Origin of the sequence: Streptomyces sp. NPDC021212 (assembly GCF_044332925.1) — a bacterium.
Classification (GTDB): Bacteria; Actinomycetota; Actinomycetes; order Streptomycetales; family Streptomycetaceae; genus Streptomyces.
The window spans coordinates 112471-225455 of the sequence record NZ_JBIRPZ010000007.1; the positions used below are offsets into that span (position 1 = coordinate 112471).

The window sequence follows — 112985 nt, forward strand, 5'->3', positions numbered from 1 at the left end:
CGAGTGCAGCAGCTCCCCCACCCCGGGCCCCACGAACGTCACGCCGACCAGATGGCCCCGATCCAGGTCGACGACCATGCGGGCGCGTCCTCGGTAGCCGTCCGCGTACAGGGCGGCGCCGGAGATTTGGCCGAGGTCGTAGTCGACGACCCGGATGCTGCGGCCCTCGGCCCCGGCCTGTTCGGCGGTCAGCCCGACCGCGCCCACCTCCGGGTCGGTGAAGACGACCTGCGGCACCGCGCCGTGGTCCGCGGTCGCCGCGTGGGCGCCCCAGCGGTCCGTCTCCAGCAGCGGTACGCCCTGGGCGCGGGCGCCGATGGCCGCGCCCGCGATCCGCGCCTGATATTTGCCCTGGTGGGTGAGGAGCGCGCGATGGTTGACATCGCCCGCGGCGTACAGCCAGCCGCCCGGCACGTTCCGCACCCGGCAGGTGTCGTCCACGTCCAGCCAGCCGCCGGGCGTGAGCCCGACCGTCTCCAGGCCGAGGTCGTCGGTGCGCGGGGCGCGGCCGGTGGCGAACAGCACCTCGTCGGCCTCGACGGACTCCCCGCCGTCCAGCGTGAGCGTCACCGGCCCGCCCGTGCCGTCGTCGCCGCCGTCGCGCCGTACGGCCGTCACTGATGTCCCCGTACGGATCTTCACCCCCGCCTCGGCGAGCGACTCCGCCACCAGCTCGCCCGCGAACGCCTCCATGCGTTCCAGCAGCCCCGAGCCGCGGATCAGCATGGTCACCTCGGCGCCGAGGGCGCTCCACGCGGTGGCCATCTCGACGGCGACCACCCCGCCGCCCACCACGGCCAGCCGCCGCGGCACCGTGGACGAACTGGTCGCCTCCCGGCTGGTCCACGGGCGGGCCTCCGCGAGGCCGGGCAGATCCGGCAGCGCGGCCCGGCTTCCGGTGCAGACGGCCACGGCGTGCCGGGCGGCCAGGAAACGCTCCTCCCCGTCCGGCTGCGTCACCGCGATACGGGACGGCTCGACGAGCCGCCCATGGCCGCGGACCAGGTCGATGCCCGCCGAGTCGAGCCAGCCGATTTGGCCGTCGTCCTTCCAGTTCGACACGAACGCGTCCCGGTGGGCGAAGACGGCGGCCGCGTCCAGCGGCGCATCGGCCGCCTGCCGCGCCCCGGGCGTACGACGCGCCTCGACGCGCGCGATGACCGGGCGCAGCAGCGCCTTGCTGGGGATGCAGGCCCAGTACGCGCACTCGCCGCCGACCAGTTCGCTCTCCACGATCGCCGTGGAGAGCCCGGCCGCGCGGGCCCGGTCGGCCAGGTTCTCCCCGACCGGGCCCGCGCCCAGGACGACGACGTCGTACTCCTCCGTACCGGAATTCATCGCGACCCGCTCTCTGCCGAATGCCGACGCTGTGCCCGACCGTGGGATGACGCTTCCCCCATCCTCGCGTCGAGTCCCCGCAGGCGGCCACCCGAACCGGACACCCGGCCGGTCCCACGCCCCGCGGCCCGTACGCGCGCCCACCGCGCGGCCGGGACGCTGCCGCCGACCGCGCCGGGGCCGCCGGTACGGCACCGCCGCGCCCCGCAGACGCCCGCCGACAACCGCACACCGACCCGGCGGCGACGGGCCCCGGCACGGGGCAGCGCCATCGCACGCGGCACGGCTGCCACGACCGCCCGAGGCACCACGCCCGGCAGGTGCCCGCGCGCACCGCACGCCGCACACCGCCCCGGCAACGGTCCAGCGGCGAACCGCGGCGGCCTCCCAGCAGCGAAGCCACGGGACGAACCACGTCGCCACCCACCGGCCCGGCGACGGGCGCGCCGGCGGCCAAGCGGCGGGGGCAACGGGGCGGGCCCCGCCCCGCGCCCGCGCACGCCCTCCGCGGGCAGGGCCCGCCGGGCGGCCGCGCCGGTCCGGCCCGGCCGCCCGGCGGGCGCATCCACCCCACCGCGCGGCGCTACAACTCGCGCCGCGGCCCGCGCTTGCGCTCGACCATGTGCCGGCCGAGCGCCTGCCGCTGCTTCCACTCCCGCCGCATCTCGGACCGCAGCCGGGCATCGGTGCGGGCCGCGAGGTAGGCGTTCTCGCGCAGCAGCTTGCGGTAGCTGTCCAGCCGCCGGGGCGGCAGCGAGCCGTCCTCGACCGCGGCGAGCACCGCGCACCCCGGCTCGGTCTCGTGCGCGCAGTCGTGGAAGCGGCAGTCCCCGGCGTACGCCTCGATCTCGGCGAACGCCTGCGACACCCCGCCCTCCGCGTCCCACAGCCCGACGCCACGCAGCCCGGGGGTGTCGATGAGCGCACCGCCCGAGGGGAGCGGCAGCAGGTTGCGGGTGGTCGTGGTGTGCCGCCCCTTGCCGTCGCTGTCCCGGATCGCGCGGACGTCCTGGACGTCCGCGCCCACCAGGGCGTTGGCCAGCGTCGACTTGCCCGCGCCCGACTGGCCCAGGAGGACGGAGGTCCCGGCCGCGAGCACCGCGCCCAGCACCTCCACCCCCTGCCCGGTCGTGGCGCTCACCGCCAGCACCCGCACCCCGGGGGCGGAGGTCTCGACGTCGGCGACGAGATGCGCGAGCGCCGCCGGGTCGTCCACCAGGTCCGCCTTGGTGAGGACCACCACCGGCTGCGCCCCGCTCTCCCAGGCGAGCGCGACGAACCGCTCGACCCGCCCGAGGTCCAGCTCGGCGGCGAGCGACACGGCGATCACGGCGTGGTCGACGTTCGCGGCCAGCACCTGGCCGTCGGAGCGCTTGGAGGAGGTCGACCGCGCCACCTCCGTGCGCCGCGGCAGGAGCGTCCGTACGTAGCGCGGCTCGCCCGCGGCGTCGACGGCGGCCCAGTCGCCGGTGCACACGACCTTCATCGGGTCACGCGGAACGACGAACTCCGTGTCCGCGCGGACGGTGCCCTCGGGCGTCACCACGTCGCACCGGCCACGGTCCACCCGCACCACGCGCCCGGGGACCAGCCCCTGCCGCGCGTACGGACCGAACTCGGCCGCCCAGCGGTCGTCCCAGCCGTAGGGAACGAGGGCGGCGTCGGAAAAAGCATTGCTCAAGCTCAAGGGGAAAACCCTTCGAAGGGCGGTCCCCGGCGCGATACGGAAACTTGAGGAAACGTCAGCCGGAGACCACGGGGATGGGATTGATGCACTCCTGAACACGGGCGACCCAGCCCGGAACCATGACCGTCATCAACGTCCTCACCTCCCGTTTTCCTCGCTCTCGACGCGAACGACGACACCGTATCCCCACCCCCGGCCACGGCTCCACCGGTTTTTCGCGGGCGCCGTACGCATAGGCTGAGCCCCCATGCATGACGACGACCTGCTCGCGGAGCTGCTCCCCCGGCTGACCCAGCTCAGCAACGTGCTGAACCGCGGCCGCATGTACGAGCAGGCCGCCGCGGCCGCCGGAATCTCGCTGGAGCGACCGGCGATGACGGTGCTCGGCGTCCTCAAGACGGCCGGCAAGCCGCTGCGCATCGGCGAGATCGCCGACCGCATGCAGGTCGCTGGCCCCCACGCCACCCGCCAGGTCCAGGGCCTCGAACAGCGCGGCCTGGTCCACCGCATCGCCGACCCCGACGACCAGCGCGCCCGGCTGATCGACCTCACCCCGGAGGGCGAGTCGACCGCCGACCGCTATATGCGCACGGTCCTGGGCTGGTTCACCGGTGCCCTCGCCCACTGGCCCGCCGAGGACCGCCAGGACCTCGGCCGCCTGCTCGGCCGCATGGTCGACGACCTCTCGGCCCACCTGAAGTCCCTCGACGGCCCCGGCCTGCCCTGACCCGAACGGCACCGGCCGGCCGTTTTCGTCCCTGGCGGCAGCCGACGTACCTTGCCCTCGCCGGGGTAGGCGCATCGTCTTCAGGGCATCGACGATGTCCTCGCCCTCCTGCCGGAAGACGTTCCCGGCGAACCGGATGATGGTGTTGGCGACGCCCCAGATCGCACTGGGGACGCACTCACTCGTCCGTTCCTCCAATACGGCCGGCAGGACGCCCCCGACCTCGTCCAGGGCGAAGAAGTCCGACGAACGGATCAGCATCGGCAGCCAGGTCCGTGACGGGGAGGATGATGTCCTCAGCCTGCCGCAACAAAAGGACGACCGGCGCCGCAACAGTCTTCGTCCGGTCGAAGACGGCGGCAACGGCGTGCTCGCTGCTCCTCGTGCGCGCACAGTGCGGGCACCGGATGCGACTCACTGACTTCGGCAAGGAGATCCTCGCCACCGCCCGGCGTACACGCACCAGCTCTGATCGCCAGCGTCGGATCTGCGGCGGGGAGCGCGTCCGGGGTGGCCGGGAATGGGGTGCCACGACAGTTGGTCAGCCGACTGATTGTTGCCTTGTCGGGGCAGTCCGGCGATCGTGACTACGAGCGGGGCGGCGCTGTGCTGCCGCGGATGACGAGCTGGGTCGGTACGACGACGCCGTGGTCGGCCTCTTCGCCGCGAAGGATCTTCAGGAGCATCCGCCCGGCCAGCTCTCCCTGTTCCCGCACCGGTTGCCGCACGGTCGTCAGGTCGGTCAGCTCGGCGACGGGGTGGTCGTCGATGCCGATGACGGAGATGTTCTCGGGGATGCGCAGGCCGGCGCGGCGCAGGGTGCGGAGGGCGCCGAGGGCGACTTCGTCGGAGTGGGCGTAGACGGCGGTGGGCGGCTCGGGCTGGCTGAGCAGCTCGGCCATGGCGTCGGCTCCTGCGGTGCCGCCCCAGTCGACGGTGACGACAAGGCGTTCGTCGGTGGGGATGCCGGCCTCGCGCAGAGCGGCGTAGTACGCGTTGGAGCGGCCGGACGGTTGTACCTCGTCGGGCTGGTCGGGGTCGACGGCGGCGATCATGGCGATGCGGCGGTGGCCCAGGAAGATCAGATGGTCCATGGCCTGTCGGCCGGCGGTCTCGTCGTCGATGGACACGTTGGGGTAGGGCGCGTGCTGGCCGCCTGCGGCGATGATGGTGACGCCCATGAGTTCGAGCCTTCGCTGTTCCTCTTCTCCGACGGGGAAGGCGAGGACGACGACGGCGTCGACTTTTCGCCGGGCGGGCAGGCGGTGAAAGAAGTCGTGCCGGTCCTCGATGCCGTCGACGTGATAGAGCAGTACGTCGAGCTCGGCGCCGCGCAGGACCGACTCCAGCCCTTCGAGGAGGGTGGCGAAGAACCAGCGGGAGATGTGCGGCACGACCACCGCGACCCGGCCCGTGGCACCACCCGCCAGGCGGGATGCCTCGGGGGAGACCACGTAGGAGAGCTCCTCGGCGACGGCGAGGACCCGTCGGCGGGTGGCTTCGGCAACACCATTCTCGTTATTGAGTGCGCGCGAGGCGGTGGCCATCGAGACGCCGGCCTTGCGGGCCACGTTCGCCATGTTGATCTTCCGGGAGCTCTGCGGCATGTCGGAAGGTTAACCCACGATCGGAAACGCTTCCATAGATCACTTGGAAAGATTTCCGAGGTTCCATCGCGACCGACAGCCGACCTCCACGAAGCTTCATCATTCCGGCACGTAAATGCGCTGTTGCGGTTCCGTTACTTGACAGTCCGGGCGTGGGTGCTCAGTCTTTCGGGCAACGGAAACGCTTCCGAAACGAGTCCGCCAGCTCCCTGCGGCCCCTCTGGGAAGCACGCCGAGACTCCGTCTGCCGACCGTGAGCGGCAGCCGCACGGATGCGAGGAGGCATCATGCTTGCGTACTCCACAACCTCCCCGGCCAGATCAGCCACCGATGCCGTCGGCAAGCGCAGGCGCGCCTCGCTGGTGGCCGTCGCTGCCGGGTCGGCGCTCGTCACGCTGGCGGCCTGTAGCGCTCCTGGGGCGGGCTCCGGTTCGTCGGCCGATGTCACTCCGACTGCCGTGAACACCGCGGTCGCCAACACGCCTTCGACGCTGACCCTGTTCTCCGCGGCTGGGCTCGAGGCGTACGAGCAGGACCTGGCCGACGCTTTCCAACGCAAGTACCCGAAGATCAAGGTGAAACTGCGGGTGGAGTCGGACAACAACTTCAATACCGTGCTGCCGAGGGTGCTCGCCTCCGACTCTGCGCCCGACATCGTCCAGCCCTACGACCTCCGCGGCGGCGTCAAGGACGGCCTGCTGACCAATCTCGATGCCTACGACAAGGCCTACGGTTGGAGCGACAAGGTTCCGGCGTCGGCACTGACGCCGGGGCGGGTGTCGAACGGCGTGGTCGGTTCGGGTCCGCTGTATCAGGCAGGCGGTTCGGCCGGGCCGCTGACCGGTGTCTTCTACAACAAGAAGCTGGCTGACAAGGTCGGCATGACGACCCCGCCCCAAAGCATCGGCGAGCTCGAAGCGGTCATGGCCAAGGCGAAGAAGTCCGGGATCACCCCGATCGTGGCCTCCAACCAGGACGGACTGATCGGCCACCTCTACAACCTGCTGCTCGGCGACTACATGAGTGCCCAAAAGCTCAGCGACATCGTGTACCGCAAGCCGGGCGCGACCCTGGAGACCCCGGCGGCGGTGCAGGCCACCAAGACCTTGCACACATGGATCAAGGCGGGGTACTTCGCCTCCGACGTCAACTCCCTCAACCAGGAAGCGTCGTACGGCAAGTTCACCGGAGGCAAGGGGCTGTTCTTCTTCCAGGGCAGCTGGATCACGCAGACCCTGGACAAGAACTTCAAGGGCAAGTACGGGGTGTTCCCGATGCCGCCCGCGATGAAGGGCGGCAAGTACGCCGGGATGACCAACAACACCCTCGCCTTCTCAATTGCCGCACGCTCCAAGAAGAAGGACGCCGCAGCGCTGTTCCTTGACTTCCTCACCACCCCCGAAGCCGCGAAGATCGCGGTCGAAAACGGCTACGCCGCGCTGACACCCGGCGCCGACAGCAAGGCCCAGCCGTCGTTGTCCGACACGCTGACCAAGCAGATCCAGACCGGTTACGCGGCGATCGCCGCCGACAACGGCTTCGACAGCTGGCTGCAGAACTCCGCACCCGAGGTCAACACCAAGCTCACCCAGCAGCTCCAACTGCTCGTCTCCGGCAAGGTCACCCCGAACGCGATGGTCAAGACCCTGCAGACCACATACGCCGACGCCCTCAAGAGCAAGTGACACCATGGAATTGACCAAGTCGCCCGGCCTCAGCCGGAAGCAGGGTGCTTCCGCCTCCCGGAGCCGCCACCGCCGCAGGCTCCGAGCCCGGCGGTGGGCCGGCTGGCTGTTCGCCCTGCCCGCACTCGCCTTCTACGCCGTCTTCAACGCCCGCCCCGTGCTGCTGTCGATCCAGTACTCCTTCTACGACTGGGACGGCGTCGGCGCCTCCACTTGGGTGGGCCTGAAGAACTACAGCGAAGTCTTCACTGACTCCGAGCAGCTCAACTCGCTGCTCCACGCCTTCTACCTGATCCTGTTCTTCACCGTCCTGCCGGTGGTCCTGGCCCTGATCACCGCCTCGGTTCTGCGGCAGCTCCAGGGCCGCTTCACCGGCGCACTGGCCCGCACCCTGCTGTTCCTGCCCCAGATCATCCCCGGGGCCGCCGCCGGCGTGGCCTGGATGTGGATGTACTCGGACAACGGCGTGGTCAACCAACTGCTCCGCGCCATCGGTCTTGACAGCCTCGCCCGCCCCTGGTTGGGCGACTTCACCTGGGCACTGACTGCGGTCGGCTTCATCGGAACCTGGCTGTCCACCGGACTGTGCACGATGCTCCTGCTGGCCGGTATCGGAAAAATTGACGGCAGCCTGTACGAGGCCGCCCGTATCGACGGGGCAGGGCCCCTCCGGCAGTTCTGGGCCGTCACTCTGCCCGGACTGCGCAACGAGATCGGCGTCTGCGTCACCATCACGATCATTGCCGCGCTGGCCAGCTTCGACGTGGTCTACCTCGCCACCCAGGGCGGCCCCGGCACCCAGACGATGGTCCCCGGCGTCGCCGTCTACAACCTGGCGTTCAACGACAACCGTCTCGGCGCGGCCTCCGCGCTCGCCGTGGTCCTCACCTTGATCGTGATCGCCGTCATCGCCCCGCTCCAGCGGCTGTTCCGGGAGAAGTAGAGCGTCATGCCCACACGGACACTTCGCCGACGCGCTCCCGGTCTGGTGCTGATCGCGGCAGCCGCGCTGTACTCGCTGGTGCCGCTGCTGAGCATGGTCAGCGCGGCCCTGGCACCCCAGGGCTCCCTCCCCAGCGGACTGAGCTGGCCGAGCGACCCGCACTGGCACAACTTCGTCGACGCCTGGAACGTCGCCAACGTCACGACCCTGCTGAAATCCAGCACCGTAATCGTGCTCGGTGTGGTCCCGGTCGCGATCGTCATCTCCACGATGGCCGCCTACGCGATCGCCGTGCTGGACATCCCGCTCGGCCGCATCTTCTACACCGTTCTCGTCCTCACACTCACCCTGCCGTACGAGATCGTGATCGTTCCGCTGTACGAACAGGTCAGGTCCATGGGCCTGCTCGGCACCCAGTGGGCGCTGATCCTTCCGCTGATCGGGATGAACATGCCGTTCGCGGTCTTCTGGATGCGGGCACACTTCGTCAACGTGCCCCGCGAACTCTCCGAAGCCGCCAGCGTCGACGGCGCCGGTCCCTGGCGGGCCCTGCGCCACGTCCATCTCCCGCTGGCCCGACCCGCGATCGCTTCCCTGGCGCTGTTGATGTTCCTGTCCACCTGGAACCAGTTCCTGCTCGCCCTGGTGCTCATCGACGACCCCAACAAGCGCACCATGGCCGGCGCCCTGCAGGCATTCACCACGAAATACAGCACCGACCAGGTGCTCCTGAACGCCGGCGCCCTGCTGATCATGGCCCCCACGATCATCGTGTTCCTGTTCCTGCAACGCCACTTCGCCAAGGCGCTGCTCCAGGGCTCGGTCAAGGGCTGAGACCACGTGCCACGCCGCCGATCGCGGCGTATCTCCATCCCCACATGTCACCTCGACACGTCACACCGACATGTCCCATCGCACAGTCAGGAACCGAGCACCGTGAGCAACTCACGTGACGCCTGGTGGCGCTCCGCCGTGATCTACCAGGTCTACATACGCAGCTTCGCCGACGGCAACGGCGACGGAATCGGCGACATCGCCGGCCTCCGCTCCCGCCTGCCCTACCTGGCCGATCTCGGTGTCGACGCGATCTGGATCAACCCCTGGTACCCCTCCCCGCTGGCCGACGGCGGCTACGACGTCGCCGACTACCGCGACATACACCCTGCTTACGGCACCCTCGACGAAGCCCGCCAGCTGATCACCGAGGCCCACGAGCTCGGCCTGCGCGTGATCCTCGACATCGTTCCCAACCACACCTCCGACCAACACGCCTGGTTCCAGCAGGCGCTGGCCGCAGGCCCCGGATCCCCGGAACGGAGCCGCTACATCTTCCGCGACGGCAGGGGCGAGGACGGCTCCCTGCCGCCGAACGACTGGCACGCCGCCTTCGGCGGCGCCACCTGGACCCGCACCGACGACGGCCAGTGGTACCTGCACCTGTTCGCCCCCGAACAACCGGACCTGAACTGGGACAACCCGGAGGTCCGCGCCGAGTTCGAAGCGATCCTCCGCTTCTGGTTCGACCTCGCCGTGGACGGCTTCCGCATCGACGTCGCCCACGGCATGGTCAAGGACCCCGCGCTGCCCGACCTGGGTCTTTCGGAATTCTCCGTCCTGGCCCTGGAAGGCCAAGAAGACCACCCGCACTGGGACCGCGAAGACATCCACGCCATCTTCCGCAGCTGGCGCGCCATCGCCGACAGCTACCCCGACCCCCGAGTCTTCGTCGCCGAGGCCCACGTCCGCCCCGGCCGCCTGGCCGACTACTTGCGCGACGACGAACTGCACACCGCCTTCAACTTCGACTTCCTCAAGTGCCCGTTGGAGGCACATCGGTTGCGGGAGGTCATCGACCGCAGCATTACCTATCTGGCCGCCGTCGGCGCCCCCGCCACGTGGGTCCTTTCCAACCATGACGAAACCCGCCACGTCACCCGCTACGGCCGCCCCTACACCGGCGTCACCGCCCCGATGCGCGACGAGGGCCACCCCTCCGACCGCGCCCTCGGCACCCGCCGCGCCCGCGCAGCGACCCTGCTCATGCTGGCACTGCCCGGCGGCGCGTACATCTACCAGGGCGAAGAACTCGGCCTCTACGAGGTAGAAGACCTCCCGGAAGAACTCCTCCAGGACCCCACCTGGAAACGCTCCGACCACACCATCCGAGGCCGCGACGGCTGCCGCGTCCCCCTCCCCTGGACCGGCGACACCCCACCCTTCGGCTTCAGCGCCTCCAGCGCCGCCCCCTGGCTCCCCCAGCCCGATGACTGGAAGTCCTACACAGCCGAAGCCAACCAGGCCGACTCCGCCTCCATGCTCCAGCTCTACCGCTCAGCCCTGCGCCTGCGCTGCACCGAGCCGGGCCTGCGGGGCGAGGAGTTCCGCTGGCTCGACAGCCCGGACGGCACGCTCCTCTTCGAACGCGGAAACGGCCTGCTGTGCCAAGCCAACCTCTCCGAGCAGCCGATCCCGCTCCCCGACGCCTGCGACCCCCTCCTCGCCTCAGGACCACTCAGCGAGGATGGGCTGCTGCCACCGGACACCACGGTCCTACTGCACCGCAACTGACGACGCACACCACGGCCGACCTCACCTCGGCCCATTCGCGCCCGAATCTGCCAGGGCCTGTCCGGTGTTCCTCCCCGCCGACCGGACATGCCCTGGTTCATTCTTGGGACGGGTCTCTGGTGGTGGCTGGCCTAACCGGTGGCTGAGCCGCTGTTCCCACGGCCTCCGGGCCCGGTCCTCCTTCCCGGAGGACCGGGCCCGTGATTGTGCCGGCTCATTCGACCAACCACCGGTATCAGGGGCCGGTGAGGATCGCGTGCGTGCCGACCCGGCGCCCCCCTGTGTTGGGCGCCCCGAATGTTTTCCCGGCCGTACGACCACGTCGCGCGTCCGTCCGGTGCCTAGGTCAGCTCGTAGACCCCGGGGCGACGCGCAGGCCCTTGATGCGCAGGCCGGGCGGAACAGGCCGGTGCGCAGGCGTTTCGAAGGTGGGCACGAAGGTCTCCTCCAGGCAGCTGCCGCCCGGCAGCGCCAGGACACCGGCCGCAAATGGGCCAAGCGCGTCGTGACCGACCACGACGCCAACGCTGTCGAGGACTTCAAGCCGGAGTTCCTGGCCAAGACCTCGATGGCGCGCAAGGCGGCCGACGCCGCGATCGGCGCCACGAAGAAGGCTCTGATCGAGATGGGCCGCAAGCACGGGCGGGACATCCGCCTCGTGCATCCCGCGCACACCACCATGGACTGCGCATCGTGCGGAGCGAGAACCAAGCACGCTTCCCCAAGCTCTCGGCTTCGCTCGAGCAGGGGAGACCCATCCGCTGTCCGAGCGCACCTACACCTGCAGAAGACCTCCGGGAGCGCTGCTCCCGGAGGCAGCCTGAGCCAGGAAGCCCCTCCCTTCAGGGAGGGGAGCAGTCAAAACGAGTTGAGCGGGACGGGCGGGCACGGCGGGGCCGTGCAGGCGAGGACAGTGCACGGGAGAATCCACCTCCGGACCGAGGCCACCAGCGAGGAGCGGCGGGCCCAAGTTCCCTGGCAGCTCCCGCCGCCCGGCAGATCACCGACCAGACGGCGGAACTGGAGGCGCTGGAGGGCCATCGGGCGCGGGCGGCCAGGGAGGGGCGCGGGATGCCAGCCACGGTCAGTGGGCTGGGCGGGGTCGTCAGATCCCCTTCCGCCACACCAGCGCACACGACACCGGGTGGTGCCGGAAGCGCTCCCACTTCGGCTTCACCGCCAGCCACCGCTCGTCCACGACACCCTCCCGCATCTCGGCGAGTGTCCAGCCCGCGCCCAGGCCCGCCGTGATGTGGTCGCTGAGCAGATGGACATGGGTGCTGATGGCCACCGACTCGCCCGTGCCGCTGGTGAAGTGGGTCGGCATGCCGGTGGTCATGATGAAGTGCGGGTGGAAGGCCACCACCACACAGGCCGCGCCGGGTTCGGCGAGCCGCCATGCCTCGTCGTAGAACGGGCGCAGCTCGGGCAGGTGTTCATCGATGAGCGAGGCGATGACCAGGTCGTACGCGCCCGTGTCGAGGCCGGTGGCGCGGACGTCGCCCTCGATCAGGCGGTCGTGGACGCCGCGGGCGCGGGCTCGGGCGAGCATTTCGGGGGTGAGGTCGACGCCGTCGATCGTGGCCGCCACGCCGTTCTTCCGCAGCCAGGTGGCGGTGCGGCCGGTGCCGCAGCCGAGGTCGGCGGCGCGGCGGACGGAGGACCAGGCGGGTTGGGTGAGTTCGTCGAGGAGGGCGATGTCCATCACGTCCTCGACGGTCTGCTCGTACGTCTCGACCCACTGTCCGTAGCCGGTGGCGACGTCCACCGTGCGGTATCCGCGCGTGTCGAAGTCGGAGAAGGAAGCCATGCGCCGAAGTATCGGCGAGCGCCGGGACGGGGCGCGACGGGTTTTACGCCGGGGGTGCCCCGTCCCGCGTGGCGCCGTCCTCCGCGGCCCGCACCTCGGGGCGCCGCGCCTCGGGCCGCTCGGGCTCGGAGTGTTGCGGCTCGGGCCGCTCGGGCTCGGGGTGTTGCGGCTCGGGCCGTTTCGGCTCGTGCTCCGCGCCCGGCTCACGGTCGCGCTTGCCGTGGTGGTGCAGTCGGGACCGTATGTCCGCGTGGGGCAGGAACTGGGCCCAGCGCTCGGGGAACTCCGACGGCGGGGCGCTCTCGGCCGACCCGTCGTCGGACGTGCGCTGCTCCCTGGCGCGCTCCAGGGCGGCCTGTTCCCGGGTCCAGGCCGCCCGCTGGGCGCGGCCGGCGGCGGTGGCCACCGAGGGCCACACCCGGTCGATGGCGGCGTTGACGGCCGCGCCGACGAGCACCGCGAAGGCGGACACGCCGATCCACAGCAGGACGGCCACGGGCGCCGCCAATGATCCGTAGATCGTGGGGCCTTCCACGGTGTGGATGAGGTAGATCCGCAGCAGGAAGCTGCCGAGGACCCACATGGTGAGCGCCACGAGCGCCCCCGGGATGTCCTCCCGCCACGCGGAGCGCGCCGGCACCGACACGTGGTAGAGCGTGGTGAGGAAGGCGACGGACAGAAGGATCACGGTGGGCCAGTACAGGACCCGTACGAGGGTGGCGCTGGACGGCACGAAGTCCACCAGGGTCTCCGGGCCGATGACCATCAGCGGCAGCGCCACCGCCCCGATGACGAGGGCCACCAGGTAGAGGTTGAAGGCGAGCAGCCGGGTGCGGACGATGCCGCGCCGCCCCTCCAGCCCGTACATGATGGTGATGGTGTCCACGAACACGTTCACCGCGCGGGAGCCGGACCACAGCGCGATGCCGAAGCCGAGCGAGATGACGTCGGGGCGGCCGCCCTCTATGACGTCGTCCAGGAGCGGCCGGGCGATCTCCTTGACGCCCTTGTCGGAGAGCACGGTGCCCGACGCGTCGAGGATGTTCTGCCGGATGGTGGCCACGGTGTCGGTGGAGGTCCACGCGTCGAAGTAGCCGAGCAGCCCGATCAGGCCGAGCAGCAGCGGGGGCAGCGACAGCAGGGTGAAGAAGGCGGCCTCGGCGGCGAGGCCGGTGACCCGGTACTCCATGCACGAGTTGACGGTGTCCTTGAGCAGAAGCCAGGCCATCCTGCGCTTGGAAACGTTGCGGTACATGGCGCGGGCCTTGTTCAGCCGCCCGGAGGGTTTGGGGGTGTCTTCTGCTGGCTGCACGCCCCAACCGTATCGTCGCTGTTCGGCGTGGCCGACACGTCACCGGTGCCCACGGCCGGAACGCGTCGGGAACGCGTCGGCGGAGGGGACGCCGCGCCGACTCGGCACCGCCCTCCGCCCGCTGCGGACACTGTCGTGCCCGGGGCGCCGGGCGGCAAAGGTTGCGTCGCGTTGCACGTCCTACCCGCCGCATACCTGCCACGGCGGAATCCATGGTTGGCTTTGCCCATGGCCATCGACGTGACCACCTGGTCCCTGGAGCAGACCTCGGCCGCGGACCTCAGCCCGGCGCGGGAGCCCGCGGCCGGGGCGGGGGTGCGGATCGTCCGCGCCGAGGTGCCGAGCCCCGCGTTCAGCCGCTTCCTCTACACGGCCGTCGGCTCGGACAACGACTGGACCGACCGGCTGGAGTGGTCGCACGAGCGGTGGCTGGCGTTCCTGGACCGGCCCGGGATGGAGACGTGGGTCGCGTACGAGCGCGGCACCCCGGCCGGGTACATCGAGCTGGACCCGCAGGACGCGGGTGTCGTGGAGATCACGTACTTCGGGCTGCTGCCCGCCTTCCGGGGCCGCCGCATCGGCGGGCACCTGCTGAGCTGGGGCACCGCGCGAGCCTGGGACCTGGGCGAACGCCGGCCCGGCCGGCCGCCGACCAAGCGGGTGTGGGTGCACACGTGCAGCAAGGACGGGCCGTACGCGCTCGACAACTACCGCCGCCGGGGCTTCCGGGTCTTCGACGTCAAGACCGAGACAGAAGGGTGATCAACCCCACATCGTCCCACAGAACGAGACAGAGACGTCCGGATACTGGACAAAGGTGGACTCGCCGAAGAGGGGCGTGCCACGCTTCCCTCATGTCTCGCGCTGGAATTGCCTTGGTGAGTCGACGCCACGTCGACCTCGGCCGCATGTCCAGCGCGATCTGTCCGCCGAGCTGACGCACTCAGCAGGGCCCGCACCGGCCCCCGGACAGCCTCACCGCACTTCCCGCCGCCCCCGATGACGTGGGCGAGCACGCACGCCTCGACACCTTCCGTCGTAACCCGCCCGCACCGGTATCCGCCGCAGCGCCGTGCCCGCCTGCGTTCCTCCGCAGGTCAGAGCGTGCGCGCGAGATCGATCCGCCGCACCGAGCCGCTCAGAAGGACACAACACCGCCATGCCCGCCACACCGGAACGCGCAGCAGCCACGCCCCGCCGCAAGGCCGGACGCCATCGCGGCGAAGGCCAGTGGGCCGCGGGTCACTTCACCCCGCTCAACGGCAACGAGCAGACCAAGAAGGACGACGACGGTCTCAATGTGCGGACACGCATTGAGACGATCTACGCCCACCGTGGTTTCGACGCGATCGACGGTGCCGACTTGCGCGGCCGGATGCGCTGGTGGGGCCTCTACACCCAGCGAAAGCCCGGGATCGACGGCGGCAAGACCGCCATCCTGGAGCCGGAGGAGCTGGACGACGAGTACTTCATGATGCGGGTCCGGATCGACGGCGGCCGGCTCACCACCGAGCAGCTGCGGGTCGTCGGCGAGATCTCGGAGGAGTTCGCGCGCGGCACCGCCGACATCACCGACCGGCAGAACGTCCAGTACCACTGGATCCGGATCGAGGACGTGCCCGAGATCTGGAAGCGGCTGGAGGCCGTCGGCCTGTCGACCACCGAGGCGTGCGGCGACACCCCCCGCGTGATCATCGGCTCCCCGGTCGCCGGGATCGCCGAGGACGAGATCATCGACGGCACCCCCGCCATCGACGAGATCCACCGGCGCTACATCGGCAGCAAGGAGTTCTCCAACCTGCCGCGCAAGTTCAAGACCGCGGTCTCCGGCTCCCCGGCGCTCGACGTCGTGCACGAGATCAACGACGTCGCCTTCGTCGGCGTGCGCCACCCGGAGCACGGCCCCGGCTTCGACCTGTGGGTCGGCGGCGGTCTTTCCACCAACCCCAAGATCGGCGTCCGGCTCGGCGCCTGGGTGCCGCTGGAGGACGTCCCGGAGGTGTGGGCCGGGGTCGTCGGGATCTTCCGCGACTACGGCTACCGGCGGCTGCGCACCCGCGCCCGGCTGAAGTTCCTGGTCGCCGACTGGGGCCCGGAGAAGTTCCGCCAGGTGCTGGAGGAGGAGTACCTCAAGCGCCCGCTGAGTGACGGCCCGGCGCCCGAGCAGCCCGTCGGGCAGTGGCGCGACCACATGGGCGTCCACCGCCAGCAGGACGGCCGCTTCTACGTCGGCTTCGCCCCGCGCGTCGGCCGGGTGGACGGCACGACCCTCACCAAGATCGCCGACCTGGCCGACGCCCATGGCTCCGGGCGGCTGACCACCACCGTCGAGCAGAAGATGATCGTGCTCGACGTGGCCGAGGACCAGGTCGAGTCGCTGGTCTCCGGTCTTGAGGCGCTGGACCTCCAGGTCAAGCCGTCCCCGTTCCGGCGCGGCACGATGGCCTGCACCGGCATCGAGTTCTGCAAGCTCGCGATCGTCGAGACCAAGGCGCGCGGCTCCTGGCTCATCGACGAGCTGGAGCGGCGGCTGCCCGAGTTCGACGAGCCGCTCACGATCAACCTCAACGGCTGCCCGAACGCCTGCGCCCGTATCCAGGTCGCGGACATCGGCCTCAAGGGCCAGCTGGTCATGGACGCAGGCGGCGAGCAGGTCGAGGGCTACCAGGTGCACCTGGGCGGCGCGCTCGGCCTGGAGCCGGGCTTCGGCCGCAAGGTGCGCGGCCTGAAGGTCACCGCCGACGAACTCCCGGACTACATCGAGCGCGTGCTGCGCCGCTTCGAGGAGGAGCGCGAGGACGGCGAGCGCTTCGCCACCTGGGCGGGGCGGGCCAGTGAGGATGCCCTTAAATGAGCGTGCCTCGGCGCGCGGCGCCGGCTGGACCGAGGAGCCGCGCAGCGACGAAGGAGCGAGCAGTGACGAGGGAAGCCGGCGCGTCGGAGGAGCGAGCAGTGACGAGGGAAGCCGGCGCGTCGGAGCGCGCCGAGGCTGAGCGGGAGGCACGGTGAGTGAGCGTGCCGCGCCGTTCTACTGCCCGTACTGCGGTGACGAGGACCTGCGGCCCTCCGAGGAGGGCCACGGCTCCTGGGAATGCGCGTCGTGCAATCGGGCGTTCCGTCTGGCGTTCCTCGGGCTGCTGGCCAAGGGCCTGCGGCGCGACCGAGCCGGAGAAGGGGACACGGCGATATGACCCAGCTTCAGCAGCACACCGATCTCGAAGCGCTCGCCACGCAGGCGGGCCGCGACCTCGAGGACGCCTCGGCGCTCAACATCCTGCGCTGGGCGGCCGACACGTTCGGGCCGCGCTTCTGCGTCACCTCCTCGATGGAGGACGCGGTGGTGGCGCATCTCGCCTCCCGGGTGTTCCCCGGCGTGGACGTGGTGTTCCTGGACACCGGATATCACTTCCCGGAGACCATCGGCACCCGTGACGCGGTGGCGGCCGTGATGGACGTCAATGTCATCACCCTCACCCCGCGCCAGACGGTGGCCGAGCAGGACGCCGAGTACGGGCCGAAGCTGCACGACCGCAACCCCGACCTGTGCTGCGCCCTGCGGAAGGTACAGCCGCTCGAGGAAGGGTTGAAGGCGTACGACGCGTGGGCCACCGGGCTGCGCCGCGACGAGTCCCCGACCCGGGCGAACACCCCGGTCGTCAGCTGGGACGAGAAGCGGCAGAAGGTGAAGATATCGCCGATAGCGCGCTGGACGCAGGCCGACGTGGACGCATACGTCGCTGAGCAGGGAGTACTGACCAACCCTCTCCTCATGGACGGATACCCCTCCGTGGGCTGCGCGCCCTGCACCCGTCGGGTGCTGGAGGGCGAGGACGCACGGTCGGGCCGCTGGGCGGGGAGCAACAAGACGGAATGCGGACTGCACGGCTGATGGCTGTCGACCAGGAGAACGAGATGAGCGCGCCGATACACACCGGGGCCACCGTGTGGCTGACCGGGCTGCCGAGCGCCGGGAAGACGACGATCGCGTACGCGCTGGCGGAGCGGCTGCGCAGCGAGGGCCACCGGGCGGAGGTGCTGGACGGCGACGAGATTCGCGAGTTCCTCTCCGCCGGGCTCGGCTTCTCCCGCGAGGACCGGCACACCAATGTGCAGCGGATCGGCTTCGTCGCCGAGCTGCTGGCCTCCAACGGGGTCAAGGTGCTGGTGCCGGTCATCGCGCCGTTCGCGGACAGCCGGGAGGCGGTGCGCAAGCGCCACCAGGCCGAGGGCACCGCATATCTGGAGGTGCACGTCGCGACGCCGGTCGAGGTGTGCTCCGAGCGCGACGTCAAGGGGCTGTACGCGAAGCAGGCCGCGGGCGAGATCAAGGGGCTGACCGGGGTCGACGATCCGTACGAGGCCCCGGCCGACCCGGATCTGCGGATCGCGGCGCACGAGCAGGGTATGCAGGAGTCGGCGGCTGCACTGAGGGCGCTTCTGAGCGAGAGGGGACTCCTGTGAGCGACGCACGCGCGGCCGCCGGGCTGCGGACGATCACGATGCCGACACCTCTGCGCCGCGCGGGCGGCAGTGCCCGCGGCGGAGCCGCTGATGTAACGAGCAGCCGCTACCGCGGCGGGGCGAACGAAAGGGGCGCAGCATGACGACCGTGGCTCCGATCAATGGGACCGGGTCCGGTGCGAACGGGGGCGACCTCTACGCGCTCTCGCACCTGGACGCACTGGAGTCCGAGGCGGTGCACATCTTCCGCGAGGTGGCGGGCGAGTTCGAGCGGCCGGTGATCCTGTTCTCCGGCGGCAAGGACTCCATCGTCATGCTGCACCTGGCGCTGAAGGCTTTTCAGCCGGCGCCGGTGCCGTTCTCGCTGCTGCACGTGGACACCGGGCACAACTTCCCCGAGGTCATCGAGTACCGCGACCGCACCGTCGCCCAGCACTCCTTGCGGCTGCACGTGGCGTCCGTGCAGGAGTTCATCGACGACGGGCGGCTGCGGGAGCGCCCGGACGGCACCCGCAACCCGCTGCAGACCGTGCCGCTGCTGGACGCCATCGACAAGAACCGCTTCGACGCGGTGTTCGGTGGCGGCCGCCGGGACGAGGAGAAGGCGCGCGCCAAGGAGCGGGTGTTCTCGCTGCGGGACGAGTTCGGCGGCTGGGACCCGCGCCGCCAGCGCCCCGAGCTGTGGCAGCTCTACAACGGCCGCCACTCCCCCGGTGAGCATGTCCGCGTCTTCCCGCTGTCCAACTGGACCGAGCTGGATGTGTGGCAGTACATCGAGCGCGAGAAGATCGAGCTTCCGCAGATCTACTACGCGCACGAGCGCGAGGTGTTCCGGCGCAGCGGCATGTGGCTGGCCCCCGGTGAGTGGGGCGGTCCCAAGGGCGACGAGACGGTGGAGCGGCGCCAGGTGCGCTACCGCACGGTGGGTGACATGTCCTGCACCGGCGCCGTCGAGTCGGACGCGGTCACGATCGAGCAGGTCATCGACGAGATCGCCGCGTCCCGCCTGACCGAGCGGGGTGCGACGCGCGCCGACGACAAGCTGTCGGAGGCCGCGATGGAGGACCGGAAGCGCGAGGGGTACTTCTAGCCATGACGAGCAATCTCAGTGCCGAGGAGCAGGCCGTGGTGACCGCGGTGGAGCAGTCCGCGGCCTCCTCCCAGCTGCGCTTCGCGACCGCCGGTTCGGTGGACGACGGCAAGTCGACCCTGGTCGGGCGGCTGCTGCACGACTCCAAGTCGGTGCTGGCCGACCAGTTGGAGGCGGTCGAGCACGCGTCGCGCAGCCGTGGCCAGGAGACGCCGGACCTGGCGCTGCTGACCGACGGGCTGCGGGCGGAGCGCGAGCAGGGCATCACCATCGATGTCGCGTACCGCTACTTCGCCACCCCGCGGCGGCGGTTCATCCTCGCCGACACCCCGGGCCATGTGCAGTACACCCGCAACATGGTCACCGGCGCCTCCACGGCGGAGCTGGCGGTGGTCCTGGTGGACGCGCGCAACGGCGTGGTGGAGCAGACCCGGCGCCATGCCGCGGTCGCCGCCCTGCTGCGGGTCCCGCACGTCGTCCTCGCCGTGAACAAGATGGACCTGGTGGACTACGCGGAGCCGGTGTTCGCCGCGATAGCCGAGGAGTTCACCACGTACGCGGCCTCGCTGGGCGTCCCCGAGATCACCGCGATCCCGATCTCGGCGCTGGCCGGGGACAACGTGGTGACCGCGTCCGCGAACATGAGCTGGTACGGCGGGCCGACCGTGCTGGAGCACCTGGAGACGGTGCCGGTGGGCATCGACCCGTCGCAGGACCCGGCGCGCTTCCCGGTGCAGGTCGTGATCCGTCCGCAGAGCGCCGAGCACCCCGACTACCGCGGCTACGCGGGCCAGGTGGCCTCCGGTGTGCTGCGGGTCGGCGACGAGGTGACGGTGCTGCCGTCCGGCCGTACGAGCACCATCACCGGGATCGACGTGCTGGGCCAGCCCGCCGACCAGGCCTGGGCCCCGCAGTCGGTGACCATCGAGCTCGCCGACGATCTCGACATCTCGCGCGGCGATGTGCTCGCCCCGAGCGCGTACGCGCCCACTCCCACCCAGGACGTCGAGGCGACCGTGTGCCATCTGCACGACCGGCCGCTGCGGGTCGGGGACCGGGTGCTGCTCAAGCACACCACCCGGACGGTGAAGGCGATCGTCAAGGACATCCCGGACCGGCTCACGCTCGCCGACCTGTCCCACCACCCGGCGCCGGGCGAGCTGGCCGCCAACGACATCGGCCGGGTCGTCCTGCGGACGTCGGAGCCGCTGGCGCTGGACGCGTACGCCGCCTCCCGCCGCACCGGGTCCTTCCTGCTGATCGACCCGGCGGACGGCACGACGCTGACCGCGGGCATGGCGGGCGACTCGTTCGCCGAGCAGGCATCGGCCGACGGCGCGGACGGCGCCGCCGCGGACGACGACGGGTGGGACTTCTGACATGGCCGGTGAGGTGTTCTCGACGTTCGCCAAGGAGGGCGGCCGCGTGGGCAGCGGCGCCCTGGGCAGTGGTCAGGGCGGAGTCGGGCGATGTGTGCGCTGAACCGCGCCTTCCCCGCTCTGCCGTCCCCCTCCGCACGAAGATCGTCTGAACTGCCGGGCGCCCCCTGACATCGGGCCGCCCGGCCCTCCGAGAGGAACACCTCCCGTGTCGTCTGCAACTCCGCGTGCCATAGCGCCCTCGCGCCGCCGCCACACCACCCGCCTGCTGGCGGCCTCCGCCGTCCTCCCGCTGCTGATCGGCTCGCTCGGCGCCTGCGGCTACGGCTCGAAGAAGACCGACGACAAGCCGAAGGTCGCGGCGAAGGGCAAGAAGCTCGACGGCCTCGACCAGGTGAAGGTCGGCTACTTCGCCAACGTCACCCACGCCACCCCGATGGTCGACCGCCAGGAAGGTCTGATCCAGAAGGAGCTGGGCGGCACGAAGGTCAAGCCGTTCATCTTCAACGCGGGCCCCTCCGAGATCGAGGCGCTCAACGCGAAGTCCATCGACATCGGCTGGATCGGCCCCTCCCCCGCCATCAACGGCTACACCAAGTCCGGCGGCCAGAACCTCAAGATCATCTCGGGTTCGACGTCCGGCGGCGTGTCGCTCGTGGTCAACCCGGACAAGATCAAGTCCGTCGATGACCTCAAGGGCAAGACCATCGCGACGCCGCAGAAGGGCAACACGCAGGACGTGGCCCTCCTCAACTACCTCGCCGAAAAGGGCTACAAGGTCGACCCGCAGACCGGCAAGGGCGATGTGAACGTCCTCCGGCAGGACAACAAGGAAATCCCGACGACCCTCAAGACGGGCGGTGTCGACGGCGCGTGGGTGCCCGAGCCGACCGCTTCCAAGATCATCTCCCAGGGCGGCAAGGAGCTGCTGGACGAGAAGAAGCTGTGGAAGGACGGCAAGTTCGTCATCACGAACATGATCGTCTCCAAGCAGTTCCTCAAGGAGCACCCGAAGGTCGTCGAGGCGGTGCTGCGCGGCTCGGTGAAGACCAACGCCTGGATCAAGTCCCACCCGGACAAGGCCGCCCAGGACATCAACGCCTCGCTGAAGCAGATCACCGGCAGCGATCTGCCCCCGAACGTGCTCGACCCGGCGTTCAAGAACATCGACGTCACCAATGACCCGCTGGCCTCCACGCTCCACGAGGAGGCGCAGCACGCGGTCAAGGCAGGTCTGCTGGAGAACCCCCGGCTCAAGGACATCTACGACCTCACGCTGCTCAACAAGGTCCTCAAGGCCCAGGGCGAGCCGGAGGTCGACTCCGCCGGACTCGGCAGCAAGTAGGGCCTCGCCGCCTTGGATCCCGTCAGCAAACGCAGTCCTCAGGAGGTGACGGCCATGACCGCTACGCTCACCCAAAAGCCCGTCGACAAGAATGGCGCGGGTACCTATGCCGCGCGTTTCGACCACGTGTCGAAGTCGTTCGGCCGCCCCGGCGCGCAGCAGCTGGTGCTGGACGACATCACGCTCGACGTCGCACCAGGCGAGTTCGTCTGCCTCCTGGGGGCTTCGGGGTGTGGCAAGTCCACACTCCTCAACCTCGTCGCCGGTCTTGACAAGCCGACCGGCGGCAGCATCGACGTCCCGGGCGGGCGCCCCGCCCTGATGTTCCAGGAGCACGCGCTCTTCCCGTGGCTCACGGCCGGCAAGAACATCGAACTCGCCCTGCGCATGCGTGGGGTGCCGCGCGCCGATCGGCGCGACGAGGCCGAGCGGCTGCTGGAGCTGGTGCGCCTGAAGGGCGCGCACGGCAAGCGGGTGCACGAGCTGTCCGGCGGTATGCGGCAGCGGGTCGCGATGGCCCGCGCGCTGGCGCAGGACAGCCGGCTGCTGCTGATGGACGAGCCGTTCGCCGCGCTCGACGCCATCACCCGCGACGTGCTGCACGACGAGCTGACCCGCATCTGGAGGGAGACCAACCTGTCGGTCCTCTTCGTCACGCACAACGTGCGTGAGGCGGTCCGGCTCGCCCAGCGCGTGGTCCTGATGTCCTCCCGTCCCGGGCGCATCGCCCGGGAGTGGGACGTCGAGATGCCGCAGCCGCGCCGGATCGAGGACGCGGCCGTCGCCGACCTGTCCGTCGAAATCACCGAACAGCTCCGTGGGGAGATTCGCCGACATGGCCAGCACTGAGGCCCAGCAGGACGCCTCCGTAAAGACCCAGGCCGACGCCGAGTCGACCCCTGACCAGTTGGCGGGGCTCGAAGCGGGCCTGGACGCCCTGGAGACCCGGGTCAAGGACCGGGTGCCGGTCAGCCGGGTCCTGCTCGACAAGGTGCTGCCGCCGGTCGTCGCCATCGTGATCGTGCTGGCGCTCTGGCAGCTCGCCTACGCCCTGGAGCTGAAGCCGCACTACCAGCTGCCCAGCCCGGTCGACGTCGGCCACTCGCTCCAGGAGAAGTGGCTGGACGGCACGCTGCTGGGCTACGTGTGGCACAGCGTCTCGCGTGGCGCGCTCGGCTTCGCCGCCTCGCTGGTCATCGGCACGCCGCTGGGCCTGCTGGTGGCGCGCGTGCGGTTCGTACGGGCGGCCATCGGCCCGATCCTGTCCGGCCTCCAGTCGCTGCCGTCGGTCGCCTGGGTGCCGGCCGCGATCATCTGGTTCGGGCTGACCGACTCCACCATCTACGCGGTGGTGCTGCTCGGCGCGGTCCCCTCCATCGCCAACGGCCTGGTCTCCGGCGTCGACCAGATCTCGCCGCTGTATCTGCGCGCGGGCCGTACGATCGGCGCGACCGGCGTCGCGGGGATCCGGCACATCCTGCTCCCGGCCGCGCTGCCCGGCTACATCGCGGGGCTCAAGCAGGGCTGGGCGTTCTCCTGGCGCTCCCTGATGGCCGCCGAGCTGATCGCCACCTCCCCCGACCTGGGCACCGGCCTCGGCCAGCTGCTCGACCAGGCCCGCGTGGACCAGGACATGTCGCTGGTGCTCGCCGCCATCCTGCTCATCCTCGTCGTCGGCATCGGCATCGAGCTGCTGATCTTCGCCCCGATCGAGCGGCGGGTGCTGCGCAGCCGCGGCCTGCTGCCGAACGCCCGCTGAACGGAAACCTACGGAACCGACGGAAACCATCATGTCTGCCCCGACCTTCCTCCTCGTTGCCCACGGCAGCCGCGACCCCCGCCACGCGGCGACCGTCGACGCGCTGTGCGCGCGCGTGCGGTCGCTGCGGCCGGGGCTGCGCGTCGAACCGTCCTTCCTGGAGTTCAACCCACCACGGGTGGGCCAGGTCCTGGACCGGCTCGCCGAGGAGGGGGCGGACGAGGTGATCGCCCTCCCCCTCCTGCTGACCCGCGCCTTCCACGCGAAGGCCGACATCCCGGCAGTGCTGCGTGAGGCCACGGCCCACCACCCCCGCCTGACCGTCCGCCAAGCCGATGTCCTGGGGCCCTCCCCGCTGCTCGTGGAGGCCCTGGAACACCGCCTGTACGAGGCCGGGCTGCGCCCCGCGGACCGGCACCGGACCGGCATCGTCCTGGCCTCGGCGGGCTCCACCGACCCGGAGGCGATCGCGGTGATCGCTGAAATCGCGCGGGAGTGGCGGCACACCGGATGGTGCGCCGTGCGACCCGCGTTCGCCTCCGCCTCCCTCCCCCGCACCGAGGACGCGGTCCGCGCCCTGCGCGCCGAGGGCGTCGACCGGGTGGCCGTGGCCCCGTACGTCATCGCCCCCGGCCGCCTCCCCGACCGCATCGCGCGCGGCGCCCAGGAGGCGGGCGCGGACGTCCTGGCCGATGTGCTGGGCCCGGCCCCCGAGCTGGCCCGCCTGCTGCTGACCCGCTACGACGAAGCCCGGGCGGCGCGGCAGGTCCTGCTGACCGCCTGAGCGCCGCCCGTCGACCTCTTCAGCCTCTTCAGCGGGCCGCCGCCGTGGCCGCGGCGTGCACCGCGGCGACCAGCCGGTCGTTCTCCGGGGCGGCGCCACCGGGGAAGGCGAAGCGGCGGCGGTTGTAGCCGTAGGCGAAGCCGGTGCGCGGGTCGGCGAAGGCCAGGGAGCCGGCGGCGCCACTGTGGCCGAAGGCGCCTTGGCCCAGGATGGGGAAGATATCGCTCAGCGCCTGGAAGCCGAGGCCGAAGGCCTTGTGGACGCGCGACACGAGGTCGTATCCGATCGAGTGGACCTGTGCGAACGCGGCCGCCGTGTCCGGCTTGAGGAGGGGTGCCTTGCCGTCGAGTTCGCTGATGGCCGCCGCGTACATCCCGGCCAGGCCGCGCGCGGAGGCGACACCGCCGACGGAGGCGGGGCCCTTGGCGCGTACGACGCGGTAGTTGGGCAGCTCCTCCAGGTCGGGCATCTGCGGGTGGTTGCGGTTGAACGCGATGCCGGTCAGGCTCCACGGGCCGGTCGCGGCGGCGTCGAGCTGGGCCTGCTGCTCGGGGGTGGGGAGCATGGGCTGCGTGGTGAGGAAGCGCGGCTCGTGCTCCTCGGGCAGGCCGAGGTGGAAGTCGAGGTCGTGGCGGGAACGGACACGCTCCTCGAACAGCTCCTGGATGCTCTGCCCGGTGACCCGGCGTGCCACTTCGCCGGTGAGCGCCCCGATGGCCAGGGCGTGGTAGCCGAAGGCGGTGCCCGGGCGCCAGTACGGGGCCTGGGCGGCGAGGCGTTCGGCGATGACCCGGTCGTCGGCCAGCTCCTCCACGGTGAAGCCGGTGTCGGCGCCGACCACTCCGGCGCGGTGGGCCAGCAGATCGCGCAGGGTGATGTCCTGTTTGCCCTCGGCGCCGAACTCCGGCCAGTAGTGGCTGACCCGCTGGTCCAGGTCGAGGACACCGTCCTGGACCAGCAGTGCCACCACCAGGTGGGCGGCGCCCTTGGTCGAGGAGAACACGCCGGTCAGGGAGTCGCCCGTGATCTCCGGCCCGGTCCACAGGTCCACGACCCGCTCGCCGCCCACGTACGCCACTAACTGGGCGGCGTAGTCCCCGCCTTCCTCCACCGCCACGGCGCCGAATTCCCGCCGTACGGATTCAAAGCCCTCGGCAACTGTTCCCTGCGGTGTGTTCGCCTCGTCCGGCACAGGTGCTCCTCCATCGCCATCGGTTGTCGACGTCGCTTCGCAACTCCGGTCCCACACCGGGTATTCCCGCACACCATGCAGCCGTATCACTCCATAGAGTGATTTCATGCCTTCTGGCATCGAACTCGCGGCTCGGACTGGAAGCCTCGGCGATTGTCCGAGCTGCGTGCCACGCCGGAACCAAGGAACACGAGGAGGCGGTGGTGGCGGTCATGAGCGCCCCTGAGACGCGCGTCGACGATCACGAGGGCCCCTGGACGGTCGAGGACGTCCTTGCGTTTCCGGAACACCCGGCACGCGCCCGCTTTGAACTTGTGGACGGTGTCCTCATGATCTCCCCCGCTCCCAGCTGGGACCACCAGATCGCTTCCCTCAGGCTGAGCAACCAGATCACCGCAGCCTTGGACCGGTCCGGCGCTCCGTTCGTCGCAGCCGAAGCGGTGAATGTAACGGGCGATTCCCGGTTGTTCATCCCCGACATCGCCGTCGCCGATCGCGCCGCCGTTTCCCGTGGCACGCTGGCCGTGCCGCTGGAGGCGGTGCTGCTGCTGGTGGAGATCGTGTCTCCGTGGAATCAGTCCACCGACCGCATCCTCAAGCCGGCGCTCTACGCCCAGGCCAAGGTGCCCGCCTTCTGGCGGGTGGAGCTGGAGCCCGAGGTGCGTGTGGTCGTGCATGAGCTGGAGGCCGACACGTACCGCGAGGTCGCCACGGTCACCGGCGAGGAGTCCGTCCAGGTCGCCGGGGAGTTCACCGTCGACCTGGACGTTGCCGCGCTGCTGGGCGACCTGGAGGGCTGAGTCGGCAACAGGGCCCCTCAGCCCTCGGGATAGAACACGAAGAGGGCGCAGCCGGTGGTGGTCTGCGGGATGTGCGAGGAGCCGGCCGGGGCGTGGAGGAAGGTGCCCGCGGGGTAGTCGCGGTGGCCGTCGTTGAAGGTGCCGGAGACGACGAAGACCTCCTCGGGGCCGGGCTCGTGGACGTCCAGACCCTCCCAGGCGCTGCCCGGGTCCATTTCCAGGACGTGGGCCTTCGCGCCGTTCTCGCCGCTCCAGAGGGGGCGCAGCCGGATGCCCGGGAACATTTCCTTCACCGGCGCGTCCTCGACCGCCGCCCATGTGTATCCGTCGGTGATGTTCATGCCGTTCACACTGCCACGGCGGAACAACGGGCCCAAGGCGTCAGCCGGTTGCCGCCACCACCCCGCTGAGCGGCCGCCGCGCCCAGTGGGGTGGACGCGGCGGCCGGGTGTCGGGACGTGTGTCCTACTTGACGACCTTCAGCAGCTTGTTCGGGGTGCCTTCGCTCGGGTTGGAGATCTTGTCGGCGGTGGCGCCGTCCGTGAGCGCCTTCGACACGTCGGCCGGCTTGGCGTCCTGATGGCCGCCGAGGTAGACGGCGGCGGCGCCCACGACGTGCGGGGTGGCCATCGACGTACCGGAGATGGTGTTGGTGGCGTCGTCGTCGGTGTTCCAGTCGGAGGTGATGTCCGAGCCGGGGGCGTAGAGGTCGACGCCCTTGCCGAAGTTGGAGAAGTCGGACTGCTCGTCCGTGTCGGTGCTGGAGGCGACGGTGATCGCGTCCTTGACCCGGGCGGGCGAGCTTCCGCTCGCGTCGGCGGACTCGTTGCCGGCCGCGACACCGAAGGTGACACCGGCGTCGATGGCCTTCTGCACGGCCGCGTCCAGGGCCTCGTCGGGGGTGCCGCCGAGGCTCATGTTGGCGACGGACGGGCCCTTGTGGTTCTTGGTGACCCAGTCGATGCCGGACACGACCTGCTCGGTGGTGCCCGAGCCCTGGTCGTCCAGGACTCTCACGGCGACGACCTTGGCCTTCTTGGCCACGCCGTGTTCGGTACCGGCGATGGTGCCCGCCACATGGGTGCCGTGGCCGTTGCCGTCGTCGGCGTTCTCGTCGTTGTCGATGGCGTCGAAGCCGGAGGTGACGCGGCCGTCGAAGTCCTTGTGCGAGGCGCGGACCCCGGTGTCGATGACGTACGCGGTGACGCCCTCACCCGCGCCGTCCGGGTAGGTGTACTTCTTGTCGCCCTTGGTGTCTTCCTGGTCGAGCCGGTCCAGGCCCCAGGACGGCGGGTTCTCCTGGGTGGTCTTGATGGAGTAGCGGTGGTTCTGGACGACCTTGGCCACCGACGGGTCGGCGGCCAGCCGCTTGGCCTCGGTCTCGCTGAGGCCGTCCGCGGAGAAGCCGTTGATGGCGGAGTCGTAGCTGCGGCGCAGCTTGCCACCGTAGTTCTGGGCCAGGTCCTTGCCCTCGGCGGCGGCCTTGACGGTCTTTCCGCCCTTGAGCATGACGATGTAGCTGCCGTCGACGGCGTTCTTCGCCTGGGTGCCGTGGACAACGCCCTCGGCGGGCTTCGCGGTCGCGGCGCCGGCCGGTACGGCCACGAAGGCACCGGCGGTGACGGCACCCGCCGCGGCTATCGCCAGGGTGAGTTTACGCGCGTTGCGCTGCTTGTGTACTGCCATGACGAGGGATCCTCCTCGTGCGGTTGTGGGGGGAATTCGCGCACGGTGATTTCTCACGCGCGGCACGATGGCGCCGGAGCGTGTTCGGATCACTCCGGGCTGAGACGAAACCCTGGCGGATCGAACCGGGCAATTCAAGATCCTGGCCGATGTGTGACATATGCAACGTCATCCGAGCGCGATCATGACAAGTCCCTTTACGCGTACGAGACTTGGAACCGGGCGGCGCGGCTTGTCCAGGTGACTCCCCCGGCAATGAGTCACGCTCGCACGGGAGTTGACCCTCGACCGCCTAACGCTGGTACCGGGCGAGCACCAGCCCCCCGTCCTTGATCAGCCTCTTTCTCAGCCGTTCCCCTCCGATGGCTCCGCTGTAGTACTCCTGCAGCGCGGGCGTGGCCACCTTGTCCTTCCACTCCGGATAGCCGCGCACCGACAGGGCGGGGGCCGGGCGCAGCCGGTCGGCCAGGGCCGTGCCGGTCGCCCAGCCGTGCTCGGCAGTGTGCAGCGCCGGGTCGCGCAGCGCACCGGTGCCGGTCGGCAGCATCCAGTCGCCCAGCGCGAGCCGCGCCATGTTGCGCGGGCGCAGGAAGAAGTCGAGGAAACGGGCCGCCTCCCGCTGGTACGGGCTGTCCTCGGCGATGGACAGGGTCTGCGGGCTGACCCCCTGCCGCTGGTCGCCACCGGGCCCGGCGGGCGCGGGCAGCACGGTCCAGGCGAAGCCCTCGGGCGCCTGCTGGACGATCTGCTGGCGGTACGAGAACCCGAGCGGGACCATGGCGTACTTGCCGCCGAAGAAGCCGGGCAGGGTGTCCGAACCGCCCATGCCGAGCGTGGACGTGGCCGCCGTACGGGCGATGGCGCGCGGGACGCGCTGCTCAGCGGCGCCGAAGCGGACGGTGACCTTGCCGTCGGCGCCCCGGTGGAAGACCCGGCCGCCGGTGGTCAGGGCCAGACCCAGGGTCGCGGCGACGGGGTCCTTGAGCGGCCAGGCGACCCCGTGCGTCCCGTCCCGGGTGAGCGCCCGCGCCACGTCCTCGAACTCCGCCCAGCTCCAGGGGTGTCGCACGGTCGGGATCCGCACCCGCGCCCGCTCCAGCAGCGTCCGGTTGGCGATGATCACGCGCGGTTCCTGGAGGAACGGCACGCCGTGGACGCCGTCGCCGAAGGTGGTGGTCGCCCAGCTGTGGGCCGGGATGTCGGCCATCAGGCGGTCCGGCAGCAGGCCGCGCAGATCGGCGAGATAGCCGCCGTACGCGAAGTCGGCGAGATCGTCGGCGGCGTCGTGGATGATGTCGGGCGCCTCGCCGCCCTCGAAGGAGGTGAGGAGCTGGTCGTGGACGCCGTCCCAGCTGCCCTGGATGTACTCCACCCTGATGCCGGGGTGGGCCGCGTTCCACTCCGCCACCAGTTTCCTGTTGGCCTGGACGGACTCCTTCTGCCAGGCCAGCGACTGGAAGCGGAGGACCACCTCTCCCCCGCAGGCCCGGCGGCGCCCGGGCGCGCATCCGGGCAGCAGGGCGGCGGGGGTGGCCAGCGCACCGGTCAGCAGCGTACGGCGGCCCATCAGCGTGCGGCGGCGCATCAGGACTTCACCGCCCCGGCCAGGGTCCCGCTGGTGATCCGCCGCTGGATGACGGCGAACAGGACGAGCGAGGGCAGGGTGGCGAGCAGCGAGGCGGCGGCCAGCGGGCCGAGGTCGGCGACGCCCTCCGCGCCGATGAAGTGGGTGAGGACGACCGGCATGGTCTGCTTCTGCGGGGTCTTGAGCAGCACCAGCGCGAAGAAGAACTCGTTCCACGCGGTGATGAAGGCGAAGAGGGCGGTGGCGACGAGGCCGGGCGCCAGCAGCGGCATGGTGACCGAGGCGAGGATGCGCGCCCGCCCCGCCCCGTCCACGGCCGCGGCCTCCTCCAACTCCCCCGGCACGGCCCGGACGTACCCCGCGAGCATCCACAGGGCGAACGGCAGGGACCACACCACGTACACCATGATCAGGCCCGTCAGGGAGTTGATCAGGTACAGGTTCTTGAGCACGAGGAACAGCGGGATGATCACCAGGACGAAGGGGAACGTCTGGCTGACCACGACCCAGCCGGTGGCCGCCCGGGACAGCGGGGAACGGTGGTGCCGGGCCATGACGTACGCCATCGGGGTCGCGATGACGACCGTGAGCGCCGCGGCGGCGACGGAGGCGGTCAGGCTGTTCGCGGCCGCCCGCAGCAGCGGCTGCTCGTCGAACGCCTGGCGGAAGTTGTCGAGGGTCGGGTGGCCGAGGATCCAGCCGGGGTCCGGGCTCGCCAGCTCGCGCGGCGGCTTGAACGCGGTGGACAGCAGCCACAGCAGCGGGAACGCGAGGAAGACGAGATAGCCCAGCAGGGCGAGGTACTGCCCGGCGCGGGCGGCCCGGCGGCGGCGCACGGCGGCGGCCCGGTTCATGCGTCGTCCCCCTTCAGCCGGCCGACGAGGAAGAGGGCGAGGAGCACGGAGACGACCGCGACCAGCACGCATCCCATGGCGGCCGCGTACCCGAACTGCCCGTAGCGGAAGGCCTCCTCGTACGCGAAGAGCATCGGCAGCCGGGTGCGCCCGCCGGGTCCGCCGCCGGTCAGGACGTAGACCAGCGCGAAGGAGTTGATGTTCCAAATGAGGCTGAGCGCGCTGATGGCGAGGGCCACGGGCCTGATGGCGGGCCAGGTGACGGTGCGGAAGCGGCGCCAGGCGCCCGCGCCGTCCATCGCCGCGGCCTCGTGCAGCTCCCGCGGTACGCCTGCCAGCGCGGCCAGCAGCGTGACCGTCACCTGCGGCAGCCGCGCCCAGATGCCGACGACGATCACGGCGGGCAGGGCGGTGGAGAGGCTGCCGAGCCAGTCCCGGTCGGTGCCCAGCGCGTCGTTCAGCACCCCCGCGTCGGGGTGGTAGACGAGCCGCCACATGATGCCGACGACGACCTCGGGCATCGCCCACGGCACGATCGCCAGGGCCCGCGCCAGCCAGCGGAAGCGGAGGTTCGCCGCCAGCAGCAGCGCCAGCCCGAGCGCCAGCACGAACTGCGGAACGGTCACCGCGACCGCCCACACCAGGCCGATCCGGAACGACTCCCAGAAGAGCGTGTCGCGGGCCAGGTCCTGGAAGTTGAGCAGGCCGGTCCACTGCGTCGGCTCGGTGCGGCCGGACTGGGCGTCGGTGAAGGCGAGCCCGATCCCGTACAGCAGCGGGCCGACGCTGAGCAGCAGAATCGGCAGCAGCGCGGGCAGCACCAGGAACCACGCGCCGCGAGCCGGAGCCTTGCGCTTGTCGGACCGCGCCCTCGCGATCGTGGCTGTCACGCCCGTCATCGTGCGGACGGCCCGCGGCGCCGTCAAGGAGTCCGGCCGGACGGTCCCAGCAGCGTACGGGCGATGGTCTCGGCCAACGCCGCGGCCTCAGCGGGCTGTTCGAGGTAGAAGTGGCCGCCGGGGAGGCGGGGCGTGATGGAAGTCCGCCCGGTCGAGCTGTGGCGCCAGCTGTCCAGCTGGGCGTCGGTGAAGACGTCCTCGGTGCCGCAGCACACCACCAGATCCGCGCTCACGGTGGTGGCCCTGCGCTTGCGCAGGAACGAGTCCCCGAGCGAGAAGTCGGCGCGCAGCAGGGCCGCGGTGCGCTCCCGCAGCACGGGGTGCTCGCGGATCTGCGGGGAGATGGTGCCGCCGGACTTCTCGGCGATGGCGAAGATCTCCTCGTCGGTGGTGAGCAACGGCGATCCCTCACAGGGCAGTTCGGCGCTCACCGGGCCCGCGTTGGCGGAGACGAAGACGGTGGGGCAGCGCGGCCCGCCGGTCTCCGCGAGCCGGGCCGCCAGGCAGAGGCCGAGGTAGGCGCCCACGCTGTGGCCGAAGATCGCGATCTCGCCCCGCTGTCCGGCGACCGCCCGCAGCAGGTCGTCGACCGCGTCCTCGACGGTGGTGACGGGCGCCTCGCGCCACCGCCTGCCGCGTCCCGGCAGCTCCAGCGGCAACGGCTGGACGCCGTCCGGCAGGGCCTCGGCGAGCCGGTCGAAGACGGCGGCGGAGCCGCCCGCGTGGTGCAGCATGATGAGGGGCCGGGGCGTCATACGTACCTCCTGCGGCCGGACAAGGCCCTGGGGGTGGAAAGGGGCGCGGCGGGGCGGCACGGGGCCGCCCCGCCGTGGTGCCGGATGGGGTCGGACGCCGGTCAGCTGGGGATCTGGCGGGGTACGAACTCGTAGCCGCGCTGGCTCGTGCGGGCCATCCGGTTGTGTCCGTACTCGTCGACGCCGGAGGCGAGGACCGCGCCGTACTTCTCGAGGTTGATGCCGTCGCCGTACTCGGTCAGGTCCTCGGTGCCGGGGTAGACCTGCACCTGGGTGGGCACGTAGCGGGCGGCGAAGCCCATGCGGTAGTCGGTCTTGCTGCCGGTGTGCGGCAGCGAGGCGTGCATGGTGTTCGACCAGAAGATGACGGCCTCGCCCGGCTTGAGGACCATCGGGTAGGCCTGCGACTCGTCCGGCTTCCAGTTGGGGTCCTTCTGGAGGGACCGGTAGTCGTAGCCGAAGAAGCCGCGCTTGATGCCGTCCTTCTCGCGCTGGTTGATGGCGTCCGCGTCGTAGTCCATGCCCTTGGACTCGTCGTAGTTCATCGAGGTGTGGGTGCCCGGCATGAGCTGGAGGCAGCCGTTCTGCTCGGTGGAGTGGGTGAACGCGGTCCACACCGTGATGGTGCCGATGAAGGCGGGGCGGCCCTCGTCCGACGGCCAGATGATCTGCCGCTTGCCCGTCGCGTGGGCGAACGTGGCGGCCTGGTGCCAGTCGGTGCCCTCGTCGCCCTGGTACTTGGGGAAGAACTCGCTACGCCAGCACAGCAGGTTGGGGCCGATGAGGGACGCCACGCGGTCGACGATCTCGGGCCGCATGATGTGCTCGGACAGCAGGTCGATGTCGAGGTGGCGGTCGTAGTTGGAGATGTTGGCCTTGCCGTTGCTGTCCGGGTAGATGGCCAGGGAGCGGTCGAGGAGCTGGCGCCGGATGATGTTCCAGCGGCGGGTCATCTCCTCGGGCTCGAAGATCTTGACCGGGCCGATGTAGCCGTCCCGCTCGAACCGGGCCACCTCTTCGGGGCTGAAGGTGAAGTTGGTCTGCTCACTCATGGTGGTCATGGGATTCTCCTTCTACTTGGTGGTCCGGGCGCGGGTGACGGCGTCGGCGATGGCCTCGCCGATGCTGCGCTCGAAGAGGATCTGCATGTCCAGGTCGACGCCGAGGTCCTTCTTGACGCGCTCGCTCAGCTCCAGGGCCAGGACGGAGTGGCCGCCGAGGTCGAGGAAGTTGTCCTGGGCGGACAGGTCGGACTCCTCCAGCACCTCACCCACCCAGGTGACGGCGAGGGTGTCGGGGTTCGCCGACTGCGTATCGGTGATCGGTTGCGTCATGAGCGTGCCACCTCTTCCTCCCAGGACCGGGCGACGGCCGCCCGGTCGACTTTTCCGTTGACGGTGCGGGCCAGGCCCGGCAGCCGCAGATAGCGCGCCGGGTGCATGTAGGCCGGCAACAGGGTCTTGATGTGGTCCCGCAGCTCCCGTGCGGTGGTCGCGCTGCCCTCGCGGGCCACGTAGGCGCAGACCAGCCGGAGGTCGCCGGGCTTGAACTCGCGCACCGTGACGACCGCGTCGAGGACGTCGTCGTGGCGGCGCACGGCGGTCTCGATGTCGCTCAGCTCGATGCGGTAGCCGCGCAGTTTGATCTGGAGGTCGGCGCGGCCCTCGTAGGCGAAGCGGCCGTCCGGCAGCTCGCTGACCAGGTCTCCGGTGCGGTAGTAGCGGACGGATTCGCCGGTCTTCCCGTCGGTCACCACCGGAAATTTCTCCGCGGTCAGCTCCGGGCGGCGCAGATAGCCCTCGGCCAGCTGGGCGCCGGCCAGCCACAGTTCGCCGGTCTCGCCGAGGGCCACGTCCCGGCCGTCGTCGCCGACCACCCGGGTGCGGAACGAGGGCAGCGCGCGCCCGATGACCGAGGCGTCCTGCGTCAGGTACGCCTCGCCGATCTCCTCGAAGGTCGTGAACACCGTTGTCTCGGTGATCCCGTAGCCGTTGACCAGCCGCGGCCGGTCGAGCCCGAACGCCTTGGCCCAGGGCCGCAGCATGGGTGCGGTGAGCTTCTCGCCGCCGAAGATGACGTAGCGAAGCCCCGAGACGTCCCGGCCGCCGCGCACCGCCGCCTCGGTGAGCGCGAGGAAGGCGGTGGGCGTCTGGTTGATGACGGTGACACCCCGGTCGATGATGACCGTCAGATACTGCTCGGGAGTACGGGCCGCCCAGTGCGGCAGCACCACCAGCTCCGCGCCGGTGGAGAACGCCCCCCAGATCTCCCACACCGAGAAGTCGAACGACAGCGAGTGGAACAGCAGCCAGCGGTCGTCCGCCGAGAAGTCGAACACCGAGGGGGCGCCGGTGAGCAGGGCCAGCACATTGGCGTGGCGTACCGGCACGCCCTTCGGATTCCCGGTGGTCCCGGAGGTGTAGATGACGTACGCCAGGTCCTCGGCGCCCGGGCCCCCGCGCCCCGCCACCGGCTCCGGCCGCGCGTCCCGGCGCTCCGTCACGGCCGCGGTGCCGACCACCCTGGTGACCGCGCATCCCTCGTAGACCTCGCCGATCAGCGCGCTCGCGCCGCTGTCGGCGAGGATGAAGTCGCTCCGGGAGACCGGGTTGCGCAGGTCCACCGGGACGTACGCGGCACCGCACTTGAGAATGGCCAGGATCGCGACGATCGCCTCGGCGCCCGGCGACATCCTCAAGGCCACCCGGTCCCCGGCCCTGACCCCCTCGGCGACCAGGGTGCGGGCCACCGCGTCCGACCAGGCGTCGAGCCGTCGGTAGGAGACGCGGTCGTCCTCGGCGGACAGCGCGGTGCGGTCCGGTGCCGTCGCGGCGACCTCGCGGAAGAGGCTGACAAGATCGGAATTCCGCGCAATCGGGTCCGATGTCATGGATTGCAGCAGCATTTCGGGAAACCCTTCTTGCGGCCGTACGGGAATGACAGAAGACATTGCGCACCGCACCGCGTGGGGCCGTGCCCGCCACGAGTGTTCGCGATGACCCGGCGCCGGCCGGGATGCGATTCACTATCACCGCGGGGGTCCAAGGGCCTCAATTGAACCTTCGTACAGGCGGACTCGAGCGCCCTCGGCGAGGCTGGGGGCACGGGCTCTTCACCGGCCCGTTACGCTGTGGCCCGACCACGCGCACGTGACGGTACGTCACCTGCGCACCCGCCCCGGCGCGCACCTGGGGCGCTCAGCACACCAGCACCAGCGGCACCACCCGCCGCAGCAGTTCCGATGCACCAGTTCCGACGTACAGCTCTTTCGCATCAGCGGGAAAAGGGGGAAGCGCATGCAGCAGAAGCGGCAGAGGGCCGGAGGGAGCCCCAATCCCTATCTCTTACTCACGACCACGATGGTCCTATGGGGCAGCGGCTTCAGCAGTTCCAAGGTGGTCGTCGACCATCTGCCGCACGCCGTGGCGGCGCTGCTGCGATTCGGCGGCGGGGCGGTGCTCCTGCTCATCGCGCTGCGCTTCGTCCCCTCCCAGCAGGCCACGTCCCGGCGGGACGTGGGGCGCGCGGCCGGGGCGGGGGTGCTCGGTGTCTTCCTCTACAACCTGCTGTTCTTCTGGGGGCTTTCGCTGGCCCCGGCGATGGACAGCACCACCATCATCCCAGTCATGAGCCCCGTGCTGACCACCGGATTCCTGCTGGTCACCCGCAAGGAGCGGGCGTCGGCCGGGCGGGTCGCGGGGCTGGCGCTGGGGCTGACCGGTGCCGTGATCTTCCTGATCGGCGCGCGGACGGACGCGGGCGCGGGCGGTGACCGGTTCCTCGGCGATGTGCTGTTCCTGCTGAGCGCGGGCTGCTGGGCGGCGTTCACCCTGCTCGGCCCCCGGGTGCTCGCCGGGATCGAACCGCTCAGGGCCACGGCATACGCGATGAGTTGCGGCGCCATCCTGCTGGGGCTCTACAGCGTGCCCTCCGCGATGGACGCGGACTGGGGCGCGGTGCCCGCCACCACCTGGATCAACGCGGTGTTCGTGGCGATCGGGCCGACGGCCGTGGCGAACCTCTTCTACTACCGGGGCGTCGGCGCGGTGGGCCCGGCCTCCGCCTCGATCATGATGTTCATGGTGCCCGCTGTCGGCACGCTGTGCTCCTACCTCTTCCTGGGCGAGACCTTCGGCGCGGTCCAGGCGATCGGCGCGGTGGTGCTGCTGGCCGGCGCGGTGCTGGCGGTCACCCAGGGCCGGGTGCGGCCGAAGCCCGCGGAGGCGGCCGGGGCGGTGTCCGCCGCGGACGCGGAGGACCGCGAACGGCTCCGCTGAGCAGAGCTAGACCAGCGCGGTCGACCAGAAATCGAGTGAACCTAGCATGATCGCGCGTCCACGCCTTGAGCGAGAATGCGCCATTGCGGCCCGCCGGTGATGTCGTCTCAGAGAGCAAGACGATTCCGCATCGTCCACCACCACAGACCCGCAGGTCGACGGCGGCATCCGGCGGGCCGCACGAGCGGGAAGTGAAGCTCGTCACATGCCTCTGACATCGGCGCCTCCGTATACTGCCGAGGCCCATAAGGCTGACGTGAATTCACCTATTACCCGGACCCCGCGACCCGCGCTTTCGGGAGAGGGAGATACATGGCCACACAGGGAAGCCTGATCGGTTTAGCAAAGAGGAAAGCACCGCTGGCGCCCAGCGCTCGCCGGACCTGGCAGGAAGAGCTGGACCGGGTGCCCTCGCTTTCGAATCGCGAATTCGATGTGTTCCGCTTGCTCGGTGACGGGGAGTCCAATCGATCCATAGCGTCCCGGCTCGCCGTCACCGAACGCACGGTCAAAGCACATGTGGCGCAGATCCTGACCAAGCTGCGCGTGGAGTCCAGGCTGCAAGCGGGCCTGGTCTCGTACGCCTGGATCGAAACCCTGCGCACGACCATGTGACGGGTACGCACCTCCAAGAGCCGACCGGCCTCTGCATACCCCGCGTGAGGCCGGTCCGTCGTGTGTACCAAGGTTCAATTGAGGCCGCTTTCCGCCTCCCGGCAGTCTGGATATGCCTCTGGAGCTTCCACAGCCCGTGGAGGAATCCGGCATCAGCATTCTCGTGCCGCACCAAGCACCACCTTCAACACCATCACCATCAGCACCACTGATGACGTTGACCGTGTTCAGATGCGAGTGGAGGCCGAGGCAACTCATGGGCAAGGCTCGGGCCGGTTCCGGCCACTGGATACATCACTGGGACCCCGAGGACCGGGAGTTCTGGAAACGCGAGGGCAGTCGCGTCGCACGACGCAATCTGGTGCTGTCCGTCGCGACCGAACACCTCGGCTTCTCGGTGTGGAGCCTGTGGTCGGTCCTGGTTCTCTTCATGTCCCCCACGACCGGATTCTCCTTCGACGCCGGGCAGAAGTTCCTGCTGGTCGTCGTCCCCACGCTGGCCGGAGCGGCGCTCCGGCTGCCCTACCGCTACGCCGTGACCCGCTTCGGCGGCCGCGACTGGACGGTGTTCGCCACCGCCTCCCTGCTGATCCCCATCGCGCTGGCGGTCTGGGTGATCCAGCGGCCGAACGCCCCGCTGTGGCTGTTCCTGGTGGCCGGGGCGGCGGCCGGGCTCGGCGGCGGCAACTTCGCCTCGTCGATGACCAACATCAGCGGCATCTTCCCCCGCCGCCACCAGGGCCGGGCACTGGGGATCAACGCGGGCGGCGGCAATCTGGGCGTGGCCGTGGTGCAGCTGCTCGGGCTGCTGGTGGCGGCCACCGCCGGGCTCGGCCACCCCGAGTACCTGGCCGCCGGCTATCTGCCCCTGGCTGCGCTGCTGGCCGTGCTCGCCGCCCGGCGGATGGACAACTTCGCGACCGTACGGGCCCGGCCGGGAGCGCTGCGCGAGGCCCTGGGCAGCCGTCACACCTGGTGGATGTCGCTGCTGTACGTCGGCACCTTCGGCTCGTTCATCGGATACGGCTTCGCGTTCGGCCTGGTCCTCCAGTACGAGTTCGGCGCCTCCGCGCTGGAGGCCGTCTCGTACACCTTCCTCGGCCCGCTGCTCGGCTCGCTGTTCCGGCCGCTCGGCGGGTGGCTTGCCGACCGGTGGGGCGGCGCGCGGGTGACCCTGGTCGACCTCGTCGCCATGGCCGCCGGAACCGGGGTACTGCTGCTGGCCTCCGCGACCCATTCGTTCCCCCTGTTCGTCGCCACCTTCTGCGTGCTCTTCGTGCTGTCGGGGATCGGCAACGGCTCGGCGTACACCATGATTCCGGCGGTTTTCGCGCAGGACGCGGAGAGGGCCGTCACCGCGGGCGAGGACGCGGGCCACGCCTTCGCCCGGGCCCGCGAGCTGTCCGGCGCGGTCATCGGCGTGACGGGGGCGGTCGGCACGCTCGGCGGAGTCGCCGTCAACCTGGCCTTCCGCGCCTGTTACGACGGCCCCGGCGGCACCGCCGACGCCGCCTTCACCGCCTTCCTCGGCTATTACGCGATCTGCGCGGTGGTGACCTGGGCGGTCTATCTGCGCGGCGAACCCGGCGGCGGGCCCGGAACCGGCCGCTCCGCCCGGCGCCCGGAGGTCTCCCATGTCTGAATCTCCGTCCTCCGCGGCCCCTTCCAGGCCCTCGGGACTCTCCGCACCGGGCTCCGCGTCGGCCGTGGCGACCCACTGCCCGTACTGCGCCCTCCAGTGCGGCACCCGGCTGGGCCACGAGGACGGCTCGGTGGTCGTGACCCCCTCCGACTTCCCCGTCAACCGGGGTGGGCTGTGCCAGAAGGGGTGGACCGCCCCCGCCCTCCTCGACACCCCGGTGCGGCTCCACAACCCGCTGCTCCGGGACGCCCGCGGGTCGCTGGAACCGGCGGGCTGGCACCACGCGCTGGACACCGTCGCGGAGCGGCTGCGCCGGATCCGGGACGCGCACGGCCCGGACGCGGTGGCCGTGTTCGGCGGCGGCGGGCTGACCAACGAGAAGGCGTATCTGCTGGGCAAGTTCGCCCGGGTGGCGCTCGGCACCAGCCGCATCGACTACAACGGCCGGTTCTGCATGTCCTCCGCGGCGGCCGCCGGGAACGCCGCCTTCGGAATCGACCGCGGGCTGCCGTTCCCGGTGGGCGACCTCGACGACGCCGAGGTGATCCTGCTGGCCGGGGCGAACCCGGCCGAGACCATGCCGCCGCTGATGCGCCATCTGGCGGGCGCGCGACTGATCGTCATCGATCCGCGCCGGACCCGGACCGCCGAGGCGGCGGCCCTCCACCTCCAGCCGCAGCCCGGTACCGATCTGGCGCTCGCCCTCGGCCTGCTCCATCTCGTCGTCACCGAGGGCGGGATGGACGAGGACTATCTGCACCGGCGCACCGTCGGGTTCGACGCCGCGTGGCAGCGGGCGGTGGCCTGGTGGCCGGAGCGCGTCGAGCAGGTCACCGGGGTGCCGGTGACCGCCCAGCGCGAGGCGGTACGGATGCTCGGCGAGGCCCGGCGCGCTTACGTCCTCACCGGGCGCGGCGCCGAACAGCACAGCAAGGGCACCGACACGGTGGGGGCCTTCATCAACCTGGCGCTCGCCCTGGGCCTGCCCGGCCGGGCGGGCAGCGGCTACGGCTGCCTCACCGGGCAGGGCAACGGACAGGGCGGCCGGGAGATGGGCCAGAAGGCCGACCAGCTGCCCGGCTACCGGTCGATCGCCGACCCGGGGGCGCGCGCCGACGTGGCCGCCGTCTGGGGCGTGGCGCCACGGGAGCTGCCAGGACCCGGGCCGAGCGCGTTCGAGCTGCTGGACTCCCTCGGTCGCCCCGGCGGGCCGCGCGCGCTGCTGGTGTTCGGCTCCAACCCGGTCGTGTCCGCACCGCACGCCGCGCGGATCACCGAGCGGCTGGCCGCGCTGGACCTTCTGGTGGTGGCCGACTTCATGCCCTCCGAGACGGCGCTGCTGGCCGATGTGGTGCTGCCGGTGACGCAATGGGCCGAGGAGGAGGGCACCATGACCAATCTGGAGGGCCGGGTGGTGCGCCGCCGCCGGCTCTCCGGTCCCCCGCCGGGGGTACGAAGCGACCTGGACGTGCTGCGCGGGCTCGCGATCCGGCTCGGTCAGCCGCCGGAACGTTTCCCCGCTGTACCGCGCGAGGTGTTCGAGGAACTGCGCCGCACCACCCGGGGCGGCCGGGCCGACTACTCCGGCGTCAGCTACGAACGCCTCGACGCCGGTGAGGCCCTGCACTGGCCCTGCCCCGCCACCCCGCCCGGGCAGCCGCCGCACCCGGGCACGCCCCGGCTCTTCCTCGACCGCTTCGCCCACCCGGACGGCCGGGCCCGGTTCCGCGCGGTCGACCACCGGGACGCCGCCGAACTCCCCGACGGCCGCTTCCCCCTGTACGCCACGACCGGCCGGGTGCTGGCGCACTACCAGTCCGGCGCCCAGACCCGCGAGGTCCCCGAACTGCTGGCGGCCGAACCGGAGTCATATCTCGAAGTGCACCCGGACACCGCCGAGCGGGCCGGGCTCACCGAGGGCGGCCTGGCGCGGGTCAGCTCGGCCCGCGGCACGACCGTCGCCCGGGTGCGGCTGGTGCCGACCCTGCGCGCCGACACCGTCTTCCTGCCGTTCCACTTCGCCGGGGACGGCCGGGCCAACCTCCTCACCAGTACCGCCCTCGATCCGGAGAGCCTCATGCCCGAGTTCAAGGTCTGCGCGGTCCGCATCGAACCCTGGACGGCCACGGCATGAGCGCCGTCGTCGTCGTGGGCAACGGCATCGCCGCCCACCGCCTCGTGGACCGGCTGCACCACCACGGCCACCGTGGCCCCGTCACCGTCCTGGGGGCGGAGCCGGTGGCCGCGTACAACCGGGTGCTGCTCCCCTCGGTGCTGGACGGCACCCTCCCGGCCCGCGCCCTGGCCCTGCCCGGTCCACCGGAGGGCACCGTGGTGCGGCTGGGCACCCGGGTCACCGGCATCGACCGGGAAAGCCGCCTGGTGCACACGTCGGACGGCACCGGCCTCCCCTACGACCACCTGGTGCTCGCGACCGGCGCCCGGCCCCGGATACCCGCCGTCCCCGGCCTGCTGACGGAAGCCGGCCGGCTCGCCGACGGCGTCACCCCGCTGCGTACCGTCGCCGACTGCCGGCGCGTCACCGGCGGCCGGGTGGCGGTGGTCGGCGCCGGGGTGCTCGGGGTGGAGGCGGCGCTCGCCCTGCGGCGCCGCGGCACCCGCGTCACCCTGGTGCATCCGCGTCCGTACCCGATGAACCGCCAGCTCGACGACCCGGCCGGGGCGATCCTCGCCCGCGGGCTGCGCGACCACGGCATCCGGCTGGAACTGTCCCGGCAGGCGGCCGGGTACGCCCCCGGCACCCTCACCCTCGACCGTGGCCAGGCCATCGGCACCGACGCGGTGGTGGTGTGCGCCGGTGTCCGGCCGGACGTCCGCCTGGCCGGCGCCGCCGGACTCGCCGTCCGCACAGGGGCGGTGGTCGACGACGCGCTGACCACCGACGATCCGCACATCCACGCCATCGGTGACTGCGCCGAGGAGCACGGCGCGGTCCCCGGGCTCGCCGCCACCGCCTGGCACCAGGCGGAACGGCTCGCTGCGGCGCTCTGCGGCGTCCGGCCACCGCCCCGCGCGTGCGTGCCCGTGACCCGGCTGAAGGCGCCCGGGCTGGACGTCGCGGCGTTCGGCCCGCCCGGAGCGTCCGACGCCGTTGAAGAAACGGTGACGCTCCAGGACCCCGCCCGCGGCGGCTACGCCCGGCTGGACCTGCACGGCCACCGGCTGGTCGGCGCCGTCCTGGTCGGCTACCCCCGGGCCATCGCCTCCTTGAGCGCCCTGGGCGACCAGGGGCTGCCGGTGCCCTCGGACCGGCTGGCGTTCCTGCTGGGCACCCCCGCCGAGCGACACGGGCCGGTGGAGCTGCCGGACGACGCGGTCGTCTGCCACTGCAACAACGTCACCAAGCGCACCCTGGCCGACAGCTGGCGCGGCGGCGCCCGGGACGCGGCCGCGCTCGCCGCGGCCACCCGCGCGACCACCGGCTGCGGCAGCTGCGCCGGCGCGGTCCGCGACCTGTGCGCCGTCCTGCACGCCGCCGGGCCGCGGCGGGAACCGGCCGTGGCGGAGGCGGTCCGGTGAGCCGCACCCTCGTCGTCGTCGGCCATGGCATGGTCGGCCACTGGCTGGTGGAGCGGGTCCGGGACCGGGACCCGGACGGCCGGTGGCGCATCGTCGTCCTCGCCGAGGAACCGCGGCCCGCCTACGACCGGACCTCGCTCTCGTCGCATCTGGAGAGCGGGGAGGACGGGGACGCCGGGACGCTCGACCTGACCGGCCCGGACCTCCTCGCCGATCCGCTGGCCGACATACGGCTGAACACCACCGCCGTCTCCATCGACCGCCGCGCCCGCACCGTCACCAGCGCGGACGGCACCGTGACGGGCTACGACGCGCTGGTCCTGGCCACCGGCTCCCGGCCCTTCGTCCCGCCGATCTCGGGACGCGACCTGCCGGGCTGCTTCCGGTACCGGACCGTCGAGGACATCGAGGCCATCCGGGCCGCGGCCGTCCCCGGCCGGGCGGGCGTCGTCATCGGCGGCGGGCTCCTCGGCCTGGAGGCGGCCAACGCGCTGCGGCTGCTGGGCATGCGGCCGCACGTGGTGGAAACGGCCTCGCATCTGCTGCCGCTCCAGATCGACGCCGGAGCCGGACAGGTCCTCGCCGGCCTCGTCGGCAAGCTCGGGGTGCGAGCACACTGCGGAACCATCACCCGGTCCGTCGACCCCGGCCCCGACGGGCGGGTCCGCGGGGTGACCCTGGACGACCGCACCCGGCTGGACGCGGACCTGGTCGTCTTCGCGACCGGCGTACGCCCCCGCGACGACCTGGCCGAACCGTCCGGTCTGCCGCGCGGGCCGCGCGGCGGCATCCTCGTCGACGACCACTGCCGCACGGCCGACCCCCGGATCTGGGCGATCGGCGAATGCGCCGCCGTCGAAGGCCGCTGCTACGGGCTCGTCGCCCCCGGCTACCGCATGGCCGAATCCGTCGCCGCGCAACTCCTCGGCCTGGCGGCCCGGCCCTTCGCCGGAGCCGACACCTCCACCCGGCTCAAACTGCTCGGCGTCGACGTCGCCAGCTTCGGCGACTGCCACGCCGAAACACCCGGCGCCCTCGAATACATCCGCCACCACCACCGGGCGAGCAGCTACGCCAAGCTCGTCCTCGCCGACGACGCCCGCACCCTGCTCGGCGGCGTCCTGGCCGGTGACACCAGCGCCTACCCGCTCCTGCACTCCCTGATGGGCCGCGAGTTGCCCGCCGGCCCCGACCAGTTGCTGCTCGGCACGCCCCACCACGAAAAGGAACCCGCATGGACGTGATGACGGCTGTTCTCACCCGCCGCAGCGAGCAGAAGCTCGCAGGCCCCGCACCCAGCCCCGAGGAGTTCCGCTACCTCCTCAAGGCCGCCTCCTGCGCCCCCGACCACGGCATGCTGCGGCCCTGGCGCTGGCTGCTGATGTCCGGCGACGCACGGGACGCGCTCGCCGCCGCGCTGGCCGAGGACAACGGCAAGAGCGTCGAGGCGATGCGCGCCAAGACCCGGCGGGCGCCCCTGCTGGCCACGCTCGTGTTCTCCCCCGACACCGTGTCCTCGGTGCCGGAATGGGAGCAGATGGCGGCCGTCACCGCGATGACCACCTCCCTGATGCTGCTCCTCCACGCCCGCGGCTTCGGCAGTATCTGGCGGACCGGTGCCCAGCTCGACGCCGAGCCCGTCCGCAAACTGCTCGACCTGGACCAGCCCGAACGCGCCCTGGGCTGGCTCTACATCGGCACCGTGGAGCCGGGCCGCCCGACCCGCCGCCGCCAGGCCCCGGACGTGGGCGACCGCCTCCAGATATTCAGCACGGTGTAACGCCCCCGGCCGCCGCCGAAGGTGCCCCGGCCCGGTGCGAGACTGGCCCGGGCAGGGCATCGGCAGCGGGGCAGTGGAGGGTGAGGGCGTGGCGGACACGGGGTTCACGGAGGAGCGGGCGCTGGCGGTGCTCGCCGCCGCACTGCCGCACGGCCCGGACGACGCCGCCCGGGCCCGGCTGCTGGCGCTCGGCGAGAACGCCGTCTTCGCCCTCGACCACCTCGCCCTCGTGGTCCGCGTCAGCCGCGACCTCGCCGTACGGGAGCGGGCGGCGCGGGAGCTGCGGGTCGCCGACTGGCTGGCCCGCGAGGGGGTGCCCGCGGTGCGCCCGGACCGCCGCTTCGGCGGCGCGGAGCAGCCGCTCGCGTACGACGGCCACCTGGTCACCTACTGGCAGCAGCTCCCGCCGCCCGAGCGCCCCGCAGGGCCGCGCGACCTCGCCGCGCTGCTGCGGCGGGTGCACGCCCTTCCGGAACCGCCGCCGGACCTCGGGCTGCCGCGCCGCGACCTGCTGGGCGGCGTCGAACGCTGGCTGCGGCTGGCCGGGTACGCCATCGATCCGGCGGACGCCGCGTATCTGCGCGCCCGGCGGGACGACTTCGCGGCGGCCGCGGCGGAGCTGACCCCCCATCTGGCCCCCGGCCCGATCCACGGCGACGCGCTGCCGCGCAATGTGCACATCGGGCCGGACGGTCCGGTCCTGGTCGACCTGGAGACGTTCGCCACGGATCTGCGCGAGCACGATCTCGTCGTGATGGCGTTGTTCCGGGACCGCTACGGGCTGGGCGCGGCGGCGTACGACGACTTCACCGCGGCGTACGGCTGGGATGTGCGGGAGTGGCCCGGGTGCGCGGTGCTGCGGGGCGCGCGGGAGACGGCGAGCTGTGCGTGGGTGGCCCAGCACGCGCCGGGGAACCCGGCGGCACTGGCCGAGTTCCGCCGTAGGGTCGCCTCGCTGCGGGAGGGCGATGCGGCGGTGCGCTGGTACTCCTTCTGAGCGCTCCCCGAGAGACGACGTTCACGCCGTCCACGCGGGGTCGCGGCCGCTGAGCGCGACGGCGCGATCCAGCGACGACGCGTCCTGCGGCACGGTGACCGTGGGGCCGAACGCCTTCCCGTCCCGCACCTCGTCCGGGAACGCCGACAGCCACCCGATGATCGCCTCGGTACTGCGCGGATCGCAGTCGAAGGGCTGCCCGGTGGCGCGCGCGAGGTCCCAGCCGTGGACCACCAGCTCGTCCAGCGCGACAACACCCATGACGTCGGCGGGCAGCGTCACACCTCCGGCCCGCGTGCTGCCCTGCCAGGCCGCCGGGTCCCGCCAGGCGGTGACCATCGCCTCCAGCCGCCGGGGCAGCTCATGGCGCCAGTCGGGATCCAGCCGGTCGGCCTGCCCCTGACCGGGCGCGGGGCCCGTCTCGTCCGTGGTCTTCTCCGCGGCCCGGCGCATGCCGATGGTCAGCCCCATGAAGTGGTCGAGCAGATCTCCCACGGAGTACGTCCCGCACGGGGTGGGTGCCCCGAGCTGGTCATCCGAGACGCCGCTGAGCAGCGCCGTCACCCGCTGGGCCGCGGGGCCGAGATCGATACGCGCGGTCTGGTCCGTCCGGTCGGTCATCGGTGGGTCTCCTCTTCTCCGGTCCGCTCCCCCACACCTGTACGACGGGCCGGGCGGCGGAAACTCATCGGTGCTGCCGGACCCCCCGATCGCGGCCCGCGCCTCGCCCAGCGGCCAGGTGCCGTCCACGACCGCGTCCGGGGTGCCCTTGCGGCGCAGCCAGGAGGGGAAGTCGGCGGCCCAGTGCGACCTGCCGGTGCCGCTCGGTGAGCGCGCAGGCGACGCGCACCGCGGCGAGGGCGTCCGCCCCGGCCTCGTGGGCGCGCTCGTGGGCCACCCCGTACTCCCCGCAGACCGCCTCCAGCGTGCGCTTGCCCTTGCGATAGCGGTCGACGGCGCGGTCTATTCACCGGCTTGAGCGCTATCTCGACGGCCTCGCTCATGAGGGACGAGGGGTCCCCGTAGTGGACGAGTTCGGGCGGCAAGCACACCTGGCCGGTTCGCCCGCGAATTCGACGATCACCACTCGGCACCGCCCGGGCTGGGAGTCGGCACGCGGGGAGACCGAGCGAGCACTCGCCTTCGTCGGACTCTCCGACCTGCAGCGTACGGCTCCCCGCCAGCACTTGAGCGACATCGACAAGGTGCTTGAAAGAGTCGAGCACCCCGGCTGTGGCCGAATTCCGCAAGCTCGTCGCCGAGCAAGAGAACACGGCCTCTTCTGCCATGACGCCCAGGCAAGAGGTCCAAACGCTGAGGGCAGCAGAGCGCCAACTTCGTAAGGAACATGCACGCGAGGTACGTGAGCTGCGTGAATCGATCAACGTCCTGGCTCAGCGCGTGCAGTTCCTCACCCTGGAGAATCAACGTCTTGCGGAGGCAACCGACCAGAGCAATCGCGTCGCCCGCATCCAAGGTCGCCGTTGACAATCCGCGGGTGGTCCGGTGCCGCCCATAGTGGGATGCGCTGCATGAGCGGCCCATCGCTGCGTGCCCGTAGCGAGCAGTGCTACGCCACCGTGCCGCTGCTCTTCGGACCTCGTCATGGGGGGCGCCATCAGGGCGGAAGCGTGACGAGACCCGTCTCATAGGCGGTGATCACGAGCTGGACCCGGTCCCGGGCGCCCAGTTTGGTGAGCAGTCGTGACACATGCGACTTTGCGGTGGCCACCGTGATGAAGAGGTCCTCCGCGATCTCGGTATTCGACCGGCCGCGTCCGACCAAGGTCAGTACTTCTCGTTCCCGCTCGGTGATGCCCTCGACCGGCCGTGGGGAGCGCCGCGGGGCATCCCTTGAGCGCCCGGCGAAGTCGGCGATCAGACGGCGCGTCACGCTCGGCGCGATCAGTGCGTCGCCGGCGGCGACCACACGGATCGCCGCGAGGATATCGTCCAGCGCCATATCCTTGACCACGAACCCGCTCGCGCCTGCCCGGAGTGCTCCGTAGACGTGCTCGTCCTCGTCGAAGGTGGTCAGGACGAGGACGCGGGTCGTTGCCGGACCAGCCGTGATCAGGCGGGTGGCCTCGATCCCGTCCATGCCGGGCATCCGGATGTCCATCACCACGACGTCGGGGCTGAGGTCGCTGACGAGCCGGACCGCTTCGGAGCCTGTGGCGGCCTCACCGACGACCACCAGATCGGGGTGGTCGGCCATGAGCACGCGTAGACCGGACCGCACCAGAGGCTGGTCGTCGGCCAGTACCACCCGGATGGTCATCGGTTTTCCACTGGAACTGCGATGGGTGGGGGCAGCGGCAGCCGGGTCGCCACCCGGAAGCCGCCCTCGGGGCGCGGGCCGGCGCTGAGGTGGCCGCCCAGCAGACCGGCCCGCTCCCGCATCCCGATGATGCCGAAGCCGTGCGCCGAGCCGTTGTCGGTGGCACCGCGCCCATCGTCGACGATCTCCACAGACAGTTCCTCGTCTCCGTAGTCGATGGCCACCCGGCAACGCCCGGTGGCCGCGTGGCGGACCACATTGGTCAGCGCCTCCTGCACGATGCGGTAGGCGGACAGATCGATGTCGGCCGGCACAGGACGCTGCTCCCCGGTGCATCGCACGTCGACGCGTACTCCCGCGCCCGCGGTCGCTGCCGCCAGCCGCTGGACGTCCGCCAGCCCAGGCGACGGTGCGAGCGGTGACTGGTCCGAAGTGGTCACGCCCCGGTCGGCCTGACGGAGCGACCCCAGCGTGCGCCGAAGACCCGACAGGACCTCTCTGCTGGTGGCCTCGATGGCGTGAAGGGCCTCGCGCGCCTGTGCCGGCTGAGTCTGGATGACCCGGCTGCCCACACCGGCCTGGATGGCGATGATACCGATGCTGTGCGCGACCATGTCGTGCAACTCCCTTGCGATCCGCAGCCGTTCGGCGGTCACCGCCTCGGCCACCTCCTGTGCCCGCAGCGCCACCACGTGCTCGCGGCGCTCGCGGCTCAGCAGACCGGCCATGCAGGACGCGGTCAACGCCAGGAGGGCGATCAACCCGTTGACGGCCAGACCGTCCCCGTGCGCGAAGCTGCCGATCACCAGGAGTTGCACGGCGAACGACACTGCCACGGCAACAATCGAAGCGCGCCGTACACAGGTGGCGACGATGAAACCCAGCACGAGGTCCACCGCCAGATACGACAGGAACTGGCCCTGGTACGACGCCGCCAGGCCCTCATGGCCGGAGCTCGGAGGGCCCACGACCACAGCAGTGGATCCGAAGAGTGCCATGGCCAGAGCCAGCAGCGGTGTCCGTCGCACCACACCGGCGAGCAGGCTCACAGCCAGCAGCGCCCCGACACCGTGGACCGTGCCCGACGCCCGCGGTGCGGCCCCCACCAGCAGACCCACCACGAGGAGGTAGGAGGCGCCTCCCGCCCAGGCCACGACCTTGGTTCTCGTCATCGGCGGCGTGCCCGCCCGGGAACAAGGCCGCGGTGCGCAACGCACGCAGGAAACGGAATGGTCGCCATGGGGTTCACGCCATGAGACTAACTGGGCCACCACCAGCGCGGCATCAGCCCGGGGACGTACGCCCACGGATCAATCCGGCCGCACGATTGCCGCCCACGGCCGCATGCCCGGACGGTGCTCCTCTCGGCAGTGTGGGTGCCATGATCGAAGTCAGCGGACTCACCAAGCGCTACGGCAGCAAGACGGCCGTCGACAATCTGTCCTTCACTGTCCGGCCGGGCCAGGTCACCGGATTCCTCGGCCCCAACGGAGCCGGCAAGTCCACCACCCTGCGGATGATCCTCGGCCTGGACGCGCCCACCATCGGCGCCGCCACCGTCAGCGGCGTCCCCTTCCACCGCCACCCACGTGGGCTGCGGCACGTCGGTGCCCTCCTCGACGCCGGGCAGGTGCACGGCGGCCGCAGCGCCGCGGCCCACCTGTCCGCTCTGGCCCGCAGCAACGGCATCCCGCGGCACAGGGTGGACGAAGTGCTTCAGGAGGTGGGACTGGCCGAAGTGGCGAACCGCCGCATCGGCGGATTCTCCCTCGGCATGAAGCAGCGGCTGGGTATCGCCACCGCCCTGCTCGGCGACCCGCCCGTGCTCATGTTCGACGAGCCGATCAACGGCATGGACCCGGAGGGCGTCCTCTGGGTACGTCGGCTCTTCCGGCGCCTGGCCGCCGAGGGACGCACGGTCTTCCTCTCCAGCCACCTGATGTCGGAGATGGAGAACACCGCCGACCACCTGGTCGTCATCGGCCGGGGCCGCCTCATCGCCGCCGAGCCGCTACGGGACTTCGCGGCCCGCGGCACCCGTCGCAGCGTCGTGGTGGGGACACCGCAGACCACCGAGCTGGCGGCCTTGCTGACCGCGGCGGGCGCCTCGGTCGAGCCGGAGGGCTCGGCCGGCGCCGAGAAGCTCGCCGTGACCGGGCTCCCGGCGGACCGGATCGGAGCGCTCGCCTTCGAGAACCGCATCCGGCTGGACGAGCTGACCACCCGCACCGCCTCGCTGGAGGCAGCCTTCATGGAACTCACCGCCGACAGCACCGAGTACCTGGCAGGAGGGCCTCGATGACCACACTCGCTTCCGCCTCCGGAACCACCCCCGTCGCCGAGCCGCCCGCCCGCTTCCGCGATCTGCTCGCCTCCGAGTGGATCAAGGTGCGGTCCCTGCGCTCCACCCCGTGGACGATAGGACTCACCGTCCTGTTCGTCGTCGGGTCCGCCGCCCTGGCCACGCTGGCGGACAAGGCCGCGGGCTCCGGTCCCGCTGATTTCCTGCCCTTCGACGCCTACCCGGCGGCCGGCTACTGGACGCTGATGCTCGTCGCCAGCAGCATGGGCGCCCTCACAGTCGTGAGCGAGTACAACAGTGGGCTGATCCGTACCACCACCGTGGCCGTCCCGGCCCGCGGCTCGGTCGTGCTGGCCAAGGCGGCCGTCACCGCCGCGCTGTGGACCGCAGTCGGCACGGCCGCTTCGACCGGTTCCTTCCTGGTCTCCCAGGCCATCCTGGACGGGCACCATGCCGGCGTTCCGATCACCCACCCCGGGGTGTTCAGGGCGCTGGTGGCCTCCGCGTTGCTGGCTCCGGTCTGCGCCCTGGTCGGTCTGGGCCTCGGCGTTCTGCTCCGACATGCCGCCGGCACCATGGTCACCAGCGTCTTCACCCTGCTGATGCTGCCCACCATGTTCTCGGAGAGCAACCGCTGGTCGGCGGACATCAAACACGCGCTGGTGTCGGCCGCCTGGAATCGCCTGGTCCAAAACTGGGGGCCGGACCCCAACTCCCTGGGCTACACCGCCACAGTCTCCGGCTCCTGGATCGTGTACACGCTCTGGCCGCTGATCACGATCGCACTCGCCGCGCTCGTCACGAGGCGCCGCGACGTGTGAGTGTGCCTCCTCCTGGGCGCGCACGTCGTGCCGAAGGCACACTGCAGGGGTAAGGCTCTCGTCGCAGCAGCGTTGATTGATCCGGGCCGTCAGCCGATGTACGGGATGACAGGCCAGGCCGACTCGACGGTCGCCTTCGGGTCAGAGGTACGCCGAAGGTATTTCTGCAGCGACGCGGCCTGCTCGGCTGCCGCCCGTGTCTGAAGATCATGCAGGTCCGTCGGTGCCAACGCTCCTATGCTCGCGTGCTTGACCCCCATGGACCGCGCGGCACCTGCCGCCGCCACCGCGTCCGCGACGGCGTTGTGCGCGTCATCGAGCGTCACGCCGTAGTGCGCGCAAAGGGCCTGGAGATTCCGCGACCCCTTCCGGTACCGATCCACGTGCTTGTCCAGGACCAAGGGGTCGATGACGGGCGATGCCTTTCCGTGCAACCAGTCGCCCAATGGCGCTATCCCATGCCGCCGGCACTCGCGGTCGAGGAGCGAGAGGTCGTACCGCGCGTTCATCACGACAAGCGGAGTCCCCGAGTTCAGCACCTGGGCGACGGCCGAGGTGATCTCTTCGATCGCCGGAGCCGCCTTCATCCCGTGCTCGCGGGCGTGGTCGGTGGAGATGCCGTGGATGGCCGAAGCCTGCTGCGGGATCGACACCCCGGGGTCGAGCAGCCATGTCCGGGGGTCCGGAAGCCGCCCGTCCGGGTCCACGGCCACCACCGCCGCAGTGACGATCCGGTCGGTCTCGATATCCGTTCCCGTGGTCTCCAGATCGAAGGCCACCAACGGTTGACTCGTCCAGCTCATCGCAGGACCCCGCTCGTCGTTGCAGCGTGAGACATCTGAGACGTAAGGGAAGTGAGTGGATAGAACGCCGCGTTGTACGCCACCACCGGGGCGCCCGTGCGCCCGTGCGCCACCAGCACGTCCGCGATCTCGTCGGCCACCTCGCGTATGGTCCGGCCCGCCGCCGCCCGCTCGTTGGTGATCCCGTGCACGGCCACCGCATCGTCCGGAATGGGCACTTCCGGCGCAACCAGCCACTCGTGCCGTCCGATCGGCTCCCCGCCCCGCACCTCGACCACCGCGGCCGTCACGATCCGTGCCGTGCCCGGGTCCGTGCCCGTCGTCTCCAGATCGAAGCCGATCAGCAGCTCCCTGTGCCAGTCCATGGCGGTTGCCCTCCCTTTGTTGTGCTTCCCCCCAGGTGTCGCCACCTTCGCACGCGCCACTGACAACGGACGCGGGGCCCGGCGCCCGCGACCGGCCCGTGACCGGCCCGGGGGCCGTCAACCGCCGGGCAGGGGGCGGGCGGTCGCGTCGCACGCGACCGTGGAGACCGCGAGATGGAACGGGCACTCGGTGGTGCGCGACGGCGGCGCCTCGCGGACCGTGCGCTCCAGCCGGTCGCGCAGCTCGGCGGCGGCCGTCTCGTCGCCCTGGGCCTCGCGCAGCGCGAGGAGGCCGCGCAGCGGCAGGACCTCGGCGTAGCGGCGGCCGGACATGCGGGCGGTGCGCAACGCGTGTTCCCAGCGGACCTGGGCGAGCACCGATTCGCCGCGCTCGGCCGCGACCACGCCGAGCATGGTGAGGTCGTGGGCCGCGCATTCGGGGCGATTGCCGTTCTGGTAGCGCTCGGAGGCGCGGAGGTGCAGCCGCTCGGCCCGGTCGAGGTCGCCGCGGGCGCGGGCGGCCAGCGCCCGTACGGTCTCCACCTTGGCCAGCAGATAGCCCTCGGCGCTCTCGCGGGCGTACTTCTCCAGGGCGTCGGCGAAGGAGGTGGCGTCGTCCCATTCACCGTCGCCCGCGGCCGCGCAGGCGAGCACGCACTTGACGTAGGCGGCCTCGTGCTCGGCGCCGATGAGCCGCAGTTCGTCGTGGGCGGCGCGGAAGGCGCGCACCGACAGGGCGCGCTCGCCCAGCCGCTCGTACGCCATGCCGGTCATGATCTGCGCGGTGGCGGCGGAGTGCGGGTCGAGGGTGGTCAGCAGCTCCCGGGCGGTCATGGCGGAGGTGAGGGCGGCGCGCCGTTCGTCCTCGGCGACCAGCAGCTCGCTGTGGAACAGCTGCCACACCCCGGTCTCCCAGCGGTGGCCGTGCTCGTCGAGTGCGGAGGCGGTGCGCCGGGCCACCTCGCGCGCCTCGGCCAGCCGCTCCTGGCGGACGTGGACGGTGAGGGCGAGCGCTCCGACCAGGGTGACCTGGGCCGGGTCGCCGCGCTTCTCGGCGGCGGGGAGGGCCTGGCGCAGCAGTTCGTCGTCGTCCCCGGCCCGGCGGATGTTGACGCCCAGCCAGCCGCACCAGGCCAGGCTCTCGGCGTACCAGTCGGCGGTGGGCGGGGTGGATTCCAGGGCCCGCAGCAGCCGCCGGTGGCCTTCCTGGCGCCGGCCCGCGGCCATCCAGTAGAGGGAGAGATGGGTGGCGATGCGGGAGCCGAGCAGCCGGTCGCCGGGGTCGTCGCTGTCCTGGAGCCAGTCCAGGCAGCAGGCCACTTCGGGGGTCACGGCGGTCATCTCGGCGAAGGCGGCCGGGCCGCTGCCGGTGCGCAGGGCGGCGTCGGTGCGCTGGGCGAGGGCGGCGACCCAGTCGGCGTGGCGGCGTAAGCAGCCGGTCTCCTCGCCGTGCTCGGCGAGCGCCTGCCGGGCGTACTGGCGTAAGGACACGAGCATGCGGTAGCGGGGGCTGCCGGGGCCGGGGTCGTAGACGAGCAGCGACTTCTCGGCGAGGAGGGCGAGGGTGTCGCCCGCGCCGGGTCCGGCGATCGCCTCGGCGGCGTCGACGGTGAAGGGCGCGGCGAACACCGACACCGCTCGCCACACCTCCCGCTCCTCGTCGGTGACGAGGCGGTAGCTCCAGTCGAGGGCGGCGCGCAGGGTGCCGTGGCGGGCGTCGGCGGAGCGCAGCGGCACCTCCAGCAGACCGCGGCGGGTGCGCAGCTGGCGGACGATGACGGGCAGCGGGGTGGACGCGGCCTTGGGGGCGACGAGTTCGATGCCGAGCGGAAGCCGGTCGACGGCCTCGCACAGGTCCCGGACCTCGTCCCCGTTGGCGGCACGGGCGGCGGGCGGGGAGACCCTGGCGAGCCGGTCGAGGAACAGCCGGACGGCGTCCTGGCCGGTCAGGGGCCGCAGGGCGAGCCGGGATTCGCCGGCCAGGCCGAGTCCTTCCCGGCTGGTGGCCAGCACCCGCAGTCGGGGGCAGTCGTCGAGCAGGCGTGCCGTGAGGTCCGCGGCGGCCTCGGTGAGGTGTTCGCAGTTGTCGAGGAGCAGCAGGCATCGGGGGGCGCGGTCGACGGCGAGCCGCATCCGGTCGGCGAGGGTTTCGGCGGGTCCTGGCGCGATACCCAGGGCCGCGGCGACCGCGCCGGGTACGTCGGCGGGTGAGCAGGGCACCAGGTCCACGCGCCATACGGTGGTACCGGCCTCCTGTTCGCGGGCGGCGGCGGCCAGGGACAGCCGGGTCTTGCCGATGCCCGCGGTGCCGGTCACGGTGACGAGCCGGGCCTCGGCCAGCTGGGCGGCGACCGCGGCGAGTTCGGGGCCGCGCCCGACGAAGTCGGTGCCGGGCGGGAGGCGGAGGCCAGGGCGGACGGTGGGACCGGTTGCGGTCCCGCCCCGCGGCCGGACGGTGCCGGTGCCGTTCCCGATGCCGGTGCCGGTTGCGTCCGCGGCCCCCGCCCCGGCCGCGATACCGGGCGCGGTCCCGGTCGCCGTGCCGCCCCCATGCGCGGTGCCGGGCGCGGTCCCGGCCCCCGCCACAGACGCGGAGGTGCCGCGCAGGACGGCCTGCTGGGCGGCGCGCATCTCGGGGCCCGGCTCGATGCCGAGCCGCTCGCGCAGATCGGCGCGCGCCGCCCGGTACACGCCCAGCGCCTCGGCCTGCCGTCCGCACGCCTGGAGGGTCCGGATGAGCAGGGCGTGCAGGCGCTCGCGGTCCGGGTCGGCCCGGGCGGCGGCCCGTAGCGCCTCGACGAGATCGGCCGGATCCGCTCCCCCGGCCGCTCCCCCGGCAGACCCGCCCGCCGCGGTGTGCGCGGCCAGTTCGGCGTCGGCGCGCTCTTCGAGGACGGTCAGCCGCAGCGCCTCCAGCCGGGCCCGCTCGGCCTGGACGAACGGCAGCGCGGGCAGTCCGGCGAGCGGGGTCCCGGACCACCGGTCGAGCGCGGCGCGCAGCAGTGCCGCCCGGCGGCCGGGGTCCTCGGTGGCGCGGGCCCGGGCCAGCTCCCCGTCCAGCAGCCGGGCGTCGACCGTATGGCCGGTCAGGTCCAGCCGGTAGCCCGCGGGACCCGTGACCACCAGGCCGGGGGCGTGCGGCTGGAGGGCGCGGCGGAGCTTGGCCACCGCCGTGTGGAGGGCCGCCATCGGGTCCTTGGCTCGTGCCCCCGTCCACAGTTCGTCCAGGATCCGGCCGGTGCTGACCGCCGAGGGGGCGTGCAGCAGCAACAGGGCCAGCAGGGCGCGCGGCCGGGCCCCGGCGATGGCGAGGGCCGCGCCGGAGCCGTCACGAACCGTGAGGTCGCCGAGTAATTCGAACTCCATGGGTGATATCGGACCATGGACCGGGTACGGCTGTCCCGCGAACAGGCCCGGACCGGCCGACATGAACGGCCCGGGCGGACAGACGGCGGACAGAATTCGGACAGACCCCCGGAGGATCCTGCCCTAGACACCCCTGGGTCGACACGAATCACGACATGAGGAGCGCCGTGCTGCGGCTCGCCTTCAGTACGCTTCGCGCCCGGCGTTCCCTGTTCGCGGGTTCCCTCGCGGCGGTGACGCTGGCCCTGATGCTGCTCACGTCCGCCGGGATCCTGCTGGAGTCCGCGCTGCGCGGCCACGGCGAGCCGAACCGCTTCCACGGGGCGTCCCTGGTGGTCGCGGGCAACGCCGACGTGGGCCTCGACGGCAAGGAGCACCGGCCCGGGTTCGGCGATGTGGAGGCGCCGCTGGTGCCGCGCCCGCAGGTGCCCGCCCGGCTGGTGGAGCGGGTGCGCGGTGTCGAGGGCGTCCGCTCGGCCGTCCCCGACCTGGCCTTCTACGCGCAGGCGGTGGGCCCCGACGGCAGCCCCGTCACCCCCGAGCAGGGCACCCGGTCCTACGGCCACTCCTGGGCGAGCGCGGGCGTCACCCCGTACACCCTGCGCACGGGCCGGGCCCCGGGTGCGGACGACGAGGTGGTGGTGGACGCGGCCACGGCGCGCCGGGGGGACTTGCGGGTCGGCCGCCCCGTCACCGTGCTGACCGGGGCCGAGGGCCGCCATACGTACCGGCTGAGCGGTATCGCCGCCGGACCGCGCGACGGGCTGACGAAGGATCAGTCGGCGCTGTTCTTCGCGCCGGACACCGCCGCCCGGCTCGCCCCGGCCGGGGACCGGGTGCACGCGATCGCGGTGACCACCGCCGCGGGCGCCGACCCGGAGGCGGTCGCGAGCCGGGTGCGCGCGGCGCTCGGGGCGGGTCCGGCGGTCACGGTGCTGACCGACACCGGCGAGACCGAGGTCTCCTCCAGTGATGTGCTCTTCATCGACACCCTGGTCTTCGTGGTGTCCATGGGCTCGCTGGCCGTGTTCGTCGCCCTGTTCGTGATGGCGGGCGGCTTCGCCTTCGCGATCCTCCAGCGCTACCAGGAGATCGCGCTGCTGCGGGTGATCGGCGCCACGCCCCGTCAGATCAAGCGCATGCTGGGCTGGGAGACGCTGCTGGTCGCGATCGTCGGCGGGGCGATCGCCATCCCGGCGGGCGCCGCGCTGGCCGGGCCGCTGGCCGACGCGCTCGTCTCGCTCGGGATCGCGCCGGAGGAGCTGACGGTCGAGGTCGGGCCGTGGCCACTGGGCGGGGCCGCCGTCGCCGGGCTCGTCATCACCCGGCTCGCCGTCTGGTCGGCCGCGCGCCGCGCCGCCCGGGTGCGACCGGCGGAGGCGCTGCGGGAGGCCGCGGCGCCGGAGCGGCGGATGCCGCGGTCGCGGGTGCTGACCGGGCTGGCCTTCCTCGTCTTCACCGGGCTGTTCCTGGCGTTCGGCATCTCCATGGGCGGGGTGTCGGGGGCGGGGCTGGCGTTCGGCGGCGTCCTGACGCTGCTGATCGCGGCGGCCGCACTCGGCCCCGCGCTGGTCCGCCCGCTCACGCCGTTCGTGGGAGCGCTCCTACGGGGCTCCTCCCGGCGCACCGGGCAGCTGGCGCTGGCCAACACCTCGGCCGCGCCGCGTCAGGTCGCGGCCGCCGCGGTGCCGATCGTGCTGATGGTCGGCTTCGCCGTATCGGCCCTGTTCATGCAGACCACCCAGCAGCACGTGGCGGCCGACTGGGCCGGGCAGCGGCTGACGGCCGGTCATGTGCTGCTGCCGCACGACGCGGAGGGGCTGCCGCCGGGAGTCGCCGAGGACGCGGCGCGGCTGCCGGGCGTCACCGCGGTCTCCTCGACCAGCACCGCGTGGGTGCGTACGTCCGTGCACACCGACGAGGCCGAGAGCGTCACCGCGCGGGCGCTGGGCGCCGACGCCAACGTGGCCCGCGCCCTGGACATCCACGTCAAGGACGGAGATCTGCGCGGGCTGACCGCCGGGCGGGCGGTCGCGGTCAGCGAGGAGCAGGCCAAGGAGTACGGCTGGAAGACCGGCGAACGGATCCGGCTGCGGCTGCCCGACGGCACCCGGCGGGACCTGACGATCGGCGCCCGCTTCGACCGCTCCCTCGGCTTCGCCGACCTCGTCGTGCCCGCCGCCGTACTGCGCCCGCACACTCCCGACCCCCTGCTCGACGCCGTCTACCTGATCACCGGCCCGGACAGCCGGCCCTCCCTGGACCGGGACCTGGCGCGGCTGACGCAAGCCTGGCCCTCGGCCCAGGCCGCCGACCGCGCGCAGATGCAGGAGGCCGGGGCGGCGGGCGCGGTGGACGAGACCTGGCCGGTCTATCTCTTCAGCGCGCTCATCGCCGCCTTCACCGCCCTCGCGCTGGCCAACACGGTGATCATGGCGACGCTCGTCAGGACCGGGGAGTTCGCGATGCTCCGGCTGATCGGGGCGACCCGGCGCAACGTCCTGGCCCTGGTGGCCTGGGAGAGCCTGGTCGTCGCCGGCTGCGGGGTGCTGCTCGGCGGGGCGGTCGCCGCGATCGTGCTGTCCGCCACCAGCCTGGCGCTGACCGGCGGCGTCCACATCAGCGGCCCGCCCGGATTCCTCCTCGCCGCGGCCGCGGGCGCGGTGGCCCTCGCGCTCGCCTCGGCCCTGGTACCGGCCTGGCGGATGTTGCGCGAGCGGCCCGCGTGCTGAGTGAAGGGGGCGGGTGGTGGATCTCCGCGGGAGAAGGAGCGGGGCCTGGCGCCTGCGATCGCAAGGCGGAGGAGGGAGGCGACGCGGAGCGTCGTCGACCGACCACAACGCCGCGAGGGCTGGTGCCAGGGCTCGCGACGCCGCGGAGATCCACCACCCGCCCCCACCACCCCTGACGACGCGATGCACCACCACGGAGAGGACGACATCTGATGACGCTGCCGGATCAGACGGCGCGCATGACCACGCGGGGCGCGCTCCCCGCCATGCGGCTGGAGAACGTGACCAGGCGCTACGGCCGGGGGGACGGCACGGTCCACGCGCTGCGCGGCGTCACCGTCGCCCTGCCACCCGGGTCGTTCACCTCCATCATGGGCCCGTCCGGCTCGGGCAAGTCCACCTTCCTGCGCTGCGCCGCCGGTCTTGACCGCCCCACCTCCGGCGGGGTGTTCCTGGGCGACACCGAGATCAGCAGGCTGCGCGAGCACAAGCTGACGCTGCTGCGGCGGGAGCGGATCGGCTTTGTCTTCCAGTCGTTCAACCTGGTGCCGTCGCTGACCGCGAAGGACAACATCCTGCTGCCGTTCCGGCTCGCCGGGAAGCGGCCGGACCGCGACTGGATGCGGGACGTGGTGCACCGCACCGGGCTCACCGAGCGGCTGGGTCACCGGCCCGCCGAGCTGTCCGGCGGCCAGCAGCAGCGGGTGGCCGTCGCCCGCGCCCTGGTCACCCGGCCCGAGGTGGTCTTCGCGGACGAGCCGACCGGCGCCCTGGACCTGTCGTCGGGCCAGGACGTGCTGCGGCTGCTGCGCGACGTGGTCGACGGCACCGGTCAGACGCTCATCATGGTCACCCACGATCCGGGCGCCGCCGCGTACGCGGACCGGGTGCTGTTCCTCGCCGACGGCACCCTGGTCGACGCGATGGAGAACCCGACGCCGCAGCGGGTCGCCGACCGCATGGCGCGGATGGGGGCCTGACGGTGCTGCGCCTCGCCCTCGGCGGAATCCGGCACCACCGCTACGGATTCATCGGCGCGCTGTGCGCCTCGGCCCTGGCCGCGATGCTGCTCGCCGCGTGCGGAGTGCTGATCGAGTCGGGGCTGCGGGCCGTCCCGGAAACGGACCGCTTCGGCGCCACGGCGGCCGTCGTCCGCATGGATCCCGATCTGGTCGTACGCACCGGATCCGGGCAGAACGTCGACCATGAGCGCTACCCACTGGACCAGCCCCCGCGGATGGGCCGTCAGGCCGTCGACGCGGTGCGGGCGGTCGACGGGGTGGGCCGCGTGGTCGCCGACACCCCGTTCTACGCCCAGGCCGTCGGCCCGGACGGGGTCCCGCTGGCCGGAGGGGAGGACGGGCCCGCCCAGGGCCACGCCTGGGAGGCCGCCGCGCTGACCCCGTTCACCCTGCGCTCCGGGCGGGCGCCGGGCGCGGACGACGAGGTCGCGGTGGACGCCTCGGTGGCGGCCCGCGCGCGTCTGAAGGCGGGCGACACCGTCATGGTGGTCACGGACTCGGGCACGCAGCGGTTCCGGATCTCCGGAGTCGCCGCTCCGAAGGGCCGGGACGCGCTGCCCGACCAGTCGGCGCTGTTCTTCTCGGCCGCCACCGCCGAGCGGCTGTCCCGCTCCGGCGGCGAGGCCGCGGCCGTCGGCGTCTTCCCCGCGCGGGGAGTGGACGCGGACGAGCTGGCCGGGAAGCTGAAGAAGGCGCTCGACAAGCCGGGCATCGATGTGCTGACCGGGGACGCCCGGGCCGAGGCGGGGGCGCCGGACACCGCGCGGCGACTGGACGACGCGACGCTGCTGTTCGGGCCGATGGCCGGGTTCGGCGGCTTCCTCGCCGTCTTCGTCCTCGGCGGCACCATCGCCCTCGGCGTCCTCCAGCGCACCCATGAGATCGCGCTGCTGCGGGCGGTCGGGGCGACGCCCTGGCAGGTCCGGCGCGTCGTCACCTGGGAGACCGTGCTGGCAGCGGTGATCGGGCTGGTGCCCGGGTTCGCCCTCGCGGTGCCGCTGGCGCGGGTGGTCCTGAGCGCGCTGCGGGACCGCGGGTCGGTGCCGCCCGCCTACGAACTGGTGGTGGGGCCGCTGCCGTTCCTGATCGCGACGGGCGCGACCCTGTTGCTCGCGCTGCTCGCCGGATTCTTCGCCGCCGGACGCGTCGCCCGCATCCGGGCCGCGGACGCGCTCCAGGAGGCGGCCGCGCCGCGCCGGATCATGCCGGTCTCCCGGCTGCTGTCGGCCCTGGTGGCGCTCGGCGGCGGGATCGCGCTGTTCTTCGCCACCCAGCACATCGGCGGCGAGGTCGGGGTGGCCTTCCAGTACCTGGTCGTGATGCTGCTGATGGGAGCCGCGGTGCTGCTGGGGCCGCTGCTCACCCGGGTGCTGGAGCCGCCGCTGGGCGCCCTGGTGTCCTGGATCGGCGCCGGCGGGCGGCTCGCGCACGCCAACTCCCGTACCTCGGTGCGCCGGGTCGCCTCCGTGGCGTCGGCGCTGATGCTCACCACGACGATGGCGTGCACGGTGCTGCTGGTCACCGGGTCGCTCAACCGGATCACCGCCGAGCAGACCGACCGCCGCACCCGCGCCGATGTGGTGCTGCTGCCCCGGGACGCGCCCGGGCTGCCGCCCGATGTGGTGGCGGCGGCGCGCCGGCTGCCGGGCGCGGAGGCGGTGGCGGCGACCCGTTCGACCACCTTCGTGTCGTACGTGCTGGGCACCCCGGACGTGCTGGGGGCGCAGGCGCTGGACCCGGCGGCCGCGGCCAAGGTGCTCGACCTGGGGCTGCGGGAGGGTTCGCTGACGAGCCTGGAGAAGGACGGCACGGTGGCGGTCAGCCGCACCCATGCGAAGGAGCACTCGCTGCATGTCGGCGACCGGCTGCGCGGCTGGCTCGGTGACGGTACGAAGGTGTCGCTGACCGTCGGCGCGGTATTCGACCGGCCGCTGGGCCTTGGGGACATTCTGCTCTCCGAGCGCTATCTCGCCCCCCATATGCACCAGAAACTGGACGACTTGGTGCTGGTGCGGGCGAAATCCGGTGAGGAGAAGCGGCTGCGGGAAGCCGCCGACACGCTGGTGCGCGCCCATCCGACGGCGAAAGTGACGGACGTCGGGGAATACGCCGCCGCCACCCGCACCGCCCTCGCCCAGAACACCACGGGCACGTATCTCGTGCTGTCCGTGCTGGTGATGTTCACGGCGGTCTCGGTGGTCAACGGACTTCTCATGGGAACGGCCGAGCGGGCGCGGGAGTTCGCTCTGCTGCGGCTGCTGGGCGCGAGCCGGGGACAGATCAGCCGCATGCTCTATCTGGAGACCTTCATCGCGGTCCTGATCGGTGCCGCGGTCGGCACGGCCATCGCCTGCGCGGGCCTCGCGGGGGCCAACGGGGCGCTCACCGGATCGATGGAATTCAGCATTCCTCCCGGGGGCTACGCGCTGGTGCTCACGGGCGTCACCGCACTGGCCCTGGTGTCCACGGCACTTCCGGCCGCACTCGCCCTGCGCAATCGGGCGGACGGCGCCCTTCCGGCGGCCTGAGACTATTTCAACCCGCACTGGAAAACCAGTTCGCAACCGGCACCAAAGTTCGATTCAAGGCCGGCGCCGCACCATAGAAAGCGCAACACCCAATGAGCCGTCACAGGAGGGGGATTCCTGGTGCACCTCATGGAGATCTTGCGTTACCGACCGGTGCCGGCCTCCGCCGTCTTTTTCGGTATCACCCGAAGGTGCCCGCTGCACTGCAAGCACTGTTCCACCAGCTCCATGCTGGACAGTGAGGAATATCCGGAAGAGATGTTCCGGAAATTCGCGGAATCCTTCACACCGGAAAACCGTCCGGAGTTCGTGCTCATGTCGGGGGGCGAGGCGCTGCTGCGGCCGCGTCTGGTACGGGAGATCGCCGAACTGGCGCGTACCGCCGGGTCCCGCTCCCACGTCGTGTCCGGCCTCTACTTCGCGGACCGCGGCCGCATCCCACGGCCGCTCAAGCGGGCCATCGACGCGGTCGACCACTTCTCGGCCAGCCTCGACCGCTTCCACGAGGAGGAGGTGCCCCGGGCCTCGGTCTTCCGGGTCCTGCGGGAGCTGCTGGACGAGGGCAAGGACGTCAGCCTCCAGCTGACCGGCCTCGGCCCGGACGATCCGTACCTCGCCGACGTCACCGCCGAGGTGCGGCGGGTGTTCGACGACCGGGTGCCGATGCTGGTGGCGCCGATCAGCCCGCACGGGCGCGCCGACGCCTGGCTGCTCAAGCGCGTGCCGCTGCCCAAGTCCGCCGTCGCCCCCTCTCCCTGCGCGGTCTCCGCGTGGCCGGTGATCGGCTTCAACGGGCAGGTGACGGCGTGCGGCAACCAGGACGTGATGGACGGCAAGGTACCGCTGCCGCCCCATCTGTACCTGGGCCACATCGCCCGCGACAGCTGGCCCGTCATCAAGGAACGCGCGCTGGAGAACCCGATGGTGCGGGCCATCCGCGCCACCGGACCCGAATACCTGATGGGCCGCCACGGCAGCACCGGCGGCGAAGCCAGCAGCGGCGGCAATGGCGGCAGCATCGGCGACGGCTGCGGCAGCCCCGGGTACTGCGAGACCTGCTGGGTGCTCTCCAAGAACCCCGCGGTGCCCCGGGCCGTCCGGGAGCTGGCCGACCGGCCCGCCACCCGGCTGATCGAGCAGCAGACCGAATCGCTGCTGGTGGAGGCCGGACCGCTGGCCTTCGCCCGGAGTTACGGCATCGCCAAGTACGCCGACCTGGTGTCCCTGGGCCACGATCCGTCGCGCAGAACGCCCGCGGGGAGCCTGGTATGAACCGGCTCGGCCACCGGGAGGTGCTGAGCATCCGGCGCACCCGGGGCGCCTCGGTGCTGCTGTTCATCACCGACCGCTGCCCGGTGGGCTGCGCCCACTGCTCGGTGGACTCCCGCCCGGACAGCCCGCGCATCACCGACCACGCGCTCTTCGCCTCCATCGTCGATCGGCTCGCCGCCCTGCCGGAGGTGCGGATGGTGGGCATCTCCGGGGGCGAACCCTTCGTCGAGCGACGTGCCCTGACCCTCGCGGTCACCGAGCTGGCCGCCGCGGGCAAGCATGTGGCGCTCTACACCAGCGGCTTCTGGGCCCGCAGCGACCACGCCCCGCAGTGGATCCACCGGGTCCTGGCGCAGTCGGCGGTCGTCTACCTGAGCACCGACGCCCATCATGTGGCGAGCCAGGGGCCCGAGCGGTTCCGGAACGCGGCGCGGGTCATCGCCCGGCACGGGCTGCCCATCGTGGTCCAGGCCATCGACGAGGGCGACACCCTGGACCGCACCCGCGAGTCATTGGCCGCGGCCCTGGGCCCGAGCTGGGCCGACCACGCCGAACTGGTGCCCACCCATGGCATTCCGCACGGCAGGGGCGCCGGGCTCTACGACCGGCCGGCGCGGCGCGCGGGGCGCTCCTTCGGGCCCTGTGACGTCGTGGACGCCGCGGTGGTGCGCTACGACGGCCGGGTCACGGTCTGCTGCAACGAGTCCGTGATCATGGGCGCGGGCCCGGCGGCGCTGCGCCGGGACTGCGCGGACGGCGCCGAAGTGGCGACCGCGGTGAGCGACTTCACGAGCGACTCCTTCTTCACCGCGCTGGGGTCCGTCGGCCCCGGCCCGCTCACCGGCCTCCCGGGCTTCAGCGACCTGGCCGACCGGCAGTTCTCCTCCATCTGCGGACTGTGCTGGTCGATGACGAAGCGCAGGGCCGCGGGAGAAAGCGACCGGTTGCTGGCGGCGATCGCCACCCTGAATTCCTGATCCTCGGGTTCATCCACGGGAACATCACGGAAAAGGCGTTCTGATATGACACGGCACAGCCAGGCCCTGCGCGCCAAAACCGGCCTACTGCTCCCCCAGCTCATGGCGACGACCCGCAGGTTTTGGAATTCTCCGCGACTGAGCGAGCTGTATCCCGAATACCTCTGCATGCTGCACAGTTCCATTCGTTCGACGGTGCCGCTGATGGAATGCGCACTGGCCCGCTGCGGGGAGCTGGCCGACGACGATCCGGTCGCGGCCGCGCTCGTACCGTACTTCACCAAGCACATCCGCGAGGAACAGGGCCACGACGAATGGCTCCGGCAGGACCTCGCGGCGATCGGATGCGATCCCGACGAGCCACTGCGCCGTCTTCCGACCGCCTCCGTGGCCAATCTGGTCGGCGCCCAGTACTACTGGATCCAGCATTACCACCCGGCCTGCCTGCTCGGCCACATCGCGGTCCTGGAGGGAAATCCGCCGTCCACGGAGATGGTGCCGGAACTGATGCGCCGCACCGGATTCCCGCGGACCGGATTCCGCACCCTGGAGCGCCACGCCGCGCTCGACGTCAAGCACCGCGACGAACTGATGCGCACCCTCGACGAGGCGCCGCTCACGCCGGAACTGGTCACGGCCATCGGGCTCAGCGCACTCCATTCCATCGACGCCGCCAACAACGCCCTCGCGACGGTGCTCGATTCCCACACGCTCACGACAACCGCCAACGCCTAAGCCCGAGGAGGGACATGGGGGACGGGGGCGGAAGATCGCCGCCCGAACAAAGAGGCAACGCGCAACAGATGAGTTTCCCGCACCACACACCCTACGAAGGAGATTCACCATGTCGTTCGACGCGCTCAAGGAACTGGTCGCCGCCGGGCACAACTTCAAGGGCGCCAACCCGCAGCAGCTGGAGGCCATCTCCTCCCTCAGCCAGGAGGAAGTGACCCTGCTCAACTCCATCAAGCAGCGCCTGGACTCCGCCGAGGACGTCGTCCCGCACAGCGTGGACTCCCCGCTGAGCGGCAACTTCGTCTGGTAATCAGCCGGACACCGTGAGGAAAAGGGCCCAGGCGGTGTACCGCCTGGGCCCTGCGGCCATTGCTCCATGCCCTCCATCGCCTACGTAACGGGCACCAAAAAGACGGGGAAGGAAACGCGGGGATATGCAGTTCAGTGTGCTCGGCCCGCTCATCGCCACGACCGCGACGGGATCCGTACCACTGGGTCCGCACAAACAGCAGCTTCTGCTCGGCGCGCTCCTGTGCCGGCCCGACCAGGTCGTCTCCATGGACCACCTGGTCGACGCCCTGTGGAACGAGGACCCGCCGAAGAGCGCGGCGAAGAATATTCAGGTGTACGTGCACCATCTGCGCCGTACGCTCGCGGCGGCCGACGAGACGGCCCGGGTCGTCCATCAGCGCCCCGGCTACCGGCTGGCCATCGATCCCGAGAAGATCGACACGGTGCGGTTCGAGCACACCCTCGACCTCGCGCGCCGCGCGGCCTCCGCGGGCGATCCGGCCCGCGTCGACCGGCTCACGGGCGACGCCATGACGCTGTGGCGGGGCCGTCCCTTCACCGGTCTCGAGGGGCCCACGCTGCTGGAGGACGAGGCCGCCCGGCTGGAGGAGCGCCGGCTGTCCGCGCTGGAGGTGCTGTTCACGGCGCGGCTGGGCCTCGGGCTGTACCACGAGGTGCTGGAGGAGGTCGAGCCGCTGATCGTGGCCCACCCGTACCGGGAGCAGCTGCGCGCCCAGTACATGCAGGCGCTGCACGGGGTGGGACGGCAGAGCGACGCGCTCATCGCCTTCGACGACGCGCGCCGGCTCTTCTCCCTCGAACTCGGCCTGGAGCCGGGCACCGTCCTGCGCCGCCTCCAGCAGGACATCCTCGCGGGCACCTCCCCCACTCCCGCTCCGCGCGACACCCTGTACGCGATGCCCCCGCGAGCGGCCGCCCCCGCAGGGCGGGACACCGCCGCCGTCCAGCTGCCGCCCGGCCTCGCGGACTTCACCGGCCGGCGGCGCGAGCTGGACGATCTGTTCCCGGATGTCGGCGCCCATTCGGCGGAGGCGCCCGCCCCCTGGCAGGTCACGCTGGTCACCGGCCGTCCGGGGGTGGGCAAGTCCTCGCTGGCGGTGGCCGCCGCGCACGCCGCCGAGGGGGCGTTCCCCGGGGGCCGGTACTACGTGGACCTGATGGACTCGCAGGGCCGCCCCAAGGACGCCTCCCAGGCCCTGGCCGAGCTCCTCCAGGAACTCGACCACACGGCCCCTCCTCTGTGCGAGCTGAGCGAACTCCTGTGGCGGTACCGCGCCCACGCCGACGACGCCGAACCGGCCCTGGTGGTGCTCGACAACGCCACCAGCGCCTCCCAGGTACGTCCGCTGCTGCCCAACTCGCCCGTCTTCACCACCCTCGTCACCAGCTGCACCCCGCTGGCCGGGCTGGACGGCGCCCGGGTCGTGGAGCTGGACCCGCTGCCCCCGGACGACTCCCTGACCCTGCTGCGGCACATCGTCGGCGCCCAGCGGGTCGCGGCCGAGCCCGGGGCCGCCCGGCGCATCGTGGAGGCGTGCGAGGGGCTTCCCCTGGCGCTGCGCATCGCGGGCGGACGGCTGGCCGGGCACCGCCGCTGGCCCATGGAGGGGCTGGCGGACGCGCTGGAGTCGCCGGACCGGCTGGACGAGTTCGCGGTCGGGGACGTCGATCTGCGCAAGCGCCTGATGCGCGGCTACGCGGCCGCCGGGGAGGCCGACTGGTCGGCCGTGCGGCTGCTCGCCCACGAGGGGGAGTTCTCCTTCCGGGAGGCGCTGCACCGGCTCGGGGCGGGCCCCGCCGAGGCCCGGCGGGTGCTGGGCAGACTGCTGGACGCCCAGCTGATCGACTTCGCCCCCGACCCCGGCCCGGACGGCCACTGCCGGTTCCGGCTGCCCCGCCTGGTGCTCGACCTGGCCCGCGACCAGATGCGGGCCGATGTGGAGCTGCTGGGGTTGTAGGTTCCGGCGGCGGCTGGTCACTCCCGCAGCAGCTCCCCCAGCGCCCCGGCCAGCCGCCGCCCCGCCTCGCGCCGTTCGCCGCGCAGCGCGGCCAGGGCCCGTACGAGCCCGTCCACGCCCGCGTCGTACGCACCGCCGGGCCCGCCCTCCGTCGGGTGGGTCCGGCGGCCGTGGCGTACGAGCCGCAGCGCCACCGACGCCTGGGCGCTGAAGAGCGCCAGCAGGTCCATGGCCGCCAGGGTGGTCCGTACCTCCCGGCTGCGGTCGAGGACTTCGAGGACGCCCAGCACCTCGTCCCCGTGCAGCAGCGGCGCGGCCATCAGCGCCCGCGGAACGTAGTCGGTGGACTCGGCGAGGTCGCGGGCGAAGCGCTCGTCCTCGTCCACGTCGTCGACCTCGATCGGCTGGCGGGACTGGAGCACCCAGCCCGCCACCCCGCGCCCCGCGGGGAAGCGGCGGCCGACGAGATCGCCCTCCCCCTTGCCGGAGACGGCCTCGAAGACCAGCGCGCCGTCCGCCTCGTCCAGCAGGAAGATGGAGCTGGCCTGGGCCTCGAAGATCGCCCGCGCGGTCTCCACCACGGACTGCAGCAGCAGCCGGTGTTCGGCCTCGGGCTCGTACGCGGTCATCTAGGCCCTCCTGACGTTGGCCGAGGCGAGGAAGAGCGCCTGCTTGACCTGGAACGGCGTCATGTCCGGGTGCTTGCCGAGGATCCGGGCGCACATCCCGGCCACATGCGGGGTCGCGAAGCTGTTGCCGGTGCAGCGACGGATGGTGCCGCCCGGCCAGGCGGAGGGGACGCGGACGCCGCGGGCGAAGAACTCCACCGGCGGCGCCGGGTTGTAGAGCAACAGGTCGGAGCGGTCCTCCTCGTGGCTGCCCACCGAGATCACCGAGGAGAACCGCCACGGGTAGCTCTCCACCGGCATGTTGTGCGCGGAGGCGACGAGCAGGCTACGGCCGAAGTAGGCGCGGTCCGCGATCTCGTGCAGGGCCTGGGCGAACTCCCGGCGGGTCGTGGACAGGCTCATGTTGATCACGTCGTAGCCCTGGTCGACCGCCCAGCGCACGCCCTCGATCAGCGCGTCCCCGCTGCCCCGGTAGCCGGAGCGCAGCACCTGCACGCTGTGCAGTTCGCACTCCGGGGCCATCATCCGGATGATCGACGCGCAGGCGGTGCCGTGTCCGCAGGAGTCGCCTCCGCTGTCCGCCACCACCTCGACCCCGCCGCCGACCGCCGCGCGGACCGTGTGCGAGGACGCGACGGGGCCCACCGCGGGGTGGCCGACGTCCACCCCGCTGTCCAGGACGCAGACGCGCACGCCCCGGCCGTCCGCGCCGGCCCAGGCCGACGCGGCATCGCCCGCGCCCGCCCAGTCGGTGCGGACCTCGATCTCGGCGCGGTCGCGGCCGAGGAGGCTCCAGGTGAGCCGCGCTCCGGCGGTCGTCATCCGGTGTCACCTCCCAGCGCGGCGGCGAACGCCGAGGCCCGTTGCGCCCCGACCAGATGGCCCTTGGCGGTGAAGTGGCGCCGCGCCTCAGCGGCCGCCGCCATCGCCTCGCCCTCCCGGCCGAGCGCGGCGGCGGCCTGGGCCCGGTCGAACTCCGCACCCGCCAGGCACACCGGCGAATCGGTCCTGCGGGCCGCGTCGAGGGCCTGGTCGAGGTGGTGGGCAGCGGTGGCCGCGTCGCCGTCGGCCGCGGCCAGCCGGGCGCGGATCCCGTGGACATCGGCGGCGGCCGCGGGCAGGGCGTCGAGGCCGGTGTCGAGCAGCCCGCCGACCAGCCGCGCCACCTCGTCCTCGGCGCCGCCCCGGGAGAGCAGCACCCGGGCCAGATCGCGGGTCGCGGTGGCGTGCAACTGCCCGTCGCCCAGCCGCTCCAGCTCGGCGCGGGCGGCACGCAGCAGCCGTATCGCGTCGTCCCAGCATCCCGCCGACTCCTCCACCGTGGCCTGGAAGAGGTGCACGGCCGGTACGGCGAAGAGGTGGCCGAGGTCGCTGAGGGTGCGTACGGCGTCGGCGAGCAGCCGCCGAGCCTCGGCGTGGTCGCCGCACATCGCCAGCAGGGCGGCCATCGGGCAGGACACCGTGGCGCGCGCCATCCGGCGCCCGGCGAGCAGATCGTCCAGGTACGCGCCGCAGCGGCGCAGCGCCACGGGTGCCGGTTCCGGGCCGAGCCACAGGGAGACGGCGAGCGCGCCCAGGCTTCCGGCGCGCTCCAGACCGGCCCCGGCGCGGACCGATTCGTGCAGGGCGCGGGTGAGATAGCGGGCGGCCTCGCCGTGCCGGCTGCGGCTCTGCCGCTCCTGGCCGATGGCCAGCCAGGCGCGGGCCAGGCCGAGCGCGTCGTCGGAGCCGGTGAAGACGGCGACCGCGTCGCGGGCCGCGTCGAGGACGGCGCCGAAGCCGTCCGCGCCGGGCCCCAGATGGGCGGGGGCGAGGTAGGCGAGCTGGAGCCGGACCCGGGCCTCGACCCCGCGCTCGCCCGCGGCGCGCGCGTCGGCGAGCAGCTGCCGCAGCGCGCCGACCGCCTCGGCCGCGTCCCCGGCGGCCAGCCGCGCCTCTGCGAGGGCGGTCCGTACGGCGAGACCGGCGTGGAGCCGGGGGTCCGGGAGCGCGTCGGTGAGGGCGAGCGCCCGGCGCAGCAGGTCGACGGCCCAGCCGACGTCGCCGCGGCCGAGTGCCGCGGTGCCCGCCGCCGCGAGGTGGTCGGCGGCGCGGGCGCCGGTGCCGCGGGCGGTGGCGTCGGCGGGGCCCAGGTCCAGCCGGAGCCGGAACGCCTCCTCCAGGTGGGTGCCGATGGTGTGGTGGTCCTCGGGGGCGAGTTCGGCGCGGTAGTCCGCGAACCGTTCGTGCTGCCTGGCGCGCACCAGCTTGGACATGCCGCTGTAGACCTCATCGCGGATCAGCTGGCTGACGAAGCGCCAGCGGGTGGCGCCCGGGTCCTGCCCGGCGGCCTCCAGGAGGCGGCGGCGCACCAGGGTGCGGACCGCGTGCTCGACCGGACCTGCCCCGGCGGGCAGCAGCGCCGTGAGGTCCGCGGCCGTGAACTCGGCGCCGGTGACGGCCGCGCACTCCAGGACCGCGCGTTCGGCGGGCTCCAGCCGGTCCAGCCGGGCGGCGACGACGGCCCGCACCGAGGGGGGTACGAAGCGGGGGTCGTCGCTTTCGCTGACCATCCCCACGATCTGCTCGACGAACAGCGGGTTTCCCTCGGAGCGGTGCACCAGCCGCTCCACGGTCCGCTCGTGCTCGGCGACGGCGGCCGCGTGCGGGACCACCTCGGGGTCGCCGGCGCCGTCCGGTTCGTACAGCCGCCGCACCAGTTCGCGGCAGTCGTCGGCGGCGAGCGGCGGCACCACCAGCGCGGTGGCATTGAGCTTGCCGCTGCCCCACCGGGGGTGCCGCTCCAGCAGATCGGGCCGGGCCACGCACAGCAGCAGCACGGGGACGCCCTGGACCCAGTCGGCAAGGTGGTCGAGCGCGCCCAGCAGGTCCTCGTGCGCCCAGTGCAGATCGTCCACGACGGCGACCAGCGGGCGGGTCCCCGCCAGCGCGGTGCACAGCAGTTGCAGCGCCCAGCGGGTCTCGTCGAAGGAGGTGCCGGAGACGCCGGTGCGGGCGAGCCGCGCCAGGGCGGTGGCGGCGTCCCGTTCGGCGTCGCCGCCGCCCAGCACCTCGGCCAGCCGCGCCCGCGGGTTCGGGCCCAGCGCGTGCGTCACCAGCGGTGCGAGCGGGGCCAGCGGCCCGGCGCTGCCGTACGGCGGGCAGTGGGCGCCCGCGACCAGCGCGCCGTCCCGTCGCACCTCGGCCGCGAACGCGCGGGCCAGCCTGCTCTTGCCGACGCCCGGATCGCCGAACAGCGTCACCAGATGGCACGAGCGGTCGCGCACCACCCGGGCGAACGCCATGCGCAGCTGGGCCAGTTCGTCGCCCCGGTCGACCATGGGGACGCCCGGCGGCCCGGCCAGCGCCCGCGCCTCGTCCCGGATGCCGGTCAGCCGCCAGGCGGGCACCGGCTCGGACTTGCCCCGTACGGTCAGCGGCTCCACTTCGGTGGTCTCGGCGCGCGCCGCGATGAGCCCGTGGGTGTCGGCGCCGATGAGGATCTGCCCGGCGGGGGCGTGCTGTTCGAGCCGGGCGGCGACGTTGACCGCCTCCCCGGAGACCAGGGCGTGGCCCGCGTCGGCGGCGCCCGAGGTGACCACCTCGCCGGTGTGGATGCCGATGCGCACCGCGATCCGCGCCCCGGTCTCGCGTTCCAGCTCCTCCCCCGACTCCTCGACGGCGGCCAGCATGTCGAGCGCGGCACGGGCGGCGCGCAGCGCGTCGTCCTCGTGCACGACGGGGATGCCGAAGACGGCCATGACGGCGTCCCCGATGAACTTCTCGACGGTGCCACCGTGTCGCTCCAAGCAGGTGCGCAGCAGGTCGTAGTAGCGCAGCATCACATGGCGCAGCGCCTCCGCGTCGAGCCGCTCGCTGAGCGCCGTGGAGCCGACCATGTCGCAGAAGACGACGGTGATGGTCTTGCGACTCATGTCGTGCACGGCGCCCCCTTCGGCCGGGTCGAAGCTCAGAAGGTCGAACTCAGAACAGAACCCCGCCGATGATGGGCTCCCCGCTGTGCGCCTCCACCTCGTCGGCGGTGGCCTGGAGCCGCAGCTGTACGGAGATCAGCAGGTCGGCCTCCTCGTCGCTGAGCCCGTGGAGCGCGTCCAGCTGCCCCGGGGTGAGTCCGTCGACGGGGAACCCGGCGGCCCGCAGGGCGTCCAGGCGCTGTGTGTCCGGCATGGTGTCCGCCCTCTCGGTGGGTGGTGGGGGTTGGGCGTCGTCGCTGTGCTCGCCTCGGAGCCGTACGCGCATCCCGTAGAGCCAGACCACCGCGCCCAGCGCCGCGAGGGCCGGTCCGGCGGTCAGGAACACGAAGCCGACGCCCGACCAGCCGGCGAGCGCCGCGCCCAGCGGCGGGGCGGCCAGTTGCAGCAGCACCGGGAAGGCGTTGGCGATCGCGGTGACCCGGCCGGTCAGCTCCGGGGGCGTCTCGCGGTGCAGTACGTACGGGAAGACGACCATGATCCCGGCGGCCGCGAAGCCGAGCACCCCGGCGATCGGCATCCACAGCCACACCATCCCGTGGACGCCGAGGCCCAGTCCGGTGCCGATGCCGCTGACCGCCGCGCCGACCACGATCTGCGCCGCGCCCAGCACCACGAACGGCCCGGCCCGCATGACGCGCCCGCTGATCGCCAGGGTGCCGAGCGCCGCGCCGAGGCCCACCGCGGCCACCACATAGCCCAGGGACGTTTCGCCGACGCCCAGTTCGCGCATGGCCAGCGGGGAAAGCGTGTCGAAGGTGAGGACGAGGAAGAGGGTCGCCGCGACGCTGCCGATCAGCGCGATCAGCGCGGGGGTGCGGGCGATGAACCGTATCCCCTCCACGATGTCGGCGCGCAGCCCCGCGGGCCGCTCCGCACCGTCCGGCGCCGCCTTCGGTTCCGGCCGGAGTGGCAGGCGTACGGCGGACAGCAGCGCGGCCGAGACGACGAAGGTCGCGGCGTCCACGACGAAGGCCGCCCGCACCCCGAAGCCCGCGATGAGCAGCCCGCTCAGCGCGGGCCCCACGACCTTGGCCGCCTGGTTGGTGAAGACGGTGAGGGACATCGCGGAGAGCAGATCCGACTCCGGGACGACGGAGCGCAGCGTGGACTGGTGGACGGGGTTGAACAGCGCCCCGAACGACACCTTGCACACTACGAGCACCAACAGCACCGGCAGATTGGGCGCGGCGAGATAGCCGAGCGCCAGCGCCGCGCGCATCAGATCGCAGCCGACCAGCACCCGTATCCGGTCGCTCATCCGGTCGGCGAGCGCCCCGGCCACCGGGGCGAGCGCCACCATCGGGACGGCCACCGCCACGCTGAGCGCGGCGAGCGCGCCCGCGCCGTGGCCCCAGGTGTAGGTGAGGAGGACGACGAGGGCGAGATAGTCCAGCCAGTCCCCGACGCTGGAGATCGCCTGGCCGCCGTAGAGCAGGCGGAAGCGGCGGTGGCGCAGGGCGGCGGCGAGCGAGAGCCGTTCCATCACGCGCTCCTGTCGCGCTGTGCCGGAGCGAACCGGTCGGCCAGCTCCCCGAAGGCGGCCACCAGCAGCTGAACGGTGTTGAGGGCGGACACGCTCACCGCGCGCCGCAGCCGGGCATCGAGCGGCAGGGTGTCGAGGAGCCCGCGCAGCGCGTCCCGGTGGCCGGGGTCCTCCTCGGCGTGCCGGGCGAGGGTGCGGAACGCGGCGCGCGGATGGCCCGTGCGCGCGCTCAGCCGCTCGGCCGCCCGGGGGTGCGGAGGGTCGCCCTCCAGTACGGCGATGTAGCCGAGCAGACAGACCGGGTGGAGGCGGTGGATCCAGAAGTACTGGGCGCCCGCCAGCGCGGCCACCGGGGCGGGCGGGATCCGCCGCCAGGGCTCGCCGGGGTCGTGGCCGAGGGCGGCCAAGTCCTCGCACACCCACGTGTCATGGCCGCGCTCCTCGGGGATGTGGCGCGCCCAGTACGGGACGAGCGCGGCGGCCACCGAGTCGGCCGCCCGCTCGGCCAGCTCCCGGCTACGGGCGGCGGCGGCCTCCATCACGGGGACGGTGGCGCGGATGATCTGGTGCGTCAGATGCAGGTATTCGGGATAGACGGCGGCCGGGTCCGGCACTGCCCACACCCGTGCGAGGGTCGCCCGCAGACCGGGCCGCAGCAGCCCGATCCTGGCGTCGAGCGCGGCGCCGGCGGTGGTCACGACGCACCTGCTTCATGCCCGAGAGCGGCCAACTCCCGGTACCCCTCGGTCCCGTAGCGCCGCAGGAACATCTCCGCCCCACCCGCGCGGACCAGTGCGCCGAGCTGCCGTTCCACCGCGCGCACCCCCGGCCGCTCCAGCACGGCCCCGGCCCGCGTGGCCGTCCCCGGCTCGCCCAGCGCGGTCACGCACGCCGCGCAGTAGCCGTCGCAGCCGGCGCCCGCGAGCGAGGCCAGATGACGCGGCCCGAAGGCCCGGATCCCGCGCAGCAGTTCACGTTCCAGAAGCCGTTCACGAATCGCCACCCACCCGTCGTGGGCGATGTGCCCGAGGCGCAGATGGGCCGGAAGGCGGCCGAGGGCCGCGGCGTCGACCACGTCCTGGTTGCAGCAGGCCGCCACGGTCCCGTCGAAGCAGACGACGGGCCACGCGGCCAGCGCGCAGGGAGCGGGCACGGTCGGATGCACGGCGGCCCCGGCCCCGACCGGCGGGAGCCAGGGGCGGGCGCGGCCTGCGGGGCGTACGACGGTGACCAGGATCGGCACCCGGTCGTCCAGCTCGCGGCGGATGTCCTCGGTGGCCCGCCGCAGATACGGGTCGTCGGGCGTAAGGCCGGTGAGCTGGACGCTGAGGTCCTTGCCCTCGTCCAGGAGCTGCCGCAGGACGCGCAGCACGGCGGCGCGCGGCACCTGGCGTTCGTGGAAGGCGTCGATGCTGGCCGCGAAGTGGTCCACCGCGTCGATGGCGCGCCGCACCGGTGCGGGCGTCCGGCCGCCGGCCGCGAAGAACATGCCGGACAGCAGATGCGTACGGGCCCCCACCTCCCGGACCCGCTCCGCGATCTCGCGGACCAGCCCGGGCCGCAGCAGCGGTTCACCGCCCGTCAGCAGGACGTACTCGGGGCGGTCAGCTACGGTGAACGTCGCGACGAAACGCTTCAGCACTGCGGCGTCGATCTGCTCGCTCTCCATCGAGGAGGCGGTCGAGCAGTGCGCGCAGGCGAGCGGGCAGCGCCGGGTGACGGTCAGCAGGGCCGCGGCCGCCGGTTCGGCACGGGCCGCGAGCAGGTCGAGCAGATGCACTGGACCCCCTCCCCCCGGTTCGGCCTGGCATGTGATCCAAGGGCAGCTTGGGCCCGGCCGCTTGGGGGCCGGTTTGCGGGCGGTTGCGCACCTCTTGCGCTGCCCGAACACACCCGACTCCTCAGACGTCTGAGGACTTCTGCTACAGTCCGCGGTGCCATCGGACGTGATCAACAGCCCGTCGGGAGAGACGAGATGGCGAAAGCCTCACAGTTGCGGCACGGGCGCGTGGTGCCGCAGGTCGAGAGCGCGCTGCGCGCGATGCTCGCCGAGGGGCGCTGGCGCCCCGGCGAGCGCCTCCCCAGCGAGGTGACCCTCGCCGCCGAACTGGGCGTCGGCCGCTCCTCGGTGCGCGAGGCCGTCCGGCTGCTGGCCCACGACGGCCTGCTGGACGTACGCCACGGCTCGGGCACGTACGCCGCCGAGGAGGCGCCCGAGACGCGCGAGGCACGCGACGTACGGCAGCTGCTGCGCCGCGCCCGGCTGCTGGAGGTCTACGAGGTCCGCCGGGCCCTCGAAGTGGAGGCCGCCCGGCTGGCCGCGCGGCGGGTGCGCCCGGAGGACATCACCCGGCTCACGGACGACCTGAAGCGCCGCCAGAAGGCCGCCGGAGCCGGGCCCGCCGCCTTCGTGGACGCCGATCTGGCCTTCCACCGCACGGTCGTGGAGCTGTCCGGCAACGCCGTGCTGCTCGGCCTGTTCACCTCCGTCCTGCCGGTGCTGCGCGAGGAGCTGGTCGAGATGGTCGTCCACGAGACCGGGCTGCCCGATCTGACCTGCGCCCATACGGCGCTGTTGGACGCCCTGGCGGACCGCGACCCCGACGCCGCGATCGCCGCCACCGTGAAGAACCTGGAGTCCGTCATGACGCTCGTCGCCGAAGAGGAGGCACGATGACCCCCGTATTGAAGGCCGACGACGTCGACGTGGTCCGCGACGGCGCCCATCTGCTGCGCTCGATCTCGCTGACCGTCCGCCAGGGCGAGCACTGGGCCCTGCTCGGCCCCAACGGCGCGGGCAAGTCGACCCTGCTCGGCCTGCTGGGCGCGCACTCCCACCCCACCCGCGGCGCGGTCGAGGTGCTGGGCCGCACGCTGGGCCGGGTCGATCTGCGGGAGCTGCGCGCGTACGTGGGCCATGTGGACCCCCGGCATCCGCTGCGCTCCCCGCTGCGGGCGCGGGACGTCGTCCTGACCGGGCTGACCAACACCGTCGAGCCGGTCCCCCGCCGCCGCCCCGACCCCACGCAGCGCGAGCGGGCCGAGCGGCTGCTGACCACCCTGGGCATGGCCGGCAAGCTCGACGCGCGCTGGCCGACGCTCTCCCAGGGGCAGCGCGGCCGGGTGCTGATCGCCCGCGCGCTGATGCCGCGGCCCCGGCTGCTGCTGCTCGACGAACCGGCCACCGGCCTCGACCTGGCCGCCCGCGAACAGCTGCTGGACAGCCTGGACGCGCTGCGGCTCGCCCATCCCGCCTTGGCCACGGTCCTGGTGACCCACCACCTGGAGGAGCTGCCCGCGTCCACCACCCACGCGATGCTGCTGCGCGACGGGGAGTGCCTGGCGTCGACGGGGAGTGCCTGGCGTCGGGCGCCGTGGACGAGGTGGTGACCACCGACGCCATCACGAAGTGCTTCGACCACCCGGTCCGCATCACCCGCACCGACGGCCGCTGGACGGCCCGTACCGTACGACTGTCCCCACCAGCTCAGGACACCGGGCGGGAGTCCGTCCAGACGCTCTCGAACTCCTCCCGGTAGGTGCCGAAGAGCCCGCCGTCGCCCTCCCCCGGGTCGCGCCCCTCGCGCACCACCTCGCGCCCCCGGCCGCCGCCGCGCAGCACCAGGACCGGGGCCTCCATACCACGGGCCTTGCGCAGATACGACTGGACGACCCCGAGCCCGTCGGAGCCGTCGCCGTTGACCAGGTACGCGGTGAAGCGGGGCGTCTCGTCGAAGACATGGATCTCGAACGCGCCCGGATCGCGCAGGGCGGCGCGCACCCGGCGCATGTGGAGGATGTTCATCTCCACCGAGCGGCTCAGCTCGCCCTTCTTCAGCCCCAGCTCGCGCTCGCGCCGCCGTACCGCGCTGCTGGCGGGGTTGAGGAAGAGCAGCCTGGCGCGGCAGCCGGCCTCGGCCAGCCGGACCAGGCGGCGGCCGGAGTAGTTCTGGACCAGGAGGTTGAGCCCGATGCCGACGGCGTCCAGCCGGCGGGCGCCCGCGAACAGGTCCTCGACGGGCAGCTGCCGCTGGAGCCGCACCCGGTCGGGATGGACGCCGACCACGTCCGCGTACCGGTCGCCGACCAGGTCCTCGACCGCGTCGATGGGCAGCCGGTCGGTGGAGGGGCTTCCGGTGCCGCTGCCGAGGATCTCCAGCAGCCGGGCGGAGGCGCGCTCGGCCTGGGCGAGCACGGTCCCGGACAGGGCGCGGTTGCGGGAGACGACGTTACGGGCGACCTCCAGCTCGTCCAGGGCCAGCTCCACCTCGCGCCGGTCGTCCAGGTAGGGCTCGAAGCACGGCCAGTGCTGGACGAGGAGTTCGCGCAGCTGGGGCAGGGTGAGGAAGCTGAGCACATTGTCGTCGGCAGGGTCGAGCAGATAGCCCTTGCGGCGGCTCACCTCCCGTACCGCCACGGCCCGCTGCACCCACTCCTGGCCGGCCGGTCCGGCGGCGGCGATGACCCAGTCGTCGCCGTGGACCGGCTCGTAGATCGGCCGGAGCACCGCGCCGACCACCGCGCGCAGCCGCTGTTCGACCAGATTCAGCCAGATGTAGGCCCGCCCGGCCCGGCGTGCGCGCGTCCGCACCTCGTCCCAGGCGTCCGCGCCCCAGTCCAGTTCCGCCCCGATCTCCATCGGACGCACCAGGGACACCGCACCCGGGGGTGCCTCGGTGGAGCCGTCACCCCCGGGACCTCCGTCACCAGGGGGCAGCTGCAGCCCGCCCGAGCTCACCTGTGCACCGCCTTCCGCCCCCGCTCCAACGATCACCGCAGACTACTGCTCGGGCGGGGGCGGTGCGACACTCCGGTCGGCCCGAAGGCCAACCTTAGTCTTCTGTATGGCCGTTGTGACGGGAGAGTGCAGGCGGCGTCAGGGGGTTCATCGCGGTCACATCGCGGGGCGCGAGCTGGAAGCCCTGCCAGTGCAGCGGCATCGGTTCCTGGTCCTCATCACGGGCGATGTGGTGGAACCCGACGTTGACCCACACCACCGGGTGGGTGAGCGTCTGGCCGTTGACCCACTTGTCGACGCTCTTACCGGCCCCGGCGCCGCAGTTCGCCAGGTTGTTGCTCGCAAACTGTTCACATTTGTTGTACTGCGTGAAGTAGACGTCGTGCTTGGTGTAGCTGCGCCCCTGGTACTTGGTGGTGTGGCCGGGCACGATCTCGTAGCTGCGCGGATGGCCGTCCTTGTTCTTGCCCGCCGTGCTCACCACGCGCCACCAGCGCGCCCCCGCCGCGTCGCCCGCCAGCTCCTTGCCGACCGAGGTGCGGGTGGTCTTGGTCGTGGGGATCCGTCCGGCGGCGGCCGTGGTCTTGGAGTCGTACTGCTCGACCTTGCTCTTGGCCGAGCCGTCGAGGCCGAAGTTCAGCCGCCAGAAGACGTTGTGGGCGTGGCTGGTGGCGTAGTCCTTGGCGCCCTTGCCGATCGGCCAGCCGCGGCCGTCGCCCGCGTCGTAGTCCATCGGAGAGAGCGTGCCGGTGGCGCCGACCTGCATGGACATCGTGCCGTCGCCGGCGAACCGCCACTCGGTGATGTACTCGTACCAGCCGACCTGGTTGACGGTGTAGACCAGCAGGTCCTTGCCCTGGGCCTGGTAGAGCTTCCGGCCGTCGTTCATGCGGTAGGCATGCCCGCGGGCCCGGGTGGTGGCGCACAGACCCTTGACGTTCGGGTGGTCGGGGTCCCAGGAGTCCGGCACCCGCACGGTCTTGATGGTGCCGCCCGGGCATTCGGCCGGAGCCAGCTCCTGCAGCCCCTGGGCGAAGCCCTGCCCGGTGAGGTCGTCGTACTCGGTCTTGCCGTCGTCGTACGGGACGTGGATCTGGCCGAGCTTCGCCGACGTCAGCACCTTGATCGGGCGGGCTTCGCCCTTGGGCTGGTACGAGACGTTGTCGAGCACCAGCCCGGCCTTGCTCTCGTAGTGCCAGCACATCTGCCAGGTGGTGCCGCCGTCCAGGGTTTCCTTGATCTTGTACGCGGCGCTGCAGTCCGCGGCGGCCGCCGGGGCCTTGGCCGGGAGCCGCGGCGCGGCCTGGGCCGGTCCGGCGGCGACCGCCGCCGTGCCGACCAGGGCCGAGGCGCCGAGGGCCGCCGCGAACCGGGCGCGGGACCGGCGCAGCCTTCTTTCACGCATGGTGACTCCTGTTACTGATGAGAGAGGGGAAAGGGGGGGTGCGCGGACCTCGGGGCTATGAGCCCAGCCGGGCGACGGACCGGTCGCTCAGGTCGATCACGAGCTGACGGGTGTCGATCCACGGGCCGCCGCCGGTCACCTTCGTGAACAGCCGTACGCAGCGGTGCTTGCCGCAGTCCTCGACGGCGGCCGGCCCCGGGGCGTCCACGCCCGTGCGGTAGACGAAGCCGGTGACGGCCAGCTGGTCGGGGCTGGTCAGCGTCTTTCCGGTGGCGTCCTTGAAGTCCTTCTTGAGCCCCTGGCCGAGCTTGTCGGCGATCAGGAGCCGGGCCGCCTCGCGCGCCTCGTCCCGGTCGGGCGGCGGCTGGACACCGCGCTGGGTGTCGGTGTGCTCGACCTTGCCCGAGCCCAGGTCGACGGTCTTCGTCACGTAGGTGTCGTCGCTGTAGTCGTAGTACGTGACGTCGGCCCGGCGGGGCGGATCGGCGGCGCCGACCTCGTCGGGAGTCAGTTCGGCGAGGTCGGTGGAGAGTTGCTCCGGGCCCTTGTCGCCCTTGACGTCCTCGCTGCTGTCCCGGAAGGCGCGGCCGAGCGCGAGCGTCTGGGCGCGCTTCAGCTCGGCGTCGGTGAGCGGGTCCCGCCCCTTGCCGGTCTTCCCCTGCACGGGCGCGGCCTCGACCACGCCGGGCAGCTGGCGGCCGGCCTGCCCCTGCTCCGCCGCGGAACTCTGCGGTCCGCCGCCCGTCCCCTCCTTGCCGGACGCGCTGTCCGGCAGCGTCACCCCGATCATGACCGCCGTCGCGGTGGCGGCCACGGCCGCGCCCGCCAGCACTCTCCCCAGATGGCGTTGGCTCAACTTGCCCACGTCTTTCCCCAATCCCCCCGGTGGCCCCATCACGCTTTATTCCCCGTCATAGCGTGATATCGCATATGTCAAGGTCACCCGGTAGGACGAACCGATATGGCCGTAGGTTGCCTCCACTTTGAGGAAGTTCCGCCGAAACCGCCGCTCTCCTGCCCGAGTTGGGAAAGGATGCGTCGTCGGTCGGTTCCGGCCGGGGCCCGCGGTGCTCGCGGCCCCGGGAGAAGAAGTGGAAGAGTCGGCGTATGCAGGTCTGGCCGGGACACGCTTATCCCCTGGGCGCCACGTACGACGGCGCCGGAACCAACTTCGCGGTGTTCTCCGAGGCCGCCACGCGCATCGAGTTGTGTCTGCTGCACGACGACGGCTCGGAGACGGCGGTCGAGCTGCGCGAGAACGACGGGTTCGTCCGCCACGCGTATCTGCCGGGCATCATGCCGGGCCAGCGCTACGGCTTCCGGGTCCACGGCACGTACGCACCGGAGGAGGGGCACCGCTGCAATTCCGCCAAGCTGCTGCTGGACCCGTACGCCAAGGCCGTCAGCGGGCAGATCGACTGGGGCGAGGAGGTCTACGGCTACCACTTCTACCGCCCCGACAAGCGCAATGACCTGGACTCGGCGCCCCATACGATGGCCTCGGTCGTGGTCAATCCGTACTTCGACTGGGGCGACGACCGGCCGCCGCGCACCGACTACCACCGCACGGTCATCTACGAGGCCCATGTGAAGGGCCTGACGATGCGCCACCCGCGGCTTCCGGACGAGCTGCGCGGGACCTACGCGGCGCTGGCCCATCCGGCGATCATCGAGCATCTGACGGAGCTGGGCGTCACCACGCTGGAGCTGATGCCCGTACACCAGTTCGTCCATGACCACCGGCTGGTCGACGCCGAGCTGGCCAACTACTGGGGCTACAACACCATCGGCTTCTTCGCCCCGCACAACGCCTACGCGTCCTGGGGCGACCGGGGGCAGCAGGTGCTGGAGTTCAAATCGGCGGTGCGGGCGCTGCACCAGGCGGGCATCGAGGTCATCCTCGACGTCGTCTACAACCACACCGCCGAGGGCAACCACCTGGGCCCGACGCTCTCCTTCCGGGGGCTGGACAACGCCTCGTACTACCGGCTGAGCGAGGACCGGCGGTACTACATGGACACCACCGGCACCGGGAACTCCCTGCTGATGCGCAGCCCGCACGTCCTCCAGCTGATCATGGACTCGCTGCGGTACTGGGTGACCGAGATGCGGGTGGACGGCTTCCGCTTCGATCTGGCGGCGACGCTGGCGCGCCAGTTCCACGAGGTGGACCGGCTGTCGTCGTTCTTCGACCTGGTGCAGCAGGACCCGGTGGTCAGCCAGGTGAAGCTGATCGCCGAGCCGTGGGACGTCGGCGAGGGCGGCTACCAGGTGGGGAACTTCCCGCCGCTGTGGACCGAGTGGAACGGAAAGTTCCGGGATACGGTGCGCGATCTGTGGCGCGGCGAACCGCGCACCCTGGCCGAATTCGCCTCCCGGCTCACCGGCTCATCCGACCTCTACCAGAACGACGGCCGCCGCCCGCTCGCCTCCGTCAACTTCGTCACCTGCCACGACGGCTTCACCCTGCGCGACCTGGTCAGCTACGACGAGAAGCACAACGAGGCCAACGGGGAGTCCAACCAGGACGGCGAGAGCTACAACCGCTCCTGGAACTGCGGCGTCGAGGGCGAGACCGACGACCCCGAGGTGCGGGCCCTGCGCAGCCGTCAGATGCGCAACTTCATCGCCACCCTGATGCTCTCCCAGGGCGTGCCCATGCTCAGCCACGGCGACGAGTTCGCCCGCACCCAGGGCGGCAACAACAACGCGTACTGCCAGGACAACGAGACCTCCTGGGTGCGCTGGCCCGTCACCGGCAAGGACGCCGGGGAGGAGGACCGGGAGGCCCTGGAGCTGCTGCGCTTCACCCGCTCCCTGGTCTGGCTCCGCCGCGACCACCCGGTCTTCCGCCGCCGCCGCTTCTTCCACGGCCGCCCGGTGGAGGGCACCCACGACGAGCTGTCCGACATCGCGTGGTTCACCCACGAGGGCGAGGAGATGCGCCAGCGCGACTGGCAGGCCGCCCACGCCAAGTCCCTCGCGGTGTTCCTCAACGGCAACGCGATCTCCGAGCCGGGGGTGCGGGGCGAGCGCATCACCGACGACTCGTTCCTGCTGCTCTTCAACGCGCACCACGAGCCTCTGGACTTCGTCGTGCCCGTCGACCACGGCAAGCAGTGGCAGGTCATCGTGGACACGGCGATCCCGGAGGGCGTGGAGCCGGGCAGCGGCCAGAAGGTCGCCGCGGGCGACCGGCTGACGCTGGTGGACCGCAGCCTGATGGTCCTCCAGCGCCCGGCCTGAGGCGGGCCGGTCAGGGTCTCAGGGATAGTACGTGGGCTGTCCGGGCCGCACGAAGTAGAAGCCGCGCGGCCCCTCCGGCTCGCCGGTCCCCGCGCACAGGCACGGCGCGCCCCGCCCCTCCACCAGCGCACTGCCGTTGAGGAGATGCTTGCCGTCGAAACGGCGGCGGCCCATCGAACCGAACAGGTGCGTGCCCCGGCCCAGCCGCATGATTCCGGCCACGACGCGCACGGCCGGAACGGGCAGGCCGCCGGAGACGAGCGGGACGAAGAAGAAGAGGTTCCGCTTCTCCCGCGCCGCGGGCCCGGTCCACAGGGCGACGGTCACCGCGGCCTCGTCCGGGTCCTCGCCCGGGGCGCAGCCGCGCACGTAGTACGGCCTGGCCACCGGCGCGGCCGTGTAATGCCACAGCGCGGCGGCGACGGCACGCTGCGCCCGGGAGAGGCACAGGGGCGAGCAGGTCGGCACGTCGGCATCCCCTCCACGGGAGACGGTGGTGTTCGTGGTCGGACTCTACGGCCCCACGCATGCACCCGGATGGCGGCGCGGCATCTCATGAGGCGCCCCGCGGGGGTACATACGTTCATATGACGGCTGACCGCATCGCGCCCACCGCCACCTACCGGCTGCAGCTCCAGCCCGGTTTCCCCTTCGCGGCCGCCGAGCGGGCCGTGCCGTATCTGGCCTCGCTCGGCGTCTCCCATCTGCATCTGTCGCCCGTACTGGAGGCCCGCCCCGGGTCGGAGCACGGCTACGACGTCGTGGACCACACCGCCGTACGCGCGGAGCTGGGCGGCGAACGGGGGCTACGCGCCCTCGCCCGTACGGCCCGGGCGCACGGCCTCGGGCTGATCGCCGACATCGTGCCGAACCACATGGCCGTACCCGTGCCGGAGCGGCTCAACAGGCCGCTGTGGGAGGTGCTGAGGGACGGCCCCGAGTCGCGTTACGCGCGGTGGTTCGACATCGACTGGGCCGAGCACGGCCGCAAGGTGCTGCTGCCCGTGCTCGGCGGGCCGCTCGGGGACGAGTGGGAGCGGCTGCGGCCCGGGGACGACGGGGTGCTGCGCTACTACGACCACGAGTTCCCGCTGCGGCCCGGCACCGAGCGGCTGCCGCTGCCCGAGCTGCTGGACGCCCAGTGGTACCGGCTCGGCTGGTGGCGGCTGGCCCGCACCGAGCTGAACTACCGCCGCTTCTTCACCATCTCCGAGCTGATCGCGGTGCGCGTCGAGGACCCGGAGGTCTTCGACGCGACCCACGGCACACTGCTGGAGCTGATCCGCGACGGGGTGCTCGACGGGCTGCGGGTGGACCACCCGGACGGCCTCGCCGACCCCGGGGGCTATCTGCGGGCGCTGGACGAGGCGGTACGGGCGGCGACGGGCGGCGACGGCCGCTGGACCGTCGTGGAGAAGATCCTCGCCCGGGACGAACCGCTGCCCGCCCCCTGGCCCGTCGCCGGGACGACCGGCTACGACGCCCTGCACCACATCGACGGCCTCTTCGTCGACCCGGACGGGCTGGAGAAGCTGACCGCCGCCTACCGGAGCTTCACCGCCGCCCCGCCGGACGAGGGCGGCGACTGGGCGGCCACGGTCCGCCGCGCCGCCCAGCACGTGGTCCGCCACGAACTGGCCGCCGAGGTGGCGCGCCTGGCCCGCACCGCCTCCCGGATCTGCGCCGCCGCACCGCCGCTGCGCGACCACGCGCCCTGGGCGCTGCGCACGGCGATCCGCGCGCTGCTCGTACGGCTGCCGGTCTACCGCCCGTACGCCACGGTCGACGCCCCGGCCGCCGAGGCGGACACGGCGATGCTGCACCGGGCCGCGGAGGACGCCCGTACGGCCTTCACCGTGGCGGCGGAGGCCCGGGCGGTGGACACCGTACGGGACGCGGCGCTCGGCAGGCTGGGCGAAGGGCCGGACCACCGCGACTTCCTGGCCCGCTTCGCCCAGACCGCCGCCGCGCTGCGCGCCAAGTCCGTCGAGGACACCGCCTTCTACCGCTACACCCCGCTGCTCTCGGCGGCGGAGGTGGGCGGCGACCCCGGGCACCCCGCTGTCTCCCCCGAGGATTTCCACGCCTTCGCCGCCCGGCTCCTGCGCGACTGGCCCGCTACCGGCACGGTGCTCTCCACCCACGACACCAAGCGCAGCGCGGACGTACGGGCGCGGATCGCGGCGCTCACCGAGTGCCCGGCCCGGTGGAGCCGACTGCTGCCGGAGTCTCCCGATCCGCAGGTCACCTGGGCGGCCTGGCAGACCGCGCTCGGCCTGGGCGCCGCGGACACCGAACGCCTCGTACCGACGGTGCGGAAGGCGGTCCGGGAGGCCGGGCTGCGCACGACCTGGACCGAGCAGAACGCCGCGTACGAGGACGCCGTGACCGCGTACCTGGAGTCCGGCCCGTGGGCGGCGCTGGACGCCTTCGAGGCCGAAATCGCCGCCCCCGCCCGGGCCAACACGCTCGGCGCGGCCCTGCTGCACCTGACCATGCCGGGGGTGCCCGACCTCTACATGGACACCGAGCGCGTCTACCGCGCGCTCGTCGACCCGGACAACCGCCGCCCGCCCACGCTGGACGACAAGACCCCGACTGACGACCTGTCCGCCGAAAAGCTGCTGCTCACCCGCGCGGCACTGCGACTGCGCCGCGACCACCCGACCTGGTTCGGCCCCGGAAGCGGCTACACCCCCCTGATCGCCGCAGGCCCGGCGTCCGCCCACTGCGTGGCCTTCCTCCGTACGTCCCGTGAGAACGACGACGGTGGCGCGATCACCCTCACCACCCGCCTCTCCCGACGCCTGGCCGAGGCAGGCGGCTGGGACCCCCGCACCCGCCTCCCCCTGCCCCCGGGCCAATGGCGGGACCTCCTGACCGGCCGAACGGCCGAGGGAGCGACCCCGCTCGCCGACCTGCTGACCCAACTCCCGGTGGCCCTCCTGGTCCGCACGTGACGTGACGACAGGGCGCGCGTGTTCGCGTCCTGAAGCATTTACAGTCACACCCCCGCGCGCTACGTTCACAAGGAAATTGGGAGCGCTCCCATGCCGACGGTTCCTGACCCGATCACGTCGAAGGGATGACCAGCGCAATGGCTCGACGATTACTGGCCCCCGCACGCCCCCCACACCCGCCGGGCAGCTCCCGTGCCCGCAGATCCGCCCTGCTGGTGCTGCTCTCCGTACTGCCCGCCCTCGGCCTCGTCTTCTTCTCCGGAGGCAGCGCCTCCGCCCACGGCGCGCCCATGGTGCCGGGCAGCCGCACCTATCTGTGCTGGAAGTACAGCCTGTCCGGCTCCGGTGAGGTCAAGCCGACCAACCCGGCCTGCAAGGCGGCGTTCAACAAGAGCGGCGCGACACCGTTCTACAACTGGTTCGCGGTGCTCCGCTCGGACGGCGCGGGCCGGACCAAGGGCTTCATCCCCGACGGCAAGCTGTGCAGCGGCGCCGCCACCGTCTACGACTTCTCCGGCTTCGACTTGGGCAGCAACGACTGGCCGGTGACCCATCTGACCTCCGGCAAGTCGATACAGTTCTCGTACAACGCCTGGGCCGCGCACCCGGGTTCGTTCCGCAGCTACGTCACCAAGAACCCGATCGACCCGACGAAGCCGCTCACCTGGGCCGACCTGGAGGACCAGCCGTTCAACACCGTGACCAACCCGCCGCAGTCCGGCCCGGTGGGCACGGTCGACGGCAAGTACACGTGGAACGCCACCCTGCCGTCGGGCAAGAGCGGGCGCCACATCATCTACACCGTCTGGACCCGCTCGGACAGCCAGGAGACCTTCTACAGCTGCTCCGACGTCGTCTTCGACGGCGGCAACGGCGAGGTGACCGTCCCGGGCGCCGGCTCGGGCGGCGGCAGTGACCCCACCGACCCGCCGACCTCCCAGTGCACCGCGACCCAGAAGACCACCAGCACCTGGAACGGCGGCTACCAGGCCGAGGTGACGGTGACCAACACCGGCGCCACGCCCATCTCCTCGTGGATGGTCGACTGGACCCTGCCCGCCGGGCAGCGGGTCGACAGCGTCTGGAACGGCAAGCTGGCCGGCGGCGGTACGGCGGCCTCGGTCACCAACGCCGACTGGAACGGCTCCCTGGCCGCCGGGTCCTCGACCACGTTCGGCTACGCCGCCAGCGGCGGCTCCCCGGACACCGCGGCCGCCCCGATCTGCATGGTGCACTGACCCCGCCCCGAGAGTGCCCCTGATCCGCTCTCAACCTGTCAGGCGCACCTCACCAAGCCGGTCTGCCGCCCCCGTCCCCTCCGGACGGCAGACCGGCTTCCCGGCTTCCCGGATCCCCAGCGAGGGCGCGGGCGGCGTACGTGATGCGGATGACGCCGTCGGTGTGCCGTTCCGTGCGTGCGCGGACGCCGAAGACGTCGCCGAGTATCCGCGGGTTCAGTACGTCCAGGACCGGTCCTGCCGCCACGACGGTGCCCTCGTGCAGGACGACCAGGTGGTCGCAGAGCCGGGCGGCGAGGTCGAGGTCGTGCAGGACCGCCAGCGTGGTGATGCCGGTGGTGCGGATGAGGTCCAGCAGCTCGAAGCGGGCCCGGATATCGAGGTGGTTGGTGAGTTCGTCCAGCACGAGGAGCCGGGGGGCCTGAGCCAACGCGCGGGCGAGCAGAACGCGTTGGCGTTCTCCGCCGGACAGGGAGGCGTAGTCCCGGTCCGCGAACGGTCGCAGTCCACAGCGGGCGACGGCGTCGGCCACGGCCCGGTGGTCCTCGGCTCCGTCGCGTCCCAGCAGACCGTGGTGCGGGGCGCGGCCGAGGGCGACGATCTCGGTGACGGTCAGTCCGGTGGTGTTGCCGCCGCCGTCCTGGAGGACGGCGGCGGTGCGCCGGGCCGCGGTGCGGGAGGACAGGGCCCATACGTCGTCCTCGCCGACCCTGACCACACCGTCCGCCGGTCGCAGTGAGCGGTAGACGGTGCGGAGCAGCGTGGACTTGCCGCTGCCGTTGGGACCGACGAGACCGACGATGTCGCCCTTGCGGGCCTGAAGGCTGACATCGCGGAGGATCGGGTTGCGGTCGAGCGTGACGTGGAGCCGGTCGACGGTGAGTTTCATGCTTTCAGTCCAGCCCCTTGTTGCGGCGCAGCAGCCACAGGAAGAAGGGAGCTCCGAGCAGAGCGGTGAGGATGCCCAGGGGGATTTCGTCGGGGCGGTTGAGGATGCGGGAGAGCAGGTCGACGAGGAGCAGGTAGACGGCTCCCAGCAGGGCGGTCAGGGGGAGCAGCCGGCGGTGGTCGGCGCCGGTGGTCAGGCGTACCAGATGCGGGATCATCAGGCCGACGAAGCCGACGCTGCCGGCGACGGCGATGACGGTTCCCGTCAGCAGTGCGGTGAGCACCAGGAGTACGGCGCGCAGCCGGTTGACGTCGACGCCGAGCGCGGTGGCGGACTCGTCGCCGGCCAGCAGGACGTTGAGCCGTCGGCCGAAGAGGGTGAGGAGCGTGGTGGCGACGAGCACCACCACGGTGACGGTGGGGAGCTGGCCCCACTGGGCGCCGGCGACGCTGCCCAGCATCCAGAACATGACCGTCCGCAACTCGGTCGGTGAAGCCTGGAGTTGCACGTAGCTCGTGGCCGCGAGGAAGACGTAGCCGACGGCGACGCCGGCCAGTACCAGCCGGGTCGGGGCGAGGCGCCCCCGCCGTTGTCCCAGGGCGAAGACCAGCGCGCCGGCGGCGACCGCGCCGAGGAAGGCGGCCGCCGACACCCCGAGCCCGGCCAGCGCCGCGCCGCCGCCCAGGGTGATGACGAGCACCGCGCCGAGCGTGGCACCGTAGGAGAAACCCAGCACGATGGGGTCGGCCAGCGGGTTGGACACGACCGTCTGCAGCACGGCGCCGGACACGGCCAGGCCCGCGCCGACAAGGGCGGCCAGGACGACCCGTGGGGTACGGAAGTTCCAGACGATCTGGTCCAGCGCCGGGTCGGAGGGCGCCGCCCCCGCGCCGGTGACGTGGTGCAGGACGATCGCCCACACGTCGCCCAGCGGGATGTTGACCGCGCCGACGCTGATCGCCACGATCATGGTGAGGATCAGCGCGACGGGCAGGAGCGTGAACGCCAGCGGAGTCCTGAGCCGGGTCAGAACGCTTCGGGGTGCAGCATCTTGGCGATCTTCTCCACGGCCAGGTCGTTGCTGGGGCCCAGGTACATCGAGTCGGACAGCGTCACGTACGTGTTGTTCTTGGCGGCTGACCACTGGGGGAACTCCTTGAGCAGCTTCTTGGCGTAGGCAGCCGGATGCGGGTCGTTGTAGCCGATGACGACGAGGGCGTCGACGTCGGTGGCGGCCACCTTCTCCTTGCTCAGGTCGGCGAAGGTGTTCTCGGCGGCGCGCTCGAAGGCGTTGGAGCCGCCGGCCTTGGCGAGAATGTCGTTGACAATTCCCTTGCTGAAGACCGAGCTGAAGTCGTTGCCGCCCATGGCCATGTTGGAGAAGAGCACCATGACTTTCGGCTTCTTCTTTCCCCTGACCTTTTCGGAGACCGCCGCGATGTTCTTCTCGGACTCGGCGATCAGCTTCTCGGCCTTGTCACGGACGTTGAAGATCTTTCCCATGTCACGCAGCAGCGCGTAGCTGTCGGCGACGGTCATCTTGGAGGGGTCGTCGTCGCAGCCCTGCGGGGAGACGTAGCTGTTGGCTCCTACCTGCTTCAGCTGCTCGCGGGTGGCGAAGCCGTTCTTCTGTTCGAAGCCGTACGTGGTGATGGACAGGACGAGGTCGGGGCGCAGTCCGAGCATGGCCTCACGGGGGACGTCGTAAGCCTCGTTGACCTTGATGTCGCCGGTGGGCAGGGCCTTGATGGCGGCAGCCCGGCCTGCGACCTCGGACATGCCGTAGGTCTGCTGGTTGGCGACGATCCTGTCCCGAAGGCCGAGGGCGAGGAGGGTGGAGACCTCGGCGACCGAGGCGCCGTTCATGACGACGACGCGGCTGGGGTCCTTCGTGAAGGTCTCGCTCCGGCCGCAATTTTCCAGGGTCACCGGGTAGCCGGTCTTCGAGTCCGCGGTCGTTTTCGTGCTCGTATTTTCGTCGTCGGAGGAACCGCCGCATGCCGCTGTGAGCAGGCAGAGGGCTGCGGCCAGAGCGGTGGTGACTGGCCGTTTCTTCGGCATTCGGACTCCTGCGTGCGAAAGGAATTCACTGGGCTGAAAGTTGCCTTTCAGGTAGTCGGGCCGAGGTGGTCCCGAGTTCCAGCGAATTCCCGCCTATTCCGTGCGAACGGCGATCAGGAGCTTCGCCAGACGACGCCGCGCTGCTCGTACTCCATGATGGACTCGACGCTGAGGGCGACGGATGCTCCGCACTCGCGGGTGAGCATCCAGAGCGCCAGATCGATTCCGCTGGTGACACCGCCCGCGGTCACCAGGTTGCCGTCGTCGACGACGCGTGCGTCGATCACCTTGCCTCCCTGGGCGGCCAGTTCGGTCTTGGCGAGGCTGTGTGTCGTGCACGGACGGCCCTTGGTCAAGCCTGCCGCGGACAGCATCATGACCCCTGTGCAGACACCGGCGACGGTGACTCCGGCCTCCTGCGCCCGTACGAGGTTCCGTAGGACATCCGGATCGTGGATCAGCTGGTCGCCGCCGCCCGGCACGATCAGAAGGTCGGTGTCGGTGGGCTCCCATGCGGCCGGGACCATGACCTTGGTGCCGAAGAAACATGTCACCTCGCCAGGAGCCGACGGCCGCACCAGTGTCGTCTCCACCTGACCGCCCGCCTGCGCGGCGTGCCCGAGGACGTCACGCGGCCCGATGGCGTCCTGCTCCTCCACCCCGTCGTACATGAGGATCTGAACACGTAGAGGCATCGGCTTCGTCTCCTTGGCAAGTAGCGCTGACTGCCCTAGAAGTCGGTCGCGCCGGTCACCTGGTTCCCGTCAAACACCGCTTTGCTGTGCCCCCTCCAGGCGAGGCCGCGCTTGCCGCGCTCGGCGACGAGCTTGACGTACGCGGCCATCTCGGCGGCCCCGGCGTTGATGGCCTGCTGCGGTTCTCCCCCTGCGCCACCAGCATCGTGCGCAGGTCATCCCGGATCGGACGGCCGTCCGGACGCTCGCGGGAGAACTCTGCGAGCCGTTCTTCGAACATGGTCCCTCGTCATTCATCGGAACTCGTGGAAGCGGGATGGTCAGATGACTCCAGGGCCACCCCCTGACAACCGGTCCCGCCGAGCAGGGTGACGAACGCGGCGGCCGCGCCCGAGAGGCGGACTCGGGAGAACGCCGTCACCTCGCGGCGCCACGGTGGGTCCAGGGGCAGGGCCACGCAGTCCTGCCGGGCCGCCACGTGCGCGGGCGCGATGAGGACCCCGACCCCGGCGGCGGCCATGGCGACGGCCGTCGAGCTGTGTTCGGTGTCCACGGCGGTGCGCGGCGTGAACCCGGCCCGTTCGCAGGCCAGGTCCAGGAAGCGGCGGCCGTCGACCACCGGTTCCAGCGCGCAGCGCACCCAGTCGCGGTCGGCCAGGTCCGCGAGGCGTACGCCGGTCCGCCTCGCCAGCGGGTCGTCCGGGGACACGACGGCCACCACCTCCTCCTCGCCCAGGGACACCACGGGCCCCGGCCATCCCTTCGGCCGGTGGCCGATCGCGAGGTCCGCGACGCCGTGCTCCATGGCGTCGTGCAAGTCCTCGCCGGCGGCGTACTCGTGCACGACCAGGCGCATGCCAGGGCGTTCGCGGCGCCAGCGGGCGAAGAGGGCGGGGAGGACGCCGACGGCGAGGGCGTGGAGCGTCGCGAGGTGCAGTTCACCGCCCTCCGCCCCGGCGGCGGCGTGCGCGGCGCGCCAAGCGCGGCCGGCGCTGCGCACCGCCAGCTCGGCGTGCGGGAGGAAGGCGCGCCCCATGGGGGTGAGTCGTACGCCGCGCGGCAGCCGCTCCAGCAGCGGGCCGCCGGCCTCCCGTTCCAGGGCCTTGATCTGGTGGGAGAGCGCGGACTGGGTGACGCCCAGCAGGTCGGCGGCGCGGGTGAAGGACGCCTCCTCGACGACCGTCACCAGGTATTCCATCTGACGTAGCGTCATGTACCCGTCCTGATATGAGATTTGTTCATGGAGTCCATGGAAACAATGCCTTGGACTCATGAGGCCATCAAGGCGGAGTCTGACGGCATGCATGAGCATGAGGCTGAGCAGGAGACGGACGTCATCGTCATCGGGGGCGGCACCGGCGGCTACAGCACGGCACTGCGCGCCGCCGCCCTGGGCCTCCGCGTCGTCCTCGCCGAGCGCGATCTGATCGGCGGGACCTGTCTGCACCGCGGCTGCATCCCCAGCAAGGCGATGCTGCACGCGGCGGAGCTGGTGGACGGGATCGCGGAGGCGCGCGAGCGCTGGGGCGTGAAGGCCACACTGGACGCGGTGGACTGGCCCGCGCTGACCGCGACCCGCGACGACATCGTGGCCCGCAACCACCGCGGGGTGGAAGGCCATCTCGCCCACGCGGGCGTCCGGGTGGTCCGCGGCGACGCCGCGTTCACCGGCCCCCGTACGGTGCGGATCGCGCCGTACGGGGAGTGGACCGCGCGTCGGGGCGTCGTCGTGGCCACCGGGTCCCGTCCCCGCGCCCTCCCGGGGCCGGCGCCGGACGGGCGGCGGGTCGTCACCAGCGACGACGCGCTGTTCGCGCCCGGCCTCCCGGCGTCCGTCCTGGTGCTGGGTGGGGGCGCCATCGGGGTGGAGTACGCCTCGCTGCACCGGTCGATGGGCGCGCGGGTGGTGCTGGTCGAGGCGGCGGACCGGCTGCTGCCGCTGGAGGACGCCGATGTCAGCCGTCATCTGACCCGCGGCCTGAAGAAGCGCGGGGTGGAGGTGCTGACCGGGGCCCGGCTGGAGGGGGCCGAGCGTCACGAGGACGGGGTGCGCGCCACCGTCCGTACGGCGCGGGGCGAGATGCGCGACCTCGACGTCGAGCGGCTGCTGGTCGCCGTCGGCCGCGTGCCGGTGACGGACGGGCTGGACCTGGCCGCCGCCGGACTCGCCACGGACGGGCGCGGGTTCCTGGCACCCGCCGACTGGTCGCGGCTGGAGACGGCGGTGCCGGGCATCCACGCCGTGGGGGACGTGCTGCCCCCGCCGTCGCTCGGGCTGGCGCACGCGTCGTTCGCGGAGGGGTTGTTGGTGGCCGAGACACTCGCCGGCGGCTCGCCCCGGCCGGTGGACTACGACGCGGTGCCGCGCGTGACGTATTCGAGCCCGCAGACCGCCTCGGTGGGGCTGTCGGAGGCCGCGGCACGGGCCCGTTCAGGGGACGCCGTCGCCAACACCATGCCGCTGACCGCCGTCGCCAAGGGCATGGTGCACGGGCAGGGCGGGATGGTGAAGGTGGTCGCCGAAGGGCCGGACGGTCGCGTACTCGGCGTGCATCTGGTGGGCCCGCACGTCTCGGAGATGATCGCCGAGAGCCAGCTCGTCGTCGGCTGGGACGCCGAACCGGCCGACGTCGCCCAGCACATCCATCCCCATCCCACCCTCTCGGAGGCGGTCGGCGAGGCGTATCTGACGCTGGCCGGGCGGGGGTTGCACCAGCGGTGACGGAAATGGCGTGGACGGGGGCGCGTCGGCGGCCTTAAGGTGCGCATCACGCCCGTAGACGAGGAAGGAGGCGCTGAGCCGTGAACACGTTCGTCATTCCGCGCTCCCGCCCTCTCCCTTCAGGGCGTGCCCCCGTCTGATCAGGCATCCGACCGGGAGCGCATCGCGTACCCGGAAGGATCACCATGACCGATCTGGTCATCCGCGCGCTCACCGAGAGCGACGCGCATCTGTTTGACACACTGCCCGACCCCGCGCTCGTCGGCCGGGGCCGCTTCGGGCACACGTACGCCACCGTCGGGCAGGGCGGCGAATACCGCCCCGAGTGGACGTGGGTGGCGCTGCGCGGGGAGCGGGTCGTGGCCCGCGCCGCGTGGTGGGGCGGGCCGGACGACACCGTTCCGGTGGCGCTGGACTGGTTCGACTTCGCCGAGGGCGAGGTCGGCGCCGCCGCGGAGCTGCTGCGCACCGCGCCCCTGCGCGCCGACTACAGCTTGCTGGCGCCGCCCGGCTGGCGCGACCGGCCGGAGGAGAGCGCGGCGGTGCGGGCCCGGGTCGACGCGGCCGTGGCGGGCGGGCTTAACCCCCTGGTCGAGCGCTACCGCTACGACTGGACGCCCGCCCTCGGGCTGCCGGAGCGGCCGGGGCGGCTGGAGTTCCGGCCGGAGCCCGACGACGCGGTGATCGCCGACGTACTGCGCCGCGTCCATCAGGGCACGCTGGACGCCCACGACCGGCGGACCATCGCCGAGAGCGGCGTCGAGGCCGCGGTCGCCGAGAACCTGCGGCTGTTCCACTGGTTTCCGTCACCCCGCGACTGGTGGCGGCTGGCCTGGACGCCGGACGGGGAGGTCGTCGGCATCCAGGTGCCCGCGCACAATCCGGCCGGGCCGTGCATCGGCTTCATCGGGGTCGTCGCCGGGCAGCGCGGCCACGGCTACGCGTACGACCTGCTCGTGGAGTGCACCCACGACCTGGTGGGACGGGGCGCGACAAAGATCGCCGCCGCGACCGACCAGGGCAACACGCCGATGGCCGCGCACTTCGCCAGGGCGGGCTACCCCGTCACCCAGGAGCGGATCGACCTCGTCTGACACCTCCTCTGGCCGGTGTCGTCCTGCTGCGCGCCCGGCACTCCGTCCCACAGCATGGTCCCGGACCCATCCGCAGGACGATGTGAGGAGACTCCAGTGCTGTTCGAGGTGTGGGCGCCGCACGCCGAGCGGGTCGGGCTTCATCTGGCGGGCGATACGCGTCCCATGGAGCGCGATCCCGCCCGGAACGGGTGGTGGCGGGCCGAGGCCGAGGCGGGGCACGGGACGGCTTACGGCTTCGCGCTCGACGGCGGCCCGCCGCTGCCCGATCCGCGCTCCCGCCGCCAGCCGGACGGCCCGGAGGGGCTGAGCGCGGTGGTGGACCACACCGACCACTCCCGGTTCCCGTGGGAACGGGAGTGGTTCGGGCGGCCGCTGCCGGGCGCGGTGCTGTACGAGCTGCACATCGGGACGTTCACCCAGGAGGGCACCTTCGACGCGGCCGCGATGCGGCTTCCGCATCTGGCCGATCTGGGCGTCACGCATGTGGAGCTGATGCCGGTGTGCCCGTTCCCCGGGACGCACGGCTGGGGATACGACGGGGTCGCGCCGTGGGCCGTGCACGAGCCGTACGGCGGCCCCGAGGGGCTGGCCCGGTTCGTGGCCGCGGCGCACCGGCACGGCCTCGGCGTCGTCCTGGACGTGGTGCACAACCACCTGGGGCCATCCGGCAACCACCTGCCGGAGTTCGGGCCGTACTTCACCGACACCCACCACACCCCGTGGGGCACGGCGGTCAACCTGGACGCGCCCGGCTCCGACGAGGTCCGCGCGTACTTGATCGGCAGCGCGCTCGCCTGGCTGCGCGACTACCGGCTGGACGGGCTGCGGCTGGACGCCGTGCACGCGCTGCACGACACCCGGGCCCGGCACTTCCTGGCCGAGCTGTCCGCCGCGGTGGACGCGCTGGCGGCCCGGGTCGGCCGGCCGCTGTTCCTGATCGGCGAGTCGGACCTGAACGACCCGCGCACCACCACCCCGCGCGAGGCGGGCGGACACGGTCTGCACGCCCAGTGGAACGACGACTTCCATCACGCCCTGCACACCTACCTCACCGACGAACGGCAGGGCTATTACGCAGACTTCGGCGCCGAAGGGCCCGCCGCCCTGGCCAAGACGCTGAGCGGCGGCTTCTTCCACGACGGCACGTACTCGTCCTTCCGCGGCCGCCGCCACGGCAGCCCGCTGAACCCGCTCACCACCCCGGCGCACCGGCTCCTCGGCTACGCCCAGACGCACGACCAGATCGGCAACCGGGCGACCGGCGACCGGCTGTCCGGGCGGCTCTCCCCCGGGCTGCTGGCGTGCGCGGCGGCCGTCGTGCTGTGCGCGCCGTTCACGCCGATGCTCTTCATGGGCGAGGAGTGGGGCGCCGGTACGCCCTGGCAGTACTTCACCGACCACCAGGACCCGGAGCTGGCCGAGGCGGTACGGCGTGGGCGGCGGCGCGAGTTCGCCGCCCACGGCTGGGCGGAGGCGGACATCCCGGACCCCCAGGACCCGGCGACCCGGCTGCGGTCCTGCCTGGACTGGACGGAGCCGGACCGGGAGCCGCACCGGGCGCTGCTGGACTGGCACCGGCGGCTGATCGCGCTGCGCCGCGCCGAGCCCGCCCTGACCGACCCCGCCTGGTCCTGCACCCCGCTGTCGACCGACCCGGACGGCTGTTTCGGCTTCCAGCGCGGCCCGCTGCTGGTCCTCGTCAACCCGCACGACCGGCCGGTGGACGCCCGGCCGGCGCCGCACCCCACCGGCGTCAACGAGGTGGCCAGCGAGGTGGTCGCCGCGTGGCGGCCGGTCGAGCGGCCGGGCCCGGACGGCACGGTGCGGCTGCCGCCGGAGACGGCAGCCGTGCTGAGAGTCAGCCCTCCTGGGAGGCGAGCCGCAGCGAGATGGAGTTGATGCAGTACCGCTGGTCGGTCGGGGTCGGATAGCCCTCGCCCGCGAAGACATGGCCGAGGTGCGAACCGCAGCGGGCGCACCGCACCTCGGTGCGGACCATGCCGAGCGAGCGGTCGTCGATCAGCTCGACCGCGGACGAGTCCGCCGGGTCGTAGAAGGACGGCCAGCCGCAGTGGCTCTCGAACTTCGTCTCGGAGCGGAACAGCTCCGCGCCGCACGCCCGGCACGCGTAGACGCCGGTCGTCTCGGTGTCGGTGTATTCACCGGTGAAGGGGCGCTCGGTGCCCGCCTTGCGCAGGACGTGGTACTCCTGCGGGGTCAGCTCCGCGCGCCACTGCTCATCCGGCTTGTCGATCTCGTACGCCATGGACGGACCCTCCTCAGCTCTCCCGGCTCGCCGGGTTCCTCAGGGCGCTCCGGGCTCGCCGCGTCTGCAGACGGGCGAGGATCTCCGGACCGAGGTCGGTGACATCGCCCGCGCCCATGGTGAGAACAAGGTCACCGGGCTTGGCCATTCCGGCGATCAGACCGGGGATCGCGGACCGGTCGTGCTCGGCGGCCACGTCCGCGCCGTGGCGGGCGGCGGCATCGATCACCAGGTCGCTGGTGATGCCGGGGACCGGGTCCTCGCGGGCCGGGTAGATGTCGAGGACGACGGAGGCGTCGGCCAGCGCCAGGGCCTCGCCCATCTCGGCGCCCAGCTCCTGCGTACGGCTGAACAGATGCGGCTGGAAGACCACCAGGACCCGGCCCTCCCCGGCGCCGCCGCGGATCGCCTCCAGGTCGGCGGCGATCTCGGTGGGGTGGTGCGCGTACGAGTCGATGACCTGCACGTCGGCCGCGGTGCCCTTGAGCTGGAGGCGCCGCTTGACCCCGGTGTACGAGGCGATCGCGGGGGCGAGGTCGCGGGCGGGGACGTCCAGGGCGGCGCCCGCGGCGAGCGCGGCGACGGCGTTGTGCGCGTAGTGGCGGCCGGGCACGGAGACGGTGAAGGCGATCTCACTGTCGTCGTCACCGCCGAGGCCCTTCGCGAGCCGGACGGTGACCTCGCTGGTCAGCCCGTGCGGGACGACGTCCAGGACCCGTACGTCCGCGTCGGCGGCCTCGCCGTAGGTGAGCACCCGCAAGCCCTCGCGGCCGGCGACCTTGGCGGTCAGCTCGCGGGCCCCGGGGTGGTCGGCGGAGATCACCAGAGTGCCGCCGGGCCGGATCCGCTCCACGAACGTCCGGAACGAGTCGTAGATCTCGTCCATGGAGGCGTAGTTGGCGTGGTGGTCCAGCTCCACGTTGAGGATGATCGCGACCTCGGGGGCGTACTTGTGGAAGCTGCGGTCGCTTTCGTCGGCCTCCGCGACGAAGATCTCGCCGCCGCCGTGCTCGGCGCTGGAGCCCGGCGCGTCCAGGTCGCCGCCGATCACGTACGACGGGTCGAGGCCGAGGGTGCGCAGCGAGACGGCGAGCATCGACGTCGTGGTCGTCTTGCCGTGCGTACCGGCGACCGCGATCGGGCGGTGCCCGTTCATCAGGGCTGCCAGCGCGTCGGAGCGGTGCACGACGGGGATGCCGCGCTCGCGCGCCGTGACCAGTTCGAGGTTGTCGGCGCGGATGGCGCTGGAGATGACGACGCTGGTGGCGTCGGGCGCGACGTTCCCGGCGGCGTGGCCGATGTGCACGGTCGCGCCCAGCTCGCGCAGCGCCGCCACGATCGGGGAGTCCTTGGAGTCACTGCCCGCGACCCGTGCGCCGCGCTGGACGAGGACCTTCGCGACGCCCGACATACCGGCGCCGCCGATGCCGATGAAATGCGGACGGTCCAGCGCGTCGGGGGCAATGCCGGCCGGTGCCATGTACGGGTCTCCCCTGGGTAGCGGTCATCTCGATTCTGTCGGCCCGATTCTCGCACCCCGCCGGGCTCCCCCAGGCTCCTCCCCCACGGCGCTCAGCCGCCCGTGGGCGTCCGCCCCTCGTCGACCTCGTCATCCGTGTGCGAGAAGAGCTTCAGCACCGGGACGCCGACCTTGTGGCGGGCCCGGGAGGCCCAGTCGCGGTGGAAGAACTCCTCCACGAAGTGCGGCGCGGTGAGGACGATCACCTCGTCGGCACCGGTCTCCTCCACCACCCCGCGCAGGACGTCCAGGGGGCGCCGCTGGACGACGTGGCCGCGGGCCTCGCCGCCCGCCGCGCGCAGGGCGGCCACCGAGTGGCTCAGGGCGCGCTCGGCGGGCTCCAGCGCCTCGCTGCCCTCGGGCTCCTCCCGTTCCTGGGCGGCCTGCTCCAGCTCGCCGAGGGCGATGTCGTCGATGGCGCGCAGCAGCCGGTCCTTGCTGCCGCGGGGCTGCATCAGCACGACGAAGGAGACCGGGTCATCGCCGTGCAGGGTGGTGACGAACTCCACGTCGGCAGGGGTCAGCGGCTTTTCGATCATCAAAATGCTCGTGAACACGACGTGCGCCCTTCTCGTTCTTCGCGGCAAAAACTGCGGTCCGTTTAGCGCAAAACTATGGGTAAATCCGACGGTAGCGGGTGAAAAGGAAACCGGCGTCCTCCAATACGGAAGCGAGGGCGAACCGTTCCGGTTCCATGACCAGGGGGCCGTTCGCGATCCGGGCCGCATCGCCCGCGACCATCAGCGGGGCCACCGCCAGGCACAGCTCGTCCAGCACCCCGGCGGTCACGAACTGCGCCAGCAGCCGGGGGCCGCCCTCCGTCAGCAGCCGGGTGTGGCCCAGCTCGGCGAGCGCCGCAGGGATCGCCGCCACGTCGACCCGCCCCGAGGGACCGACCCCCGCGCGCACCACCCGGGCCCCGGCCGCCCTGGCCGCCTCGACCCGCTCCTCCGCGGCCTGGGCGCCGGTGATCACCACGGTCGGCACCAGCGGCTCGGTGAACAGCGGAGCTGAGAAGTCCAGCTCCAGGCTCGCGGTGACCACGGCGATCGCGGGTGCCGGGGCCTGGCCGAGCGCGGCCCGCCGCTCGGCGAACGCCTCCCGGGCGCGGGCGGGCCGGTAGCCCTCCTGGCGCACGGTCTCGGCGCCGACCACCACCGCGTCGGCGAGCCCGCGCAGCATCCCGAAGATCCGCATGTCGGTCTCGGACGACAGCGGCTTCGACCGGCCGTCGTGGTGTGCCGCGCCGTCCAGCGAGGACACCATGTTGGCCCGCAGATACGCCCCCGTGGCGCTCCGCGGCCGGTCCGGATAGGCGTACGCGTCGGCCAGTTCGTCGAGCCCCCACTCGCGGTCCTGGGAGGCGGAGACCGCGGATTCCGCGGCGGCGGACGGTGCGGAGGGTTCGGTGGCCAAGGGGAACAGGCGTCGCATGGCCGCAGTGTGACATGGCTCCCTCCGGGACGGTCCACTCGGAAAAAGCGACTACCCTGGACACCCGTGTCTGCACCAATCACCACATCCGGCTCGGCAGGCTCGACAGCCGCCGAAGCCCCCGTCGCCCTCACGGCCCGCGCGCCGCAGGTGCCCGCCGAGCGCCTGGTGGCCGAGATGGTGCCGCCGCCCCGGTTCGCCACGGTGAGCTTCGACAACTACATCCCGGACCGCAACCAGCCCAGCCAGGCCGAGGCCGTCACCGTGCTGCGCGGCTTCGCCGAGCGGCTGGGCGGCGGCGGAGCGGGAGCGGGCAAGGGCGGCCGCAGGCACTGGTTCCGCCGGGCGGCCAAGCCCGCAGCCCCCAGCGGCCCGCGCGGGGTGTACCTCGACGGCGGCTACGGCGTCGGCAAGACCCACCTGCTGGCCTCCCTGTGGCACGCGACCCCGGCCGCGCCCGAGAAGAAGGCGTTCGGCACCTTCGTGGAGCTGACGAACCTGGTCGGCGCGCTGGGCTTCCAGCAGACCGTGAAGACCCTGAGCGATCACCGGCTGCTGTGCATCGACGAGTTCGAGCTGGACGACCCGGGTGACACCGTCCTCGTCTCGACCCTGCTGGGCAAGCTGGTCGAGGCGGGCGTCGCGCTCGCCGCGACGTCCAACACCCTGCCCGGCAAGCTCGGCGAGGGCCGGTTCGCCGCCGCCGACTTCCTGCGCGAGATCCAGGGGCTGTCCGCCCACTTCCAGCCGGTGCGCATCGACGGCGAGGACTACCGTCACCGCGGGCTGCCCGAGGCCCCCGCCCCGCACTCCGACGAGGTGGTCACCCGCGCCGCCGAGCGCACGCCCGGCGCCTCCCTGGACGCCTTCCCCGCCCTGCTGGACCACCTGTCCCAGGTGCACCCGAGCCGTTACGGCGCGATGTGCGACGGCATACAGGCCGTCTGCGTGACCGGGGTCGGCCCCGTGCCCGACCAGTCGACCGCGCTGCGGCTGGTGGTCCTGGCGGACCGGCTCTACGACCGCGAGGTGCCGGTGCTGGCCTCCGGGGTGCCGTTCGACCAGCTGTTCAGCGAGGAGATGCTGAACGGCGGCTACCGCAAGAAGTACTTCCGGGCGATATCCCGCCTCACCGCGCTCGCCCGCGATGCGAGGGAACTGGCCGAGGCGTAGGCCGTGGCCGCGAGGCACCCGCGCGCCGTTTGATCAGATGGTTCCTGCGTGGCCGGGGCGCGTGATACACACGTGCGGTCATCTTTCCTGTCCGCCAGCAGGGAGTTTCCGCATGTCAGCGACACGACGTCAGATCCTGGGCCGTACCGGTGCGCTGGGCGCCTCCATCGCCTTCACCGGCAGCATCCAGGAACTCTTCGCCGGTACGGCCACGGCCGACACACCGGACGGGGCGCCCCCGTCGGGGCACGGCGGCTACGGCCCGCTCGTGCCCGACCCGGACGGCCTGCTCGACCTCCCCAAGGGCTTCCGCTACCGCGTGCTGTCCCGCGAGGGCGACGCGCTGCGCTCCGGTGAGGGCAAGGTCCCCAGCCACTGCGACGGCATGGCCGCCTTCCCGGGCCGCGCGAGCGACCGCTCCAGCGGCCGGGAGGCCCGTACACACCTGGTCCGCAACCACGAGAACCGCAAGGACGCCGCGATCCGCGTCCCCGCCGTCAAGGGCCTCACCTACGACCCGATGGGCATGGGCGGCTGCACCGCCCTCGCGCTCGACTCCGCCAACCGGGTGCTGTCGGAGCGGGTCGCCATCGCCGGTACGGCCGTCAACTGCGCGGGCGGCCCCACGCCCTGGCACACGTGGCTGACCTGCGAGGAGACCGAGGACAGGGCCGGCACCAACGGCTACACCAAGGACCACGGGTTCATCTTCGAGGTCGACCCGTACGATCCGCGCCGCACCGGCGCCGTCCCGCTCACCGCCATGGGCCGCTTCCAGCACGAGGCGATCGCCGTCGACCCACGCAGCGGGGTCGTCTACGAGACCGAGGACGCCTTCGAGAAGCCCTTCGGGCTCTTCTACCGCTTCCTCCCCCGTAAACCCCTCGGTGGGACCGGGTCGCTGCGCGCGGGCGGAAAGCTCCAGGCGCTGCGGGTGCCGGGGGTTCCCGATCTGTCCACCGTGCAGGAGCCGGGGACGTCCTTCAGCGGCGTCGAGTGGGTGACCGTCCCCGATCCGCTCGCGACGGAAACGCCCATCCGGTTCCAGGACTTCGGGCCGGGCGGCATCACCCACGCCCAGAAGCTGGAGGGCTGCTACTGGGGCGGGACGTCGGTCTACTTCGTCTCCAGCTTCGCCAAGAGCGCGGATGGCTCGGCCGCCGACCACTTCGGGCAGATCTGGCGCTACGACCCGCAGCGGCACCGGCTCACCCTGGTGATCGTCTTCGGGCCGGACACGGACCTGCAACTGCCCGGTGACTCACCGGACAACATCACGCTCGCGCCCAGCGGCGGGCTGATGGTGTGCGAGGACGGCGAGGGCGCGCAGCACGTCTTCGGGCTGACCCGGCGCGGCGAGGTCTACCCGATGGCGCGCAACCGCCAAGCTCTGACATCAGCCGCTACCGCGGCGGGCGGCACCGAGGACAAGCCCGAGTGGGGTGAGTTCGCGGGCGTCACCTTCGCCCCGGACCGCCGCACGATGTACGTGAACTGCTACACCCCGGGCACCACCTTCGCGATCACCGGGCCCTGGCAGCACTGACGGTCTCGTACCTACGTCGTCACTGCCGACGCGAGCTGAGCGCACAGGCGATCGCCGTCGCCCCGGCGGCGATCGCGGCGGTCACGGCGAGGGGCAGCAGCGGCATCGTCACGGTGCCGCTGCGCGAGCCGTTGACCAGCCCCGATACGGCGGCGTTCGCCGGCGAGGCGCCGATCACGGACACCAGCAGCGCGGCGAGCGCCGTCGAGAGGACGGCCCAGCCGGGGCGGCGCAGCAGCGGCCGGTTGCACAGCGCGCCGACGGCCGTGCCCAGCAGCGCGCAGGCGAGCGCGGCCAGCAGCCCGGCGGCGGTCGCCGGGCCCACGGGAACCCCGACCCGGCCGTCCGCACTGCGCGGATCGCCGACCAGTGCGACGTACAGCGCCCCGGCGCCCCCGATGACGACCGCCGCGCCCAGCGCCGTCAGCACACCGGCCAGATGCACCCGCCCGGGACTCTGCGCGGCGGCCGCGCAGGCGCGCGCCGCGGCGGGCTCGTTGGTGACGCACACCCGCACCAGCCAGGCGGCGACCGGCAGCACCCCGGCGGCGGCGAACCCGAAAGAGTCGAGGATCGGCTGCCCGGCCTGCACCCCGATGCCCATGAAGACGACGTAGAGGAGCAGCGGCGGCAGCCACCGGTGCGAACGGACCAGCAGCGCGGCCTGATAGCGCAACAGGGCGATCATGACGCCTCCGGATCGTCGGGGACTTCGACCACCGCGCGGATGTGCCAGGGCGGCCGGGCGGTGAGCAGGGCGCGCAGCAGATCGTCGGAGTGCGCGGCGGCGACTGTCAGCCGCACGAGGCCGCCGTCCGGCGCGGGCTGCCCGGCGTGCGCGGCGCGCGCAGCCTGCACGTGCCGTGTGGCACGCGCGGTCTCGGCACCGCGACCCGACCCGACCTCGGAGCCGGAACCCGGCCCGGCCGAGCCACCCTGCCCGCCCCCGGCACCGCGACCCGACCCGACCTCGGAGCCGGAACCCGGCCCGGCCGAGCCACCCTGCCCGCCCCCGGCACCGCGACCCGACCCGACCTCGGGGCCGGAACCCGGCCCGGACTGCCCGGCCTCGACCTCAGGGCCCGGCGCGGCCTGCGCCCCCGGCGCGGCATACCCACCCTGCCCGGGTCGCGCGGCCCGCCCGTCCCCGGCGCCGCGGCCTGGCCCGGCTTCAAGGCCGAAACCCGGCCCGGCCGAGCCGCCCTGCCCGCCCCCGGCACCGCGGCCCGGCCCGGACTGCCCGGCCTCGCCCTCAGGGCCCGGTGCGGCATACCCACCCTGCCCGGGTTGCGCGGCCCGCCTGGCCTCGGCGCCGGGACTCGGCGTGGGCTGCGGGACCGGCTCGTGGACCGGGGTGCCGGGGAGGTTCGCGGGGAGGGCCGCTCCCGGCGGGCGCTCGGCCTCCACGCGGATCCGCGGTCCGGCGGCGGCCGGGGGCTCGCCGGGCAGGGCCCCGGACGCCGGGCCCGGCACCGGCACCGGCACCGGCTCCAGGCAGGCGTCCGTGACCCGGAACACCGCGTCCGGCGACCCGGCCAGCCGGCGCGGGTCGTGGTCGACGAAGACGACCGCGGCGCCGTCGGCGACCCGCTCGGCGACCGCCTCGTCCAGGACGCCGCGCGCGGTCCGGTCCAGCCCGGTCCACGCCTCGTCGAGGACGAGCAGGGCGGGCGCGGCCAGCAGCGCCTGGGCGACGGCGACCTTCTGGCTGGTGCCCTTGGACAGCTCGGCGAGCGGCGTGGCCGCGTACTCGTCCGCCCCGAACCGCTCCAGCCACTCCCCCGCCCCGCGCGCCGCCTCGGCCCGGCCCAGGCCGTGGATCCGGCCCAGGTGGGTGAGGTATCCGAGGACGGAGAAGGGCAGCTCGGCCGGGAACCGCTCGGGGACGTACGCGGTGCGCGGGCGTCCTGTGATCCGGCCCGAGGTGGGGGCGTCGATCCCGGCGAGCAGCCGCAGCAGGGTGGATTTCCCACTGCCGTTCGTCCCCTCGACCCGGGTCAGTGAGCCCGGCGGTACGTCGAGATCGACGCCGCGCAGCACCCAGGGGCCGGCCAGGCCGTAGCGGCGCCCGACTCCTCGCAGTCTCATGCTGGTTGAGCATAGGCACTCGGGCGGCGGCCCGCCGCCGCTGTCGGCGGGTGCTGGCAGACTGGAGCGCGTGACCACTTCGGACGCCATCCCCGCCACCCCGCCCACCGCCCCCCGCAGCAGCCCGTTCCGGCATGCGGAGACGGATCGGGACGCGGCGCCGCAGTTCGTGCTGCCCCTGGTGGTGCGCATCGAGAAGGCCGCGCCCCCGGCCCGTACGGACGCCCTGGAGACGGCGGCGCGGGCGGTGCTGGTGCTGCTGTCGGACGAGCGGTCGACGGCGGAGGACGGCGAGTGGGCCGAGGCCGTGCGGGACTGGCAGGACGCCCGGATCCGCAAGGTCGTACGGCGGGCGCGGGGCGCGGAGTGGCGGCGGTCCCAGACGCTGCCGGGCATCACGCTCACGGGCCGGTCGGAAGCGGCCGAAGACGTTCCGGCGGCCGAGGTGAGGGTGTTCCCGCCGGTGCCGCTGGACGGCTGGCCCAAGGAGCTGGCCAAGCTCCAGGTCTCCGGCACCGATCTGGACGACCCCACGCCCCCGCCCGCCCCGGACCCGTCCGGACCGGTGCTGTGGCTGAACCCGGAGGTCGAGATGTCGGCGGGCAAGGCGATGGCCCAGGCCGGGCACGGTGCGCAGCTGGCGTGGTGGGAGCTGGACGACGCGCAGCGGGCGGCGTGGCGCGAGGCCGGTTTCCCGCTGGCGGTGCGGGTGGCGCCGCCCGACCGGTGGAGCGCGCTCACCGCGAGCGGCCTGCCGGTCGTACGGGACGCGGGCTTCACCGAGATCGCACCGGGGTCCTGCACGGTGGTGGCAGACCACCCGGCCCTGCGGCGCGCGTAGGACCGAGGCCGCCGGAGACGCCGCGGCGCGGGCCGCCCGTAGAAGTGAACGGGCCCGCTCCACCGCTCGATCGGCCATCGCCTGCCGGGCGCTCGGCACCGTGAGCCCCGACGGCGGCCACAACGCCGCGCGCTCGACCGACCGCAACCCAGTCCAGCGCAACCGCCCGCAGGCCGACGCACCCCGGGCGCACGGGCGGATCGTCCGCGTCACCAGCGGCGCCATCCCAGGGGGCCGGAGACTGGCCGCGCGGCGGGCGGCCGGGCCTCGCGGCGGGTCAGGCTCAGGCGCGGCGGCGCTTGCGGAGGGCTCGGGTCACCACCGGCGGGAGCACATCGGCGGCCAGGCGACGGACCTGGCTGGGGCGGCGCGGGGCGGAGGCGGAGGCCGGGGCGGCGGGCGTCCGGCCCGCCTTCGGGGCGGGGGCGGCGGCGGGCGCATCGTCGGCGTAGCGGGACCGCGGCGCCGCCGGGTTCTTCGGCTTGCCGGAGAACCGCAGCACCCGCGCGCCCGCGATCTCCTGGCGGCTGGTGTGCATCCCGCGGCGCCACTCCTCGTCCGCGAGCATCTCCTCCTGGATCGGGCCGGGGTCGCCCCACATGCCGTACATCTTCTGGGTGGTCAGGCAGATCGGACGCAGGCCACGGTTGAAGACGGCCTCCCACGCGGCGGCGGCCACGCCGGGGGTGTGCTCGGAGCGGAAGTCGTCGAGCACGACGATGCCGCCGGGCAGCAGGACGTCACGCGCGGCGATGATGTCGCCCGCCACGTGCTCGTACAGGTGCGAGGCGTCGACGTGGACGAAGCGGCAGGTGTCGTCGTCCACCAGGCTGGGCACGATCGAGGTCGTGCCCTGGAGGATGTGGGGCAGCTCGTCGTGGAACGCCAGGTAGTTCTGCTCGAAGGCGGTGCGGGTGAGGGTGGAGTACGACTTACGGGCCTCCGCCGCGTTGTTCTCGTCCGGCGCGTCCTCCGCGTCGAAGAGGTCGCAGACCGTGTAGCGCTCATCGGCCCGCAGGTACGCGGCGGTGAAGATGGCGCTCTTGCCCATGTAGGCGCCCATCTCCATGAGGTCGCCGCGCTCCCCGAGGCGCTCCTGGCGCCTCAGGAAAAAGTCGAACAGCACTTGGTCAAGGCTGGGGAACCACCCCTTGACGTCATTGAGGCTGCGGGGGCGCTGCGCTGCTTCGGCGGTGGTGGCCGTCATGGAGCTCTCTGTTCCTCGGAGGCGGTCGGGAGAGACGTGAATCGCGGGCCACGCTGGCAGCGACAAGCAACGCCGGGACGTCACGGTTGTGTGTTTTATGTGACCGGAACCCCGGGCGACCGGGCGCACACAAGGGGTAAGCGTCCGGAATGAGGTCTTACGGACCGATGACGTGGCGGCGCGGACACGGGCCCCTCGGCCGGGGAACGCCTAGCGTCGGGGCCATGCGCGTACTGGTCACCGGAGGCGCGGGCTTCATCGGCTCGCACATCGTCACCGCTCTCGTCGACCGCGGCCATGAGCCGGTCGTCCTCGATGCCCTGCTGCCCGCCGCCCATCCGGTGCCACCGCGGCTGTCCGGCGCCGAGTGGATCCACGCCGATGTGCGGGACCGGGCGGCGGTGGAGTCGGCGCTGCGCGGGGTGGACGCCGTCTGCCATCAGGCGGCGATGGTCGGCCTCGGCAAGGACTTCGCCGACGCGCCGGACTACGTGGGCTGCAACGACCTGGGCACGGCGGTCCTGCTGGCGGCCATGGCCGAGCGGGGGGTGCGTTCGCTGGTGCTGGCCGGGTCGATGGTGGTGTACGGGGAAGGGCGCTACGACTGCCCCCGGCACGGCCGGGTCCGCCCCGGCCCGCGCGCCGAGGCCGACCTGGCCGCCGGGCGCTTCGAACCGGGCTGCCCGGACTGCGGCACACCGCTGCGGCCGGGCCCGGTCGACGAGGACGCACCGGCCGACCCGCGCAACGTCTACGCCACCACGAAGCTGGCGCAGGAGCACCTGGCAGCGGCGTGGGCGCGGGCCGTGGACGGCCGCGCGGTCTCGTTGCGCTACCACAACGTCTACGGTCCTGGCATGCCGCGCGACACGCCCTACGCGGGCGTCGCCTCCTTCTTCCGCTCGGCCCTCGCCCGCGGCGAGGCGCCCACGGTCTACGAGGACGGCGGGCAGCGCCGCGACTTCATCCACGTACGGGACGTGGCCTCGGCCAATGCCGCCGCCCTGGAGGCGGTCGCGGCCACGGCGGAGCCGAGCGGCCTCACCGCGTACAACACCGGCACCGACGATCCCCACACGGTGGGCGAGATGGCCGAGGCGCTGGCGGCGGCCTGCGGCGGTCCCGCGCCGGTGGTCACGCGCGCGTACCGGCTGGGCGACGTACGGCACATCACGGCCTCGTCGCGCCGGCTCCGCGAACAGCTGGGCTGGCGTCCCGCGGTTCCGTTCGCCCAGGGCATGGCCGAGTTCGCCCACGCGCCTCAGCGCGCGGGCGCCGCCCCGGCGCCGAGCCCGCGGCCTCGCACGGCCGACGGGCCGCCGGGGTCTTCGCCCGACCCGAGCGCGCCCCCGGCTCCCGCACGGCGACCAGCGAGCGCGTAGCCACGCCCGGGCACCATGACGGCTGCCGGGGCGCCCCGGGGAACCCGGCCACGTGCCCGGGGCCGGGCGCCTTCCGCCCCCGGCGAACCGGACCACCGCCCGCGCGGGACTACGCCCGGGCGGCGGGCAGGCGGACCTCGAAGCGGCAGCCGCCGTCCACGTTCGTCACGGCCGCGTGGCCGTCGTGGGCCTCGACGATGCCGCGGACGATCGCGAGGCCGAGACCGGCGCCCGCCGGGGGTGTGCGGGCGTGGGTGCCGCGCCAGCCGGTGTCGAACACGCGCGGCAGATCCTCCTCCGGTATGCCGCCGCAGCCGTCGGTGACGGACAGCACGACGGTGTCCGCCTCGCGCCGGGCGGCTACGGCGACGGTGCCGTCGGCCGGGGTGCGGCGGATGGCGTTGACGAGGAGGTTGCCGAGGACGCGGGTCATCTCCTTCCCGTCGACCTCGACCGGGATGGGGTCCACGGAGCCGCCGATCAGCTGGACGCCCAGCTCGCGGGCGAGCGGGTCGGCGCCCGCGAGGGCGTCGCCGATCAGGTCGTAGACGGAGATCCGGGTGGGGGCGAGGGACAGCGCCCCGGCGTGGATGCGGGACAGTTCGAAGAGGTCGCCAACCATCGTGTTGAGCCGCTCCACCTCGGTGCGGATCTGGCGGTGGTAGCGGCCCGGGTCGTCCACCATGCCGTCCTCCAGCGCCTCGGACATGGCCCGCAACCCGGCCAGCGGGGTGCGCAGATCGTGCGAGATCCAGGCGACCAGCTCGCGGCGGGAGGACTCCAGGGCCCGTTCGCGCTCACGGGACCGGGCCAGTCTGGCGCTGGTCGCGGCCAGTTCGCGGCCGAGTGCGGCGAGTTCGGCGGTGGCCGCGCCGCCGGGGGCGGCGAAGCTGCCACCGTCCCCGAAGGAGCGGGCGGCGAGGGTCAGTTCATGGCTGCGGGCCACCACCCAGCGGCCCAGCAGCAGCGCGGTGACCAGGGACACCACCGCGGCCATGGCACAGACGGTGGTGACGACCGTCAGGTCGTGCGTGGACAGGAACATCGCCCAGGCGACCGCGAGTGTTCCGGCGAGCATGGCCGTCACCGCGACGGTGGCCACGACGGCGAGGGACACGACGACGGACCGGCCGCGCAGCAGCCGCAGGGCGAGCGCGCCGAGCAGCCCGGCCGCGGCGGCGCCGAGGAAAGCGAACAGGGCCATCAGCAGGACATCACTCATGGCGGTCCGGGGTGCTCGGGACGTCCGGGGCGCTCGGGACGTCCGGCGCGTCGAAGCGGTAGCCCACGCCCCAGACGGTCTGGATGAGGCGCGGCGCGGCGGGGTCGTCCTCGATCTTTCCCCGCAGCCGCCGCACATGGACGGTGACGGTGGACAGATCGCCGAAGTCCCAGCCCCAGACGTCCCGCATCAGCTCCTCGCGGGTGCAGGCGAGCCCGGGGTGGCGCAGCAGAAAGGCCAGCAGGTCGAACTCGCGGAGGGTGAGGGCGAGTTCCCGGCCGTCCTTGGTGGCGCGGCGGGCCATCGGGGCGAGGGTGATCCCGGCGCCTCGGAGGACGGTGCCCGGCCGCTCGGGGCCGGGACTTCGCGCGTCGGCCGCGGCGGCGGGCGCGCGCGGTCCGGTACGGCTGCGGCGCAGCACGGACTCCACCCGCAGGACCAGCTCGCGCGGGCTGAACGGCTTGGTGACGTAGTCGTCGGCGCCGATCTCAAGACCGAGGATCCGGTCGTCCTCGTCGCCGCGGGCGGTCAGCATGATCACGGGCACCGGGCCCTTGCCGCGGAGCCTGCGGCACACCTCCAGGCCGTCCATGCCGGGCAGCATGAGGTCGAGAACGACCAGGTCGGGCCATTGGGCGTCGGCGCGGGCGAGCGCGCCGGGGCCGTCGGCGGCCCGGTCGACGGCCAAGCCGGCGCGGGTGAGGTACCCGGCGACGACCTCGGCGACGGTCGGATCGTCGTCCACGACGAGCACACGGCCGGGACGTGGGGTCTGCTGCATGCCTCCAGCCTGGCACCCGGCCGGACGGAACGCCCCGCCCATGACCGGGTCACGGCGGCGACGTCCGCGTTTCGTAAGGACCTGAAGTCCGGAATGTGGCTTTTCCGTTCGTAGGGTGGGCCGGGTGACCAACTCGACCGCTCCTCGTGCGGACGTCGTCCTTCCGTGTCTGGACGAGGCCGCCGCCCTGCCCTGGGTGCTGGAACGCATCCCCGCCGGCTGGCGCGCCATCGTCGTCGACAACGGTTCGACGGACGACTCGGCCGCGATCGCCCGCTCCCTCGGCGCCACCGTCGTCCATGAGCCCCGCCGCGGCTTCGGGGCCGCCTGCCACGCCGGACTGCTCGCCGCCGACGCCGATGTCGTCTGCTTCTGCGACTGCGACGCGTCGCTCGACCCCGGGCTGCTGACGGGCTTCGTACGGAGCGTCGCCGACGGCGACGCCGACCTCGTCCTGGGGCGCCGCCGTCCCCGGGAGCGCGGCGCCTGGCCCGTACACGCCCGGCTCGGCAACATCGTCCTGTCCCGGATGGTGCGACGGCGCACCGGAGCCGCACTGCACGACCTCGGCCCCCTGCGGGCCGCCCGGCGCGAACCGCTGCTGGCCCTGGGCCTCACCGACCGCCGCAGCGGCTATCCGCTCCAGATGGTCGTGCGGGCCGCCGACGCGGGCTGGCGGATCGAGGAGCGCGACGTGCCGTACCGGCCGCGGACCGGTAGGTCGAAGGTCACCGGCACCTGGCGGGGCACCTGGTACGCGGTACGCGACATGCGGGCCGTTCTGCGGCAGCCGCCCCGGACCGCCTCCCCCGGTGACCGCCGGGCGGGGGCGGCCCGGTGACCGCGATGACGAGGCGCACGCCCCTTCCTCCGCTCGCCGCCCACGGTGCGGCCGGGTCGCGCCGGACCGCCGGCGAGCGTCCGGCGCCCGGCGACGGCTCCGGTGCCGCACATGGCCACACGCCCGGCACCGTGCCCGACGCCGATGCCCTGCCCGACACCGGCCGGTGGCCGGAGAGCACGGTGGTCGTCATCGCCAAGGAACCCGTGGCCGGGCGGGTGAAGACCCGGCTCACTCCCCCGTACACCCCGGCGGCGGCCGCGTCGCTCGCCGAGGCCGCCCTGGGGGACACCCTGCACGCCGTGCTCGGGATGCCCGCCCGGCGCAGGGTGCTGGCGCTCGACGGGGAGCCCGGGCCATGGCTGCCGCCGGGAATCGAGGTCGTGCCGCAGGGCGGCGGTGGCCTGGACGAGCGGCTGGCCGCGGCCTTCGCCGGGTGCCAGGGGCCCGCACTGCTGATCGGCATGGACACCCCGCAGGTCACCCCCGGGCTGCTGGCGCCCGCGCTGGGCCCGGACGGCTGGCGGGACTGCGACGCCTGGTTCGGGCCCGCCGCCGACGGCGGCTTCTGGGCCCTGGGCCTGGCGGAACCGGACCCGGAACTGCTGCGCGGAGTGCCGATGTCCACCTCCGGCACCGGTGCCGCACAGCGGCGCCGGCTGACGGACGCGGGGCTGCGGGTGCGCGAACTGCCCGTCCTGCGCGACGTCGACACGGCGGACGACGCCGCGTGGGTGGCGGCCCTCGCACCGGGCAGCCGGTTCGCCCGCACCCTCGCCGGGCTGTCCCGGGCCGCCACCCGATGAGCACGGCCATACGCGACGGTGCGAGCGGCGGCGCCAAGGCAGCGCACTGGCGCGCCGATCCCTATACGCGGGCGCTGAACGCGGGCCGGGGCCCGCTGTTCCTGCGCCGCGCGGACGGCTGGTTGCTGCCCCTGGAGGTCGAGCGCTGGTGCGCGGACGCCGACGCGGCGGACCGCACCGTGCTGCGCCGGTGCCGGGGGCCCGTCCTCGACATCGGCTGCGGCCCCGGGCGGCTGGTGGCCGCCCTCGCCCCGTACGGCCGCCCCTGCCTCGGCATCGACGTGAGCCGGGCGGCGGTCGCCCGCACCGTCCGCACCGGCGGCCCGGCCCTGTGCCGCTCGGTGTTCGCGCCCCTGCCCGACGAGGGGCGCTGGGGCACGGCGCTGCTGCTCGACGGCAACATCGGCATCGGCGGCGACCCTCCGGCCCTGCTGGCACGCGTGACGCAACTCCTCGCCCCCGAGGGGCTGCTGATGGTCGAGGCGGCCGCGGCCGATGTCGACGAACGGGTCCGGGTGCGGGTGGACGACGGGCTCGGCCGGGCCGGCGCGGCGTTCCCCTGGGCCCGGGTGGGCGCCCCCGCGCTGCTGCGGCACGCCCGGGCGGCGGGCTGGACCGCCGTCGAACGGTGGACGGCCCGCGGCCGCTCCTTCATGACCCTGCGCCGCGCCGTGTCCGGGCCCACCACACCGCCGTCCTGACGCACCACCACAGTGCCGAGACGGCGAAGAGTCCGGCGGTGATCAGCAGCCAGCGCGACAGGAAGACATCGGCGGACAGCCCGGTGGCACGCTCGTAGCGGCGCCGCTGGGTCCCCGCGATCAGCGGGAACCACACCAACAGCAACAGCCCCGAGACGAAGGCGGGCACCCGTACGTGGTTGACGTACGAGGCGGGCGCCGGAACCACCCGCCGCAGCGCCCGGTCGGCGAGCCCGTACAGCGGCAGCAGCACCAGGTCGTGGAGGACGGCGGCGCCGACGAACCAGAGCACGATCCCGAACCAGTCGCCGCGCAGCAGCCGCACCCCCGCGTAGCCGGTCAGCGCGAAGGAGCACAGCAGCAGGAGCAGATGCAGCGGTGAGTCGCCGTACCGCCTCACGAACGTCATGTGGTCTCCCCGAAGCTCAGCCGCGCGACCCACTTGGTGTTGTGCACGCCCGGGGCTCCCGGGACGATGACGCGCGCCGGGTAACCGTGGTCCGGCGACAGATCCGCGCCGCCCACCCGCAGGGCGAGCAGGGAGCGTGAATCGCGGACCTGGTTGTCGCGCAGCACGACCGAGCGGAACGAGCCGTGCCGCTGGAGCGATTCGACGAAGACACCCGGCGGCCGTTCGCCCAGGCCGACCAGCCCGGCGAGGTCGGACAGCCGCACCCCCTCCCACCGCTGGTCGGGGGTGGACCAGCCCTCGACGCAGGCGATCGGCAGTGCCGCCGTGTGCTGCGGCAGCCGTAGCAGCTGTTCCCGCGTCAGCATGACCTCGCGGCCCGGACCGCGCACCACCAGCCGCCAGCCGGGGCCGATGTCGCGGGCGCTGATGCCGACGGCCGCGGCGGTCTTGTTGATCTGGAAGCCGTTCGGCCCCCGCCCCGGCTCCCGGCCGTGCGGGGCGAGCACCGCCGTGTTCCGCAGCGGCCCGTCGAGGCTCTGCCCGGCCGTCACCGCCAGCAGCGCGGCCGACCCAGTGCCCACCATCGCGAGCGCGCCCCGCCGCGACATGGTGGGCGGGGCGGGATCCGGGCTGACCAGACCGGTCTCGTCGGGCGGTTCCGGCCGGGTGCGGGAGACGGGCATACGCAGCTCCGCCCGCAGGTCGCGGCCGCGCAGCGCACGCACCATGCGGGGGAACCGGAGCGCCACATGGACGACGAACGCGCCCATGAAGATCCACGCCCCGTAGAAGTGCAACGGGTAGAAGGACCCGGGGAAGACGTACTCCAGCTGGACGTTGAGCACCCCCGTCACGAACTCGAACAGCCCGCCGCCGACCAGGGCGAGCAGCGACAGCCGCTCCAGACCGTGGCCGAGGGACCGCACCGGCGGCCGCTCGAACAGCTTGGGGGCGACGGACCACAGCTTGGCCAGCAGCACCGGGACCAGCACGATGCCGAGCGTGACGTGCACCCCTTGGGTGACGCGGTACAGCCAG

At 72.5% G+C, this 112985-nt stretch carries 96 protein-coding genes and 4 pseudogenes (2 of these 100 only partly in view); 51 read left to right on the forward strand and 49 right to left on the reverse strand.

The window, feature by feature from the left end; all coding sequences use genetic code 11:
• Together ACH4SI_RS20025 and rsgA are read right to left on the reverse strand one after the other, a co-directional pair.
• Positions 1–1338: the 5' portion of a dihydrolipoyl dehydrogenase family protein gene (locus ACH4SI_RS20025; protein ID WP_398297337.1), read on the reverse strand. It extends 114 nt beyond the left edge of the window; 1338 of the gene's 1452 nt are visible here — the first part of the coding sequence; its start codon is at positions 1336–1338; its stop codon lies off the left edge, out of view.
• 583 nt (positions 1339–1921) lie between these two features.
• Positions 1922–3019, reverse strand: coding sequence for a ribosome small subunit-dependent GTPase A (gene rsgA / locus ACH4SI_RS20030; RefSeq protein ID WP_398297339.1), 1098 nt, complete (start codon positions 3017–3019; stop codon positions 1922–1924).
• A 253-nt stretch (positions 3020–3272) separates the two neighbouring features.
• Here rsgA and ACH4SI_RS20035 point away from each other — a divergent pair, with 253 nt between their 5' ends.
• Positions 3273–3752 carry a MarR family winged helix-turn-helix transcriptional regulator gene (locus ACH4SI_RS20035; protein ID WP_398297341.1) on the forward strand — a complete coding sequence of 160 codons (480 nt, stop codon included), beginning with the start codon at positions 3273–3275 and terminating at the stop codon, positions 3750–3752.
• Positions 3753–4339: 587 nt separating this feature from the next.
• Here ACH4SI_RS20035 and ACH4SI_RS20040 read toward each other — a convergent pair.
• A complete protein-coding gene (locus ACH4SI_RS20040) occupies positions 4340–5359 on the reverse strand; it encodes a LacI family DNA-binding transcriptional regulator (RefSeq protein ID WP_398297343.1) in 1020 nt (339 codons plus the stop codon).
• Positions 5360–5646: 287 nt separating this feature from the next.
• On the opposite strand from ACH4SI_RS20040, the gene ACH4SI_RS20045 reads away from it, so the two are divergent.
• The 4 genes from ACH4SI_RS20045 (at position 5647) to ACH4SI_RS20060 (ending at position 10555) form a co-directional block, all read left to right on the forward strand.
• Positions 5647–7044, forward strand: a complete 1398-nt coding sequence (locus tag ACH4SI_RS20045; protein ID WP_398297345.1) for an extracellular solute-binding protein — start codon at positions 5647–5649, stop codon at positions 7042–7044.
• Positions 7045–7048: 4 nt separating this feature from the next.
• Positions 7049–7987: a carbohydrate ABC transporter permease gene (locus ACH4SI_RS20050; RefSeq protein WP_398297347.1), complete on the forward strand. Its 939-nt coding sequence runs from the start codon at positions 7049–7051 to the stop codon at positions 7985–7987.
• Positions 7988–7993: 6 nt separating this feature from the next.
• Positions 7994–8821 carry a carbohydrate ABC transporter permease gene (locus tag ACH4SI_RS20055; RefSeq protein ID WP_398297349.1) on the forward strand — a complete coding sequence of 276 codons (828 nt, stop codon included), beginning with the start codon at positions 7994–7996 and terminating at the stop codon, positions 8819–8821.
• 102 nt (positions 8822–8923) lie between these two features.
• Complete coding sequence (locus tag ACH4SI_RS20060; RefSeq protein ID WP_398297351.1) at positions 8924–10555, forward strand: glycoside hydrolase family 13 protein; 1632 nt, start codon at positions 8924–8926, stop codon at positions 10553–10555.
• Between the two features lie 346 nt (positions 10556–10901).
• Here ACH4SI_RS20060 and ACH4SI_RS20065 read toward each other — a convergent pair whose 3' ends face one another.
• The 3 genes from ACH4SI_RS20065 to ACH4SI_RS20075 form a co-directional block, all read right to left on the reverse strand.
• On the reverse strand, positions 10902–11219 hold the full coding sequence (locus ACH4SI_RS20065; protein WP_398297353.1) for a hypothetical protein: 318 nt from the start codon (positions 11217–11219) through the stop codon (positions 10902–10904).
• A gap of 441 nt (positions 11220–11660) precedes the next feature.
• Positions 11661–12365, reverse strand: coding sequence for a class I SAM-dependent DNA methyltransferase (locus tag ACH4SI_RS20070; protein ID WP_398297355.1), 705 nt, complete (start codon positions 12363–12365; stop codon positions 11661–11663).
• Positions 12366–12408: 43 nt separating this feature from the next.
• Positions 12409–13677, reverse strand: a complete 1269-nt coding sequence (locus tag ACH4SI_RS20075) for a YhjD/YihY/BrkB family envelope integrity protein (protein ID WP_398297357.1) — start codon at positions 13675–13677, stop codon at positions 12409–12411.
• A gap of 228 nt (positions 13678–13905) precedes the next feature.
• Between ACH4SI_RS20075 and ACH4SI_RS20080 the strand changes: the two genes are divergently transcribed.
• The 11 genes from ACH4SI_RS20080 to ACH4SI_RS20130 all read left to right on the forward strand — a co-directional run bounded on the left by ACH4SI_RS20080 (position 13906) and on the right by ACH4SI_RS20130 (position 24495).
• Positions 13906–14439, forward strand: coding sequence for a GNAT family N-acetyltransferase (locus ACH4SI_RS20080; protein WP_398297359.1), 534 nt, complete (start codon positions 13906–13908; stop codon positions 14437–14439).
• A gap of 397 nt (positions 14440–14836) precedes the next feature.
• Positions 14837–16531: a nitrite/sulfite reductase gene (locus ACH4SI_RS20085; protein WP_398297361.1), complete on the forward strand. Its 1695-nt coding sequence runs from the start codon at positions 14837–14839 to the stop codon at positions 16529–16531.
• A 151-nt stretch (positions 16532–16682) separates the two neighbouring features.
• Positions 16683–16868 carry a hypothetical protein gene (locus ACH4SI_RS20090; protein ID WP_385445037.1) on the forward strand — a complete coding sequence of 62 codons (186 nt, stop codon included), beginning with the start codon at positions 16683–16685 and terminating at the stop codon, positions 16866–16868.
• Positions 16865–17566, forward strand: coding sequence for a phosphoadenylyl-sulfate reductase (locus tag ACH4SI_RS20095; RefSeq protein ID WP_398297364.1), 702 nt, complete (start codon positions 16865–16867; stop codon positions 17564–17566). The genes ACH4SI_RS20090 and ACH4SI_RS20095 overlap by 4 nt, the downstream gene beginning before the upstream one ends.
• Positions 17566–18138 (forward strand): adenylyl-sulfate kinase, encoded by a 573-nt coding sequence (gene cysC, locus ACH4SI_RS20100; RefSeq protein WP_398297366.1) that lies wholly within the window; start codon positions 17566–17568, stop codon positions 18136–18138. The genes ACH4SI_RS20095 and cysC overlap by 1 nt, the downstream gene beginning before the upstream one ends.
• A 139-nt stretch (positions 18139–18277) precedes the next feature.
• Entirely contained in the window at positions 18278–19228 is a 951-nt protein-coding gene (cysD, locus tag ACH4SI_RS20105) for a sulfate adenylyltransferase subunit CysD (RefSeq protein WP_398297368.1), read from the forward strand.
• A gap of 2 nt (positions 19229–19230) precedes the next feature.
• Positions 19231–20607 (forward strand): sulfate adenylyltransferase subunit 1, encoded by a 1377-nt coding sequence (locus ACH4SI_RS20110; protein ID WP_398297370.1) that lies wholly within the window; start codon positions 19231–19233, stop codon positions 20605–20607.
• A 208-nt stretch (positions 20608–20815) separates the two neighbouring features.
• A complete protein-coding gene (locus tag ACH4SI_RS20115) occupies positions 20816–21952 on the forward strand; it encodes an aliphatic sulfonate ABC transporter substrate-binding protein (RefSeq protein ID WP_398297372.1) in 1137 nt (378 codons plus the stop codon).
• Positions 21953–22006: 54 nt separating this feature from the next.
• A complete protein-coding gene (locus tag ACH4SI_RS20120; RefSeq protein WP_398297374.1) occupies positions 22007–22801 on the forward strand; it encodes an ABC transporter ATP-binding protein in 795 nt (264 codons plus the stop codon).
• On the forward strand, positions 22788–23711 hold the full coding sequence (locus tag ACH4SI_RS20125) for an ABC transporter permease (protein ID WP_398297376.1): 924 nt from the start codon (positions 22788–22790) through the stop codon (positions 23709–23711). Before ACH4SI_RS20120 ends, ACH4SI_RS20125 begins: the two co-directional genes overlap by 14 nt.
• Positions 23712–23742: 31 nt before the next feature.
• Complete coding sequence (locus ACH4SI_RS20130; protein ID WP_398297378.1) at positions 23743–24495, forward strand: sirohydrochlorin chelatase; 753 nt, start codon at positions 23743–23745, stop codon at positions 24493–24495.
• A gap of 28 nt (positions 24496–24523) precedes the next feature.
• On the opposite strand, the gene ACH4SI_RS20135 is transcribed toward ACH4SI_RS20130, so the two are convergent.
• Complete coding sequence (locus ACH4SI_RS20135) at positions 24524–25687, reverse strand: serine hydrolase domain-containing protein (RefSeq protein ID WP_398297380.1); 1164 nt, start codon at positions 25685–25687, stop codon at positions 24524–24526.
• Between the two features lie 212 nt (positions 25688–25899).
• On the opposite strand from ACH4SI_RS20135, the gene ACH4SI_RS20140 reads away from it, so the two are divergent.
• Entirely contained in the window at positions 25900–26487 is a 588-nt protein-coding gene (locus ACH4SI_RS20140; RefSeq protein ID WP_398297382.1) for a Uma2 family endonuclease, read from the forward strand.
• Between the two features lie 17 nt (positions 26488–26504).
• Here the strand turns inward: ACH4SI_RS20140 and ACH4SI_RS20145 are convergent, their stop codons facing one another.
• The 9 genes from ACH4SI_RS20145 to ACH4SI_RS20185 form a co-directional block, all read right to left on the reverse strand.
• Positions 26505–26828 (reverse strand): cupin domain-containing protein, encoded by a 324-nt coding sequence (locus ACH4SI_RS20145; protein WP_398297384.1) that lies wholly within the window; start codon positions 26826–26828, stop codon positions 26505–26507.
• A 124-nt stretch (positions 26829–26952) separates the two neighbouring features.
• Positions 26953–28173, reverse strand: a complete 1221-nt coding sequence (locus ACH4SI_RS20150) for a S8 family peptidase (RefSeq protein WP_398297386.1) — start codon at positions 28171–28173, stop codon at positions 26953–26955.
• Positions 28174–28465: 292 nt separating this feature from the next.
• Positions 28466–29758: an ABC transporter substrate-binding protein gene (locus ACH4SI_RS20155; RefSeq protein ID WP_398297388.1), complete on the reverse strand. Its 1293-nt coding sequence runs from the start codon at positions 29756–29758 to the stop codon at positions 28466–28468.
• The gene (locus tag ACH4SI_RS20160; RefSeq protein ID WP_398297390.1) at positions 29758–30612 is read right to left on the reverse strand and encodes a carbohydrate ABC transporter permease; all 855 of its coding nucleotides are present in this window, start codon (positions 30610–30612) and stop codon (positions 29758–29760) included. The genes ACH4SI_RS20155 and ACH4SI_RS20160 overlap by 1 nt, the downstream gene beginning before the upstream one ends.
• Positions 30609–31511 carry a carbohydrate ABC transporter permease gene (locus ACH4SI_RS20165; protein ID WP_398297392.1) on the reverse strand — a complete coding sequence of 301 codons (903 nt, stop codon included), beginning with the start codon at positions 31509–31511 and terminating at the stop codon, positions 30609–30611. The genes ACH4SI_RS20160 and ACH4SI_RS20165 overlap by 4 nt, the downstream gene beginning before the upstream one ends.
• Before the next feature lie 23 nt (positions 31512–31534).
• Entirely contained in the window at positions 31535–32266 is a 732-nt protein-coding gene (locus ACH4SI_RS20170) for a thioesterase II family protein (RefSeq protein WP_398297394.1), read from the reverse strand.
• A gap of 101 nt (positions 32267–32367) precedes the next feature.
• Positions 32368–33327 carry a chlorinating enzyme gene (locus ACH4SI_RS20175; RefSeq protein ID WP_398297396.1) on the reverse strand — a complete coding sequence of 320 codons (960 nt, stop codon included), beginning with the start codon at positions 33325–33327 and terminating at the stop codon, positions 32368–32370.
• A 12-nt stretch (positions 33328–33339) separates the two neighbouring features.
• Complete coding sequence (locus tag ACH4SI_RS20180; protein WP_398297398.1) at positions 33340–33600, reverse strand: phosphopantetheine-binding protein; 261 nt, start codon at positions 33598–33600, stop codon at positions 33340–33342.
• Complete coding sequence (locus tag ACH4SI_RS20185; RefSeq protein ID WP_398297400.1) at positions 33597–35156, reverse strand: amino acid adenylation domain-containing protein; 1560 nt, start codon at positions 35154–35156, stop codon at positions 33597–33599. The genes ACH4SI_RS20180 and ACH4SI_RS20185 overlap by 4 nt, the downstream gene beginning before the upstream one ends.
• 406 nt (positions 35157–35562) lie before the next feature.
• Between ACH4SI_RS20185 and ACH4SI_RS20190 the strand changes: the two genes are divergently transcribed.
• The 8 genes from ACH4SI_RS20190 to ACH4SI_RS20225 all read left to right on the forward strand — a co-directional run bounded on the left by ACH4SI_RS20190 (position 35563) and on the right by ACH4SI_RS20225 (position 45117).
• The gene (locus ACH4SI_RS20190) at positions 35563–36543 is read left to right on the forward strand and encodes a DMT family transporter (RefSeq protein ID WP_398297402.1); all 981 of its coding nucleotides are present in this window, start codon (positions 35563–35565) and stop codon (positions 36541–36543) included.
• A gap of 312 nt (positions 36544–36855) precedes the next feature.
• Positions 36856–37158: a response regulator transcription factor gene (locus tag ACH4SI_RS20195; RefSeq protein ID WP_398297404.1), complete on the forward strand. Its 303-nt coding sequence runs from the start codon at positions 36856–36858 to the stop codon at positions 37156–37158.
• Positions 37159–37414: 256 nt separating this feature from the next.
• Complete coding sequence (locus ACH4SI_RS20200; protein ID WP_398297406.1) at positions 37415–38800, forward strand: MFS transporter; 1386 nt, start codon at positions 37415–37417, stop codon at positions 38798–38800.
• Positions 38793–40934 carry a molybdopterin oxidoreductase family protein gene (locus ACH4SI_RS20205; RefSeq protein WP_398297408.1) on the forward strand — a complete coding sequence of 714 codons (2142 nt, stop codon included), beginning with the start codon at positions 38793–38795 and terminating at the stop codon, positions 40932–40934. Before ACH4SI_RS20200 ends, ACH4SI_RS20205 begins: the two co-directional genes overlap by 8 nt.
• On the forward strand, positions 40931–42340 hold the full coding sequence (locus tag ACH4SI_RS20210) for an FAD-dependent oxidoreductase (protein ID WP_398297410.1): 1410 nt from the start codon (positions 40931–40933) through the stop codon (positions 42338–42340). The genes ACH4SI_RS20205 and ACH4SI_RS20210 overlap by 4 nt, the downstream gene beginning before the upstream one ends.
• Positions 42337–43584 carry an NAD(P)/FAD-dependent oxidoreductase gene (locus tag ACH4SI_RS20215; RefSeq protein ID WP_398297412.1) on the forward strand — a complete coding sequence of 416 codons (1248 nt, stop codon included), beginning with the start codon at positions 42337–42339 and terminating at the stop codon, positions 43582–43584. Before ACH4SI_RS20210 ends, ACH4SI_RS20215 begins: the two co-directional genes overlap by 4 nt.
• On the forward strand, positions 43575–44120 hold the full coding sequence (locus tag ACH4SI_RS20220) for a nitroreductase family protein (protein WP_398297414.1): 546 nt from the start codon (positions 43575–43577) through the stop codon (positions 44118–44120). The genes ACH4SI_RS20215 and ACH4SI_RS20220 overlap by 10 nt, the downstream gene beginning before the upstream one ends.
• An 88-nt stretch (positions 44121–44208) precedes the next feature.
• A complete protein-coding gene (locus tag ACH4SI_RS20225) occupies positions 44209–45117 on the forward strand; it encodes an aminoglycoside phosphotransferase family protein (RefSeq protein ID WP_398297978.1) in 909 nt (302 codons plus the stop codon).
• Between the two features lie 21 nt (positions 45118–45138).
• Here ACH4SI_RS20225 and ACH4SI_RS20230 read toward each other — a convergent pair whose 3' ends face one another.
• Both ACH4SI_RS20230 and ACH4SI_RS20235 read right to left on the reverse strand, forming a co-directional pair.
• Positions 45139–45738: a TIGR03086 family metal-binding protein gene (locus ACH4SI_RS20230; RefSeq protein ID WP_398297980.1), complete on the reverse strand. Its 600-nt coding sequence runs from the start codon at positions 45736–45738 to the stop codon at positions 45139–45141.
• 84 nt (positions 45739–45822) lie between these two features.
• A pseudogene (locus tag ACH4SI_RS20235) lies at positions 45823–46084 on the reverse strand (3'-5' exonuclease); the annotation flags it as partial.
• A 266-nt stretch (positions 46085–46350) separates the two neighbouring features.
• Between ACH4SI_RS20235 and ACH4SI_RS20240 the strand changes: the two are divergent.
• Positions 46351–46605 carry a hypothetical protein gene (locus ACH4SI_RS20240; RefSeq protein WP_398297416.1) on the forward strand — a complete coding sequence of 85 codons (255 nt, stop codon included), beginning with the start codon at positions 46351–46353 and terminating at the stop codon, positions 46603–46605.
• A gap of 130 nt (positions 46606–46735) precedes the next feature.
• On the opposite strand, the gene ACH4SI_RS20245 is transcribed toward ACH4SI_RS20240, so the two are convergent.
• Positions 46736–47398 carry a response regulator gene (locus ACH4SI_RS20245; protein ID WP_398297418.1) on the reverse strand — a complete coding sequence of 221 codons (663 nt, stop codon included), beginning with the start codon at positions 47396–47398 and terminating at the stop codon, positions 46736–46738.
• Positions 47395–48516 (reverse strand): sensor histidine kinase, encoded by a 1122-nt coding sequence (locus tag ACH4SI_RS20250; protein ID WP_398297420.1) that lies wholly within the window; start codon positions 48514–48516, stop codon positions 47395–47397. Before ACH4SI_RS20250 ends, ACH4SI_RS20245 begins: the two co-directional genes overlap by 4 nt.
• A gap of 263 nt (positions 48517–48779) precedes the next feature.
• Between ACH4SI_RS20250 and ACH4SI_RS20255 the strand changes: the two genes are divergently transcribed.
• Entirely contained in the window at positions 48780–49700 is a 921-nt protein-coding gene (locus ACH4SI_RS20255; protein ID WP_398297422.1) for an ABC transporter ATP-binding protein, read from the forward strand.
• A complete protein-coding gene (locus tag ACH4SI_RS20260) occupies positions 49697–50521 on the forward strand; it encodes an ABC transporter permease (protein WP_398297424.1) in 825 nt (274 codons plus the stop codon). The genes ACH4SI_RS20255 and ACH4SI_RS20260 overlap by 4 nt, the downstream gene beginning before the upstream one ends.
• An 89-nt stretch (positions 50522–50610) precedes the next feature.
• On the opposite strand, the gene ACH4SI_RS20265 is transcribed toward ACH4SI_RS20260, so the two are convergent.
• The 3 genes and pseudogenes from ACH4SI_RS20265 to ACH4SI_RS20275 all read right to left on the reverse strand — a co-directional run bounded on the left by ACH4SI_RS20265 (position 50611) and on the right by ACH4SI_RS20275 (position 55055).
• Positions 50611–51324 (reverse strand): 3'-5' exonuclease, encoded by a 714-nt coding sequence (locus ACH4SI_RS20265; protein ID WP_398297426.1) that lies wholly within the window; start codon positions 51322–51324, stop codon positions 50611–50613.
• Between the two features lie 32 nt (positions 51325–51356).
• Positions 51357–51689, reverse strand: a pseudogene (locus tag ACH4SI_RS20270) (exonuclease domain-containing protein); the annotation flags it as partial.
• A gap of 117 nt (positions 51690–51806) precedes the next feature.
• A complete protein-coding gene (locus tag ACH4SI_RS20275) occupies positions 51807–55055 on the reverse strand; it encodes an AfsR/SARP family transcriptional regulator (protein ID WP_398297428.1) in 3249 nt (1082 codons plus the stop codon).
• A gap of 155 nt (positions 55056–55210) precedes the next feature.
• Here ACH4SI_RS20275 and ACH4SI_RS20280 point away from each other — a divergent pair, with 155 nt between their 5' ends.
• The 8 genes from ACH4SI_RS20280 (at position 55211) to ACH4SI_RS20315 (ending at position 66591) form a co-directional block, all read left to right on the forward strand.
• Complete coding sequence (locus tag ACH4SI_RS20280; RefSeq protein ID WP_398297430.1) at positions 55211–57787, forward strand: ABC transporter permease; 2577 nt, start codon at positions 55211–55213, stop codon at positions 57785–57787.
• A 212-nt stretch (positions 57788–57999) separates the two neighbouring features.
• Entirely contained in the window at positions 58000–58767 is a 768-nt protein-coding gene (locus tag ACH4SI_RS20285) for an ABC transporter ATP-binding protein (RefSeq protein WP_246097672.1), read from the forward strand.
• 2 nt (positions 58768–58769) lie between these two features.
• Positions 58770–61337 (forward strand): FtsX-like permease family protein, encoded by a 2568-nt coding sequence (locus ACH4SI_RS20290; protein WP_398297433.1) that lies wholly within the window; start codon positions 58770–58772, stop codon positions 61335–61337.
• Positions 61338–61466: 129 nt separating this feature from the next.
• Positions 61467–62609 (forward strand): radical SAM protein, encoded by a 1143-nt coding sequence (locus ACH4SI_RS20295; RefSeq protein WP_398297435.1) that lies wholly within the window; start codon positions 61467–61469, stop codon positions 62607–62609.
• Entirely contained in the window at positions 62606–63586 is a 981-nt protein-coding gene (locus ACH4SI_RS20300) for a radical SAM protein (RefSeq protein WP_398297437.1), read from the forward strand. Before ACH4SI_RS20295 ends, ACH4SI_RS20300 begins: the two co-directional genes overlap by 4 nt.
• A gap of 204 nt (positions 63587–63790) precedes the next feature.
• On the forward strand, positions 63791–64321 hold the full coding sequence (locus ACH4SI_RS20305) for an iron-containing redox enzyme family protein (protein ID WP_398297439.1): 531 nt from the start codon (positions 63791–63793) through the stop codon (positions 64319–64321).
• A 109-nt stretch (positions 64322–64430) separates the two neighbouring features.
• The gene (locus ACH4SI_RS20310) at positions 64431–64631 is read left to right on the forward strand and encodes an aroma-sacti cluster domain-containing protein (protein WP_398297441.1); all 201 of its coding nucleotides are present in this window, start codon (positions 64431–64433) and stop codon (positions 64629–64631) included.
• A 124-nt stretch (positions 64632–64755) separates the two neighbouring features.
• Positions 64756–66591 carry a BTAD domain-containing putative transcriptional regulator gene (locus tag ACH4SI_RS20315; protein ID WP_398297443.1) on the forward strand — a complete coding sequence of 612 codons (1836 nt, stop codon included), beginning with the start codon at positions 64756–64758 and terminating at the stop codon, positions 66589–66591.
• Positions 66592–66608: 17 nt separating this feature from the next.
• Here ACH4SI_RS20315 and ACH4SI_RS20320 read toward each other — a convergent pair whose 3' ends face one another.
• The 6 genes from ACH4SI_RS20320 to ACH4SI_RS20345 are packed head-to-tail and all read right to left on the reverse strand — an operon-like array spanning position 66609 to position 74457.
• Positions 66609–67220 carry a GAF domain-containing protein gene (locus ACH4SI_RS20320; protein WP_398297445.1) on the reverse strand — a complete coding sequence of 204 codons (612 nt, stop codon included), beginning with the start codon at positions 67218–67220 and terminating at the stop codon, positions 66609–66611.
• Complete coding sequence (locus ACH4SI_RS20325; RefSeq protein ID WP_398297447.1) at positions 67221–68042, reverse strand: S8 family peptidase; 822 nt, start codon at positions 68040–68042, stop codon at positions 67221–67223.
• A complete protein-coding gene (locus ACH4SI_RS20330; protein WP_398297982.1) occupies positions 68039–71134 on the reverse strand; it encodes an adenylate/guanylate cyclase domain-containing protein in 3096 nt (1031 codons plus the stop codon). Before ACH4SI_RS20330 ends, ACH4SI_RS20325 begins: the two co-directional genes overlap by 4 nt.
• 49 nt (positions 71135–71183) lie before the next feature.
• Entirely contained in the window at positions 71184–72677 is a 1494-nt protein-coding gene (locus ACH4SI_RS20335) for an MFS transporter (RefSeq protein WP_398297449.1), read from the reverse strand.
• A complete protein-coding gene (locus tag ACH4SI_RS20340) occupies positions 72677–73375 on the reverse strand; it encodes an iron-containing redox enzyme family protein (protein ID WP_398297451.1) in 699 nt (232 codons plus the stop codon). Before ACH4SI_RS20340 ends, ACH4SI_RS20335 begins: the two co-directional genes overlap by 1 nt.
• Positions 73372–74457, reverse strand: coding sequence for a radical SAM protein (locus tag ACH4SI_RS20345; RefSeq protein ID WP_398297453.1), 1086 nt, complete (start codon positions 74455–74457; stop codon positions 73372–73374). Before ACH4SI_RS20345 ends, ACH4SI_RS20340 begins: the two co-directional genes overlap by 4 nt.
• Before the next feature lie 195 nt (positions 74458–74652).
• On the opposite strand from ACH4SI_RS20345, the gene ACH4SI_RS20350 reads away from it, so the two are divergent.
• Complete coding sequence (locus tag ACH4SI_RS20350; RefSeq protein WP_398297456.1) at positions 74653–75354, forward strand: FadR/GntR family transcriptional regulator; 702 nt, start codon at positions 74653–74655, stop codon at positions 75352–75354.
• Positions 75351–76216 (forward strand): annotated as a pseudogene (locus ACH4SI_RS20355) (ABC transporter ATP-binding protein). The gene ACH4SI_RS20350 and the pseudogene ACH4SI_RS20355 overlap by 4 nt, the downstream one beginning before the upstream one ends.
• Here the strand turns inward: ACH4SI_RS20355 and ACH4SI_RS20360 are convergent.
• From ACH4SI_RS20360 to ACH4SI_RS20370, 3 genes are all read right to left on the reverse strand, one after another.
• Positions 76165–77415: an SAV2148 family HEPN domain-containing protein gene (locus ACH4SI_RS20360; protein ID WP_398297458.1), complete on the reverse strand. Its 1251-nt coding sequence runs from the start codon at positions 77413–77415 to the stop codon at positions 76165–76167. The pseudogene ACH4SI_RS20355 and the gene ACH4SI_RS20360 overlap by 52 nt on opposite strands.
• Positions 77416–77509: 94 nt before the next feature.
• Positions 77510–78820, reverse strand: coding sequence for a copper amine oxidase (locus ACH4SI_RS20365; protein WP_398297460.1), 1311 nt, complete (start codon positions 78818–78820; stop codon positions 77510–77512).
• Between the two features lie 55 nt (positions 78821–78875).
• Positions 78876–79715, reverse strand: coding sequence for a Tat pathway signal sequence domain protein (locus ACH4SI_RS20370; protein WP_398297462.1), 840 nt, complete (start codon positions 79713–79715; stop codon positions 78876–78878).
• Between the two features lie 212 nt (positions 79716–79927).
• On the opposite strand from ACH4SI_RS20370, the gene glgX reads away from it, so the two are divergent.
• Positions 79928–82066 carry a glycogen debranching protein GlgX gene (gene glgX, locus ACH4SI_RS20375; RefSeq protein ID WP_398297464.1) on the forward strand — a complete coding sequence of 713 codons (2139 nt, stop codon included), beginning with the start codon at positions 79928–79930 and terminating at the stop codon, positions 82064–82066.
• A gap of 18 nt (positions 82067–82084) precedes the next feature.
• Here the strand turns inward: glgX and ACH4SI_RS20380 are convergent, their stop codons facing one another.
• Complete coding sequence (locus ACH4SI_RS20380; RefSeq protein ID WP_398297466.1) at positions 82085–82534, reverse strand: hypothetical protein; 450 nt, start codon at positions 82532–82534, stop codon at positions 82085–82087.
• A gap of 119 nt (positions 82535–82653) precedes the next feature.
• On the opposite strand from ACH4SI_RS20380, the gene treY reads away from it, so the two are divergent.
• Complete coding sequence (gene treY, locus ACH4SI_RS20385) at positions 82654–85026, forward strand: malto-oligosyltrehalose synthase (RefSeq protein ID WP_398297468.1); 2373 nt, start codon at positions 82654–82656, stop codon at positions 85024–85026.
• Between the two features lie 137 nt (positions 85027–85163).
• Positions 85164–86264: a lytic polysaccharide monooxygenase gene (locus ACH4SI_RS20390; protein WP_398297470.1), complete on the forward strand. Its 1101-nt coding sequence runs from the start codon at positions 85164–85166 to the stop codon at positions 86262–86264.
• A 49-nt stretch (positions 86265–86313) separates the two neighbouring features.
• Here the strand turns inward: ACH4SI_RS20390 and ACH4SI_RS20395 are convergent, their stop codons facing one another.
• From ACH4SI_RS20395 to ACH4SI_RS20415, 5 genes are all read right to left on the reverse strand, one after another.
• Entirely contained in the window at positions 86314–87153 is an 840-nt protein-coding gene (locus ACH4SI_RS20395) for an ABC transporter ATP-binding protein (protein WP_398297472.1), read from the reverse strand.
• A gap of 4 nt (positions 87154–87157) precedes the next feature.
• Positions 87158–88123 (reverse strand): FecCD family ABC transporter permease, encoded by a 966-nt coding sequence (locus ACH4SI_RS20400; protein WP_398297474.1) that lies wholly within the window; start codon positions 88121–88123, stop codon positions 87158–87160.
• A 56-nt stretch (positions 88124–88179) separates the two neighbouring features.
• The gene (locus tag ACH4SI_RS20405) at positions 88180–89214 is read right to left on the reverse strand and encodes an ABC transporter substrate-binding protein (protein WP_398297476.1); all 1035 of its coding nucleotides are present in this window, start codon (positions 89212–89214) and stop codon (positions 88180–88182) included.
• A gap of 113 nt (positions 89215–89327) precedes the next feature.
• Positions 89328–89909 carry a DJ-1/PfpI family protein gene (locus ACH4SI_RS20410; RefSeq protein ID WP_398297478.1) on the reverse strand — a complete coding sequence of 194 codons (582 nt, stop codon included), beginning with the start codon at positions 89907–89909 and terminating at the stop codon, positions 89328–89330.
• A gap of 289 nt (positions 89910–90198) precedes the next feature.
• Positions 90199–91122, reverse strand: coding sequence for a LysR substrate-binding domain-containing protein (locus ACH4SI_RS20415; protein ID WP_398297480.1), 924 nt, complete (start codon positions 91120–91122; stop codon positions 90199–90201).
• Between the two features lie 87 nt (positions 91123–91209).
• Between ACH4SI_RS20415 and lpdA the strand changes: the two genes are divergently transcribed.
• The 3 genes from lpdA to treZ all read left to right on the forward strand — a co-directional run bounded on the left by lpdA (position 91210) and on the right by treZ (position 95627).
• The gene (lpdA, locus tag ACH4SI_RS20420; RefSeq protein ID WP_398297482.1) at positions 91210–92631 is read left to right on the forward strand and encodes a dihydrolipoyl dehydrogenase; all 1422 of its coding nucleotides are present in this window, start codon (positions 91210–91212) and stop codon (positions 92629–92631) included.
• Positions 92632–92816: 185 nt separating this feature from the next.
• Entirely contained in the window at positions 92817–93725 is a 909-nt protein-coding gene (locus ACH4SI_RS20425; protein WP_398297484.1) for a GNAT family N-acetyltransferase, read from the forward strand.
• Positions 93726–93821: 96 nt separating this feature from the next.
• Positions 93822–95627: a malto-oligosyltrehalose trehalohydrolase gene (treZ, locus tag ACH4SI_RS20430; protein ID WP_398297486.1), complete on the forward strand. Its 1806-nt coding sequence runs from the start codon at positions 93822–93824 to the stop codon at positions 95625–95627.
• Here the strand turns inward: treZ and msrB are convergent.
• From msrB to ACH4SI_RS20450, 4 genes are all read right to left on the reverse strand, one after another.
• Positions 95587–95994 carry a peptide-methionine (R)-S-oxide reductase MsrB gene (gene msrB, locus ACH4SI_RS20435; RefSeq protein WP_398297488.1) on the reverse strand — a complete coding sequence of 136 codons (408 nt, stop codon included), beginning with the start codon at positions 95992–95994 and terminating at the stop codon, positions 95587–95589. The genes treZ and msrB overlap by 41 nt on opposite strands.
• A gap of 13 nt (positions 95995–96007) precedes the next feature.
• Positions 96008–97474, reverse strand: a complete 1467-nt coding sequence (gene murC / locus ACH4SI_RS20440) for a UDP-N-acetylmuramate--L-alanine ligase (protein ID WP_398297490.1) — start codon at positions 97472–97474, stop codon at positions 96008–96010.
• A 92-nt stretch (positions 97475–97566) separates the two neighbouring features.
• Positions 97567–98052, reverse strand: coding sequence for an indole-3-glycerol phosphate synthase (locus tag ACH4SI_RS20445; RefSeq protein WP_398297984.1), 486 nt, complete (start codon positions 98050–98052; stop codon positions 97567–97569).
• A gap of 73 nt (positions 98053–98125) precedes the next feature.
• Positions 98126–98947 carry a pyrimidine reductase family protein gene (locus ACH4SI_RS20450; RefSeq protein WP_398297492.1) on the reverse strand — a complete coding sequence of 274 codons (822 nt, stop codon included), beginning with the start codon at positions 98945–98947 and terminating at the stop codon, positions 98126–98128.
• 66 nt (positions 98948–99013) lie between these two features.
• Between ACH4SI_RS20450 and zapE the strand changes: the two genes are divergently transcribed.
• Positions 99014–100120 (forward strand): cell division protein ZapE, encoded by a 1107-nt coding sequence (gene zapE, locus ACH4SI_RS20455; RefSeq protein WP_398297494.1) that lies wholly within the window; start codon positions 99014–99016, stop codon positions 100118–100120.
• Between the two features lie 112 nt (positions 100121–100232).
• Positions 100233–101666 (forward strand): alkaline phosphatase PhoX, encoded by a 1434-nt coding sequence (locus tag ACH4SI_RS20460; protein ID WP_398297496.1) that lies wholly within the window; start codon positions 100233–100235, stop codon positions 101664–101666.
• 19 nt (positions 101667–101685) lie between these two features.
• Here the strand turns inward: ACH4SI_RS20460 and ACH4SI_RS20465 are convergent, their stop codons facing one another.
• Both ACH4SI_RS20465 and ACH4SI_RS20470 read right to left on the reverse strand, forming a co-directional pair.
• Positions 101686–102354: an ABC transporter gene (locus ACH4SI_RS20465; protein WP_398297498.1), complete on the reverse strand. Its 669-nt coding sequence runs from the start codon at positions 102352–102354 to the stop codon at positions 101686–101688.
• Positions 102355–103171: 817 nt separating this feature from the next.
• Positions 103172–103754, reverse strand: a pseudogene (locus ACH4SI_RS20470) (ATP-binding cassette domain-containing protein); the annotation flags it as partial.
• Positions 103755–103815: 61 nt separating this feature from the next.
• Here ACH4SI_RS20470 and ACH4SI_RS20475 point away from each other — a divergent pair.
• On the forward strand, positions 103816–104595 hold the full coding sequence (locus tag ACH4SI_RS20475; RefSeq protein ID WP_398297986.1) for a peptidyl-tRNA hydrolase: 780 nt from the start codon (positions 103816–103818) through the stop codon (positions 104593–104595).
• A 283-nt stretch (positions 104596–104878) separates the two neighbouring features.
• On the opposite strand, the gene ACH4SI_RS20480 is transcribed toward ACH4SI_RS20475, so the two are convergent.
• On the reverse strand, positions 104879–105802 hold the full coding sequence (locus tag ACH4SI_RS20480; RefSeq protein WP_398297500.1) for a class I SAM-dependent methyltransferase: 924 nt from the start codon (positions 105800–105802) through the stop codon (positions 104879–104881).
• Between the two features lie 224 nt (positions 105803–106026).
• On the opposite strand from ACH4SI_RS20480, the gene ACH4SI_RS20485 reads away from it, so the two are divergent.
• Entirely contained in the window at positions 106027–107184 is a 1158-nt protein-coding gene (locus tag ACH4SI_RS20485; RefSeq protein WP_398297502.1) for an NAD-dependent epimerase/dehydratase family protein, read from the forward strand.
• A gap of 109 nt (positions 107185–107293) precedes the next feature.
• Here the strand turns inward: ACH4SI_RS20485 and ACH4SI_RS20490 are convergent, their stop codons facing one another.
• Positions 107294–108406 (reverse strand): sensor histidine kinase, encoded by a 1113-nt coding sequence (locus ACH4SI_RS20490; protein WP_398297504.1) that lies wholly within the window; start codon positions 108404–108406, stop codon positions 107294–107296.
• Entirely contained in the window at positions 108399–109187 is a 789-nt protein-coding gene (locus ACH4SI_RS20495; protein ID WP_398297506.1) for a response regulator transcription factor, read from the reverse strand. Before ACH4SI_RS20495 ends, ACH4SI_RS20490 begins: the two co-directional genes overlap by 8 nt.
• A gap of 115 nt (positions 109188–109302) precedes the next feature.
• On the opposite strand from ACH4SI_RS20495, the gene ACH4SI_RS20500 reads away from it, so the two are divergent.
• The 3 genes from ACH4SI_RS20500 to ACH4SI_RS20510 are packed head-to-tail and all read left to right on the forward strand — an operon-like array spanning position 109303 to position 111535.
• The gene (locus tag ACH4SI_RS20500; protein WP_398297508.1) at positions 109303–110028 is read left to right on the forward strand and encodes a glycosyltransferase family 2 protein; all 726 of its coding nucleotides are present in this window, start codon (positions 109303–109305) and stop codon (positions 110026–110028) included.
• Between the two features lie 5 nt (positions 110029–110033).
• Entirely contained in the window at positions 110034–110834 is an 801-nt protein-coding gene (locus tag ACH4SI_RS20505) for a DUF2064 domain-containing protein (protein ID WP_398297510.1), read from the forward strand.
• Positions 110831–111535, forward strand: coding sequence for a methyltransferase domain-containing protein (locus ACH4SI_RS20510; RefSeq protein ID WP_398297512.1), 705 nt, complete (start codon positions 110831–110833; stop codon positions 111533–111535). Before ACH4SI_RS20505 ends, ACH4SI_RS20510 begins: the two co-directional genes overlap by 4 nt.
• Here ACH4SI_RS20510 and ACH4SI_RS20515 read toward each other — a convergent pair.
• On the reverse strand, positions 111486–111944 hold the full coding sequence (locus ACH4SI_RS20515; protein ID WP_398297514.1) for a hypothetical protein: 459 nt from the start codon (positions 111942–111944) through the stop codon (positions 111486–111488). The two genes, ACH4SI_RS20510 and ACH4SI_RS20515, sit on opposite strands and share 50 nt — an antisense overlap.
• Positions 111941–112985 carry the 3' portion of a molybdopterin-dependent oxidoreductase gene (locus tag ACH4SI_RS20520; protein WP_398297516.1) on the reverse strand. It continues 215 nt past the right edge of the window, so 1045 of the gene's 1260 nt are visible here — the last part of the coding sequence; its start codon lies beyond the right edge, outside the window — the gene reads right to left on this strand; it ends in the stop codon at positions 111941–111943. The genes ACH4SI_RS20515 and ACH4SI_RS20520 overlap by 4 nt, the downstream gene beginning before the upstream one ends.

What these genes read in the sequence shown, in the direction of transcription:
- ACH4SI_RS20275 (WP_398297428.1), bottom strand. Translation starts at nt 55,055, where the DNA reads ATGGAGTTCGAATTACTCGGCGACCTCACGGTTCGTGACGGCTCCGGC.
- ACH4SI_RS20125 (WP_398297376.1), top strand. Translation starts at nt 22,788, where the DNA reads ATGGCCAGCACTGAGGCCCAGCAGGACGCCTCCGTAAAGACCCAGGCC.
- ACH4SI_RS20335 (WP_398297449.1), bottom strand. Translation starts at nt 72,677, where the DNA reads ATGGAACGGCTCTCGCTCGCCGCCGCCCTGCGCCACCGCCGCTTCCGC.
- ACH4SI_RS20480 (WP_398297500.1), bottom strand. Translation starts at nt 105,802, where the DNA reads ATGACGGCCACCACCGCCGAAGCAGCGCAGCGCCCCCGCAGCCTCAAT.
- ACH4SI_RS20150 (WP_398297386.1), bottom strand. Translation starts at nt 28,173, where the DNA reads ATGGCAGTACACAAGCAGCGCAACGCGCGTAAACTCACCCTGGCGATA.
- ACH4SI_RS20145 (WP_398297384.1), bottom strand. Translation starts at nt 26,828, where the DNA reads ATGAACATCACCGACGGATACACATGGGCGGCGGTCGAGGACGCGCCG.
- ACH4SI_RS20095 (WP_398297364.1), top strand. Translation starts at nt 16,865, where the DNA reads ATGACCCAGCTTCAGCAGCACACCGATCTCGAAGCGCTCGCCACGCAG.
- ACH4SI_RS20080 (WP_398297359.1), top strand. Translation starts at nt 13,906, where the DNA reads ATGGCCATCGACGTGACCACCTGGTCCCTGGAGCAGACCTCGGCCGCG.
- cysD (WP_398297368.1), top strand. Translation starts at nt 18,278, where the DNA reads ATGACGACCGTGGCTCCGATCAATGGGACCGGGTCCGGTGCGAACGGG.
- ACH4SI_RS20445 (WP_398297984.1), bottom strand. Translation starts at nt 98,052, where the DNA reads ATGATCGAAAAGCCGCTGACCCCTGCCGACGTGGAGTTCGTCACCACC.
- ACH4SI_RS20185 (WP_398297400.1), bottom strand. Translation starts at nt 35,156, where the DNA reads ATGACATCGGACCCGATTGCGCGGAATTCCGATCTTGTCAGCCTCTTC.
- ACH4SI_RS20305 (WP_398297439.1), top strand. Translation starts at nt 63,791, where the DNA reads ATGGAATGCGCACTGGCCCGCTGCGGGGAGCTGGCCGACGACGATCCG.
- ACH4SI_RS20200 (WP_398297406.1), top strand. Translation starts at nt 37,415, where the DNA reads ATGGGCAAGGCTCGGGCCGGTTCCGGCCACTGGATACATCACTGGGAC.
- ACH4SI_RS20195 (WP_398297404.1), top strand. Translation starts at nt 36,856, where the DNA reads ATGGCCACACAGGGAAGCCTGATCGGTTTAGCAAAGAGGAAAGCACCG.
- ACH4SI_RS20110 (WP_398297370.1), top strand. Translation starts at nt 19,231, where the DNA reads ATGACGAGCAATCTCAGTGCCGAGGAGCAGGCCGTGGTGACCGCGGTG.
- ACH4SI_RS20350 (WP_398297456.1), top strand. Translation starts at nt 74,653, where the DNA reads ATGGCGAAAGCCTCACAGTTGCGGCACGGGCGCGTGGTGCCGCAGGTC.
- ACH4SI_RS20130 (WP_398297378.1), top strand. Translation starts at nt 23,743, where the DNA reads ATGTCTGCCCCGACCTTCCTCCTCGTTGCCCACGGCAGCCGCGACCCC.
- ACH4SI_RS20230 (WP_398297980.1), bottom strand. Translation starts at nt 45,738, where the DNA reads ATGACCGACCGGACGGACCAGACCGCGCGTATCGATCTCGGCCCCGCG.
- ACH4SI_RS20085 (WP_398297361.1), top strand. Translation starts at nt 14,837, where the DNA reads ATGCCCGCCACACCGGAACGCGCAGCAGCCACGCCCCGCCGCAAGGCC.
- ACH4SI_RS20260 (WP_398297424.1), top strand. Translation starts at nt 49,697, where the DNA reads ATGACCACACTCGCTTCCGCCTCCGGAACCACCCCCGTCGCCGAGCCG.
- ACH4SI_RS20510 (WP_398297512.1), top strand. Translation starts at nt 110,831, where the DNA reads ATGAGCACGGCCATACGCGACGGTGCGAGCGGCGGCGCCAAGGCAGCG.
- ACH4SI_RS20495 (WP_398297506.1), bottom strand. Translation starts at nt 109,187, where the DNA reads ATGCAGCAGACCCCACGTCCCGGCCGTGTGCTCGTCGTGGACGACGAT.
- ACH4SI_RS20310 (WP_398297441.1), top strand. Translation starts at nt 64,431, where the DNA reads ATGTCGTTCGACGCGCTCAAGGAACTGGTCGCCGCCGGGCACAACTTC.
- ACH4SI_RS20155 (WP_398297388.1), bottom strand. Translation starts at nt 29,758, where the DNA reads ATGCGCCGCCGCACGCTGATGGGCCGCCGTACGCTGCTGACCGGTGCG.
- ACH4SI_RS20425 (WP_398297484.1), top strand. Translation starts at nt 92,817, where the DNA reads ATGACCGATCTGGTCATCCGCGCGCTCACCGAGAGCGACGCGCATCTG.
- ACH4SI_RS20460 (WP_398297496.1), top strand. Translation starts at nt 100,233, where the DNA reads ATGTCAGCGACACGACGTCAGATCCTGGGCCGTACCGGTGCGCTGGGC.
- ACH4SI_RS20285 (WP_246097672.1), top strand. Translation starts at nt 58,000, where the DNA reads ATGACGCTGCCGGATCAGACGGCGCGCATGACCACGCGGGGCGCGCTC.
- ACH4SI_RS20505 (WP_398297510.1), top strand. Translation starts at nt 110,034, where the DNA reads ATGACGAGGCGCACGCCCCTTCCTCCGCTCGCCGCCCACGGTGCGGCC.
- ACH4SI_RS20465 (WP_398297498.1), bottom strand. Translation starts at nt 102,354, where the DNA reads ATGATCGCCCTGTTGCGCTATCAGGCCGCGCTGCTGGTCCGTTCGCAC.
- ACH4SI_RS20300 (WP_398297437.1), top strand. Translation starts at nt 62,606, where the DNA reads ATGAACCGGCTCGGCCACCGGGAGGTGCTGAGCATCCGGCGCACCCGG.
- murC (WP_398297490.1), bottom strand. Translation starts at nt 97,474, where the DNA reads ATGGCACCGGCCGGCATTGCCCCCGACGCGCTGGACCGTCCGCATTTC.
- ACH4SI_RS20330 (WP_398297982.1), bottom strand. Translation starts at nt 71,134, where the DNA reads ATGAGTCGCAAGACCATCACCGTCGTCTTCTGCGACATGGTCGGCTCC.
- ACH4SI_RS20410 (WP_398297478.1), bottom strand. Translation starts at nt 89,909, where the DNA reads ATGCCTCTACGTGTTCAGATCCTCATGTACGACGGGGTGGAGGAGCAG.
- ACH4SI_RS20180 (WP_398297398.1), bottom strand. Translation starts at nt 33,600, where the DNA reads ATGACGCAACCGATCACCGATACGCAGTCGGCGAACCCCGACACCCTC.
- ACH4SI_RS20070 (WP_398297355.1), bottom strand. Translation starts at nt 12,365, where the DNA reads ATGGCTTCCTTCTCCGACTTCGACACGCGCGGATACCGCACGGTGGAC.
- ACH4SI_RS20120 (WP_398297374.1), top strand. Translation starts at nt 22,007, where the DNA reads ATGACCGCTACGCTCACCCAAAAGCCCGTCGACAAGAATGGCGCGGGT.
- ACH4SI_RS20395 (WP_398297472.1), bottom strand. Translation starts at nt 87,153, where the DNA reads ATGAAACTCACCGTCGACCGGCTCCACGTCACGCTCGACCGCAACCCG.
- ACH4SI_RS20165 (WP_398297392.1), bottom strand. Translation starts at nt 31,511, where the DNA reads ATGACGGGCGTGACAGCCACGATCGCGAGGGCGCGGTCCGACAAGCGC.
- ACH4SI_RS20490 (WP_398297504.1), bottom strand. Translation starts at nt 108,406, where the DNA reads ATGAGTGATGTCCTGCTGATGGCCCTGTTCGCTTTCCTCGGCGCCGCC.
- treY (WP_398297468.1), top strand. Translation starts at nt 82,654, where the DNA reads ATGACGGCTGACCGCATCGCGCCCACCGCCACCTACCGGCTGCAGCTC.
- lpdA (WP_398297482.1), top strand. Translation starts at nt 91,210, where the DNA reads ATGCATGAGCATGAGGCTGAGCAGGAGACGGACGTCATCGTCATCGGG.
- ACH4SI_RS20245 (WP_398297418.1), bottom strand. Translation starts at nt 47,398, where the DNA reads ATGACCATCCGGGTGGTACTGGCCGACGACCAGCCTCTGGTGCGGTCC.
- ACH4SI_RS20050 (WP_398297347.1), top strand. Translation starts at nt 7,049, where the DNA reads ATGGAATTGACCAAGTCGCCCGGCCTCAGCCGGAAGCAGGGTGCTTCC.
- ACH4SI_RS20315 (WP_398297443.1), top strand. Translation starts at nt 64,756, where the DNA reads ATGCAGTTCAGTGTGCTCGGCCCGCTCATCGCCACGACCGCGACGGGA.
- ACH4SI_RS20055 (WP_398297349.1), top strand. Translation starts at nt 7,994, where the DNA reads ATGCCCACACGGACACTTCGCCGACGCGCTCCCGGTCTGGTGCTGATC.
- ACH4SI_RS20190 (WP_398297402.1), top strand. Translation starts at nt 35,563, where the DNA reads ATGCAGCAGAAGCGGCAGAGGGCCGGAGGGAGCCCCAATCCCTATCTC.
- ACH4SI_RS20045 (WP_398297345.1), top strand. Translation starts at nt 5,647, where the DNA reads ATGCTTGCGTACTCCACAACCTCCCCGGCCAGATCAGCCACCGATGCC.
- ACH4SI_RS20485 (WP_398297502.1), top strand. Translation starts at nt 106,027, where the DNA reads ATGCGCGTACTGGTCACCGGAGGCGCGGGCTTCATCGGCTCGCACATC.
- ACH4SI_RS20325 (WP_398297447.1), bottom strand. Translation starts at nt 68,042, where the DNA reads ATGACGACCGCCGGAGCGCGGCTCACCTGGAGCCTCCTCGGCCGCGAC.
- ACH4SI_RS20370 (WP_398297462.1), bottom strand. Translation starts at nt 79,715, where the DNA reads ATGGGGCCACCGGGGGGATTGGGGAAAGACGTGGGCAAGTTGAGCCAA.
- ACH4SI_RS20255 (WP_398297422.1), top strand. Translation starts at nt 48,780, where the DNA reads ATGATCGAAGTCAGCGGACTCACCAAGCGCTACGGCAGCAAGACGGCC.
- ACH4SI_RS20295 (WP_398297435.1), top strand. Translation starts at nt 61,467, where the DNA reads ATGGAGATCTTGCGTTACCGACCGGTGCCGGCCTCCGCCGTCTTTTTC.
- ACH4SI_RS20320 (WP_398297445.1), bottom strand. Translation starts at nt 67,220, where the DNA reads ATGACCGCGTACGAGCCCGAGGCCGAACACCGGCTGCTGCTGCAGTCC.
- ACH4SI_RS20160 (WP_398297390.1), bottom strand. Translation starts at nt 30,612, where the DNA reads ATGAACCGGGCCGCCGCCGTGCGCCGCCGCCGGGCCGCCCGCGCCGGG.
- ACH4SI_RS20205 (WP_398297408.1), top strand. Translation starts at nt 38,793, where the DNA reads ATGTCTGAATCTCCGTCCTCCGCGGCCCCTTCCAGGCCCTCGGGACTC.
- ACH4SI_RS20140 (WP_398297382.1), top strand. Translation starts at nt 25,900, where the DNA reads ATGAGCGCCCCTGAGACGCGCGTCGACGATCACGAGGGCCCCTGGACG.
- ACH4SI_RS20040 (WP_398297343.1), bottom strand. Translation starts at nt 5,359, where the DNA reads ATGCCGCAGAGCTCCCGGAAGATCAACATGGCGAACGTGGCCCGCAAG.
- ACH4SI_RS20170 (WP_398297394.1), bottom strand. Translation starts at nt 32,266, where the DNA reads ATGACGCCCCGGCCCCTCATCATGCTGCACCACGCGGGCGGCTCCGCC.
- ACH4SI_RS20405 (WP_398297476.1), bottom strand. Translation starts at nt 89,214, where the DNA reads ATGCCGAAGAAACGGCCAGTCACCACCGCTCTGGCCGCAGCCCTCTGC.
- ACH4SI_RS20450 (WP_398297492.1), bottom strand. Translation starts at nt 98,947, where the DNA reads ATGCGACGCCTGTTCCCCTTGGCCACCGAACCCTCCGCACCGTCCGCC.
- ACH4SI_RS20210 (WP_398297410.1), top strand. Translation starts at nt 40,931, where the DNA reads ATGAGCGCCGTCGTCGTCGTGGGCAACGGCATCGCCGCCCACCGCCTC.
- ACH4SI_RS20415 (WP_398297480.1), bottom strand. Translation starts at nt 91,122, where the DNA reads ATGACGCTACGTCAGATGGAATACCTGGTGACGGTCGTCGAGGAGGCG.
- ACH4SI_RS20220 (WP_398297414.1), top strand. Translation starts at nt 43,575, where the DNA reads ATGGACGTGATGACGGCTGTTCTCACCCGCCGCAGCGAGCAGAAGCTC.
- ACH4SI_RS20175 (WP_398297396.1), bottom strand. Translation starts at nt 33,327, where the DNA reads ATGACCACCATGAGTGAGCAGACCAACTTCACCTTCAGCCCCGAAGAG.
- msrB (WP_398297488.1), bottom strand. Translation starts at nt 95,994, where the DNA reads ATGGCGTACGAGATCGACAAGCCGGATGAGCAGTGGCGCGCGGAGCTG.
- ACH4SI_RS20390 (WP_398297470.1), top strand. Translation starts at nt 85,164, where the DNA reads ATGGCTCGACGATTACTGGCCCCCGCACGCCCCCCACACCCGCCGGGC.
- glgX (WP_398297464.1), top strand. Translation starts at nt 79,928, where the DNA reads ATGCAGGTCTGGCCGGGACACGCTTATCCCCTGGGCGCCACGTACGAC.
- ACH4SI_RS20515 (WP_398297514.1), bottom strand. Translation starts at nt 111,944, where the DNA reads ATGACGTTCGTGAGGCGGTACGGCGACTCACCGCTGCATCTGCTCCTG.
- ACH4SI_RS20265 (WP_398297426.1), bottom strand. Translation starts at nt 51,324, where the DNA reads ATGAGCTGGACGAGTCAACCGTTGGTGGCCTTCGATCTGGAGACCACG.
- ACH4SI_RS20035 (WP_398297341.1), top strand. Translation starts at nt 3,273, where the DNA reads ATGCATGACGACGACCTGCTCGCGGAGCTGCTCCCCCGGCTGACCCAG.
- ACH4SI_RS20065 (WP_398297353.1), bottom strand. Translation starts at nt 11,219, where the DNA reads ATGCACGAGGCGGATGTCCCGCCCGTGCTTGCGGCCCATCTCGATCAG.
- ACH4SI_RS20365 (WP_398297460.1), bottom strand. Translation starts at nt 78,820, where the DNA reads ATGCGTGAAAGAAGGCTGCGCCGGTCCCGCGCCCGGTTCGCGGCGGCC.
- ACH4SI_RS20400 (WP_398297474.1), bottom strand. Translation starts at nt 88,123, where the DNA reads ATGATCGTGGCGATCAGCGTCGGCGCGGTCAACATCCCGCTGGGCGAC.
- ACH4SI_RS20280 (WP_398297430.1), top strand. Translation starts at nt 55,211, where the DNA reads ATGAGGAGCGCCGTGCTGCGGCTCGCCTTCAGTACGCTTCGCGCCCGG.
- cysC (WP_398297366.1), top strand. Translation starts at nt 17,566, where the DNA reads ATGGCTGTCGACCAGGAGAACGAGATGAGCGCGCCGATACACACCGGG.